This is a genomic window from Burkholderia sp. E168m22 (assembly GCF_001319805.1).
GTDB classification, from domain to species: Bacteria; Pseudomonadota; Gammaproteobacteria; order Burkholderiales; family Burkholderiaceae; genus Burkholderia; species Burkholderia orbicola.
Genome location: NZ_BBSK01000011.1, coordinates 1 through 112,768, shown reverse-complemented (window position 1 = coordinate 112,768; position 112,768 = coordinate 1). Strand labels below are relative to the sequence as shown.

109 protein-coding genes, 6 tRNA genes, 1 pseudogene and 1 riboswitch are annotated in these 112,768 nt (G+C 65.0%); of the genes and pseudogenes, 65 read left to right on the top strand and 51 right to left on the bottom strand.

Features of this window, described 5'->3' with window-relative positions; translation table 11 throughout:
* Positions 1-508 precede the first annotated feature (508 nt).
* The 5 genes from xdhC (at position 509) to AP428_RS02365 (ending at position 5,199) form a co-directional block, all read left to right on the top strand.
* Positions 509-1,513: a xanthine dehydrogenase accessory protein XdhC gene (gene xdhC / locus AP428_RS02380; RefSeq protein WP_012328110.1), complete on the top strand. Its 1,005-nt coding sequence runs from the start codon at positions 509-511 to the stop codon at positions 1,511-1,513.
* A gap of 18 nt (positions 1,514-1,531) precedes the next feature.
* On the top strand, positions 1,532-2,557 hold the full coding sequence (locus AP428_RS02375; protein WP_006476603.1) for an adenosine deaminase: 1,026 nt from the start codon (positions 1,532-1,534) through the stop codon (positions 2,555-2,557).
* A 27-nt stretch (positions 2,558-2,584) separates the two neighbouring features.
* Entirely contained in the window at positions 2,585-2,962 is a 378-nt protein-coding gene (locus AP428_RS34555) for a hypothetical protein (protein WP_082409280.1), read from the top strand.
* Positions 2,959-4,278 carry a guanine deaminase gene (gene guaD, locus AP428_RS02370; RefSeq protein ID WP_054927502.1) on the top strand — a complete coding sequence of 440 codons (1,320 nt, stop codon included), beginning with the start codon at positions 2,959-2,961 and terminating at the stop codon, positions 4,276-4,278. The genes AP428_RS34555 and guaD overlap by 4 nt, the downstream gene beginning before the upstream one ends.
* Before the next feature lie 133 nt (positions 4,279-4,411).
* Positions 4,412-4,548: riboswitch (yybP-ykoY riboswitch) on the top strand.
* A gap of 78 nt (positions 4,549-4,626) precedes the next feature.
* A complete protein-coding gene (locus AP428_RS02365; RefSeq protein WP_012328109.1) occupies positions 4,627-5,199 on the top strand; it encodes a TMEM165/GDT1 family protein in 573 nt (190 codons plus the stop codon).
* Between the two features lie 54 nt (positions 5,200-5,253).
* On the opposite strand, the gene AP428_RS02360 is transcribed toward AP428_RS02365, so the two are convergent.
* Entirely contained in the window at positions 5,254-5,964 is a 711-nt protein-coding gene (locus AP428_RS02360) for a DUF4136 domain-containing protein (protein ID WP_054927501.1), read from the bottom strand.
* 187 nt (positions 5,965-6,151) lie between these two features.
* Between AP428_RS02360 and pepN the strand changes: the two genes are divergently transcribed.
* The 4 genes from pepN (at position 6,152) to AP428_RS02340 (ending at position 11,300) form a co-directional block, all read left to right on the top strand.
* Complete coding sequence (pepN, locus tag AP428_RS02355) at positions 6,152-8,845, top strand: aminopeptidase N (protein WP_054927500.1); 2,694 nt, start codon at positions 6,152-6,154, stop codon at positions 8,843-8,845.
* A 282-nt stretch (positions 8,846-9,127) separates the two neighbouring features.
* Positions 9,128-10,141 carry a class 1 fructose-bisphosphatase gene (locus tag AP428_RS02350; protein ID WP_012328107.1) on the top strand — a complete coding sequence of 338 codons (1,014 nt, stop codon included), beginning with the start codon at positions 9,128-9,130 and terminating at the stop codon, positions 10,139-10,141.
* Between the two features lie 206 nt (positions 10,142-10,347).
* A tRNA-Thr gene (locus AP428_RS02345) sits at positions 10,348-10,423 on the top strand.
* A 622-nt stretch (positions 10,424-11,045) separates the two neighbouring features.
* The gene (locus AP428_RS02340) at positions 11,046-11,300 is read left to right on the top strand and encodes a GlsB/YeaQ/YmgE family stress response membrane protein (protein WP_006476609.1); all 255 of its coding nucleotides are present in this window, start codon (positions 11,046-11,048) and stop codon (positions 11,298-11,300) included.
* Positions 11,301-11,529: 229 nt separating this feature from the next.
* Here the strand turns inward: AP428_RS02340 and AP428_RS02335 are convergent, their stop codons facing one another.
* Positions 11,530-13,902 carry a TonB-dependent receptor gene (locus AP428_RS02335; protein WP_054927499.1) on the bottom strand — a complete coding sequence of 791 codons (2,373 nt, stop codon included), beginning with the start codon at positions 13,900-13,902 and terminating at the stop codon, positions 11,530-11,532.
* Positions 13,903-14,030: 128 nt separating this feature from the next.
* A complete protein-coding gene (locus tag AP428_RS02330; protein WP_041489169.1) occupies positions 14,031-14,420 on the bottom strand; it encodes a DUF2946 domain-containing protein in 390 nt (129 codons plus the stop codon).
* 239 nt (positions 14,421-14,659) lie between these two features.
* On the opposite strand from AP428_RS02330, the gene AP428_RS37085 reads away from it, so the two are divergent.
* Both AP428_RS37085 and AP428_RS02325 read left to right on the top strand, forming a co-directional pair.
* Positions 14,660-14,764 (top strand): chorismate mutase, encoded by a 105-nt coding sequence (locus AP428_RS37085; protein WP_162499609.1) that lies wholly within the window; start codon positions 14,660-14,662, stop codon positions 14,762-14,764.
* Between the two features lie 223 nt (positions 14,765-14,987).
* Positions 14,988-15,581 carry a chorismate mutase gene (locus AP428_RS02325; RefSeq protein WP_054927498.1) on the top strand — a complete coding sequence of 198 codons (594 nt, stop codon included), beginning with the start codon at positions 14,988-14,990 and terminating at the stop codon, positions 15,579-15,581.
* Between the two features lie 33 nt (positions 15,582-15,614).
* On the opposite strand, the gene AP428_RS02320 is transcribed toward AP428_RS02325, so the two are convergent.
* Positions 15,615-16,742, bottom strand: a complete 1,128-nt coding sequence (locus tag AP428_RS02320) for an exonuclease domain-containing protein (protein ID WP_006476614.1) — start codon at positions 16,740-16,742, stop codon at positions 15,615-15,617.
* Positions 16,743-16,883: 141 nt separating this feature from the next.
* Complete coding sequence (locus AP428_RS02315) at positions 16,884-17,087, bottom strand: cold-shock protein (RefSeq protein ID WP_006476615.1); 204 nt, start codon at positions 17,085-17,087, stop codon at positions 16,884-16,886.
* Positions 17,088-17,481: 394 nt separating this feature from the next.
* Between AP428_RS02315 and AP428_RS02310 the strand changes: the two genes are divergently transcribed.
* Positions 17,482-17,748 (top strand): hypothetical protein, encoded by a 267-nt coding sequence (locus AP428_RS02310; RefSeq protein ID WP_011544851.1) that lies wholly within the window; start codon positions 17,482-17,484, stop codon positions 17,746-17,748.
* Positions 17,749-18,251: 503 nt separating this feature from the next.
* The gene (locus tag AP428_RS02305; RefSeq protein WP_011694206.1) at positions 18,252-19,403 is read left to right on the top strand and encodes a porin; all 1,152 of its coding nucleotides are present in this window, start codon (positions 18,252-18,254) and stop codon (positions 19,401-19,403) included.
* 93 nt (positions 19,404-19,496) lie between these two features.
* Here AP428_RS02305 and greB read toward each other — a convergent pair whose 3' ends face one another.
* On the bottom strand, positions 19,497-20,060 hold the full coding sequence (gene greB / locus AP428_RS02300) for a transcription elongation factor GreB (protein WP_006476618.1): 564 nt from the start codon (positions 20,058-20,060) through the stop codon (positions 19,497-19,499).
* 129 nt (positions 20,061-20,189) lie between these two features.
* Between greB and AP428_RS02295 the strand changes: the two genes are divergently transcribed.
* Both AP428_RS02295 and AP428_RS02290 read left to right on the top strand, forming a co-directional pair.
* Positions 20,190-20,266 (top strand) — tRNA-Arg (locus AP428_RS02295).
* A 66-nt stretch (positions 20,267-20,332) separates the two neighbouring features.
* Positions 20,333-20,409 (top strand) — tRNA-Arg (locus AP428_RS02290).
* A 190-nt stretch (positions 20,410-20,599) separates the two neighbouring features.
* On the opposite strand, the gene AP428_RS02285 is transcribed toward AP428_RS02290, so the two are convergent.
* The 4 genes from AP428_RS02285 to AP428_RS02270 form a co-directional block, all read right to left on the bottom strand.
* Positions 20,600-22,966, bottom strand: coding sequence for a bifunctional (p)ppGpp synthetase/guanosine-3',5'-bis(diphosphate) 3'-pyrophosphohydrolase (locus tag AP428_RS02285; protein WP_006476619.1), 2,367 nt, complete (start codon positions 22,964-22,966; stop codon positions 20,600-20,602).
* A gap of 63 nt (positions 22,967-23,029) precedes the next feature.
* The gene (gene rpoZ / locus AP428_RS02280; protein WP_006025620.1) at positions 23,030-23,233 is read right to left on the bottom strand and encodes a DNA-directed RNA polymerase subunit omega; all 204 of its coding nucleotides are present in this window, start codon (positions 23,231-23,233) and stop codon (positions 23,030-23,032) included.
* Between the two features lie 58 nt (positions 23,234-23,291).
* Complete coding sequence (gene gmk / locus AP428_RS02275; protein WP_011544849.1) at positions 23,292-23,975, bottom strand: guanylate kinase; 684 nt, start codon at positions 23,973-23,975, stop codon at positions 23,292-23,294.
* A 7-nt stretch (positions 23,976-23,982) separates the two neighbouring features.
* Positions 23,983-24,906 (bottom strand): YicC/YloC family endoribonuclease, encoded by a 924-nt coding sequence (locus AP428_RS02270; RefSeq protein ID WP_012328100.1) that lies wholly within the window; start codon positions 24,904-24,906, stop codon positions 23,983-23,985.
* A gap of 173 nt (positions 24,907-25,079) precedes the next feature.
* Between AP428_RS02270 and rph the strand changes: the two genes are divergently transcribed.
* From rph to AP428_RS02225, 9 genes are all read left to right on the top strand, one after another.
* Entirely contained in the window at positions 25,080-25,820 is a 741-nt protein-coding gene (gene rph, locus AP428_RS02265; RefSeq protein ID WP_006476623.1) for a ribonuclease PH, read from the top strand.
* Positions 25,813-26,448: an RdgB/HAM1 family non-canonical purine NTP pyrophosphatase gene (rdgB, locus tag AP428_RS02260; protein ID WP_054927497.1), complete on the top strand. Its 636-nt coding sequence runs from the start codon at positions 25,813-25,815 to the stop codon at positions 26,446-26,448. The genes rph and rdgB overlap by 8 nt, the downstream gene beginning before the upstream one ends.
* 34 nt (positions 26,449-26,482) lie before the next feature.
* Positions 26,483-27,697, top strand: coding sequence for a radical SAM family heme chaperone HemW (gene hemW, locus AP428_RS02255; protein ID WP_011544847.1), 1,215 nt, complete (start codon positions 26,483-26,485; stop codon positions 27,695-27,697).
* 44 nt (positions 27,698-27,741) lie between these two features.
* Positions 27,742-27,829, top strand: a tRNA-Ser gene (locus tag AP428_RS02250).
* A gap of 141 nt (positions 27,830-27,970) precedes the next feature.
* Positions 27,971-28,363: a hypothetical protein gene (locus AP428_RS02245; RefSeq protein ID WP_054927496.1), complete on the top strand. Its 393-nt coding sequence runs from the start codon at positions 27,971-27,973 to the stop codon at positions 28,361-28,363.
* A 372-nt stretch (positions 28,364-28,735) separates the two neighbouring features.
* Positions 28,736-29,029 carry a hypothetical protein gene (locus tag AP428_RS02240; protein WP_006476627.1) on the top strand — a complete coding sequence of 98 codons (294 nt, stop codon included), beginning with the start codon at positions 28,736-28,738 and terminating at the stop codon, positions 29,027-29,029.
* A 313-nt stretch (positions 29,030-29,342) separates the two neighbouring features.
* The gene (locus tag AP428_RS02235; RefSeq protein ID WP_023475197.1) at positions 29,343-29,834 is read left to right on the top strand and encodes an energy transducer TonB; all 492 of its coding nucleotides are present in this window, start codon (positions 29,343-29,345) and stop codon (positions 29,832-29,834) included.
* 306 nt (positions 29,835-30,140) lie between these two features.
* Positions 30,141-31,451 (top strand): MFS transporter, encoded by a 1,311-nt coding sequence (locus AP428_RS02230; protein WP_054927495.1) that lies wholly within the window; start codon positions 30,141-30,143, stop codon positions 31,449-31,451.
* A 102-nt stretch (positions 31,452-31,553) separates the two neighbouring features.
* Positions 31,554-31,733 (top strand): hypothetical protein, encoded by a 180-nt coding sequence (locus tag AP428_RS02225; RefSeq protein ID WP_006486620.1) that lies wholly within the window; start codon positions 31,554-31,556, stop codon positions 31,731-31,733.
* A 19-nt stretch (positions 31,734-31,752) separates the two neighbouring features.
* Here AP428_RS02225 and waaC read toward each other — a convergent pair whose 3' ends face one another.
* Positions 31,753-32,751 (bottom strand): lipopolysaccharide heptosyltransferase I, encoded by a 999-nt coding sequence (gene waaC, locus AP428_RS02220; protein ID WP_054927494.1) that lies wholly within the window; start codon positions 32,749-32,751, stop codon positions 31,753-31,755.
* A gap of 192 nt (positions 32,752-32,943) precedes the next feature.
* Here waaC and AP428_RS02215 point away from each other — a divergent pair, with 192 nt between their 5' ends.
* The gene (locus tag AP428_RS02215) at positions 32,944-34,500 is read left to right on the top strand and encodes a chloride channel protein (protein WP_054927493.1); all 1,557 of its coding nucleotides are present in this window, start codon (positions 32,944-32,946) and stop codon (positions 34,498-34,500) included.
* Positions 34,501-34,616: 116 nt separating this feature from the next.
* On the opposite strand, the gene AP428_RS02210 is transcribed toward AP428_RS02215, so the two are convergent.
* From AP428_RS02210 to AP428_RS02190, 5 genes are all read right to left on the bottom strand, one after another.
* Positions 34,617-35,018: a YXWGXW repeat-containing protein gene (locus tag AP428_RS02210; protein ID WP_054927492.1), complete on the bottom strand. Its 402-nt coding sequence runs from the start codon at positions 35,016-35,018 to the stop codon at positions 34,617-34,619.
* A 161-nt stretch (positions 35,019-35,179) separates the two neighbouring features.
* Positions 35,180-35,434: a cell division topological specificity factor MinE gene (gene minE, locus AP428_RS02205; protein WP_006476634.1), complete on the bottom strand. Its 255-nt coding sequence runs from the start codon at positions 35,432-35,434 to the stop codon at positions 35,180-35,182.
* A gap of 12 nt (positions 35,435-35,446) precedes the next feature.
* Positions 35,447-36,262: a septum site-determining protein MinD gene (minD, locus tag AP428_RS02200; protein WP_006476635.1), complete on the bottom strand. Its 816-nt coding sequence runs from the start codon at positions 36,260-36,262 to the stop codon at positions 35,447-35,449.
* 59 nt (positions 36,263-36,321) lie between these two features.
* Positions 36,322-37,107: a septum site-determining protein MinC gene (gene minC / locus AP428_RS02195; RefSeq protein WP_011544839.1), complete on the bottom strand. Its 786-nt coding sequence runs from the start codon at positions 37,105-37,107 to the stop codon at positions 36,322-36,324.
* A gap of 172 nt (positions 37,108-37,279) precedes the next feature.
* Complete coding sequence (locus AP428_RS02190) at positions 37,280-37,903, bottom strand: GNAT family N-acetyltransferase (RefSeq protein WP_227745866.1); 624 nt, start codon at positions 37,901-37,903, stop codon at positions 37,280-37,282.
* A gap of 555 nt (positions 37,904-38,458) precedes the next feature.
* Between AP428_RS02190 and AP428_RS02185 the strand changes: the two genes are divergently transcribed.
* Entirely contained in the window at positions 38,459-39,619 is a 1,161-nt protein-coding gene (locus AP428_RS02185; RefSeq protein WP_054927491.1) for an alkane 1-monooxygenase, read from the top strand.
* A gap of 267 nt (positions 39,620-39,886) precedes the next feature.
* On the opposite strand, the gene AP428_RS02180 is transcribed toward AP428_RS02185, so the two are convergent.
* Both AP428_RS02180 and serS read right to left on the bottom strand, forming a co-directional pair.
* A tRNA-Ser gene (locus AP428_RS02180) sits at positions 39,887-39,977 on the bottom strand.
* Positions 39,978-40,094: 117 nt separating this feature from the next.
* Complete coding sequence (gene serS / locus AP428_RS02175; RefSeq protein WP_012328090.1) at positions 40,095-41,396, bottom strand: serine--tRNA ligase; 1,302 nt, start codon at positions 41,394-41,396, stop codon at positions 40,095-40,097.
* Positions 41,397-41,644: 248 nt separating this feature from the next.
* On the opposite strand from serS, the gene AP428_RS02170 reads away from it, so the two are divergent.
* Positions 41,645-41,914 (top strand): DUF2164 domain-containing protein, encoded by a 270-nt coding sequence (locus AP428_RS02170; RefSeq protein WP_006476640.1) that lies wholly within the window; start codon positions 41,645-41,647, stop codon positions 41,912-41,914.
* A 43-nt stretch (positions 41,915-41,957) separates the two neighbouring features.
* Here AP428_RS02170 and AP428_RS02165 read toward each other — a convergent pair whose 3' ends face one another.
* The 3 genes from AP428_RS02165 to AP428_RS02155 form a co-directional block, all read right to left on the bottom strand.
* Positions 41,958-43,268 (bottom strand): replication-associated recombination protein A, encoded by a 1,311-nt coding sequence (locus AP428_RS02165; protein ID WP_012328088.1) that lies wholly within the window; start codon positions 43,266-43,268, stop codon positions 41,958-41,960.
* 231 nt (positions 43,269-43,499) lie between these two features.
* Positions 43,500-44,189: an outer membrane lipoprotein chaperone LolA gene (lolA, locus tag AP428_RS02160; protein ID WP_023475207.1), complete on the bottom strand. Its 690-nt coding sequence runs from the start codon at positions 44,187-44,189 to the stop codon at positions 43,500-43,502.
* A gap of 46 nt (positions 44,190-44,235) precedes the next feature.
* A complete protein-coding gene (locus tag AP428_RS02155) occupies positions 44,236-46,545 on the bottom strand; it encodes a DNA translocase FtsK (RefSeq protein WP_012328086.1) in 2,310 nt (769 codons plus the stop codon).
* A gap of 387 nt (positions 46,546-46,932) precedes the next feature.
* Between AP428_RS02155 and trxB the strand changes: the two genes are divergently transcribed.
* The 3 genes from trxB (at position 46,933) to AP428_RS02140 (ending at position 49,420) form a co-directional block, all read left to right on the top strand.
* Positions 46,933-47,895 carry a thioredoxin-disulfide reductase gene (gene trxB, locus AP428_RS02150; RefSeq protein WP_006476644.1) on the top strand — a complete coding sequence of 321 codons (963 nt, stop codon included), beginning with the start codon at positions 46,933-46,935 and terminating at the stop codon, positions 47,893-47,895.
* 135 nt (positions 47,896-48,030) lie between these two features.
* Positions 48,031-48,810, top strand: coding sequence for a Smr/MutS family protein (locus tag AP428_RS02145; protein WP_054927490.1), 780 nt, complete (start codon positions 48,031-48,033; stop codon positions 48,808-48,810).
* On the top strand, positions 48,797-49,420 hold the full coding sequence (locus AP428_RS02140) for a trimeric intracellular cation channel family protein (RefSeq protein ID WP_011544829.1): 624 nt from the start codon (positions 48,797-48,799) through the stop codon (positions 49,418-49,420). Before AP428_RS02145 ends, AP428_RS02140 begins: the two co-directional genes overlap by 14 nt.
* A 96-nt stretch (positions 49,421-49,516) precedes the next feature.
* On the opposite strand, the gene AP428_RS02135 is transcribed toward AP428_RS02140, so the two are convergent.
* The 4 genes from AP428_RS02135 to AP428_RS02120 form a co-directional block, all read right to left on the bottom strand.
* The gene (locus AP428_RS02135) at positions 49,517-50,635 is read right to left on the bottom strand and encodes an ABC transporter ATP-binding protein (RefSeq protein ID WP_006476647.1); all 1,119 of its coding nucleotides are present in this window, start codon (positions 50,633-50,635) and stop codon (positions 49,517-49,519) included.
* A 112-nt stretch (positions 50,636-50,747) separates the two neighbouring features.
* Positions 50,748-51,605: a carbohydrate ABC transporter permease gene (locus tag AP428_RS02130; RefSeq protein WP_006476648.1), complete on the bottom strand. Its 858-nt coding sequence runs from the start codon at positions 51,603-51,605 to the stop codon at positions 50,748-50,750.
* Positions 51,595-52,533, bottom strand: coding sequence for a carbohydrate ABC transporter permease (locus tag AP428_RS02125; RefSeq protein ID WP_011544827.1), 939 nt, complete (start codon positions 52,531-52,533; stop codon positions 51,595-51,597). Before AP428_RS02125 ends, AP428_RS02130 begins: the two co-directional genes overlap by 11 nt.
* A 138-nt stretch (positions 52,534-52,671) precedes the next feature.
* Positions 52,672-53,919 (bottom strand): ABC transporter substrate-binding protein, encoded by a 1,248-nt coding sequence (locus AP428_RS02120; protein ID WP_006476650.1) that lies wholly within the window; start codon positions 53,917-53,919, stop codon positions 52,672-52,674.
* 430 nt (positions 53,920-54,349) lie between these two features.
* On the opposite strand from AP428_RS02120, the gene zwf reads away from it, so the two are divergent.
* From zwf to AP428_RS02105, 3 genes are all read left to right on the top strand, one after another.
* A complete protein-coding gene (gene zwf, locus AP428_RS02115) occupies positions 54,350-55,819 on the top strand; it encodes a glucose-6-phosphate dehydrogenase (protein WP_011544826.1) in 1,470 nt (489 codons plus the stop codon).
* Between the two features lie 88 nt (positions 55,820-55,907).
* The gene (pgl, locus tag AP428_RS02110) at positions 55,908-56,588 is read left to right on the top strand and encodes a 6-phosphogluconolactonase (RefSeq protein WP_054927489.1); all 681 of its coding nucleotides are present in this window, start codon (positions 55,908-55,910) and stop codon (positions 56,586-56,588) included.
* Positions 56,566-58,494, top strand: a complete 1,929-nt coding sequence (locus AP428_RS02105) for a bifunctional transcriptional regulator/glucokinase (protein ID WP_006476653.1) — start codon at positions 56,566-56,568, stop codon at positions 58,492-58,494. The genes pgl and AP428_RS02105 overlap by 23 nt, the downstream gene beginning before the upstream one ends.
* 104 nt (positions 58,495-58,598) lie before the next feature.
* On the opposite strand, the gene AP428_RS02100 is transcribed toward AP428_RS02105, so the two are convergent.
* Positions 58,599-59,816 (bottom strand): Bcr/CflA family multidrug efflux MFS transporter, encoded by a 1,218-nt coding sequence (locus AP428_RS02100; RefSeq protein WP_006476654.1) that lies wholly within the window; start codon positions 59,814-59,816, stop codon positions 58,599-58,601.
* A gap of 246 nt (positions 59,817-60,062) precedes the next feature.
* Here AP428_RS02100 and AP428_RS02095 point away from each other — a divergent pair, with 246 nt between their 5' ends.
* The 9 genes from AP428_RS02095 to AP428_RS02055 all read left to right on the top strand — a co-directional run bounded on the left by AP428_RS02095 (position 60,063) and on the right by AP428_RS02055 (position 68,220).
* On the top strand, positions 60,063-60,515 hold the full coding sequence (locus AP428_RS02095) for a hypothetical protein (RefSeq protein WP_012328082.1): 453 nt from the start codon (positions 60,063-60,065) through the stop codon (positions 60,513-60,515).
* Positions 60,516-60,696: 181 nt separating this feature from the next.
* Entirely contained in the window at positions 60,697-61,980 is a 1,284-nt protein-coding gene (hemL, locus tag AP428_RS02090; RefSeq protein ID WP_006476656.1) for a glutamate-1-semialdehyde 2,1-aminomutase, read from the top strand.
* A gap of 15 nt (positions 61,981-61,995) precedes the next feature.
* Positions 61,996-63,117, top strand: coding sequence for a bifunctional diaminohydroxyphosphoribosylaminopyrimidine deaminase/5-amino-6-(5-phosphoribosylamino)uracil reductase RibD (ribD, locus tag AP428_RS02085; RefSeq protein ID WP_006476657.1), 1,122 nt, complete (start codon positions 61,996-61,998; stop codon positions 63,115-63,117).
* Positions 63,118-63,131: 14 nt separating this feature from the next.
* Positions 63,132-63,761, top strand: coding sequence for a riboflavin synthase (locus AP428_RS02080; RefSeq protein WP_054927488.1), 630 nt, complete (start codon positions 63,132-63,134; stop codon positions 63,759-63,761).
* Between the two features lie 364 nt (positions 63,762-64,125).
* Complete coding sequence (locus AP428_RS02075; protein ID WP_023475222.1) at positions 64,126-64,644, top strand: DUF1993 family protein; 519 nt, start codon at positions 64,126-64,128, stop codon at positions 64,642-64,644.
* A 157-nt stretch (positions 64,645-64,801) separates the two neighbouring features.
* Entirely contained in the window at positions 64,802-65,944 is a 1,143-nt protein-coding gene (gene ribBA / locus AP428_RS02070; RefSeq protein WP_027808499.1) for a bifunctional 3,4-dihydroxy-2-butanone-4-phosphate synthase/GTP cyclohydrolase II, read from the top strand.
* Between the two features lie 53 nt (positions 65,945-65,997).
* Complete coding sequence (gene ribH, locus AP428_RS02065; RefSeq protein ID WP_023475223.1) at positions 65,998-66,519, top strand: 6,7-dimethyl-8-ribityllumazine synthase; 522 nt, start codon at positions 65,998-66,000, stop codon at positions 66,517-66,519.
* Positions 66,516-66,953, top strand: coding sequence for a transcription antitermination factor NusB (gene nusB, locus AP428_RS02060; protein ID WP_006476662.1), 438 nt, complete (start codon positions 66,516-66,518; stop codon positions 66,951-66,953). The genes ribH and nusB overlap by 4 nt, the downstream gene beginning before the upstream one ends.
* A gap of 70 nt (positions 66,954-67,023) precedes the next feature.
* Complete coding sequence (locus AP428_RS02055; protein ID WP_054927487.1) at positions 67,024-68,220, top strand: pyridoxal phosphate-dependent aminotransferase; 1,197 nt, start codon at positions 67,024-67,026, stop codon at positions 68,218-68,220.
* A gap of 114 nt (positions 68,221-68,334) precedes the next feature.
* Here the strand turns inward: AP428_RS02055 and AP428_RS02050 are convergent, their stop codons facing one another.
* Positions 68,335-69,471, bottom strand: a complete 1,137-nt coding sequence (locus tag AP428_RS02050) for a transglycosylase SLT domain-containing protein (RefSeq protein WP_054927486.1) — start codon at positions 69,469-69,471, stop codon at positions 68,335-68,337.
* Between the two features lie 596 nt (positions 69,472-70,067).
* Here AP428_RS02050 and AP428_RS02045 point away from each other — a divergent pair.
* Together AP428_RS02045 and AP428_RS02040 are read left to right on the top strand one after the other, a co-directional pair.
* Entirely contained in the window at positions 70,068-71,624 is a 1,557-nt protein-coding gene (locus AP428_RS02045) for a UbiD family decarboxylase (protein WP_011694201.1), read from the top strand.
* Positions 71,625-71,682: 58 nt separating this feature from the next.
* Positions 71,683-72,351, top strand: a complete 669-nt coding sequence (locus AP428_RS02040; protein ID WP_027810740.1) for a LysE family translocator — start codon at positions 71,683-71,685, stop codon at positions 72,349-72,351.
* Between the two features lie 120 nt (positions 72,352-72,471).
* Here the strand turns inward: AP428_RS02040 and AP428_RS02035 are convergent, their stop codons facing one another.
* Positions 72,472-72,768, bottom strand: coding sequence for a hypothetical protein (locus AP428_RS02035; protein ID WP_006488565.1), 297 nt, complete (start codon positions 72,766-72,768; stop codon positions 72,472-72,474).
* Positions 72,769-73,283: 515 nt separating this feature from the next.
* Between AP428_RS02035 and AP428_RS02030 the strand changes: the two genes are divergently transcribed.
* Together AP428_RS02030 and AP428_RS02025 are read left to right on the top strand one after the other, a co-directional pair.
* The gene (locus AP428_RS02030; RefSeq protein ID WP_027808494.1) at positions 73,284-74,213 is read left to right on the top strand and encodes a Rossmann-like and DUF2520 domain-containing protein; all 930 of its coding nucleotides are present in this window, start codon (positions 73,284-73,286) and stop codon (positions 74,211-74,213) included.
* 75 nt (positions 74,214-74,288) lie between these two features.
* Positions 74,289-74,852, top strand: coding sequence for a YggT family protein (locus AP428_RS02025; protein WP_006488584.1), 564 nt, complete (start codon positions 74,289-74,291; stop codon positions 74,850-74,852).
* Between the two features lie 13 nt (positions 74,853-74,865).
* Here AP428_RS02025 and AP428_RS02020 read toward each other — a convergent pair whose 3' ends face one another.
* Together AP428_RS02020 and crcB are read right to left on the bottom strand one after the other, a co-directional pair.
* Positions 74,866-75,216, bottom strand: coding sequence for a DUF190 domain-containing protein (locus AP428_RS02020; RefSeq protein WP_006476669.1), 351 nt, complete (start codon positions 75,214-75,216; stop codon positions 74,866-74,868).
* Between the two features lie 24 nt (positions 75,217-75,240).
* Complete coding sequence (gene crcB, locus AP428_RS02015) at positions 75,241-75,627, bottom strand: fluoride efflux transporter CrcB (protein ID WP_011544810.1); 387 nt, start codon at positions 75,625-75,627, stop codon at positions 75,241-75,243.
* 414 nt (positions 75,628-76,041) lie between these two features.
* Between crcB and AP428_RS02010 the strand changes: the two genes are divergently transcribed.
* Positions 76,042-77,253 (top strand): S53 family peptidase, encoded by a 1,212-nt coding sequence (locus tag AP428_RS02010; protein ID WP_054927485.1) that lies wholly within the window; start codon positions 76,042-76,044, stop codon positions 77,251-77,253.
* Positions 77,254-77,290: 37 nt separating this feature from the next.
* Here the strand turns inward: AP428_RS02010 and AP428_RS02005 are convergent, their stop codons facing one another.
* The 3 genes from AP428_RS02005 to AP428_RS01995 form a co-directional block, all read right to left on the bottom strand.
* Complete coding sequence (locus AP428_RS02005; RefSeq protein ID WP_054927484.1) at positions 77,291-78,148, bottom strand: Sir2 family NAD-dependent protein deacetylase; 858 nt, start codon at positions 78,146-78,148, stop codon at positions 77,291-77,293.
* A 186-nt stretch (positions 78,149-78,334) separates the two neighbouring features.
* A complete protein-coding gene (locus tag AP428_RS02000; protein WP_054927483.1) occupies positions 78,335-78,715 on the bottom strand; it encodes a hypothetical protein in 381 nt (126 codons plus the stop codon).
* Positions 78,712-79,311 carry an NUDIX domain-containing protein gene (locus AP428_RS01995; RefSeq protein ID WP_006476674.1) on the bottom strand — a complete coding sequence of 200 codons (600 nt, stop codon included), beginning with the start codon at positions 79,309-79,311 and terminating at the stop codon, positions 78,712-78,714. The genes AP428_RS02000 and AP428_RS01995 overlap by 4 nt, the downstream gene beginning before the upstream one ends.
* Positions 79,312-79,392: 81 nt before the next feature.
* On the opposite strand from AP428_RS01995, the gene AP428_RS01990 reads away from it, so the two are divergent.
* The 3 genes from AP428_RS01990 (at position 79,393) to AP428_RS01980 (ending at position 81,430) form a co-directional block, all read left to right on the top strand.
* Complete coding sequence (locus tag AP428_RS01990; RefSeq protein WP_054927482.1) at positions 79,393-80,148, top strand: DeoR/GlpR family DNA-binding transcription regulator; 756 nt, start codon at positions 79,393-79,395, stop codon at positions 80,146-80,148.
* Between the two features lie 131 nt (positions 80,149-80,279).
* Entirely contained in the window at positions 80,280-80,891 is a 612-nt protein-coding gene (locus AP428_RS01985; protein ID WP_054927481.1) for a chromate transporter, read from the top strand.
* Complete coding sequence (locus tag AP428_RS01980; protein WP_054927480.1) at positions 80,888-81,430, top strand: chromate transporter; 543 nt, start codon at positions 80,888-80,890, stop codon at positions 81,428-81,430. Before AP428_RS01985 ends, AP428_RS01980 begins: the two co-directional genes overlap by 4 nt.
* A gap of 40 nt (positions 81,431-81,470) precedes the next feature.
* On the opposite strand, the gene scpB is transcribed toward AP428_RS01980, so the two are convergent.
* The 3 genes from scpB to AP428_RS01965 form a co-directional block, all read right to left on the bottom strand.
* Complete coding sequence (gene scpB / locus AP428_RS01975) at positions 81,471-82,280, bottom strand: methylmalonyl-CoA decarboxylase (protein WP_054927479.1); 810 nt, start codon at positions 82,278-82,280, stop codon at positions 81,471-81,473.
* Positions 82,277-83,500, bottom strand: a complete 1,224-nt coding sequence (locus AP428_RS01970; RefSeq protein ID WP_054927478.1) for a CaiB/BaiF CoA-transferase family protein — start codon at positions 83,498-83,500, stop codon at positions 82,277-82,279. The genes scpB and AP428_RS01970 overlap by 4 nt, the downstream gene beginning before the upstream one ends.
* A gap of 62 nt (positions 83,501-83,562) precedes the next feature.
* Entirely contained in the window at positions 83,563-84,885 is a 1,323-nt protein-coding gene (locus tag AP428_RS01965; RefSeq protein ID WP_054927477.1) for an MFS transporter, read from the bottom strand.
* Positions 84,886-85,077: 192 nt separating this feature from the next.
* On the opposite strand from AP428_RS01965, the gene AP428_RS01960 reads away from it, so the two are divergent.
* Together AP428_RS01960 and AP428_RS01955 are read left to right on the top strand one after the other, a co-directional pair.
* Positions 85,078-85,998, top strand: a complete 921-nt coding sequence (locus AP428_RS01960; RefSeq protein ID WP_054927476.1) for a LysR substrate-binding domain-containing protein — start codon at positions 85,078-85,080, stop codon at positions 85,996-85,998.
* 77 nt (positions 85,999-86,075) lie between these two features.
* On the top strand, positions 86,076-86,702 hold the full coding sequence (locus AP428_RS01955; RefSeq protein ID WP_011544799.1) for a LysE/ArgO family amino acid transporter: 627 nt from the start codon (positions 86,076-86,078) through the stop codon (positions 86,700-86,702).
* A 3-nt stretch (positions 86,703-86,705) separates the two neighbouring features.
* On the opposite strand, the gene AP428_RS01950 is transcribed toward AP428_RS01955, so the two are convergent.
* Both AP428_RS01950 and AP428_RS01945 read right to left on the bottom strand, forming a co-directional pair.
* Positions 86,706-87,872, bottom strand: coding sequence for an enolase C-terminal domain-like protein (locus tag AP428_RS01950; protein WP_011694196.1), 1,167 nt, complete (start codon positions 87,870-87,872; stop codon positions 86,706-86,708).
* A gap of 336 nt (positions 87,873-88,208) precedes the next feature.
* Positions 88,209-88,553 (bottom strand): cupin domain-containing protein, encoded by a 345-nt coding sequence (locus tag AP428_RS01945; RefSeq protein ID WP_006496617.1) that lies wholly within the window; start codon positions 88,551-88,553, stop codon positions 88,209-88,211.
* Between the two features lie 551 nt (positions 88,554-89,104).
* On the opposite strand from AP428_RS01945, the gene AP428_RS36575 reads away from it, so the two are divergent.
* Positions 89,105-89,401, top strand: coding sequence for a hypothetical protein (locus tag AP428_RS36575; RefSeq protein ID WP_152671183.1), 297 nt, complete (start codon positions 89,105-89,107; stop codon positions 89,399-89,401).
* A gap of 85 nt (positions 89,402-89,486) precedes the next feature.
* Here AP428_RS36575 and AP428_RS37350 read toward each other — a convergent pair.
* From AP428_RS37350 to AP428_RS01935, 3 genes and pseudogenes are all read right to left on the bottom strand, one after another.
* Positions 89,487-89,742, bottom strand: a pseudogene (locus AP428_RS37350) (hypothetical protein).
* 626 nt (positions 89,743-90,368) lie between these two features.
* On the bottom strand, positions 90,369-91,136 hold the full coding sequence (locus AP428_RS36570; RefSeq protein ID WP_156349296.1) for a hypothetical protein: 768 nt from the start codon (positions 91,134-91,136) through the stop codon (positions 90,369-90,371).
* A 188-nt stretch (positions 91,137-91,324) separates the two neighbouring features.
* Positions 91,325-92,350, bottom strand: coding sequence for a ParA family protein (locus tag AP428_RS01935; protein WP_144410515.1), 1,026 nt, complete (start codon positions 92,348-92,350; stop codon positions 91,325-91,327).
* 863 nt (positions 92,351-93,213) lie between these two features.
* On the opposite strand from AP428_RS01935, the gene AP428_RS01930 reads away from it, so the two are divergent.
* Positions 93,214-93,774, top strand: a complete 561-nt coding sequence (locus AP428_RS01930) for a hypothetical protein (protein WP_156349295.1) — start codon at positions 93,214-93,216, stop codon at positions 93,772-93,774.
* Between the two features lie 266 nt (positions 93,775-94,040).
* Positions 94,041-94,724: a hypothetical protein gene (locus AP428_RS36565; protein ID WP_156349294.1), complete on the top strand. Its 684-nt coding sequence runs from the start codon at positions 94,041-94,043 to the stop codon at positions 94,722-94,724.
* A gap of 57 nt (positions 94,725-94,781) precedes the next feature.
* Here AP428_RS36565 and AP428_RS34505 read toward each other — a convergent pair whose 3' ends face one another.
* The 4 genes from AP428_RS34505 to AP428_RS01920 form a co-directional block, all read right to left on the bottom strand.
* On the bottom strand, positions 94,782-95,807 hold the full coding sequence (locus tag AP428_RS34505) for a reverse transcriptase family protein (RefSeq protein WP_082409274.1): 1,026 nt from the start codon (positions 95,805-95,807) through the stop codon (positions 94,782-94,784).
* Positions 95,785-96,081, bottom strand: coding sequence for a helix-turn-helix domain-containing protein (locus AP428_RS34500; protein WP_261534532.1), 297 nt, complete (start codon positions 96,079-96,081; stop codon positions 95,785-95,787). Before AP428_RS34500 ends, AP428_RS34505 begins: the two co-directional genes overlap by 23 nt.
* A gap of 48 nt (positions 96,082-96,129) precedes the next feature.
* A complete protein-coding gene (locus AP428_RS36560) occupies positions 96,130-96,372 on the bottom strand; it encodes a hypothetical protein (protein ID WP_154233154.1) in 243 nt (80 codons plus the stop codon).
* A gap of 468 nt (positions 96,373-96,840) precedes the next feature.
* Complete coding sequence (locus AP428_RS01920) at positions 96,841-97,155, bottom strand: hypothetical protein (RefSeq protein ID WP_038757539.1); 315 nt, start codon at positions 97,153-97,155, stop codon at positions 96,841-96,843.
* 1,086 nt (positions 97,156-98,241) lie between these two features.
* Here AP428_RS01920 and AP428_RS36555 point away from each other — a divergent pair.
* The 4 genes from AP428_RS36555 to AP428_RS34495 all read left to right on the top strand — a co-directional run bounded on the left by AP428_RS36555 (position 98,242) and on the right by AP428_RS34495 (position 102,850).
* Positions 98,242-98,670 carry a hypothetical protein gene (locus tag AP428_RS36555; RefSeq protein ID WP_156349293.1) on the top strand — a complete coding sequence of 143 codons (429 nt, stop codon included), beginning with the start codon at positions 98,242-98,244 and terminating at the stop codon, positions 98,668-98,670.
* Between the two features lie 85 nt (positions 98,671-98,755).
* Entirely contained in the window at positions 98,756-101,017 is a 2,262-nt protein-coding gene (locus tag AP428_RS01915) for a phage/plasmid primase, P4 family (protein ID WP_231691676.1), read from the top strand.
* A 128-nt stretch (positions 101,018-101,145) separates the two neighbouring features.
* On the top strand, positions 101,146-102,291 hold the full coding sequence (locus AP428_RS01910) for a site-specific integrase (protein WP_054927474.1): 1,146 nt from the start codon (positions 101,146-101,148) through the stop codon (positions 102,289-102,291).
* Between the two features lie 70 nt (positions 102,292-102,361).
* Positions 102,362-102,850, top strand: coding sequence for a hypothetical protein (locus AP428_RS34495; RefSeq protein WP_060139431.1), 489 nt, complete (start codon positions 102,362-102,364; stop codon positions 102,848-102,850).
* A gap of 165 nt (positions 102,851-103,015) precedes the next feature.
* Here AP428_RS34495 and AP428_RS01900 read toward each other — a convergent pair whose 3' ends face one another.
* Positions 103,016-103,456: a MarR family transcriptional regulator gene (locus AP428_RS01900; RefSeq protein WP_231691675.1), complete on the bottom strand. Its 441-nt coding sequence runs from the start codon at positions 103,454-103,456 to the stop codon at positions 103,016-103,018.
* A 214-nt stretch (positions 103,457-103,670) separates the two neighbouring features.
* Between AP428_RS01900 and AP428_RS01895 the strand changes: the two genes are divergently transcribed.
* Together AP428_RS01895 and AP428_RS37345 are read left to right on the top strand one after the other, a co-directional pair.
* Positions 103,671-104,069 carry a helix-turn-helix domain-containing protein gene (locus AP428_RS01895; protein WP_009689791.1) on the top strand — a complete coding sequence of 133 codons (399 nt, stop codon included), beginning with the start codon at positions 103,671-103,673 and terminating at the stop codon, positions 104,067-104,069.
* A 53-nt stretch (positions 104,070-104,122) separates the two neighbouring features.
* Positions 104,123-105,202 carry an HNH endonuclease signature motif containing protein gene (locus tag AP428_RS37345; protein ID WP_231691674.1) on the top strand — a complete coding sequence of 360 codons (1,080 nt, stop codon included), beginning with the start codon at positions 104,123-104,125 and terminating at the stop codon, positions 105,200-105,202.
* 5 nt (positions 105,203-105,207) lie between these two features.
* Here the strand turns inward: AP428_RS37345 and AP428_RS01885 are convergent, their stop codons facing one another.
* Positions 105,208-105,438: a hypothetical protein gene (locus AP428_RS01885; protein WP_040126811.1), complete on the bottom strand. Its 231-nt coding sequence runs from the start codon at positions 105,436-105,438 to the stop codon at positions 105,208-105,210.
* Positions 105,439-105,542: 104 nt separating this feature from the next.
* Here AP428_RS01885 and AP428_RS01880 point away from each other — a divergent pair, with 104 nt between their 5' ends.
* Positions 105,543-106,391, top strand: coding sequence for a hypothetical protein (locus tag AP428_RS01880; RefSeq protein ID WP_054927471.1), 849 nt, complete (start codon positions 105,543-105,545; stop codon positions 106,389-106,391).
* Positions 106,392-106,470: 79 nt separating this feature from the next.
* Here the strand turns inward: AP428_RS01880 and AP428_RS01875 are convergent, their stop codons facing one another.
* Positions 106,471-107,976 carry an ATP-dependent endonuclease gene (locus tag AP428_RS01875; RefSeq protein ID WP_054927470.1) on the bottom strand — a complete coding sequence of 502 codons (1,506 nt, stop codon included), beginning with the start codon at positions 107,974-107,976 and terminating at the stop codon, positions 106,471-106,473.
* A gap of 264 nt (positions 107,977-108,240) precedes the next feature.
* Between AP428_RS01875 and AP428_RS01870 the strand changes: the two genes are divergently transcribed.
* Together AP428_RS01870 and trmB are read left to right on the top strand one after the other, a co-directional pair.
* Positions 108,241-108,315: transfer RNA gene (locus tag AP428_RS01870), tRNA-Gly, on the top strand.
* Positions 108,316-108,446: 131 nt separating this feature from the next.
* The gene (gene trmB, locus AP428_RS01865) at positions 108,447-109,214 is read left to right on the top strand and encodes a tRNA (guanosine(46)-N7)-methyltransferase TrmB (protein ID WP_011544784.1); all 768 of its coding nucleotides are present in this window, start codon (positions 108,447-108,449) and stop codon (positions 109,212-109,214) included.
* Positions 109,215-109,311: 97 nt separating this feature from the next.
* On the opposite strand, the gene AP428_RS01860 is transcribed toward trmB, so the two are convergent.
* The 3 genes from AP428_RS01860 to AP428_RS01850 all read right to left on the bottom strand — a co-directional run bounded on the left by AP428_RS01860 (position 109,312) and on the right by AP428_RS01850 (position 111,117).
* Entirely contained in the window at positions 109,312-110,142 is an 831-nt protein-coding gene (locus tag AP428_RS01860; protein WP_011544783.1) for an undecaprenyl-diphosphate phosphatase, read from the bottom strand.
* A 79-nt stretch (positions 110,143-110,221) separates the two neighbouring features.
* The gene (locus tag AP428_RS01855) at positions 110,222-110,803 is read right to left on the bottom strand and encodes a DUF1439 domain-containing protein (protein WP_006476687.1); all 582 of its coding nucleotides are present in this window, start codon (positions 110,801-110,803) and stop codon (positions 110,222-110,224) included.
* On the bottom strand, positions 110,800-111,117 hold the full coding sequence (locus AP428_RS01850; RefSeq protein WP_011544782.1) for a YkgJ family cysteine cluster protein: 318 nt from the start codon (positions 111,115-111,117) through the stop codon (positions 110,800-110,802). Before AP428_RS01850 ends, AP428_RS01855 begins: the two co-directional genes overlap by 4 nt.
* Before the next feature lie 173 nt (positions 111,118-111,290).
* Here AP428_RS01850 and hemN point away from each other — a divergent pair, with 173 nt between their 5' ends.
* The gene (hemN, locus tag AP428_RS01845) at positions 111,291-112,682 is read left to right on the top strand and encodes an oxygen-independent coproporphyrinogen III oxidase (RefSeq protein WP_054927469.1); all 1,392 of its coding nucleotides are present in this window, start codon (positions 111,291-111,293) and stop codon (positions 112,680-112,682) included.
* The last annotated feature ends 86 nt before the right edge of the window (positions 112,683-112,768 follow it).

The following is a 112,768-nucleotide window of genomic DNA, read 5'->3' as shown; positions in this document are numbered from 1 at the left end:
ACGTAAACACCTACCCTGCCGCCGCCCGGATTTCCGGGCCCGCGCGCATCGCGCGATCGCCGTGCTCCCGCCCCGTCACGCGTACGTTTCGGCCCGATGTGCATGCATCGGTCCCCCGATCCCGCGCGGCCGGCCTATGATCGACATGATCGCCGCCTGATAGCCCGGATCACCGCCCGGCCATGTTCCCGCCGCGTGGCGGTGCTATCTTCGGGACTGGATGGCGATCTACGTGCGCGTGGCGAGGCGGTTTCACCGCTCCCTGCGTAACGCGCGCCCGATCCGCAATGTCGACTGGATTCATCATGACAACGCAAACCATCCGCATCCGTCACCCTCATGGCGTCCGCGCGTCCGGCGGCGCCGTTCGCGCACGCCGTCAGTCCGCGGCCGCCGCATGGCCTCGGCCGTGCAGCCGGCCGGCCCGGCTCCCGTCCGTCCTCGTTGCCGCCGCGCCCGCCAGCGCGCGCCGCGTGTCGTGCCGCGTCGTCCCGAACGGAGCGTGCTGATGGAAGCCTGGCTCGGCGATCTGCAGCAACTGCTCGCGCACGGCGAAGCGGCCGTGCTCGTGACGGTCGCGCACACCGACGGCTCCGCGCCGCGCGAAGCCGGCACCAAGATGCTCGTCACGCGCGACACGGCCCGCCATACGATCGGCGGCGGTCATCTGGAGTGGAAGGCGATCGAGATCGCGCGGCATCTGCTGAAGGACGGCGCGCACGTGCCGCACGCACGCCGGCTCGAGCGGCTCGCGCTCGGCCCGAGCCTCGGCCAGTGCTGCGGCGGCGCCGTGGTGCTCGCGTTCGAGCGGCTCGACGTCGGCGACCTCGGCTGGATCATGTCGCTCGCGAAGCGCGTGGCGGCCGGCGCCGCGACCGTGCGTAGCGTATCATTCGGCCCCTCGCCGGGCGCGCCGCTGTTGAGCGAGCCCGAATCGGAAGCCGCACGCGCCGACTGCCTGCTGTGGGAAACCGGCGGCGTATCGCTGATGACCGAAACGATCGCGCCGTATGCGTTCCCCGTCGTGCTGTTCGGCGCGGGGCACATCGGCACCGCGCTCGTGAAGGTGCTGGCGACGCTGCCGTGCCACGTGCGCTGGATCGACGGGCCCGATGCGGTGTTCCCGCCGGCCGACGCGCTCGCCGGCATCGGCAACCTCGCGATCGACGCGGCCGCCTCCCCGGCGGACGCGGTCGACGCGGCGCCGCCGCAGTCCTACTTCGTCGTGATGACGCATGACCACGCACTCGATTTCGTGCTGGCCGAGCGCATCCTGCGACGCGGCGACTATGCCTACTTCGGGATGACCGGCTCGCGCACGAAACGCGTGCAGTTCGATCATCGCCTCGCCGCGATCGGCATCGACCCGGCCCAGGTCGCGCGGATGCGCTGCCCGATCGGTGTCGAAGGCATCATCGACAAGGCGCCCGAAGTGATCGCGATCTCGGTGGCCGCGCAGTTGCTGCAGGCCGTCGAGGCGAATGCGTCCGCGCAGGCTTCCCCCACTTACTGACCGACCAAGAACGACGCCATGACCCCGACATTCAAGGACAAGATTGCCCGTGCGCCGAAAGCGGAGCTGCACATCCATATCGAAGGCTCGCTCGAGCCCGAGCTGATCTTCGCGCTCGCGCAGCGCAACGGCGTGAAGCTCGCGTACGACTCGATCGACGCGCTGCGCGCCGCGTACGCGTTCACCGACCTGCAATCGTTCCTCGACATCTACTACGCCGGCGCGAGCGTGCTGCTCACCGAGCAGGATTTCTACGACATGACGGCCGCGTACTGCGAGCGCGCGCTCGCCGACAACGTCGTCCACACCGAACTGTTCTTCGACCCGCAGACGCACACCGAGCGCGGCGTGCCGATCGAGACGGTCGTCGCGGGCATCGAGCGCGCACTCGCCGATGCCGAAGCGCGCGGGCTGTCGAGCAAGCTGATTCTGTGTTTCCTGCGCCACCTGTCCGAAGAAGACGCGCTCGCGACGTTCGAATCCGCGTTGCCGCTGTTCGAACGCTATCGTCATCGCCTGATCGGCGTGGGGCTCGATTCGTCCGAGCTCGGCCATCCGCCGACGAAGTTCGCACGCGTGTTCGAAAAGGCGCGCGCACTCGGGCTGAAGCTCGTCGCGCACGCGGGCGAGGAAGGCCCGCCCGCCTACATCTACGAAGCGCTCGACGTGCTGAAGGTCGACCGGATCGACCACGGCGTGCGCAGCATCGAGGATGCGGCGCTCGTCGAGCGTCTCGCGAAAACGCGCACGGCGCTCACCGTGTGCCCGCTGTCGAACCTGAAGCTGTGCGTGTTCGACGACATGGCGAAGCACACGCTGAAGGCGCTGCTCGATCGCGGCGTGGCGGTGACGATCAACTCCGACGATCCGGCCTATTTCGGCGGCTACGTCAATGAAAACTACTTCGCGACGGCCGAAGGGCTGCAACTCACGGATGCCGAAGTCCATGCGGTGATCCGCAACGGCTTCGAGGCGTCGTTCATCGAACCGGCGCAGCGCGACGCACTGTACGCGCGCCTCGACGCGTACTGGCAGGCCGCGTGACGGCCCGCATCGAGGCACGCTAGACAGATGAAACGCGGCAACCGCATCCGCTTCGCGATTCCCCGTTCGGCCTTGTGCCGGGCCGGGCGCCTGCGTGCATGCAGAGCGATGACGCAGCCCGTCGTCGCCCGCACGCACCGGCCGTCGCGGCTTGCCGTGCCGTTCGCCGTCGTACCGGACGCGGGCATACCGGCTGCGGGCGCAACGGTTGCAGGCGCAACGGCTACGAGGTATGCGGACAACCACTCGCTGACGGCTTCGGCCGCCACGCTCGCCCGCGCCATCGCCTCCGGCCGTGCCGCACATCACGTGCGGCCGCCGCTCGCGAAGCACCGTCCCGCCCCCGTGCGGCATCGATCGCTTTCTTCTGTTCGCCTTACCTTGATGCAGGACCCTTCGTCATGACGCAAACCGCTTTCCGTTCCCAGCTGCTGACCTTCAACGGCGACCCGGCGCAATCGAGCCAGGCCGCGAACTACGAGACCGACGGGCTCCTGATCGTCGACGACGGCAAGGTCGTCGCGGCCGGCCCGTATGCGCCGCTCGCCGCGACCCTTGCGCGCGACGCGGTGGTCCACGACCTGCGCGACAAGCTGATCGTGCCCGGCTTCATCGACACGCACATCCACTATCCGCAGACGGACATGATCGCGTCGCCGGCGCCCGGCCTGTTGCCGTGGCTCGACAAGTACACGTTCCCGACCGAGCGCCAGTTCGGCGACCCCGAGCATGCGCGCGAAGTCGCCGACTTCTTCATCGACGAACTGCTCGCGTGCGGCACGACGAGCGCACTCGTCTACTGCACGGTGCACAAGCAGTCGGCCGATGCGCTGTTCGCCGCGAGCGACGCGCGCGATCTGCGGATGATCGCGGGCAAGGTGCTGATGGATCGCAACTGCCCCGAATTCCTGCGCGACACCGCGCAGTCAGGCTATGACGACAGCGCCGAGCTGATCGACCGCTGGCACGGCAAGGGCCGCCAGATGTACGCGCTCACGCCGCGCTTCGCGCCGACGTCGACCGAGGCGCAGCTGGAAGCGTGCGGCGAACTCGCGCGCCGCCATCCGGACGTGTTCGTGCAGAGCCACGTCGCGGAAAACGTCGACGAGGTGAAATGGGTGGCCGAGCTGTTCCCCGGCCATCGCAGCTATCTCGACATCTACGACCGCTACGGGCTGCTGCGTCCGCGCGCGGTGTACGGTCACTGCATCCATCTCGACGACGAGGATCGCCGCCGGATGGCCGAGACACGCACCGTCGTCGCGCACTGCCCGACATCCAACTTCTTCCTCGGCAGCGGCCTGTTCGACTTCGACAAGGCCGGCGAACATGACGTGCCGGTCACGCTCGCGACCGACGTCGGCGGCGGCACGTCGTTCTCGATGCTGCAGACGATGAACGAGGCGCACAAGGTCGCGCGGCTGTCGGGCCATCACCTGACCGCCACGCGGATGTTCTGGCTCGCGACGGCCGGCGCCGCGCAGGCGCTCGATCTCGCCGACACGGTCGGCACGCTCAAGCCGCGCACCGAAGCCGACTTCGTCGTGCTCGATCCGCAGGCGACGCCGCTGCTCGCGCGCCGCACGAAGCGCGCGGAGTCGCTCGAGGAACTGCTGTTCGCGTTCGCGCTGCTCGGCGACGACCGCGCGGTGTACCGCACCTATGCAGCCGGCGAACTCGTGCACGAGCGCGGCGCCGCGCGCCGCCCGGCCGCCGCGTAACGTCCGCGGGCTGCCTGCGGGCCGTCCGGCATGCGCGGCCGCCTGGCCGTCGTGCATGCCGGTAATCGAAATCCTCCGGTGCGCGGCACGGCGGCCTGGCCGCTTTCCGGCGTGCAACGGGCCATGCTAGAATTCGCCCCTCATTGGGGAGTAGCCGCTCCGCTCGATGTCCCGCGCCCCGGCGCGCATCGTGACGGAGGCGTCCGTCAACAGACTTGGCCGTTCGGCCATGGCGGACGCAGCCACGTTGGCCTGGCGAGACCGATGGTTCACTGCGCGCCGCATCAGGGCCCGGCGCGCGGCGAATCGTCGCTCGCACGCACAACAACGGCCCGTGGAACCCCATTCGTGTCCCAAGCCTTCCTGATCTCCACCGGCGCCGTCGCCCTCGCTGAAATCGGCGACAAGACCCAACTGCTTTCCCTCGTTCTGGCCGCGCGCTATCGCAAGCCGGTGCCGATCATTCTGGGCGTGCTCGTCGCGACGCTCGTCAACCACGGTTTCGCCGGCGCGCTCGGCGAATGGCTGGGCGTGCTCGTGACGCCGTCGATCATGCGCTGGGCGCTCGCGTTCTCGTTCATCGCGATGGGGCTGTGGATTCTCGTACCGGACAAGCTCGACGAGGACGAAGCCAATGCGACCCGCTCGCGGCTCGGCGTGTTCGGCGCGACGCTGGTGGCGTTCTTCCTCGCGGAAATGGGCGACAAGACGCAGATCGCGACCGTCGCGCTGGCCGCACGCTTCCAGGATTACATCGGCGTGGTGGCCGGCACCACGTTCGGGATGATGCTCGCGAACGTGCCGGCGATCCTGCTCGGCGACCGTTTCGCGCACCGTCTGCCGACGAAGCTCGTACACGGGATCGCGGCCGTGCTGTTCGTCGTGCTCGGCGCGCTGGCGCTGTTGGGTGTCGGGGTCTGACAGACAGGAAGGTGGCTGGCGCGGCCGGACGGCCGCGCCGAGTTGGCCGTCGCGCTACTTCGCGACGGCCGCGCCCGAGGCGGGCGCCGCCGGCACCGCGCGCTCGTTGGCGGCCGGCGCCGCCGGCCCGCCGCGCTTGTCGACCGGCAGCCGGACCGTGCGGACCGCGCCGTTCGACAACGGGAAATCGGCGAGCGCGCTGCGCGCGAGGAACGGCATCGCGTACAGCAGCGTGCCGTTGTCGCCGGTCGTACGCGCCGACACGTTGTAGACCTCCTTGCCCGTCGCGCGCTCGGTGATGCGGATGCCCAGCGTGTAGTCGAACACCTGGTAGGTCTGCGCGACATAGCCGGCCGGCATCGGCCCCCAGGGGCCCCACGGACCCCAGGGACTCCATGGCCCGCCCCGCCAGTACGGCCCGGGGCCCATGAACCACGGGTCATAGTAGACCGGCTGCGGCACCGTCACGAGATCGCTGCCGACCGCATAGGTCAGCCCGACGAGATAGCGTGCCTGCGACTGCGGCACCTGTCGGAACGCATACGCGGACAACTCGTTCGCAACGATCGGCTCGTAGGTCGACTGTTCGATGCTGTTCTTCTGCGCGTCCGTGCGCGTGAACGCATAGGTGCGGGTCGCGTCACTGCCGCTCCAGTCGGAGAAGGCCGTGACCCGGGTGGTCACGTAGCTGGTGCAGCCGGTCAGCAGCGCGACGCACAGCGCCGCCGCCCAGCCCGCACCGCGAAAAATCCATTCGCGTTTCATGTTGATCCTCGTCGATCCGTCACCCGTTCGTCGCACCGCGCGAAGCACAACGGGATGCCGATAATACGCGGACTCCCGGAAGCGGTAAAAAGTTCGCCCGGCACGCAGCCGCAAGCCTTTGTACAATGGCCCGGTTCGCCTGGCCCGCGCGACGGGCCCGTCCCCCACTCCACCGATCTCGACGACCATGTCCGACAACGCCTCCTCCACCGTGATCCGCCGCGCCGACTACACGCCGCCGGCCTTCCTCATCGATTCCGTCGCACTCGAATTCGATCTCGCGCCGGCCCGCACGATCGTCAGGAATACGATGCGCGTGCGCCGCAATCCGGATGCCGCGCCCGCGCCGCATCTGGAGCTGATGGGCGAGGCGCTCGAATTCCTCGGCGCACGGCTGGACGGCGCGCCGCACGGCGCGGTGCGCGCGCACGAGCACGGGCTGACGGTCGAGAACGTGCCCGACGCTTTCGAGCTGACGCTCGAAAGCGCGTGCGCCCCCGACCAGAATACGACGCTGTCGGGCCTGTACGTGTCGAGCGGCAACTTCTTCACGCAGTGCGAAGCCGAAGGCTTTCGCCGCATCACCTACTTCCTCGACCGCCCCGACGTGATGGCGTCGTACACGGTCACGCTGCGCGCCGACAAGGCCGCGTACCCGGTGCTGCTGTCGAACGGCAACCTCGTCGATTCGGGCGGCCTGCCCGACGGCCGCCACTTCGCGAAATGGGAAGACCCGTTCCGCAAGCCGAGCTACCTGTTCGCGCTGGTCGCGGGCAAGCTCGTCGCGATCGAGGAAACGATCACGACCGGCTCCGGCAAGGAAAAGCTGCTGCAGGTGTGGGTCGAACCGGCCGATCTCGACAAGACGCGTCACGCGATGGATTCGCTGATCCACTCGATCCGCTGGGACGAAAAGCGCTTCGGCCTCGAGCTCGATCTCGACCGCTTCATGATCGTCGCGGTCGGCGACTTCAACATGGGCGCGATGGAGAACAAGGGGCTCAACATCTTCAACACGAAGTACGTGCTGGCGAACCCCGAGACCGCGACCGACACCGATTTCGCGAACATCGAGTCGGTGGTCGGCCACGAGTACTTCCACAACTGGACCGGCAACCGCGTGACCTGCCGCGACTGGTTCCAGTTGAGCCTGAAGGAAGGCCTGACGGTATTCCGCGACCAGGAATTCTCGGCCGACATGGCCGCGGGCGACGAGGTCGAATCGGCGGCCCGTGCGGTCAAGCGCATCGAGGACGTGCGCGTGCTGCGCCAGTTGCAGTTCGCCGAGGACGCCGGCCCGATGGCGCACCCGGTGCGCCCGGAGAGCTACGTCGAAATCAATAACTTCTACACGATGACCGTCTACGAGAAAGGCTCGGAAGTCGTGCGGATGTACCAGACGCTGTTCGGCCGCGACGGCTTCCGCAAGGGGATGGATCTCTACTTCAAGCGCCACGACGGCCATGCGGTGACCTGCGACGACTTCCGCCACGCGATGGCCGACGCGAACGGGCGCGACCTCGCACAGTTCGAGCGCTGGTACAGCCAGGCCGGCACGCCGCGCGTGTCGGTGCGTACCGCGTACGACGCGGCCGCGCGCCGCTATACGGTCACCCTCGCGCAAGGCTACGGCGACGCGTCGCCGGCCGCGCGCGAAACGCAGCAAGGGCCGCTGCTGATCCCGTTCGCGATCGGCCTGATCGGCCGCGACGGCCGCGACCTGCCGCTGCGTCTGGACGGCGAAGCCGCCGCATCGGGCACGACGCGCGTGCTCGAATTCACCGACACCGAGCAGACCTTCACGTTCGTCGACGTGCCGGAAGCGCCGCTGCCGTCGCTGCTGCGCAACTTCTCGTCGCCGGTGATCGTCGAGTACGACTACAGCGACGACGATCTCGCGTTCCTGCTCGCGCACGACAGCGATCCGTTCAACCGCTGGGAGGCCGGCCAGCGCCTCGCGACGCGTGCGCTGCTGACGCTCGCCGCGCGTGCCGCCGCCAGCGCGCCGCTCACGCTCGGCGAGAACTTCGTCGCCGCGTTCCGCCGCGTGCTGACCGATGAAAGCCTGTCGCCGGCATTCCGCGAACTCGCACTGACGCTGCCGTCGGAAACCTACCTCGCCGACCAGATGGCCGAAGCCGATCCGGCTGCCGTGCATCGCGCGCGCCAATTCGTGCGTCGCCAGCTCGCGACCGCGCTGCGCGCCGACTGGCTCGCCGCGTACGAGCAGCACCAGACGCCCGGCGCCTACGAGCCGACGCCGGAAGCCTCGGGCCGCCGCGCGCTGAAGAACCTCGCGCTCGCGTATCTCGCCGAACTCGAGGACCCGGCCGATGCCGTGCGCCTCGCCACCGCCCAGTACGACGCGGCGAACAACATGACCGATCGCGCGGCTGCGCTCGGCGCGCTGCTGTCCGCGGCCGCCGCGGGCGCAAACGAACCGGCCGAGAAGGCGCTCGACGACTTCTACCGTCGCTTCGAGAAGGAAGCGCTCGTGATCGACAAGTGGTTCGCGATGCAGGCGGCGCAACGCGGTACGCCCGCGCAGCCGACGCTCGCGAAGGTGCGCAAGCTGCTCGCGCACCCGGCGTTCAATCTGAAGAATCCGAATCGCGCGCGCTCGCTGATCTTCAGCTTCTGCGCGGCGAATCCGGCCCAATTCCATGCGGCCGACGGTTCGGGCTACGCGTTCTGGGCCGAACAGGTGCTCGCGCTCGACGCGATCAACCCGCAGGTCGCGGCACGCCTCGCGCGCTCACTCGAACTGTGGCGCCGCTTCACGCCGACGCTGCGCGACCGGATGCGCGACGCGCTCGAACAGGTCGCCGCCGGCGCGAAATCGCGTGACGTGCGCGAGATCGTCGAGAAGGCGCTCGCGTAAGTCGCGCGTTCGACCTGTCGCGTTCGCACGCTCGAGCCGGTGCCACTTCCCGCGGCGCCGGCTTTTTTATTGCACGACCACGGCTGTAACCGCACCCAATCGCGGGGTCGGACCGCTCGGACGGCCTGCGCGACCAAGCGCGCCCCGCCCGGCGTCGCCGCCCGATACCGCGCCGATTCGGCGGCCGGGCCATGTAACCGGACGAAAAAAGCCGGCGGCACCGAAGGCGCGACGGGTAAAATTGCGGCCATTCAAGGATTCTTTGGCCTTTCGGAGTCTGTCATGTCCATTGCCCGCCGCACCACGCTGTCGAAGTTCCTGATCGAACAGCAACGTGAGACCAACAACCTCCCCGCCGACCTGCGCCTGCTGATCGAAGTCGTCGCCCGCGCGTGCAAGGCGATCAGCTACAACGTGTCGAAGGGCGCGCTCGGCGACGCGCTCGGCACCGCCGGCAGCGAGAACGTCCAGGGCGAAGTGCAGAAGAAGCTCGACATCCTGTCGAACGAGATCCTGCTCGACGCGAACGAATGGGGCGGCAACCTCGCCGCGATGGCATCGGAAGAAATGGAAACGTTCTTCCCGATCCCGGCGAACTACCCGCGCGGCGAATACCTGCTCGTGTTCGATCCGCTCGACGGCTCGTCGAACATCGACGTGAACGTGTCGATCGGCACGATCTTCTCGGTGCTGCGCTGCCCGGACGGCAAGCAGGCGACCGAGGAGTCGTTCCTGCAGCCCGGCACCGAGCAGGTCGCGGCCGGCTACGCCGTGTACGGCCCGCAGACGGTGTTCGTGCTGACGACCGGCAACGGCGTGAACTGCTTCACGCTCGACCGCGAAGTCGGCTCGTGGGTGCTCACGCAGAGCAACATGCAGATCCCCGCCGACACGCGCGAATACGCGATCAACGCATCGAACGCACGCCACTGGTACGACCCGGTCAAGCGCTACGTCGACGAGCTGAACGCCGGCAAGGACGGCCCGCGCGGCGACAACTTCAACATGCGCTGGATCGCGTCGATGGTGGCCGACGTGCACCGGATCCTGAATCGCGGCGGCATCTTCATGTACCCGGCCGACAAGCGCACGCCCGATCGTCCGGGCAAGCTGCGCCTGATGTACGAAGCGAACCCGATGTCGTTCATCGTCGAACAGGCGGGCGGCGCGGCGACGACCGGCACGCAGCGCATCATGGAAGTGCAGCCCACCGGCCTGCACCAGCGCGTGCCCGTGTTCCTCGGTTCGAAGAACGAAGTCGAGCGCGTGACCGGCTATCACGACGAAGCAAAATAATTGCACTGCAGCACTGGACGAGGGTGCGAGACGTCAGTACAATCGCGCCTTCGCGATGTGGCCCTAACGGGTCGCGTCGCAGTGAAGTGAAAGCGGAAAGTCCGCCGGATCGAAGGTTTCGCGAAGCAGCCGCAGCAAGCTGAAAAAATTTCGCAAAACCTATTGCCAAGATCGCGGATTTCACCATATAATTTCATTTCTCTGCTGCCGGTGTAGCTCAGTTGGTAGAGCAGCGCATTCGTAATGCGAAGGTCGTAGGTTCGACTCCTATCTCCGGCACCAAGATATAAAGGCCTGACAAGCGATGCTTGTCAGGCCTTTTCTCTTTTCCGGCGCCGAAATCCTGCAGTCCCTCGGCGACGCACTGCCCCCATCACACAGATCCACGATCTTCGCGTCCGCGTTCGGCGACCGCATGCGCACGTTGTCCGTCGCGATCATCGTGGCGGCACATTGTCTGCGCAACCCCGCCGACACCTCCGCACGACATTCCCCCCCCATTCATGCCCGTCGATCGCATCGGCCGCCCCTCGCGGTACGCGGCGGCACGACCTCCCGCGGCCATGACGACGAAAGCCGGCTGCTCGACGTGAATGCAACGGCATCCTCTATCTCGTGCAGCCCGACGGCCCGTGCTCGCCCCCAGGCACCGCACACGCGGGCGACATGGCCGTCACATCGATCTCCTGCTCACCATGCATCGCGCACACACGAGCCGTACCGTACCCAGACAAATCCCCTGGAAAATCTGCTTAAGGGTGCATAACATTACTTAACGATCCTGACCCGTCTATCGCGTTACATTGCGTGGGCGGCGCGACGGCCGCATGCCGCTTTCAACCCGCTTGCGGCGTGCGACAGCCGGTGCCCGGTCATTTCGACTCAACCCAAGGAGAGGACCACCATGACTCATGGCTTGATTATGTGGCTCATCATCGGCGCGATCGCCGGTTGGCTTGCCGGCTTGCTCGTGAAGGGCGGCGGTTTCGGGCTGATCGTCGACATCATCGTCGGGATCGTCGGCGCGGTGATCGGCGGCTGGCTTGCCGGGCTGCTCGGCATCAGCATCGGCAGCGGCTTCATCGGCTCGGTGATCGTCGCGGTCATCGGCGCGGTGATCCTGCTGTTCGTGATCCGGCTATTCAGGCGAGCGGCCTGACGTTTCTCTCCACGCGCCTTCGGGCGCGTTTTCGCATCGGGCGCGGCGCGCGGCCGGTTCGCCGCGCGCCACCGGCTCCGTCAGCGCTTCGCGTGCCGCAACCCGCGGTCGAGCACGTCGGCCTTCGGCAATCCGCTGCGCGCTTCGTGCACGCCATCGCGCCCGATCCACACGGGGCGCGACATCGCCCCTCGCCATCCCGCAACGAGCGCCGCCCGCGGCCTCGATTTCACAGCGACCATTTCAGTTCTCCATAGAACGTGCGGCCCGGATACGGGTGGAACGTGTAGTAGCGGCGGTCCGTCACGTTGTCGATGCCGGCCGACGCGGTCCAGTGACGATCGAAGCGGTAGCGCGCCTTCAGATCGACGACCGTAAACGAACTCGTGCCGCCGTAGACGTCCGGATTCACGTCGCTGTTGTCGAGCGTGTTGAACTGGCGGCCCGAGTAGCGCACGCCGACGCTCGTGAGCCAGTGCTCGTCGAAGCGATACGACGCGAGCACGTTCGCGCGCATGCGAGGAATGCGCGGGAAACGCGAACCGACGTAGGCCGGGTTCGCGGCATCGGCGAGGATCTGCGCGTTGCTCGCCGATACGTTCGCGTCGAGATCGAGCCCGCGCACCCCGACGTTCTCGCCGCTGAACGCGAGTTCGACGCCGCGCACGCGCACGCGATCGACGTTCGAGATGTTGGTGACGGTGGTCGCGCCCGACACCGTCGTCTGGCTGTAGATCGAGTCGCGCAGATCGCTCTGGAACACGCTGGCGCGCACGACGCCGACGCCCACGTCGCGTTCGGCCGTGAAGTCCCAGTCGATCGCCTTCTCCGGCCGCAGGTTCGGGTTGTTGTTGACGATCGCGTTGTTCGAAATCGTGCCCTGGAACAATTCGCCGACCGTCGGGAACCGCGTGCCGGTCGCGAACGACAGCCGGAAGCGCCAGACCTCCGTCGCGTCCCACTGCAGCGCGACTTTCGGCGACAGCGCGTTCGCGCCGCGGTCCGCATAGCCGAGCGTGCCGCGCGCATTGCCGAGCGCGCCGCCATACGCGTCCCAGCGCTCGTAGCGCAGCCCGAGCGTCGCGAGCCAGCGCGGCGCGAAACGCCACGCGTCCTGCCCGAACAGCGCCTGCGTGCGCGTGTCGCCGCGATAGACGCTCGCGAGCGACGTGGTCGGGCCGGCCAGCCAGTCGGCCGTGTTGTACGTGACGTTGCGCAGGAAGTAGTTGTCGTAGTGATAGCCGAACGTGAACGTATGACCTTTCACTGCCGGCGCCTCGGCCTTCAGGTCGAGCGTGCGCCAGCCGGTGCCGTCGCCCTGGAACAGCGTGCCCGCCCCACCCTGCACGGTCGAGGCCGCGCGGAGCACGTCGCGCGACACGTCGTACGCGGACACGACGCCCGACAGCCGCCAACCGGAATCGAGCCGGCCGTTCAACCCGAGCGCGTACAGCCAGTTCTCCTGGTCGCCGCGCTGCGGCGCGAACGCATTCGGCGCGACCGTCATGTTCTGGCCGCCGATCGATACGTTGCCGCCGTAGACGGGATTGCCCGCCGCATCTCGCATGAAGGTCTCGCCGTGCTGCCGGTAATGGTTCTCCCAATGCCCCAGCGTCAGCGTCGCATCGACGTGATCGGTGAACGCATAGCCCATCCGGACCGTCTCGTTGAGCTGTTCGGTCCGCTCGATCGTCTGCGCGCCGACGATGGTCCGCGGCTTGCCGTTGGGGCCGATGTCGGTCGCGGCGCCCGTCACGGGCACGGCAGCGCCCAGTTTCGGGTTGTAGGCCGAATTGGGGCTCGCGTACTGCATCGGCTGGCCGTTGTTTTCCAGCCGGTCGAGCGACAGCGCGAACCAGAACCGGCCGACGCGGTTCGCGATCCGCGCGGTCTGGTGATTGCCGCCGAAGCTGTCGGCAAAGCCGTAGCCGTCGTGGTAGCGCTGCGTAAAGAACTGCGTCGACACCGACGCCTCGAGCTGTTCCGGGCGGCGCGTGGTGAGCAGCACGGTGGAGCCGATCGCGTTGCCCGGATAGAGCGCGGAAAAGGGGCCATAGAGCACGTCGACGCGCGCGATGTCGTCGGGCGGAATCAGCGACCAGCGCGGCGGGTATGCATAGCTCGACCCGAGCAGGTTCGACAGCAACACGCCGTCCGCATAGACGAGCCCGCGCGCGCTCTGCAGTTCGTTGAAGTCGCGACCCGCGAATATGCTGTTGCGGTCACCGATGTAGCGCTTGCGGACCATCAGGTTCGGCGCGTACTTCAGCGCGTCCTCGGTGGTGACGTTGGTATGCGCATCGATCTGCTCGCGCGTAATTGACGTGACGACGGCCGGCGTATCCGGGTCGACCGGTTGCCGCTGCGCGGTCACGCTGACGGCGCTCAGCGTATCGCCGGCCGGTGCGGACGCTGCCGCGACGCCGGCGGCAGCCGGCGCGGCGGTCGCAGTGGTCGGGGGACGATCGACGCCACCGCCGCGGGCGGTCCCGGCGCGGACATCGTCGGTGGCAGCCGCGTAAGCGGCCGGCCATGCGAAAGCGGCCGCGCAGGCGAGCGCGAGCCGGCCGCGCGAGGGCCGCGCGGCAAAGGTGAACGACATGAGTGAGTTCCTGAAAACGTGATCGGACGCCGCCGGACACAGGGGCGCAAGCCGCGCACGAACGGCGCGACGCGCGGACCGGGGCCGCGGGCGGCTCGCGCGCCACCGGGGCGCGCGGACGACATCAATCAGACCGGAACGTTTTCAGGCGGGGCGCGCGGCTGCGCGAGACGAATGCCCTTGCGGGGCACATCGGAAACGACCGGCGCGGCCACCCGATACGCGAACGTGCGCACGAAGCCCGGCAGCGCGGGCAGGCTCGTGCCGAGCGCGACGTTGGCCGCGAAGCCGGGGCAGTACACGCAATGCGGGACGCCGGCATGGTCGAGCGACGACGTGTCGTGGTCGTCGTCCGCTTGCGCGAGCACGACCTGACGGGCGCCCGCTGCACTGCACAACTCGAGCGTGAGGGCGCCGGAGCCGCTCGACGCGAGACGCGCGTAGCCGACGACGGGCGACAGTACGTTCAGTACCAGCGCCAGCCATACGAGGCCGATCCATCGCGTCGTTCGTCTCATCGCGGTCCAGGAAAAAGTGCGCGCAAGTATAACAAGCGGCCCGATTGTTGCCGATCGCGAAGCGGCAATACCGGGCATCGCACTTCACGTCGGAGCGCATGTGCCGTTAATACAACAGAGACAAAATCTAACGATTCGCCGCTGGCATAAATTCGAGCGCGAGGTTGATAATCATTGAACCTGCTGGAGAAACGATCATGGACGAAAGACCAACTCGCATGCCACCGCCGGAGCAAGTGATGAGCCCGGATCCGGAACCCGTCGGCGTGGAATTCCTCGCCGAGTTGCCCGAGCACGTTCGGGCATTCTTCGACGAGCAGCACAAGCTGTACGCGCCGAAGTGAACGTCAGTCCGGTTCTGTAACCGCCACGTGTCGATCCTCGCTATCGTGCGGTACATCCGTGCGCTTCGCGCACAATTCGCCTCGCACCCGGGCCGCAACAGCCTGACGGTGCCGGATCAGCACGCCTGCTGATTCTCCTGTCGCGACGCTACGCCGCGCGACTGTCTTCGTCTATTCTTCTGGTTTTCCACGTCCGGCCCGCCCGGCTCTCCCGATCGTTCCGATGAAGCAAGCCATTCGTGCCAGCCTCGCTGTCGCCGCGCTCGGCGTCGCCCTCCTTTCGTCGCCGCATACCGCCCGTGCAGACGGCGACGACACCGCCCTCACCAACGTCGTTGCGCTCGCGTCGCAGCGCCTCGCGCTCGCCGAACCCGTGGCGCGATGGAAATGGGCGAATCACAAGGCCATCGAGGACCGGCCGCGCGAAGCCGCCCTGCTCACCGAAGTCGAAAAACGTGCCATCCAGGCCGGCATCGATCCCGCGTTCGCCCGAACCTTCTTCGAGGATCAGATCACGGCAAGCAAGGACGTGCAGAACGCACTGTTCGCGACCTGGCGCACGACACGGCCGCCGGAAGGCGCGCCGCCCGATCTCGCCACCAGCACGCGGCCGGCACTCGACCGGCTGACGCAGAAGATGCTCTCCGGTCTCGCGCAGGTCGCCCCGCTTCGCGAGGCGCCCGATTGCCAGGCGCGGCTCGCGCGCAGCATCGCGAACTGGAAGACGCTCACGCGCTACGACTCCACGCAGACGCAGGCACTCGATACCGCGCTGTCGCACGTCTGCTCCGCCGGCGGGGCCAGCGCGATCGGCTGACGCGGGTGCAGTGACGAAGGCCTGTCGCGGCGCTCAATCCGCCGGCGTGAGCGCCACGAGCGGAATCACCTGCAGGCCGCGCGCGAGATGCGTCTGCAGCAGGCGATGGGTGAACGGTTCGAACGTGCCGTCCGTCGCGTCGGCCACGAGCCGCGCGGCCGCATCGAGCGACTCCGCCGAACCGAGATAGCACCAGCCGTCGATCACGTGAAACAGGCGGCGCTCGCCGCTCGCCTCGAACGCGACGGCGCCTTCGAACGGCCAGGGCGCCCCGCCCGCGCGGACGGCGTCGGCTGCGGGGCGCCGGTTGTACGACGGGCGCAACCGCGCGATCCATTGCGCTTCGGCGAGCATCGCCCCCAGCTCGTTGCCGGTCTCGCGCCATTCGACGCGCCGCACCTGCTGCGCGAGCCGCATTTCCTTCGACGAGCGGCGCTCGCCGGTCAGCAGCGCACGCAGCCGCTGCCGCACGCGCACACTGCGACCGACATACAGCGCTTCGTCACGCTCCCCGAACAGCGCATACGCACCGCACCCTGCCGGCGCGGTATCCAGCCAGGCCTCGGTGAGATCGCCGCCCAGACGGAAATGGCGCGTCGTCCGCGCAATCTGCTCGCGCAGCCGCTCGAGCGGCACGATGTCGTGCAACTGGCGCCAGAACTGCCAGAGCAGGTCGGCATCGGCCAGCGCGCGATGGCGCGCGGCCGGAACGAGCCCATGCCGTTCGATCAGCGCATCCAGCCCATGCCGCGATTCGCGCGGAAACAGCGCGCGCGACAGCCGCACCGTACAGAGCACATCGGGATTGAAGGCCAGCCCGGCGCGCTCGAATTCGGCGCGCAGGAAGCCGCGGTCGAAGCTCGCGTTGTGCGCGACGAACAGCTTGCCGTCGAGCCGCTCGAACAGTGCCGGCGCGAGCGACGCGAACGTCGGCGCGTCACGCACCATCGCGTCCGAAATGCCCGTCAGTTGCTGGATGAACGGCGGAATCGCCTGCCCCGGATTGACGAGGCTCGTCCACGTCGATACGCCGAGCGGTCCGATTTCGACCACGCCGATTTCGGTGATGCGGTGATCGGCGAGCGAGCCGCCGGTGGTTTCAAGGTCGACGAAGACGAGCGGCTGTTCGCTGGCGGGATCGGACGGACGGGAATCGGACATGAAAAGACTGGGAAACGATGCTTCCGTGAGTATGCACCGGCATGCGTACTCGCGACCAGCCCGGACGGGGTCGTTCCGTCCCCGGAAAGCAAAAAGCCCCCGCGATGCGGGGGCCGGACGTGATCGGCAATGCGTGGCGCGTCAGACCGCCTGGATATTCGCTGCCTGCTTGCCTTTCGGCCCGACTTTGACGTCGAACGAGACACGCTGGTTTTCCTTCAGCGTCTTGAAGCCGTCCATCCGGATTTCGGAAAAGTGCGCAAACAAATCTTCACCGCCATTGTCCGACGTAATAAAACCAAAGCCTTTAGCATCGTTAAACCATTTCACGATACCGGTATCCATGTCTTCGTTCCCCACTCGATAAGATCAAAAAAGCTATTTTTATAGCCGTTACCCGAAATCCCGAAACATTGCGCCGGCACCCGCACCAGCACGCACGCCCGAGGACGGAGTGCTGACTTTATAAATTGGACAATCCGGGTGCGTCAAGAAAATTTTTGGCGGCTCTTTTATCGAAAATACGCTAATACCACTGGAATCGGTACACCATCGCGTTTGATTAATTGATTCGCATCAAAAACCTGTCAATATTACCGGGACCGGATCGTTAATAATGCGGGCCGTGAAATTCCTACCGGGGACAAATCGACCCGGTAAAATCCTCGGGTTTTTTCCGGGTTGCGGAAATCCGGGGACGTTGCGATCCTGAATCAACGCCGAAAGGAAGGAGAGGGTCATGTGGCTGGACGGAATCAAGCGCTTCGCGAGCCGGCTCGGACGCGTACGTCGCAAGTCCCGCGCCCTGGCCGAGTCCGCGCGCGAAGCGCCGTGCGACACCGAATTCGATATGACGTGGCACGGCGATCACTGGCAGAACCTGCTCGCATCGCCCCTGGATGCCCGTCACTACGTGATGGAAGACTGGACCTACACGCCGCCGCCGGTCGAAGCAGAAGATGCCGCGCCCGCGGGCAAGCGCAAGCGCCGCTCGTACACGCGGTAAGCGCACCGGGCAGCGGGGCAAAAAAAAAGCGCGACTGGGAAGTCGCGCCGACAAAGGTTTGGAGATCTTTTCCGTCAACGAAAAAGTCTGCTTCGGAAAGCAGAGATCGCAGTATAGCGAGAGAACCACCTTTCATTATCCATGCTCCACACAAACCTCTATTGCCGATGTGTCAATAATCGCGCTATAGCCGCTCCTGTCCGCCGCTGACCGTCTGTCGCACACGCGCAACGCCCGTTACGTACTCCTGATCGCTATTTCCCTTCGCCGCACTGCCGCAAACCCTTACCCGGCAATGGTTTCCGCGTTTTTTTTAATTTTTGCGGATTCCAAAATACACTATTTCTTAAAGTGTGAGCCGCGCCTGCTTCGCACCCTCCGTACACTGCGGATGGCTTTCTGATAAGCGCACCGCCGCTCTGCCGGGCCGGCTACAGCGTCAAGCAAAACACGGCCAGTCCGCCGCAGGTTCGATCGACATCATCCTGTTTGGAGACAGATCCATGAAAAAAACCCTGATCGTCACCGCGTTGTCGGGTGTATTCGTTACCGCAGCCCATGCTCAAAGCAGCGTTACGCTGTACGGCCTGATCGATGCAGGCATCACCTACACGAACAATCAGGGCGGGCATAGCTCATGGTCGGAGCGCAGCGGCCAGATCAACGGCAGCCGCTGGGGCCTGCGCGGCACGGAAGATCTCGGCGGCGGACTGAAAGCCATCTTCGTGTTGGAGAACGGCTTCAACATCGCCAACGGCACGCTGGGCCAAAATGGCCGCGAGTTCGGCCGCCAGGCGTTCGTCGGCCTGTCGCAAGACCAGTTTGGCTCCCTCACCCTCGGTCGCCAATACGATAGCGTCGTCGATTACATCGGGCCGCTGTCGCTGACCGGCACGCAATTCGGCGGCACTCAATTTGCCCACCCGTTCGACAACGACAACCTGAACAATTCGTTCCGGATCAATAACTCGGTCAAATATACGAGCGTCAATTTCGGCGGCCTGAAGTTCGGCGCGTTGTACGGCTTCTCGAACAGCAACCAGTTCTCGAACAACCGTGCATACAGCGCGGGGGTGTCGTACACCTACGCCGGCTTCAACATCGGCGCCGGCTACCTGCAGTTGAACAATGACACCTCGGGGCTCACGGCAGCTGCGGTCACCAACAGCGCCGGCGCGGTGGCAGGCGACAACACGTTCGTCGGCAAGCGTCAGCGCGTGTTCGGCGGCGGCCTGAACTACACGTTCGGCCCCGCCACGGCCGGCTTCGTATTCACGCAAACGCGTGTGAACCGGGCGCTCGGCATCTCCGCGGGCGCCTCGGGCGTGTCGAGCGGCCTGGGTCTCGACGGCACGTTCGCCCGCTTCAACAACTACGAAGTGAACGCGCGCTACGCGCTCACGCCGGCCTTGTCGCTGGCCGGGTCGTACACGTACACCGCCGGCTTCCTGGACGGCCGTCATCCGGGCTGGAATCAGTTCAACCTGCAGACCGACTATGCGCTGTCCAAGCGGACCGACGTGTATGTGCAAGGCGTGTATCAGCGAGTCAGCACGGACGGCCTGGGCATCGGCGCCTATGTCAATGGCCTCGGTGGCGCTTCGTCGACCAACAAGCAGATCGCGGTGACCGCCGGCCTGCGCCATCGCTTCTGAGCAACCGGCAACGCCAACGCCAACGCAACGTACACGCGAATAAAAAAGCGCCCCATCGGGGCGCTTTTTCTTGGCTGCGTCGGACCGATATGCTCAGGCGTCGCCCCGCGCCGGATACCGGACGTCGAGTATGTCGATCGGCTGCGGGCCGGCCGGCGTCATCAGCGTGACGGTATCGCCGATCTTCGCCTTGATCAGCGCACGCGCGACGGGCGAAATCCAGCTGACGCAGCCGCGATCGAGGTCGACCTCGTCGATCCCGACGATCGTCACCGTGTGATCCTCGCCGTCTGGCGTCTCGTAATCGACCGTCGCGCCGAAGAACACCTGGTCGACATTCTCCTGCCGGCTCGCGTCGACGACTTCGGCGAGGTCGAGTCGCTTCGTCAGGAAGCGGATGCGGCGATCGATCTCCCGAAGCCGCCGCTTGCCGTAGATGTAGTCGCCGTTCTCCGACCGATCGCCATTCGATGCGGCCCACGACACGAGCCGCACGACCTCGGGGCGCTCGACGTCGATCAGGTTCAGCAGCTCGTCCCGCAGCCGCTTGTGGCCGGCCGGCGTGATGTAGTTTTTCGCACCCGCCGGAATCGCGGGTTGAGCCTGGTCGAGATCGTCGTCGTCACCGTCCGACTCTTTGACAAACGCCTTGTTCATGATGCAGATTCAACGTGGATGACTGATCCCCCAAGGGTACACGAAGGGCGGCCGGCCAAGGCCATGGCACCAAATTCGCGAATAAGGCTTCCCTTTTTATACGACTCTGCTATACTTCCGCTTCTGCGTGCGGCTGTAGCTCAGTTGGATAGAGTACTTGGCTACGAACCAAGGGGTCGTGGGTTCGAATCCTGCCAGCCGCGCCACTTTTTCGAGGGCCTTCCGAACCGAAGGCCCTTTCAGTTCGAAGCAGTAGAAGTTTGTTGTTGCGTGCGGCTGTAGCTCAGTTGGATAGAGTACTTGGCTACGAACCAAGGGGTCGTGGGTTCGAATCCTGCCAGCCGCGCCACCTTAAAAGGGCTTTCCTTCGGGAAAGCCCTTTTTCTTTTTGCGCCCGCCCTTCTCACTCGCACCATCGCCCGGATGCCTTCGGCAACGTGCCGCCAACGTCGCGCACCCTTTCGTCGGCGTCAATGAAAACGGCGGCCATTGGCCGCCGTCCGTCGAGCATCGAATCCACCCGCCAGGGCACGTGAGCGTCAGTAGTCCTGCCGCTCGCGCTCGATACGCATGCCGCCGTCATGGCGCGCATGCGCACCGTCGTCGGTCGAGCGCTCGCGCATGATCCGCATCACGTCGGGATTGGTTCTCACGCGCCGCATCACGTTCGCGAGATGCACGCGGTCGCTGACCTGGATCACGAAGCGCAGCACCGTCGATTCGTGCGTCAGATCCTCGTCCATCGCGATATGAACGATGTTCGCGTCGGCCGACGTGATGTCCGCCGCGACGCGCGCGAAGATGCCCTTCGTGTTCTTCACCAGCGCCTTCACCGCGACATCGAACAGGCGGCCCGGCTGCGGCGCCCATTCGACGTCGATCCAGCGGCCCGGATCGCGGCGATGGATGCGCTGCGCGACACGGCAGTCCGTCGTATGAATCGCCATGCCCAGACCGATGCCGATGTAGCCCATGATCGCGTCGCCCGGGATCGGCCGGCAGCAGGCGGACAACTGCACGGACATCCCTTCGGTGCCGGTAATCACGACCGGCGGCGCATGATGCGCGGGATGCCGCTCGGACTTCGGCAGATCGTCGTCCGCGTCGCGGCCGCTCATCAGCACCTCGATGCGCTTGGCCATCACCGCGGCGACGCGACGACCGAGGCCGATGTCCGCGAAGATTTCCTGACGGCTCTTGTTGCCCGTCCACTGCACGAGCTTCTCCCACACTTCCGGCTCGACGTCGGCCAGCGCGAGACCATAGCCCTTCAGGCTCTGGTCAACGAGCCGCTCGCCCAGCTGCACGGACTCGTTCAGGCGCATCGTCTTCAGGTAGTGACGGATCGCCGAGCGTGCCTTGCCGGTGCGCACGAAGCCGAGCCATGCAGGGTTCGGCTTCGAATACGGCGCGGTGATCACCTCGACGATGTCGCCGCTCTTCAATTCGGTGCGCAGCGGCAGCAGTTCGTTGTTGATCTTCACGGCCACGCACTGGTTGCCGAGATCGCTGTGGATCGAATACGCGAAATCGAGCGCCGTCGCGCCACGCGGCAGCGCCATGATCTTCGACTTCGGCGTGAACACGTAGACCGCGTCGGGGAACAGGTCGATCTTCACGTGCTCGAGGAATTCGCTCGAATCGCCCGCTTCGCTCTGGATGTCGAGCAGCGACTTCAGCCACTGATGCGCGCGCTTCTGCACGTCGCTGAGGTCCGCGCTGCCGTTCTTGTACAGCCAGTGCGCGGCGACCCCCGCCTCGGCGATCTCGTGCATCTTGCGCGTACGCACCTGGAACTCGATCGGCGCGCCGAACGGGCCGACGAGCGTCGTGTGCAACGACTGATAGCCGTTGATCTTCGGGATCGCGATGTAATCCTTGAACTTGCCGGGCACGGGCTTGTACAGCGCGTGCAGCGCGCCGATGCACGTGTAGCAGTCGAGCGGGCTGTCGACGACGACGCGGAAGCCGTACACGTCGAGCACCTGCGAGAACGACAGCTGCTTGTCGCGCATCTTGCGATAGACGCTGTAGATGGTTTTCTCGCGGCCGGTGATCTCGGCATCGATCTTCGCGTCGGCCATCGCGCGCTGCGCGGCCTCGAGGATCTTGCTGATCACTTCGCGGCGATTGCCGCGCGCGGCCTTCACCGCCTTCTCGAGCGTCGCGTAGCGATGCGGGTTGAAGTTCGCGAAGCTCATGTCCTGCAGCTCGCGATACGTGTTGTTCAACCCGAGCCGGTGCGCGATCGGCGCGTAGATGTCGAGCGTTTCCCGCGCGACGCGGCGGCGTTTTTCCATCGGCACCGCGCCGAGCGTGCGCATGTTGTGCAAGCGATCGGCGAGCTTGACGAGAATGACGCGCACGTCGCGCGCCATCGCGAGCAGCATCTTGCGGAAGTTTTCCGCCTGCGCTTCCTCGCGGCTGCGGAATTCCATCTTGTCGAGCTTCGACAGGCCGTCGACCAGCTCGGCGACCTTCGGGCCGAACCGCTCGGCCAGCTCGTTCTTGGTCACGCCCTGGTCTTCCATCACGTCGTGCAGCAACGCGGCCATCACGGCCTGCGCGTCGAGCTTCCAGCCGGCGCAGATTTCCGCGACGGCGACGGGATGGGTGATGTAGGGCTCGCCGCTCTGGCGATATTGACCGAGGTGGGCTTCGTCGCTGAAGTGGAACGCCGCCTTGACCTCTTTGATTTCGTCCGGAGCGAGATACTCGGCAAGCGCGGCGGTCAGTTTCGCGATCGAAACGACGCCGTGCTTGCGCGGCTGCTCCGGTGTGGCGGTCGGCCCGAACAGATGCCGGAAGGACTGTTCGAGGACCGCGTCGATGTACTGGCGCGCAGGCGACTGGGCCGTGGCTTCGGTGGTCGAATCCGCGGAGGCGGACGATGGGGTGGTGCTCATATTCGCCTCCAGGTCGAGTCGTTGCGCGCGTGGACTACATGGCTGGAACGGGCCGGATGCGCGTTACACCGGCACCTTCTTCAGCATCTCGACGCCGACCTGGCCGGCGGCGATTTCGCGCAGCGCGACGACGGTCGGCTTGTCGCGGCTTTCGATTTTCGGCGTATGGCCTTGCGCGAGCTGCCGCGCGCGATAGGTGGCGGCGAGCGCCAGTTCGAAGCGGTTCGGGATTTGCTTCAGGCAGTCTTCGACGGTAATGCGAGCCATGTTGGTAATTCCTTCTGAATATAGTCCTTATTCTACCTTATGTCCCTCGTGCCCCGCGTCATTCCGCGTGGGGCAGATGGACGCCGAGGTCGATGAACAGCTCCGTGTGTCGCGCGTACTGCGAAGCAAAACGCAGGCGCGTCGCCGCGACGATGCATTCGAGTTCCGCGAGCGCACGCTCGAAATTCTCGTTGATCACCACGTATTCCGCTTCCGACGCGTGCGCGATCTCGCTGCCGGCGGCCAGCAGGCGCCGCGTGATCACGTTCGGTTCGTCCTGGCCGCGCTTCTTCAGGCGCTCTTCGAGCGCATCGAGCGACGGCGGCAGGATGAAGATGCCGACCGCGTTGCGGAACTGCTTCTTCACCTGCAACGCACCCTGCCAGTCGATTTCGAGCAGCACGTCGTGGCCGTTCCTCATCTGCTCTTCGATCCAGACGCGCGACGTGCCGTAGTAGTTGCCGTGCACTTCCGCGCTCTCGAGGAATTCGTGCGCCGCGTGACGTGCGCGGAAATCCTCGACGGTCGTGAAGTGGTAGTGCTGGCCGTCCTGCTCGCCCGGGCGCGGCTTGCGCGTCGTGTACGAGATCGACAGGCAGATGTCGCTGTCCTTCGACAGCAGCGCATTCACGAGCGTCGACTTGCCGGCGCCCGACGGCGCGACGACCATGAACAGGTTACCGGGATAGACGCCGCCATGCAGCGAATGCGACGCGTGGCCGTCGCGGGTGGAATCGGTCATGTTGCTTTTACTCCAGGTTTTGCACTTGCTCGCGCATCTGCTCGATCAGCAGCTTCAGCGCCATCGACGCGTCGGCGAGTTCCTTCGCCGCCGCCTTCGAGCCGAGCGTGTTCGCTTCGCGATTCAGTTCCTGCATCATGAAGTCGAGACGCTTGCCGACGCGGCCGCCCTTCTCGATCACGTGACGCGTTTCATTCAGGTGCGCGGTGAGCCGCGACAGCTCTTCCGCGATGTCGATCCGGATTCCGTACATCGTCACTTCCTGACGGATGCGCTCCGCGGCTTCCTCGCGCGTGACGACCGTCGAGCCGCCTTCGGGCGCCGCGAGGCCGAGCGCTTCCTGCAGCCGCTCGACGATCTTCTGCTGATGCTTCGCGATCAACTCCGGCACGAGCGGTGTGATGCGCGCGACGATCGCCTCCATCTCGGTGACGTTCGACAGCAGCATCGTCGCCAGTTGCGCGCCTTCGCGCGAACGCACGACGACGAGCTCGCCGATCGCTTCCTTGCCGCAGGCGAGCACCGCGTCGCGGATCGCCTCGGCCGACACACCGCTCTCGGCGAGCACGCCGGGCCAGCGCAGAACTTCACCCGCGCGCAGGCGGCCGACGCCCGGGAACGAATCGAGCACCGCGCGTTCCAGCTCGGCAAGCTGGCCGAGCGCCGACTGGTTCAGCGCGCCCGCGCCGATGCTCTGCTCGCCGCGCTGCAGGTTGATCCGCACGTCGACCTTGCCGCGCGACAGCTTGTTCATCAGCATTTCGCGCAGCGCGGGTTCGCACGCACGCACGTCGTCCGGCATCCGGAAATTGAGATCGAGGAAGCGCGAGTTCACGGTGCGCAGTTCGACCGACACGCTGGTGCCGCCGTTGCCGGCAGCCGTCGCGAGTTCGCGCGTCGCGCTCGCGTAGCCCGTCATGCTGTAGATCATGGTTCGTCTCGCCGTCTGGTGCCCTCGCGGGCGGGGAATACATCGAGGCGCCCGGCGCATCGGAAGGCGCGGGGCGGGAAGCGCGCATTATCCCATTTTTGCGGACCACCCCGCCGGGCACGCCCGCCGTTCGGCGCTAAAATCGAGGTTTCCTCTCCTTCCGCGATTTCCCCATGACGTCTTCCGTTTCCCGCCCGAGCGGCCGCCGCGCCGACGAACTGCGCAAGGTCGCCCTCACGCGCCACTACACGAAACACGCCGAAGGCTCCGTGCTGGTCGAATTCGGCGATACCAAGGTGCTCTGCACCGCGAGCGTCGCCGAGCGCGTGCCCGAGTTCCTGCGCGAGCGCGGGCAAGGCTGGCTGACTGCCGAATACGGGATGCTGCCGCGCGCGACCCACACGCGCAGCGACCGTGAGGCCGCACGCGGCAAGCAGACGGGCCGCACGCAGGAAATTCAGCGCCTGATCGGCCGCGCGCTGCGCGCGGTGTTCGATCTCGAGGCGCTCGGTCCGCGCACGATCCATATCGACTGCGACGTGATCCAGGCCGACGGCGGCACACGCACGGCCAGCATCACCGGCGCGTTCGTCGCCGCGCACGACGCCGTGTCGACGCTGATCGCGGCCGGCAAGCTCGCGCGCTCGCCGATCACCGACCACGTCGCCGCGATCTCGGTCGGCGTGTACGAAGGCGCGCCCGTGCTGGACCTCGACTACGCGGAAGATTCGCGCTGCGACACCGACATGAACGTCGTGATGACGGGCGCGGGCGGCTTCGTCGAAGTCCAGGGCACCGCCGAAGGCGTGCCGTTCTCGCGCGCCGAGATGAACGCGCTGCTCGACCTCGCACAGGGCGGAATCGCCGAGCTGGTGCAGTTGCAGAAGGATGTCCTGGGTGCGAGCCATGCCTGACGACCGCACCGTCGCGCCGCTGTCGCGCATCGTTCTCGCGTCGAACAACCCGGGCAAGCTGCGCGAATTCACCGCGCTGTTCTCGACGGTCGGCATCGAGATCGTCCCGCAGGGCGAGCTCGCGGTGCCGGAGGCGGAAGAGCCGTTCGGCACGTTCATCGAGAACGCGCTGACCAAGGCACGCCACGCGTCGCGGCTCACCGGGCTGCCGGCGATCGCCGACGATTCGGGCCTGTGCGTGCGCGTGCTGCGCGGCGCACCGGGCGTCTATTCGGCACGCTACGCGCAGCGCGCGGGCCGCGACAAGGGCGACGCGGCGAACAACGCGTATCTCGTCGAGCAACTGCGCGGCGTCGACGACCGGCGCGCGTATTACTGCTGCGTGCTCGCGCTCGTCCGCCATGCGGACGATCCGGAGCCGCTGTTCGCCGAAGGGCGCTGGGCCGGCGAGATCGTCGATACGCCACGCGGCGAACACGGTTTCGGCTACGACCCGTATTTCTACCTGCCGTCGCTCGGCGCGACGGCGGCCGAACTCGAGCCGGCCGTGAAGAACACGCACAGCCATCGCGCGCTGGCGCTGAAGGCGTTGCTCGCGCGGCTCGCGCGGCTCGCGGAGGAAGCATGAGTTTGCTCGATACCCATTCGCTGCAGGAGGTCGCATGAGCCAGGCCGCGGACACCGGCGCGCGCGTGGTCGCGACCTTCACGTCGCCCGGCCAGGTGCGTCTCACGTCGCTGCCGCCGCTCGCGCTGTACGTGCATTTCCCGTGGTGCGTGCGCAAGTGCCCGTACTGCGATTTCAACTCGCACGAATGGAAAGGCGAACGGTTCCCGGAAGCCGACTATCTCGACGCGTTGCGCGCCGACCTCGAGCAGGCGCTGCCGCTCGTGTGGGGCCGACAGGTGCATACCGTGTTCATCGGCGGCGGCACGCCGAGCCTGCTGTCGGCGGCCGGCCTCGACCGGATGCTGTCCGACGTGCGCGCGCTCTTGCCGCTCGACGCCGATGCCGAGATCACGCTAGAAGCGAATCCGGGCACGTTCGAAGCCGCGAAGTTCGCGCAGTTCCGCGCCAGCGGCGTGAACCGCCTGTCGGTCGGCATCCAGAGCTTCAACGAAGCGCACCTCAAGGCGCTCGGCCGGATTCACGACACCGCGCAGGCGCGCGCGGCCGTCGAGATCGCCGCGAAGAACTTCGACAACTTCAACCTCGACCTGATGTTCGCATTGCCGAACCAGACGCTGGACGAATGCCGCACCGACATCGAGACCGCGCTGTCGTTCGCACCGCCGCACCTGTCGCTGTATCACCTGACGCTCGAGCCGAATACGCTGTTCGCGAAGTTCCCGCCCGTCGTTCCCGACGACGACGCGTCGGCCGACATGCAGGAATGGATCCATGCGCGCACGGCCGAAGCCGGCTACGGGCGCTATGAAGTGTCCGCATACGCAAAGCCGAATCATCAGTGCAAGCACAACCTGAATTACTGGCGCTTCGGCGACTATCTCGGGATCGGCGCGGGCGCCCATACGAAGCTGTCGTTCCCGAACCGGATCCTGCGGCAGGCGCGCTACAAGCATCCGGCGACCTTCATCGAGCAGGCGAAGGCCGGCACGGCCGTGCAGGAAGAGCGTGAAGTCGGCGCGCGCGACCTGCCGTTCGAATTCATGCTGAACACGCTGCGGCTCGTCGAGGGCTTCCCCGTGCACAGCTTCGCGGAACGCACGGGCCTGCCGATGAGCACGATCGAGCCGGCGCTGAAGGAGGCGGAACGGCGCGGGCTGATCACACGCGATTTCACGCAAATCGCGCCGACGCCGCTCGGCCAGCGTTTCCTCAACGACCTGCAGGAATTGTTCCTGCGCGACGACTGAACGCATGAACGACGCGGCATTTCGGTTACAATGCCGCCTCGTGTGGAAGCGTGGCCGAGCGGTTTAAGGCACTGGTCTTGAAAACCAGCGACGGGAAACTGTCCGTGAGTTCGAATCTCACCGCTTCCGCCAGGAAGTTCGCCGAACCCCGTCCATTCGCAGAATGACGGGGTTTTTGTTTGTCCGCTCGCGTGCGCCCCGCACGTTCCGACGCGTCGCGCCGGATGCCGTTACAATCCCGCGCTCCGATTCGCGAAACGGGAAATCCACGTCATGAAGCCCTTCCTCGTCTCGTCGCTCGTCGCCGTGCTGGCCGCCGTCAGCACGCATGCAGCGGCCGACACCGCCTCCGGCAGCGACGCGCCGGCGTCGTGCGCGATCGCGTACGTGACCGGCGTCGGCGGTTCACCGCGCGGCCTCAGCGAATATCTCGCGAGCCCGTCGCCATACAACTACCTGAAGGACAACGAGCTTCAGTGCAAGGTGGGCGACGACGGACGCACGTCGAACTGCACCGGCGTGACCTACCTGCGCAACGAACAGGTCAGCGTGTACGACGATTCCGATCCGGCGACGCTGACCGTCGTCGCGCGCGTGGAACTCGACCATGGCCAGAAGTATCCGGTGATCGTCGTCGTGCAGCGCAAGGACGCGCGCTGCAAGTAACGAAGTCGCGGTGCGACACGCGCCGTCGGTCGAGACGGAACGCGGGTTCACGCCGCGCCTTGCGCGGCACCTGCCCGGTGGGCACGGGCGGCGGCGCTCGGTCATGCAAACCGGACCAGCACGTCAGGCAGCGCACCGGCGCCCGACGCGAAAAATACGATGATCCGCATTTCCGTCGCTCGCTCGTGGAATCGGCGCCGGATCGACACGGTACGCGCGCCCGGACGCCTGCCGCCGCACACAGCCGGACGCCTCCCGGCCCGCCCCGCCATCGCCTAGAATTCGTTCAACACGGCGACACGAACGCCGCCGCGTGTTCGATGTATTCGATGCCGCACGCGCCACCCCTGCGCGCGGCACACGGAGATCGCCATGACCGACCTGTCGACCGCGACGGACCACGTCGATTACGAAGGCTTCGAGATCCATGTCGTGCCGGCCACGCTGCCAGGCAGCGACACGCGCTATACCTACACCGGCTACGTATGCCATCCGGGCGTGAATCCGGCGCTGCCCGGCCATGCGGTGCCGTTTCACGCGGACGGCGAGGAAAGCTTCGCGAGCCTCGACGAGGCGACCCACGAAGCCATCCACATCGGCAAGAGCATCATCGACGGCACGCACCCCGACCTGTCGGTACTGTCGCTCGTCACGCACGGCTTCTGAACCGGCCGACGCACGTCGCCGGCGATTGCCCGGGAGGTGCGGTCGAGGTTGCCGCCTCGGCGGACCGCTGCGCCAGCCGAACGATCGACCGCAGCATGCCGTGGCTTTCAACCTTGCAACACGCGCGTCCGCCGCGGCCGCTGTCACATGTCGCGTCACATCACCACGCACGTTGCACGGTTGCTCGACGCGGCGCCCGGCCGTCATCATCAGCGATCCCGGCGGCCGATCCAGCGCGCTATGCGTTTCTCCCCATATCGTCTCGCGCCGGGGCGCCTATCATTTTTTTATCGTCCCTCCCGGCCATCACCTCATGCGCCCCCTTCTCCGTCCGCGCGTCGCCCGGCTGCGTGTTGCCGCGCTGGCCGCCGTCGCCCTGCTCGCCGCGTGCACGATCACGCCGCCTTCGTCGCTACGCTCGGTCCTGACGATTCCGTCGGTCATACGCAGCGGCAATCTCGACCAGTATCGCGTCGAGGTCGCGCATCGTGTCGCCGAACGCAATCCGTCCGGCATGCTGCACGGCACACCGCAGGCCATGCTCCGTTCGCTCGTCGTCGTCGCCTTCACCGTCGATGGCAGTGGCCGCGTCGTCAACGCATCCGTCTATCGCAGCAACGGCGACAGCGAAGCGGAAGCGCTCGCGCTCGCGTCGCTGCGCCGCTCGGCTCCGCTGCCGGCGCCGCCGTCGCGGCTGCTCGACGGCAACGGCCGGCTCGAACTGATGGAAGGCTGGCTCTTCAACGACGACGGCCACTTCCAGCTGCAAAGCACCGCCTCCGCGCAGGCGCAATCGATCGATTGATGCGCCGCCGCGGCCCGATTGCCGGTGAGCGGCGGCGCTGGCTATAATTTTCCGCACTCGCGTGGCCATCACGCCGCGCATGCGTTCGCACGCCCCACCCGGCAAGCGAGCCGACCACGCCGGCACCGGGCGGCGGCGACCTACCCGTCTCCATCGTCGACCGGCGGGTGACGTCCGCGCGACGGCGCGCGTCCACGCCGCCACCGCGTCATCCGCATCACTCATTTGCCCGGCCGCTCCCGGCAGGCCGTCGCCTGCCCGAGCGTACGCTCGGCCGAGCACCCCAACGACAAAACGGAGACATCCATGTCCGCATCCCCCCCGGCCGTTGCACACGCAACCGGTTCGGCCGGCGCCGTCAGCCACCGGCGCATCGTGTTCGCGAGCTTCATCGGCACCGCGATCGAGTTCTACGATTTCTACGTGTACGCGACGGCCGCCGCGCTCGTCATCGGCCCCGTATTCTTCCCGCACGGCTCAGCAACGGCGCAAGCGCTGTCGGCGTTCGTCACGTTCGGCATCGCCTTCATCGCGCGCCCGATCGGCTCGTTCCTGTTCGGGCACTTCGGCGACCGCATCGGCCGCAAGTCGACGCTCGTCGCCTCGCTGCTCGTGATGGGCGTGTCCACCACCGCGATCGGCTTCGTGCCCGGCTACGACACGATCGGCGCGCTCGCGCCGGTGCTGCTGTGCGTGCTGCGCTTCGGGCAGGGGATCGGCCTCGGCGGCGAATGGGGCGGCGCGGCGCTGCTCGCGACCGAGCATGCGCCGCAGGGCAAGCGCGGCTGGTTCGGGATGTTCCCGCAACTGGGGCCGTCGGTCGGCTTCCTGATGTCGAACGGCCTGTTCTTCGCGCTCGCGCTGTCGCTGTCCGACGACCAGTTCCGCAGCTGGGGCTGGCGCATCCCGTTTCTCGTCAGCGCGGTACTCGTCGCGCTCGGCCTGTACGTGCGGCTCAAGATCACCGAAACGCCCGCGTTCCAGGCGGCCCTCGACCGCAACGAGCGCGTGCGCGTGCCGGTCGCGACACTCGTCACGCAGCACTGGCGGCCGACGCTGCTCGGCGCGCTCGCGATGGTCGTCTGCTACACGCTGTTCTACATCTCGACGGTGTTCTCGCTGTCGTATGGCGTGTCGGCGCTGCATATTCCGCGCCAGAGCTTCCTCGGCCTGCTGTGTTTCGCGGTCGTCTTCATGGGGCTCGCGACGCCGCTGTCCGCATGGGCGTCGGACCGCTTCGGGCGCAAGCCGGTGCTGGTCGTCGGCGCGATCGCCGCGCTGTTGTCGGGGTTCGCGATGGAACCGCTGCTCGGCAGCGGATCGATGCCGCTCGTCGCGCTGTTCCTGACGATCGAGCTGTTCCTGATGGGGGTGACGTTCGCCCCGATGGGCGCGCTGCTGCCGGAATTGTTCCCGACCAACGTCCGCTATACGGGCGCGGGCGTCGCGTACAACCTCGGCGGGATTCTCGGTGCGTCGATCGCACCGTATATCGCGCAACTGCTGGCCGCGCGCGGCGGACTGTCGTGGGTCGGCGGCTATGTATCGGTGGCGGCGGCGATCAGCCTGATCGGTGTCCTGCTGATGCGCGAAACGCGCGACGCGTCGCTCGTCTGACCCTCCGGGGCGACCCGGGTTGCAGGGCGGCGGGCGATGCCTATACTCGATCCTGGGCGTGTCGTCGCGCGCCCGGTCCCGCCCCGACAAGGAGCCGCCGCGATGAATATCCGCCTCGCCAATGCCGACCTCGTCCTGATCCTCGCGCTCGCACTGGGCGGCGCGCTACTGCTCGCGCTGCGGTTCCGGCCGAAGACCTGGCGCGGCCTCGTGTTCGAGGCGCTGCTGGCGAACCTGGCGGCCATCGCCGCCGTCGTCACGGTCGAGGCGTTGCTCGCGTGATCGCGGCCGCCGCGCCGCGTCAGGCGGTCAGCCGCGCGCGCAACGCGCCATAGGCGGGGCAGACCGCATCGATCGCGCCCAGCGCCTCGTCGACGGTCGGCATCGCGCCCGGCTCGCCGATCGACAGCGCATGCGGCGCGCCGCCGATGCCGCAATGGTGGCGCGACGTCGCGACGAAAATCATCACGGTCGGCCGCTGCAGTGCGTGCGCCATGTGCACGAACCCGGTATCGACGCCCACCACGAGCGCGGCCCGGCCAAGCGCCGCACCGAGTTCACGCACCGTCATCGCCGGTAACACGATCGCCCCCGGCGCACGCGCGGCGATATCCCGCGCGTCGTCATGCTCGGCCGCCGATCCCCACGGCAGCAGCACGCGCACGCCGCGCGCCATCATCTCCGTGGCAAGCGCGGCCCAGTGCTCGGCCGGCCATTTCTTGTCGGGATTGGACGTCGCGTGGAACAGCAGCATGAACGGCCCGCCGTCGGTCACGGCGGCCGGCAGGTTCGCATCCTGCGGCGCGACGATGCCGTGCATGGCGGGCCCTTCCGGCACGTAGCCGAGCGCTTCGCCGGCACTCACGCGCATTCCGTGCCATGCGTCGCAGTCCGGCCGCGGGCCGAAACGGTGCGAATACGCGAAGCGCGCGCCCGTTTCGCCGAGATCCTGCGTCTGGTAGCCGAAGCGACGCGCGCCACGCGCCAGCGACGAAATGATCGCGCTCTTGTACACGCCGTGCAGATCGATGACCGCGTCGTAGCGGTGCGCACGCAACGCGCCGATCGAGGCCGAGATCGCCTTCAGGTCGCCGGCATTGCGCAGTTTCTTGAAGCGGCGCAGCGGCGCGCCCAGGACGGCGCTCACACCCGGATGCCAGCGTACGACCTCCGCGCACGATTCGTCGACGGCCCAGTCGACCGTCACGCCGGGGAACGCGCGATGCAGGTCGGCGACGACGGGCAGCGTCTGGACGACGTCGCCGAGCGACGTCACTTTCACGATGAGGATACGTTTCACGATTCGCGGGGATTCCTGACGGGCCATCTTGGCATGCTAACGACGGTTGCTATGTACAGACATTACGCCAACATTACATTTGCAACAAATTGCATCTCTTTGTGGATTTTTGTCGCTCACTAAGAACGTTTGACGCCCCCGCTGGCATCCCGTTCTTTTTATAATCCACTCTTTGCCCTCCGGCCCGAGCCAATGCCGCGCCCTGCCCTTCCCGCGCTGTTTCCCGCCCTCACCCGCCGCTCGCTGCGAATCTGGCGCCAATACGGAGTTTTCTGGCTCGGTGCGATCGTCGTCGGCCTCGCGGCCGTCCTGTACGCCCGGTTGATCGACTGGGGTTACGAGACTTTCCGCGCGATGCGCGATCACGCCGTCTGGCTGCCACTGCTGCTGACCCCGGCGATCGCCGCGTTGTCGGCATGGACGACACGTCGCTTTTTCCGCGGCGCCGAGGGCAGCGGCATCCCGCAGGTGATCGCGACGCTGCATGCCAGCCCGAGCGCATTCGGCGCCCGGCTGCTGACGCTGCGCATTCTGTTCGGCAAGGTGCTGATCTCGTTCCTCGGCATCCTCGGCGGCTTCACGATCGGCCGCGAAGGGCCGACCGTGCAGGTCGGTGCGGCGCTGATGTTCAACCTGCGACGCTTCTACCCGCGTTCGAACGCGCAGATCGAACGCCAGCTCGTGCTGGCCGGCGCCGCGGCCGGGCTGTCGGCCGCATTCAACACACCGCTCGCGGGCATCGTGTTCGCGATCGAGGAACTGACCCGCAGCTTCTCCGCGCGTGCCAGCGGCGTGCTGATCACCGCGATCATCCTTGCCGGCGTCGTCGCGCTCGGGCTGAACGGCAACTACACGTATTTCGGCACGATCAACGCCGGGCTCCATTTCCCGAAGCTGCTGGCGGTCGCGGTGCTGGTCACCGCGATCGTGACGGGCATCGCGGGCGGCCTGTTCTGCTGGTTGCTGCTGAATACGGGGCGCTGGCTGCCCGCGCAACTGCTGGGCCTGTATCGCGAGCGGCCGGTCGCGTTCGCCGCGCTGTGCGGCTTCACGATCGCCGTCGTCGGGCTCGTGTCCGGCGGCACGACGTTCGGCAGCGGCTATGCGGAGGCGCGCGGCCTGCTCGACGGCAGTCAGCAGTTGTCGGTGTTCTATCCGCTCCTGAAGATGGTATCGATGGTCGCGTCGTACCTGCCGGGCATCCCGGGCGGGATCTTCGCGCCGTCGCTGTCGATCGGCGCCGGCTTCGGCAACGTGCTGCATGCCGTGTTCAGCGACATGAGCCTCCCGATGCTGATCGCGCTCGCGATGGTCGGCTATCTGGCCGCCGTCACGCAGGCGCCGATCACGTCGTTCGTGATCGTGATGGAAATGATCAACGGTCATGCGCTCGTGATTTCGCTGATGGCGACCGCGCTGGTATCGAGCCGGGTATCGCGCTTTTTCGCGCCGCCGCTCTACGAAACGCTCGCGCAGCGCTATCTCGCGCCGCCCGTCGCGGCCGCCGCGCCGGCCGCGGCAACCGCAGCGGCCGCGGCGGACAACATGACCGGCGTGACCGAACCCCAGGATGCAACCGCGGCCCCCGCCGATCCGCTCGACACGCTGCGCGACGAAAGCGGTAACGAGCCGGCCGCTGCGGCGGCGGCCGACAGCGCCGCGGACACGGCGACGACGCACGATGCCGGGCCGGCCGCGACCGACGCAAACGGCCCGGCGCAACAGCACGGCCCGCGCGACGCTCAGTAGATCACGACGGGCGCCGGCCGGTAGTAGACCGGCCGCGCCGGCACGACGATGCATCCGGCCAGCGTGATCGCGACGAGCGCGATGGCGATTGCGGTTCTTTTCATCGCGCGTCTGCCTCAAGCCCAGTGGCCGCGCGTCCAGAACCAGTTCGGACCGCGCTGGTCCCACTGCCCCGGCACCCATTGCATGCCGACGCGCTCGGTTTCCCAGTGGCCGCCGATCCATACGTAGCGGCCATGGTCCCAGTGCCAGTGCCCGCGCTCCCATACGTAGCCCACGCGCGTGGCCGGCACGACTTCATAGCGTACCGGCGGCGGCGCATTCGGCGCGACGACGACGATTTCCTCGGTGCGCACGGCGACCGGCTCCGCGATGACCATGCGCCCCTGCGGCGCGATCACGGGCGTGCCGACGAGAATCTCGTCCGCATGCGCGGCGAACGGTGCGACGACGGCCGACAGGCCCGCGGCCAACAGCGCGAGCGAAACGATGCGACGTGAAACGGGAGAGACAGCCATCACAACCTCCTGGTTGAACAAATGACGCGAGCGTATTCGTTCAATGCGGGAGAGTCGATTGCGGCCGACAGGCGCCGTGTTACGGCGTGCCCGAAAGTGCAACAGGGCGTAAGACGCGCACGGCGGCGGGTGCCGCCGTGCGGAGGGACACGCGCCAAGCGTCAGGCTTGCGGAATCTCGATCTTCACTTCGAGGACTTCGAGATCGTCCTGGCGCTCGAGGCTCACGCGGATGTCATCGTCCGAAATATGAACGTACTTCGAGATGACCGCGACGAGCTCTTTCTGCAGCGCCGGCAGGTAATCGGCCGGCGGCCGGCCGCCGACCCGCTCGTGCGCGATGATGAGCTGCAGGCGCTCCTTCGCGACCGATGCGGACTTCTTCTTCTCGCCGAGGAGAAACGAAAGGATGGACATGGGCGGCCTCCGTTACTTGCTGCCGAAGAGGCGCTGCAGCAGGCCCGGCTTCTGGTAATCGGTGAAGCGCAGCGGCTTGTCCTCGCCGAGGAAACGGGCGACGACGTCCTTGTACGCTTCCGCGACGTCCGTGCCGTCGATATGCACGGCCGGCAAACCCTGGTTCGACGCGTGCAGCACGGCTTCCGATTCGGGCACCACGCCGATCAGCTTGATGCGCAGGATCTCGCTGATGTCCTCGAGCGACAGCATCTCGCCTTCGCTCACGCGCTTCGGGCTGTAACGCGTGATCAGCAGGTGTTCCTTGATCGGCTCCTTGCCTTCGGTCGCGCGCTTCGTCTTCGACGACAGGATGCCGAGAATGCGGTCCGAGTCGCGCACCGACGATACTTCCGGGTTCGTGACGATCAGCGCTTCATCCGCGAAGTACATCGCGTGCAGCGCGCCGGCTTCGATACCGGCCGGCGAATCGCAGACGATGTATTCGAAGTCCATCGCGACGAGATCGTTCAGCACCTTCTCGACGCCGTCGCGCGTCAGCGCATCCTTGTCGCGCGTCTGCGACGCCGGCAGGATGAACAGGTTCTCGCACTTCTTGTCCTTGATCAGCGCCTGGTTCAGGTTCGCTTCGCCCTGGATCACGTTCACGAGGTCATACACGACGCGACGCTCGCAGCCCATGATGAGATCGAGGTTGCGCAGGCCGACGTCGAAGTCGATCACGGCCGTCTTGTGGCCGCGCAGCGCGAGACCCGACGCGAAGCTCGCGCTCGTCGTCGTCTTGCCCACGCCGCCCTTGCCCGAGGTCACCACGATGATTTTTGCCATTTACCCAATACCCTGTGTTCGTCAATGAGAGCCGATCGATCCGGAGTGCACCGCGTGAATTACGTCAGGCGCAGCGGTTCGATCATCAGTTTTTCCTCTTCGAGCCGGATCTGTACCGATTTGCCCAGTACGTCGGCGGGCAGCGGGTTCTCGGTCGTTCGATAGATACCCGCGATCGAAATCAGTTCCGGTTCGAGACACGTGCAGAAAATGCGCGCGTCGTGATTGCCGTGCACGCCCGCGAGGGCGCGGCCGCGCAGCGGCGCGTAGATGTGGATATTGCCTTCCGCGATGATTTCCGCGCCGTGACTGACCGGCGCGAGCACCACGAGGTCTCCTTTCGCGTAAATCTGCTGCCCCGAACGCAATGGCCGGTCGATCACCAGCGTCTGGCCGCCGGCCTGCACGAGCGTCGGCGCGGGCTCCGACGGCTGTTCGGGCGCCGCTGCGGCTGCCGGAGCGGCGGCGGTCTCGACGGCTGGCACGGCCGCCGGTTCCGCTTCGTCGGCAGGTTTCGCGGCCGGCGCGCGGCGATCGCGCGCCTCCAGCAACGGCAGGCCGGCTTCCCCCGCCCAGCCCTGCGTTGCCAGCGCGACGACGCCCACCGGACGCATCCGCACGTCGTTCAGCATCTGGCGGATGTCCGCGAGCGCGACGCGTTCGCCGTCAGCCAGGCGGCGGACGTCGATCGCGACGACATCGTCGGCGAAAAACTCGGGAGTCGCTTCGAAGCGCTTGACCAGTTCGGCACGCAACGCATCGAGATCGGTCGTCTTCACGGTGAACAGCAACGTATCGACCGATCCGCTGCGCAGCTCGAAGAATGGCGATTTTTTAAGCGACATGGACACTCTGCAAAAATTTTTTGCGTATTTTACAGGCGTCCACGCGTGCGGCCATTATTTTTGGGACTCGGGGTTGCTGCGGCCCGGGCGGACGCGCAACCGGCAGGCGGGCGGGCCGGCGGGCGATCGGGCTTTCATCGCGCCGCGCGGGGCTGGGGATGTCGAGGCCGCGTCAGTGCTTCACCTGCGACACGAACAGCGATTTCATCGCGCCGGGCATCCGCGCGATCGGCGCATGTTCGCCGGTGTTGCCGAAACCCGCGCGCTCGTAGAAGCGGACCGCGTTGCGGTTCGCGTCGGCGATCCACGCGTAAACGTCGGTGGCGCCGCGCTCGGCGAGCCATGCGGTAGCCGTCTCCAGCAGCAGCACGCCACCGCGCAGATGACGCACCGCATGCGCGACCCACAGTTCGCTGACGAACGCGCGCCGATCGGGCGTGTTGTCGAAATACGCGCCGATCATGCCGGCCGGATGGCCTTCGGTGTACAGCAGGAAAGTCGTCGACTCGTCGGACACGGCGCGCTGCGCGGCGATCGCCGACGCTGCGTCCGCTTCGACGGTCAGCAATTCGGCCTCCGGCGCTTCGCCGGGCGCGTAGGGCTCACGCAGCGATGCAGCGCGGAGTTCGCGATACACGCCGCCCTGATCGGCAGCGATACGACGAACGGTCAAGGTCGAACTCATGCAGGCACAGCCCCCTTCGGACAGCAAGCTATTAGCTTCAACCGAAAGCGGGGCATGAGTCAAATCGTAATTTTCAAACGCTGGCGCGGATCGAAAGGCGGCGGATGTCATCAGCGGCGACACACGTCGATCAGTGTGCAGTTGCAGCATCGGTGTGCGGACGCTGGCTGCCGGAGGGTGAACATGCGGCCGTCATCGGACGGATCGTCTCGTTCTCCTTGCGATGCGCGGCCATCAGGTTTTGAGCCGCATAACATTGCGTCGCTGCGACCGTAATGCTCCGTAATATAAGCCAACAAAAAACACGCCGCGCCCATACTTCACCGGCCGCTTTATTGCGATGCAACATTTGTTGCAGCCCCTTCACACCGGCGTGGGTCGCCGCACGTCGAGCCATTCGTCCGACAAACGACGCACCCGCCTGCGCGCCAATCCGCGTCGGCCGCATGTTTCAATCAGCGCGCGTCGGTCCGCAGCGGCCCGCATTGCGCGCGGCCCGTCGTTTGGAGCGCCAAGCCTAGCGCCGGAGTTTGGCAAGCGCGCGCACCGGTCGTATAACAGGCAGAACCGGACGACGATCCGGTGCCACCGCGCGCGTCGCGGACCACGAGGATTCGAACAAACTTGCATGCGGCCGCCCGCGGGCCGGCCGACTGGAGGGAGACAATGGCAATGACCAATGCACCGGCTTCGGGCTGGTCGGATGGCAAGCGTTATCTGTGGCTGCTCGGCGCGCTGACGATCACGCTGCCGATCCTCGCCGCACAGCTCGCGCTGTCGACGGGCCTTCACGTGTTCTGGTGGTTCGGCCCGCTGTTCGCGTTCGGCGTGATCCCGATCCTCGACACGCTGATCGGCGACGATCGCGACAATCCGCCCGAAGCCGTCGTGCCGCACCTCGAACGCGAACGCTATTACCGGTACATCGTTTATCTCGCGACTTTCGTCGAATACGTCGCGTTCTTCATGTGCGTGTGGATCGTCGGCACGCATGCGCTCGCGTGGTACGACTACGTCGGCTTCGCGCTGTCGCTCGGCGCCGCGACGGGCATCTCGATCAATACCGCGCACGAGCTCGGGCACAAGACCGACCGCTTCGAACGCTGGCTCGCGAAGATCACGCTGGCGCCGGTCGCGTACGGCCACTTCTACGTCGAGCACAATCGCGGCCATCACGTGCGCGTCGCGACCGCCGAGGACCCGGCAAGCGCGCGCTACGGCGAATCGTTCTGGGCGTTCCTGCCACGCACGGTGATCGGCAGCATCCGCTCCGCGTGGCGGCTCGAAAAGGCCCGCCTCGAGCGGCTCGGGCATTCGCCGTGGACCTGGCGCAACGAAGTGCTGCATGCGTGGGCGATGACTGCCGTCGTATGGGGCCTCGCGATCGCGCTGGCCGGCAAGGTCGTGATCCCGTTCCTCGTGATCCAGGCCGTCTACGGCGCGTCGCTGCTCGAGGTGGTGAACTACGTCGAGCACTACGGGCTCGGCCGTCGCAAGCTGCCGAGCGGCCGCTACGAACGCTGCACGCCGCAGCATTCGTGGAACAGCAATCACGTCGTCACGAACCTGTTCCTGTACCAGTTGCAGCGACACGCCGACCATCACGCGAATCCGACACGCTCTTACCAGGCGCTGCGCCACTTCGACGATGCGCCGCAATTGCCGGCCGGCTACGCAACGATGATCCTGTTCGCGTACGTGCCGCCGCTCTGGTATCGCGTGATGAATCCACGCGTCGTCGCGCACTATCGCGGCGACATGGCGCAGTCGAACATCAAGCCGTCGATCCGCGACAAGGTGCTGGCGCAATATCCAGCTGCGGCGTGATGGTTCGGTGAGGGCTGCGTAGAAGCTGGTGGACGCCGCTTGAAACGGTCGACGCACCGGCTTCCGGTTTGGCACGCGTGCGCGGTGCGGCAGCCATGCGACAACTGTCAGGAGTTCCGCCGGCCAGTTCGTCACGGGACGATGGTGTTCATCATGTAGCCACGCTGCATCGAAGATGCAACACGATCTGTGCGACACGATCCGTGCGCGTCGGCGACCCAAAACGAAAAACCCCTTGATCCTTCCGGATCAAGGGGCTTCGTATTTTGGCGGAGAGGGTGGGATTCGAACCCACGGTACGGGGAAACCGTACGCCTGATTTCGAGTCAGGTACATTCGACCACTCTGCCACCTCTCCTTCCTTACTGCATTTCGCGGCTGGTCGTTTCCGCGAGAAAAAGATTATAAGACGATCGCTTCGCGGCTGACAAGCCCTTTCTGCAAATTTTTTTGCGAGGGCTTCGGCAGGCTCGCGTTAGGACGCCTGTGCCGGCGCGTCGATCCGCTCCATGCCGCCCATGTACGGACGCAGCACTTCCGGCACCGTGACCGAGCCGTCCGCGTTCTGGTAGTTCTCCAGCACCGCGACGAGCGTGCGGCCGACCGCGAGACCCGAACCGTTCAGCGTATGCACGAGCTCCGGCTTGCCCTGCGCGTTGCGGAAGCGCGCCTGCATCCGGCGCGCCTGGAACGCCTCGGTGTTCGAGCAGCTCGAGATCTCGCGATAGGTGTTCTGCGCGGGCAGCCACACCTCGAGGTCGAACGTCTTCGCGGCCGAAAAGCCCATGTCGCCCGTGCACAGCGTGATCACGCGGTACGGCAGGCCGAGCTTCTGCAGGATCGCTTCCGCGTGGCCGACCATCTCGTCGAGTGCCGCGTACGACGTTTCCGGCGCGACGACCTGCACCATCTCGACCTTGTCGAACTGGTGCTGACGGATCATCCCGCGCGTGTCGCGGCCGTACGAACCGGCTTCCGAGCGGAAGCACGGGGAATGCGCGGTGAGCTTGATCGGCAGCGCGGCGCCGTCGACGATCGACTCGCGCACGGTGTTCGTCAGCGAAATCTCGGACGTGGAGATCAGGTATTGCGTGACCGTGTTTTCCGCGCCGCCCTTCTCGACGCGGAACATGTCGTCCGCGAACTTCGGCAACTGGCCCGTGCCGTACAGGATCTCCGGGTTCACGATGTACGGCGTGTACGTTTCGGTATAGCCGTGCTGCTGCGTGTGCGTGTCGATCATGAACTGCGCGAGGGCGCGGTGCAGGCGTGCGATCGGGCCGCGCAGCATCGTGAAGCGCGCGCCGGCGAGCTTCGCGCCCGTCTCGAAATCGAGGCCGAGCGGCGTACCGACGTCGACGTGATCCTTCACCTCGAAGTCGAACTGGCGCGGCGTGCCCCAGCGGCGCGCCTCGACGTTGTCGGCTTCGTCCTTGCCGACCGGCACGCTCTCGTGCGCGACGTTCGGCATGCCCAGCATCAGGTCGGACAGGCGCGCCTGGATCTCGCCGAGCTTGGCTTCCGACGCCTTCATGTCGTCGCCGATCCCGCCGACCTCGGCCATCACGGCCGACGTGTCCTCGCCCTTGCCCTTCATCGCGCCGATCTGCTTCGACAGGCTGTTGCGGCGCGCCTGGAGCTCTTCGGTGTGGGTCTGGATCGCGCGGCGTTCCGCTTCGAGTGCGGAGAACGCGGCGACGTCGAGGGTGTAGCCGCGATCGGCGAGGCGCTTGGCGACGCCGTCGAGGTCTTTGCGCAGCAACTGGATGTCGAGCATGGGAGGACTTGGAAAATCGTTGTGTAAGACGGGAATTCTAACGCACCGCGCGCCCGCCACGGCACCGGCCGGATGGACAACGCCGCAAATGGGCGACCATGGCAGTATCGCATTGCCGGTACGCCGCATCGGCGGTCGGCGAATTGCCGCGCGCCTCGCCATGACGGATCACGACACGACCGCGCCGGCTGGCGGCAACCGAATCAGGCGGAGCGCCAGTTCCGCGTCACGGCACACCTGGGAATCCGATGACCATCGAACTCGACAAGGATGTACGCGACCGCGCGATCGCGTCGCTGCAACGCTATTTCACGGAAAACATGGACGAGCCGATCGGCAACATCCAGGCCGGCGCACTGCTGCATTTCTTCATTCAGGAAGTCGCGCCGGCGATCTACAACCTCGCGGTCGCCGACGCGCAGGAACGCCTGCATGCGCGGGTGGCCGAACTCGACATCGAATGCCACGAAGAGCCGTTCGAATACTGGAAGAAACAGCAACCGGCCCGCAAGCGCTGACGCCTGAGCGGCGACGCAAGTCGAACCGGCCCGCGCGGCGCCGTCAGTCCTTCTTGCCGGCCTCGCGATCGAGCTCGCGCAGCCAGGCAAGCTTCTCGGCGATCTTCGATTCGAGCCCGCGCGGCACCGGCTGGTACCAGCGCGGCTCGCGCATCCCGTCCGGCAGGTACGTCTCGCCGGCCGCGTACGCATTCGGCTCGTCGTGCGCGTAACGATAGGCATGACCGTAGCCGAGCTCCTTCATCAGCTTGGTCGGCGCGTTGCGCAGATGCACGGGCACCTCGCGCGACTTGTCCTGCTTCACGAACGCCATCGCCTGGTTGAACGCGTTGTAGCCGGCGTTGCTCTTCGCCGCGCATGCGAGATAGATCACGGCCTGTCCGAGCGCGAGTTCGCCTTCCGGCGAGCCGAGCCGCTCGTAGGTTTCGGCCGCGTCGTTGGCCACCTGCAACGCGCGCGGGTCGGCCAGACCGATGTCTTCCCACGCCATCCGCACGATGCGCCGCGCGAGATACTTCGGGTCGGCGCCGCCGTCGATCATCCGGCAGAACCAGTACAGCGCGCCGTCCGGGCTCGAGCCGCGCACCGACTTGTGCAGCGCCGAAATCTGGTCGTAGAAGTTGTCGCCGCCCTTGTCGAAGCGCCGCGCGTTCAGCGTCATCGCATTGCTGACGAAATCGGCATCGATGGTCGCGACGCCGGCCGACGTCGCCGCCGTCTGCGCCTGTTCGAGCAGGTTCAGGAAGCGGCGCGCGTCGCCGTCCGCGTAGCCGACGAGCGTATCGATCGCCTTGTCGTCGAACGCGAGGCCGTCGAGCGCGATTTCCTGCGCGCGCTTCAGCAACTGGCGCATCTCGTCGTCGTTCAGCGACTTCAGCACGTACACCTGCGCCCGCGACAGCAATGCCGAATTGACCTCGAAACTCGGGTTTTCGGTCGTCGCGCCGATGAAGGTCACGAGGCCCGATTCGACGAACGGCAGCAGCGCATCCTGCTGCCCCTTGTTGAAGCGGTGGATCTCGTCGACGAACAGGATCGTGTGGCGACCGGTGCGGTTCAGCGTGTCCTTCGCCTGCTCCATCGACTCGCGGATGTCCTTCACGCCGCCGAGCACCGCGGACAGCGCGATGAACTCGCAATCGAACGCGAGCGCGGTGAGCCGCGCGAGCGTCGTCTTGCCGACGCCGGGCGGCCCCCACAGGATCATTGAATGCGGCTTGCCCGATTCGAACGCGAGCCGCAGCGGCTTGCCTTCGCCCAGCAAATGCGTCTGGCCGATCACCTCGGCGAGCGTTTTCGGCCGCAGCGCCTCGGCGAGCGGGCGGCGCGGCTCGACTTGAAACAGGTCGGACATGAACCCTCGCTCCACATCAAACGGTCGCGGCCGAACCGGCCGCCGGACCCGACATTATGACAGCCGCGCGAGCGCGCCGCCGGGCTCGGGGGTGCAGTGCTCACGCCCAATACCCGTGTCCGGCGCCCGCGCCGGCACCCGCGTCTGGTACCCGTGTCTGGCACCCGCTCTCAAAACAACACGGGCCTGCCGTCGCCGGCAGGCCCGTGTCGGGAAAACGTGCAACGGAGATCAGCCGTTGATCACGTCCGCGCCCTTCGGCACGACGAACTTGAACGTATCGCCCTTCAGCGGCGGGTTCGTCTGGATGTTCGTGAAGGTCAGCAGCGTGACGTTGCCGAACACGTCGTGCAGCTCCATCGCGGCGAGCGTGCCGTTGCGGAAGCCGATGCCGATCCGCTGGAACTGCGTGTCCTGCGCCTTCGGCAGCATCTCGAGCCAGTCGATGCCGCCCTTCTCGCCCGCATCGCGCAACGTGTAGTTCTTGTCGAGATCGTTGCTGCCGAACAGGATCGCGGCCGGGCTCGCGCCCAGTGCGCCGTTCAGCTTGCGCTCGGTGACCTGGTTCAGGTCGCGGTCGTACACGTAGAGCTTGTCGCCGTCGGCCTGCAGCACCTGCTGGTAAGGCTTCTGGTACGTCCAGATGAACTTGCCGGGCCGCGCGAACACGAACGTGCCGCTCGAATTGTCGGTGGGCTTCGGCGCGGCCTGCGCGGCGCTCGCGCCCTTGGCCGGCGCCTTGACGATCTGCTGCGTGAAATCGCCCTTCGCCGAACGCACTTGCGACACGAAGGCCTTCAGTTGCTCGGTGCCGCCCGCGAACGCGTGCGTCGCCGCGAGCATCAGCGACGCGCCGGCGAGCGCCGCGCCGAGCCAGCGCCGCGTCGAACGAAGGGATGGGACGAACGAAAGTTGCTGCATATTGCGGTTTTCTCCCTGGGTGGCCGGCGCTGCGGGCGCCGCGGACTCATTCCGCGTCGCGCGCCGGCACAAGAATTTCGCGGTTGCCGCTCGACGACATCGCCGACACGAGCCCCGACTGCTCCATCTGCTCGAGCAGCCGCGCCGCACGGTTATAGCCGATCCGCAGATGGCGCTGCACGAGCGAGATCGACGCGCGGCGGTTCTTGATGACGATCTCGACCGCCTGGTCGTACAGCGGATCAGACTCGCCGCCGCCTTCGCCGGTTCCCGCGCCGGCCGAGCCCTCGTCGCCGTCGGCGGTGCCGCCTTCGAGCAGGCCCTCGACGTAGTTCGGCTCGCCCTGCTCCTTGAGCTTCTCGACGACGCGATGCACCTCGTCGTCGGCGACGAACGCGCCGTGCACGCGCACCGGCAGCCCCGAGCCCGGCGGCAGGTAGAGCATGTCGCCCATCCCGAGCAGCGATTCGGCGCCCATCTGGTCGAGAATCGTGCGCGAGTCGATCTTCGACGACACCTGGAACGCGATCCGCGTCGGCACGTTCGCCTTGATCAGGCCGGTGATCACGTCGACCGACGGGCGCTGCGTCGCGAGAATCAGGTGGATGCCGGCCGCGCGCGCCTTCTGCGCGATCCGCGCGATCAGCTCCTCGACCTTCTTGCCGACGACCATCATCAGGTCGGCCAGCTCGTCGATCACGACGACGATGTTCGGCAGGCGGCCGAGCGGCTCCGGATCGTCCGGCGTCAGGCTGAACGGGTTCGGGATCTTCTCCTCGCGCTTCGCCGCCTCGTCGATCTTGTTGTTGTAGCCCGCGAGGTTGCGCACGCCGAGCTTGCTCATCAGCTTGTAGCGGCGCTCCATCTCCGCGACCGTCCAGTTCAGCGCATGACCGGCCTGGCGCATGTCGGTGACGACCGGGCACAGCAGGTGCGGAATGCCTTCGTAGACGCTCATTTCGAGCATCTTCGGATCGATCAGGATCAGGCGCACCTGCTCGGCGGTGGCCTTGTACAGCAGCGACAGGATCATCGCGTTGATCCCGACCGACTTGCCCGAGCCGGTCGTACCGGCCACCAGCAGGTGCGGCATCTTCGCGAGATCCGCGCACACCGGCTTGCCGCCGATGTCCTTGCCGAGGCTCAGCGTCAGTGCCGACGATGCGGCCGCATACACCTCGGAGCCGATGATCTCGGACAGGTGCACCGTCTGGCGGCGCTGGTTCGGCAGCTCGAGCGCCATGTAGTTCTTGCCGGGGATCGTCTCGACCACGCGGATCGACACGAGCGACAGCGAGCGCGCGAGATCCTTCGCGAGATTGACGATCTGGCTGCCCTTCACGCCGGTGGCCGGCTCGATCTCGTAGCGCGTGACGACCGGGCCCGGATACGCGGCGACGACGCTCGCCTCGACGCCGAAGTCCTTCAGCTTCTTCTCGATCAGGCGCGACGTGAATTCGAGCGTATCGGCGGAAATCGCTTCCTGCGTCTTCGGCGCGGGGTCGAGCAGCGACACCGGCGGCAGCGTCGAATCGCCCGGCAGGTCGGTGAAGAGCGGCACCTGGCGCTCGCGCTCGACGCGCTCGGACTTCGCCGGTGTGACGACCGGCGGCACGATCGTCACCGGCTCGTGATCCTCGATGCGCACGCGCTCCTCTTCGACCTTGCCTTCGCGGCGCACCGCCGCGGCCTCGCCGAGCTTGCGGTCGCGCTCGGCCTCGCGGCGCAGCTTCGCGACGTTGACGGCGGACAGGATCGCGCCGCCGACGCGCTCGGCGACCGACAGCCACGAGAAGCGGAAATACAGCGACAGGCCTATCGCGAGCGCGATCAGCAGCAGCAGCGTGCCGCCCGTGAAGCCGAACGCATGCGACATCGCGCCCGCGACGGCCTCGCCGACGACGCCGCCCGGCGCACGCGGCAACTGCACCTTCAGCGACCACATGCGCAGCGCCTCGATGCCGTCACAGGCGAGCACGACCAGCACGAACGCAAAGATTTCGGTGAGCCAGCCGATCGGCCGCTCCGGTTCGTCGGGAATCGCCTCGTGGCGCGTGATGCGGCGGTAATTGACGGCGATGCGCCGCCCGAGCGGCACGATCAGCCAGTAGGCCGACAGGCCGAACAGCAGCAGGATGATGTCGGCCGTCCACGCGCCCACGCGGCCGGCCCAGTTCGAGATGTGATCGACCTGGGCGGCGTGCGTCCAGCTCGGATCGCGCCGGCTGTAGCTCAGCAGGGCCATCACCAGAAAGGCGCAGAGCGCGACCTGGAGAATCCAGCGGATCTCCGTGAGGAGCTTCGACATCCGGTGCGGCAACGCCTGTGCCGGGGCGGAATAAGGAGCTTTTGCCATGAATCCGTATAAAGAGGACGGGCCGTGCGCCCGCCTGTCGTTCGATCGCGCTTATTGTAAACGCTGCACCGCGCCGCCAAGTGTAAATGACGGTTACATAACGGGGACGGGGCGCCGAACTGGCGCCGCCGGCCACCACAAGCCGGCCGGATAGCCTATACCCGCGGCAACGCGCGTCGTCACCCGGCAGCCTGCCGCCCGGCGCGCTGGCCCGTACGGACGGCACGCCCCGAGACGCTATCGGCGCGATTGAAACTCTCGTTCGGCAGCGCAGCAACGGGGCCTTTATAATGCGCGTCTGATACCCATCTATGACGGCATCCCGGTCACCCCGGATCGCACGGCGAGCCCTACCCCGCCCGCCGGCCGCCTTTTACGGATTCGCACATGTCCACGCCCAAACACGCCAAAGTCCTGATTCTCGGTTCCGGCCCCGCCGGCTACACGGCCGCCGTCTACGCGGCACGCGCCAACCTGTCCCCGGTGCTGATCACCGGCATCGCGCAGGGCGGCCAGCTGATGACCACGACCGACGTCGAAAACTGGCCGGCTGACGCGAAAGGCGTGCAAGGTCCGGAGTTGATGGCGCGCTTCCAGGAGCACGCGGAGCGCTTCAACACCGAAATCGTCTTCGACCACATCCACACCGCGAAACTGCACGAGCAGCCGATTCGCCTGATCGGCGACTCGGGCGAATACACGTGCGATTCGCTGATCATCGCGACCGGCGCGTCCGCGCAGTATCTCGGCCTGCCGTCCGAGGAAGCGTTCATGGGCAAGGGCGTGTCGGCCTGCGCGACCTGCGACGGCTTCTTCTATCGCAACCAGGAAGTCGCGGTGATCGGCGGCGGCAACACGGCCGTCGAGGAAGCGCTCTACCTGACCGGCATAGCGAAGAAGGTCACCGTGATCCACCGCCGCGACAAGTTCCGCGCGGAGCCGATCCTGATCGACCGCCTGCTGGAGAAGCAAAAGGAAGGCGTCGTCGACATCAAGTGGGATCACGTGCTCGACGAGGTGACGGGCGAGGAGTCCGGCGTCACGGGCCTGCGCATCAAGAACGTGAAGACCGGCGCGACGGAAGACCTGCTCGTACAGGGTGTGTTCGTCGCGATCGGCCACAAGCCGAACACCGACCTGTTCCAGGGCCAGCTCGAGATGAAGGACGGCTACATCCTGACGAAGAGCGGCCTGCAAGGCAACGCGACGTCGACGAGCGTGCCGGGCGTGTTCGCCGCGGGCGACGTGCAGGACAACGTGTACCGCCAGGCGATCACCAGCGCGGGCACCGGCTGCATGGCCGCACTCGACGCGCAGCGTTACCTCGAAAGCCTGCACGACAAGAAGTAAGCCGGAAGCCTTTTCGCGGCGGGCGCTACAATGGCGTCCGCTGCCGCGAAGCAGGCTCGACCGGAAAGCCGCTGCCGCCGCGCAGCGGCTTTTTTTTGCCCGCGCGCCCGAACGCGCCTGCCCCGTTACCGAATCATGGCGAAGAACCAGCCCCATCCGAGCGATCCCGCGAAGCGGAAGATCGCTGCCCGTCCCGTGACCCCGGCGCCCGAGCCGCCGCCGCCCGTGCCCGACGCGGCCGCGTTGCGCGGCCAGGGCCTCGCGGGCCTCGGCGCGTTGCGCAAGTCGCTGCAAGGCGAAGCCGATCGTCGCGAACGCGCGCGCATCGAAACCGCGCAGGCCGAGCGCAAGGCGGAAGCCGACGCGAACCTGTTCCGCAACGAAATCGGCACGATCCGGCCGCTGAACGCGCCGCCGCGCGCGTCGTCGGGCCGCATGCCGCCCGACCCGGTGCCGAAACAGACGCAGCGCGACGAGGAAGCCGTGCTGAACGCGACGCTGTCCGACGAATTCGATCCCGAGACGCTGCTCGACAGCGACGACTCGCTGTATTACCACCGCCCCGGCATCAGCCGCGACGTCGTGCGCAAGCTGCGTAGCGGCGCGTGGATCGTGCAGGCGCAGATCGACCTGCACGGCATGCGGCGCGACGAGGCGCGCGATGCGCTCGCCGAATTCATCCGCGAAGCCGGCAAGAAAGGGCTGCGCTGCCTGCGCGTGATCCACGGCAAGGGGCTCGGCTCGATCGGCAAGGAACCGGTGCTGAAGGGCAAGGTGCGCGCGTGGCTCGTGCAGAAGGAAGAAGTGATCGCGTTCTGCGAGGCGCGCGGCCACGACGGCGGCGCGGGCGCGGTGCTCGTGCTGCTGCAGCCGCACGCGGCGCCGGCCGACCGGGGGCCGCGTGCCGCATCCTAGGCTGACGCTCGCGATCGCGATACTGGAGGCGATCGCCACGCTGGCCTTCGCGATTTCGGGGTTCATCGAGGCGCGCAAGAACCGCCTCGACTCGGTCGGCACGTTCGTCGTCGCGCTCGCGACCGCCTTCGGCGGCGGCACGCTGCGCGACATCCTGCTCGAGCGCCGGCCGTTCTACTGGGTCGTGCACGACGACTACGTGATCGCGATCTTCGTGCTCGCGCTGTTCGCGCCGTTCGTGCTGCGGATGCTGTCGCGGCTGTCGGCCGAACGGCTGCTGCTGATCGCCGATGCGATCGGGCTCGGCATCTTCAGCATCTCGGGCACGTCGATCGCGCTCGACGCCGAGATGCCGCGCTTCATCGCGGTGATGATGGGCGTGATCACCGGCGTGGTCGGCGGGATCGTCCGCGACGTGCTGTGCAACGACATCCCGCTGATCCTGCGCGATTCGCGGCCGTACGCGACCTGCGCGTTCGTCGGCTGCTGGTTCTACCTGCTGCTCGTGTGGCTGCAGTTCGACTCGGTGTACAGCGTGCTGCTCGCGACCGGCTTCATCCTCGTCGCGCGGCTCGCGACGTTCAAGTTCGACGTGCGGTTGCCGCATTGACCGGCGCATCCGCGGACAAATCATCCGCATCGCCGAAACGAAAAAGGGGCCGTTCAAAAACGGCCCCTTTGTCTTTCATTCAGCGCAAGCGTCGCGTCACGCGATCCGCTCTTCCGACGCCGGATCGAACAGCACGGCCTTCGACACGTCGAACAGCAGCGACTGCGTCTGCCCCGGCTGCGGGTTCGCGGCCGGATGCACGCGGCTCACGATCCGCTTGCCGTTCACCTGCGCGAACACGTGCGTGTCCGGCCCGGTCGGCTCGGTCACGTCGACGCGCACGTCGATCGGCTGCAGGTTCGACGCCTCGCCGTTGTGCGCGTTGCGCGCGTCGGTGATGCGCTCCGGACGCAGGCCCAGGATCACCTCGCGGCCGACGTGCGACTTCAGCTTCGCCGCGTCGAACGGCAGGATCAGCGCGCTGCGCGCGAGGCCCGTGTCGATCTCGAGCGCGATTCCGCCGCCCTGCTCGACCAGCTTGCCGTTGATGAAGTTCATCGGCGGCGCGCCGATGAAGCCCGCGACGAACAGATTCGACGGCGAATCGTAGATGTCCTGCGGCGCGCCGAACTGCTGGACCACGCCGTCCTTCATCACCGCGATCCGGTCGCCGAGCGTCATCGCCTCGATCTGGTCGTGCGTCACGTAGACGATCGTCGTGCCGAGACGCTGGTGCAGCAGCTTGATTTCCGCGCGCATCTCGATGCGCAGCTTCGCGTCGAGGTTCGACAGCGGTTCGTCGAACAGGAACAGCGACGGATCGCGTGCGAGCGCGCGGCCCATCGCGACGCGCTGCCGCTGGCCGCCCGACAGCTGGCCCGGCTTGCGGTCGAGCAGGTGCTGGATCTGCAGCATTGCCGACACGCGGTCGACGATCTGCTGCTGCTCGCTCTTCGGCACCTTGCGGATGTTCAGCCCGAACGAGATGTTCTCGCGCACCGTCATCGACGGATACAACGCGTACGACTGGAACACCATCGCGATGTCGCGATCCTTGGGCGACAGGTCGTTGACGACCTTGCCGTCGATGCAGATCTCGCCGCTCGTGACCGTCTCGAGCCCGGCGATCATGTTGAGCAGCGTCGATTTCCCGCAGCCCGAGCCGCCGACCAGGATCAGGAACTGTCCGTCCTCGATCTCGATGTCGACACCCTTCAGGACCGGCACCCCGTTCGGGTAGGTCTTGTACACGTCACGGATGGAAAGGCTTGCCATGCTGTGAATCCTCTGTCTCGTCTCGCGCGGCGCACTCGGGCGCCGCGTCGGGTTCGTTTCGATGCGCCGCGCGTGGTGCGCGGCCGGTTCGTCGTATCGGATGAAGCCGCGCTTACCCCTTCACCGCGCCTGCCGTCAGCCCGCGCACGAAGTAGCGGCCGGCGACGATGTAGACGAGCAGCGTCGGCAGCGCGGCGATGATCGCGCCGGCCATGTCGACGTTGTATTCCTTCACGCCCGTCGACGTGTTGACGAGGTTGTTCAGCGCGACCGTGATCGGCATCGAGTCGACGCCGGAGAACACGATCCCGAACAGGAAGTCGTTCCAGATCTGCGTGAATTGCCAGATCAGGCACACCATGAAGATCGGCAGCGACACCGGCAGCAGGATCTTCGTGAAGATCGTGAAGAAGCCCGCGCCGTCGATGCGCGCGGCCTTCACGAGTTCGGCCGGCACGCTCACGTAGAAGTTGCGGAAGAACATCGTCGTGAACGCGATCCCGTACACGACGTGCACGAACACGAGGCCCGGAATCGTGTTGGCGAGGCCGAGCATCCCCTGCAGGCGCGCCATCGGCAGCAGGATCACCTGGAACGGGATGAAGCAGCCGACCAGCATCATCGTGAACAGCGCGTCCGCGCCGCGAAAGCGCCAGTGCGTGAGCACATAGCCGTTGAACGCGCCGATCAGCGACGAGATCAGCACGGCCGGAATCACCATCTGCAGCGAGTTCAGGAAGAACGGCTTCATCCCGTCGCAGCGCACGCCGGTACAGGCGCCGCTCCAGGCCTTCACCCACGGATCGACGGTCCACGAGGTGGGCGGCGTCAGCAGGTTGCCGGTGCGCAGTTGGTCGAGGTCCTTGAACGACGTCGACAGCATCACGTAGATCGGGAACAGGAAATACAGCGCGAACAGGATCAGTGCCGCATAGATCACTGCCCGGCTGATCGTCATCTTAGGCTGCATTGCGGGTGCTCCTCGATTCCATATACATCAGCGGCACCAGCACCGCGACCACGGTCGCGAGCATCATCACCGAGGACGCCGCGCCGAGCCCGAGCTGGCCGCGGTTGAACGAAAACGTGTACATGAACATGGCCGGCAGCGACGACGACGTGCCCGGGCCGCCCGCGGTCAGCGCGACGACGAGGTCGAAGGTCTTGATCGTGATGTGGCAGAGGATCAGCAGCACCGAGAAGAACACCGGGCGCATGCTCGGGATCACGATCTTGCGGTAGATGGTCGGCAGCGTCGCGCCGTCGACCTGCGCGGCCTTGAAGATCTCGCCGTCGACACCGCGCAGCCCCGCGAGGAACAGCGCCATCACGAAGCCGGTCGATTGCCACACGGCCGCGATCACCACGCAGAAGATCGCCTTGTCCGGATCGTCGAGCCAGCCGAACGAGAAGCTCGTCCAGCCCCAGTCGTGCATCACCTTCTCAAGGCCGAGGCCCGGGTTCAGAATCCATTGCCACGCGGTGCCGGTGACGATGAACGACAGCGCCATCGGGTACAGGAAGATCGCGCGCAGCGCGCCTTCGTTGCGAATCCGCTGGTCGAGCAGGATCGCGAGGAACAGCCCGAGGCCGACGCAGATCGCGATGAACGGAATCCCGAACCAGCCGAGGTTCGCGGCGGAGGTCCACCACACGTCGTTCTGGAACAGGTCCGTGTAACGGCCGAAGCCGTCGAATTCGTAGTTGGGCAACAGCCGCGAGCGGGTCAGCGACAGATAGCCGGTAATCAGGATGAAGCCGTAGATGAACACCACGGCGATCGCGACGCTCGGCGCGAGCACGAGCTTCGGGATCCAGCGATCGGCGAAGGCCGACATCGGCGACGTACGCCGTGCGGCGGCAGCGCCGGATCCGTTTCCGCTAAGAGGGGCAGCCACTTGATTCGACTCCTGGAACGAGGGCGACGCAGGCCGGGCCGGCGCCGGGTACGGCACGGGCCCGCGGGCGAGCCCGTTTGCTGCACATGCAAAAACGCCCGGCCGATGAAGCGTGTCCGGCCGGGCGCCTGGCGCGCGTTACTTGACCTTCGCGGCCTTCGCGAGCGCGGCGACCGCGCTCTTCGAATCCTGCTGCGAGTTCATGAACTTCGTCACGACGTCGGTGATCGCGCCGGCGGTCGCGTCGCCTTGCGCCATGCCGTGCGCGAGCGACGGCACGAAGCCGCCCGACTTGATCGCGGTCTGCTCGTCGGCATACGACTTCTTCGCGCAGTCGTCGAACTTGTCCATCTTCACGCCGAGACGCACCGGCACCGAGCCCTTCAGCAGGCTGAACTGCTCCTGGAACTCGGGCGTCATGATCGTCTTCGCGAGCGCGAGCTGGCCCGGCGTCGCGTTCTTCTCGCCCTTCTGCTGGAAGAACACGAACGAATCGACGTTGAACGTGTACGAATTCGCGGTGCCCGGCACCGGCGCGCAGATGTAGTCCTTGCCCGCCTTCTTGCCGGCGTTTTCGAATTCGCCCTTCGCCCAGTCGCCCATGAACTGCATGCCGGCCTTGCCGTTGATGACCATCGCGGTCGCGAGGTTCCAGTCGCGCCCGTTGCGGCCGGTGTCGAAGTAGCCCTGGATCTTGCGCACCGTGTCGAACACCGACAGCATCTGCGGCGACGTCAGCGTCGCCTGGTCGAGGTCGACCAGCGCCTTCTTGTAGAACGCCGGGCCCTGCGACAGCACGACGTCTTCCCACAGCGTCAGGTCCTGCCACGGCTGGCCGCCCATCGCGACCGGCTGGATGCCCGCGGCCTTCAGCTTGTCGGCCACCGCGAAGAATTCGGGCCAGGTGGTCGGCACCTTCGCGCCGACCTTGTCGAGCGCGGCCTTGTTGATGTACAGCCAGTTGACGCGGTGCACCGAGAACGGCGCGGCGACGGTATGGCCCTTGTACTTGATGATCTTGTCGATTTCCGGCGGCAGGTTCTGCTTCCAGTCGCCGGCGGCCGAATCGATGTTGACGAGCACGCCCTGGTCGGCCCAGTCCTGGATCAGCGGGCCCTTGATCTGCGCGGCCGACGGGGAATCGCCGCTGATCACCTTGGTCTTCAGCGCGGTCATCGCCGCGGCGCCGGCGCCGCCCGCGACCGCGAAGTCCTTCCACACGTAGCCCTGCTTCTGCAGGTCGTCCTTCAGCACGCCGACGGCCTTCGACTCGCCGCCCGAGGTCCACCAGTGCAGCACGGTTACGTTCTCGGCTGCCTGCGCCGCCACGGCGCCAGCCATCAGACCCGCGGCGCAGAGCGCGCCCATGATCGAGCGAACTTTCATTACTTATCTCCTCCAGACTGAATCAACTCGTGAGGTTCCCCGACGGGGAACCGGCTTCTTGATAAACGACGGGGAAATCGAGCCGCGGGACGCATGCAGCGTACGGGGCCGATGACCGGCCGGGCTCTTACAGAAAGCGTGAATCGAGATTCAACGGCGTGTCTCCTCTTTGTGTTTCTGGCCCACCGCGATGCCGCGGCGCGAGCCCGGGGGCGACGGCGCGCGATGATGCGCTCCGTCAATGTCCGATACCATTCGGCACAAGGCGTTCCCGAAGGCGAAGCTCGCGCAGTTCATCGACCGCACTTCTTTTTTTCTTCACCCAGGTGCTACCCCTTGCGGCGGATTGTAGTTAAACTACAATTCAGTGTCAAAAATATTTTTATCGCACTACGGATCGCTTCCAGCACCCCCAACACGGCGGAGACACATGCATACCGATTCCAGCTTTACCTTCGTACTTTTCGGCGGCACCGGCGATTTGTCGATGCGCAAGATCCTGCCCGCGCTGTTCGAAGCGCACCGTGCGAACATGCTGGCGGACGGCGGTCGGATCGTGGCCGTCGCACGACACGAATCGGATCGGGCGGGCTATCTCGAATGGGTCGACACGCACGTGAAGCCGCATGCGGCGAAAGCGGCCGGCAACGCGTTCGACGACGCGGCATGGAAGTCGTTTCTCGACCGCATCGAGTACGTGAAGCTCGATCTCGGCCGTGCGGAGGACTACGTCGTGCTGCGCGACGCGATTGCATCGCTGCCCGGCATCCGCGTGTTCTATCTCGCGACCGGCCCGTCGCTGTTCGTGCCGATCTGCAAGGCGCTCGCGTCGGTCGGCCTGAACGAAGGCTCGCGCATCGTGCTCGAGAAGCCGCTCGGCTACGACCTGAAGTCGTCCAACGCGATCAACGACGCGGTCGGCGAGATCTTCGCGGAAGGCCAGATCTACCGGATCGACCACTACCTCGGCAAGGAGCCGGTACAGAACCTGCTCGCGCTGCGCTTCGGCAATGCGCTGTTCGAGCCGCTGTGGCGCCGCGAATGGGTCGAGAGCATCCAGATCACGATCGCGGAAGAGCTCGGCGTCGAGGCACGCGGCGATTTCTACGACAATACGGGCGCGCTGCGCGACATGGTGCAGAACCACCTGCTGCAGTTGCTGTCGATCGTCGCGATGGAGCCGCCGCACTCGATGGATTCCGACTCGGTACGCGACGAGAAACTGCGCGTGCTGCGAGCGCTGAAGCCGATCGATCCGCGCGACATCGGCAAGGTCGCGGTGCGCGGCCAGTATCATGCGGGCGTGATCAAGGGCGCGCAGGTGCCGGCCTACGCGACCGAGCCGGGCGTGAAGCCCGACAGCCAGACCGAAACCTTCGTCGCGCTGAAGGTCGAGATCGAGAACTGGCGCTGGGCCGGCGTGCCGTTCTTCCTGCGCACCGGCAAGCGTCTGGCCGACCGCGTCGCGGAGATCGTCGTCAACTTCCGCCCGGTGCCGCACTCGGCGCTCGGGCCGACCGCGCTGCGCCCCGGTTCGAACCGTCTCGTGATCCGGCTGCAGCCGAACGAGACGATCCGCCTGTATTGCCTCGCGAAGCAGCCGGGCGAAGGGATGAACCTCGCGAGCGTGCACCTCGACCTCGCGTTCGACCAGTTCTTCAAGGAAGGGCAGATGGAGGCGTACCAGCGCCTGCTGCTCGACGTGATCAACGGCCGGCTCGCCCTGTTCGTGCGTCGCGACGAACAGGAAGCCGCATGGCAATGGGTCGAGCCGATCCTGAACGAATGGGCGCGCACGCTCAAGCCGCCGAAGCCGTACGCGGCGGGCACGTGGGGGCCGGCCGCGTCGAGCGCGATGCTCGCGCAGCACGACACCTGCTGGCTCGAAGAAGAAAACTGATGCAAACCGTTGCGGCGTACGCCACCGTACGCGGCAACGTGCCTCACGATTCGTACGATTTGAACAGACAAAGCAGTCCGGAGGAGATGTGATCGAGATCCACGCTTTCGACACCCAGGAAGCGCAAAGCGAAGCGCTCGCGCGCGCCGTCGGCGATGCGCTGCGCGCGGCGCTCGCCGGCCCCGCGCGCCCGACGCTCGCGGTGTCCGGCGGCACCAGCCCGCGCCCGTTCCTGCACACGCTGTCGCACGCGGCGCTCGACTGGGCCGGCGTCGACGTCACGCTGGTCGACGACCGCTGGGTGCCGGACGACGACGCGGCCAGCAACGCGCAACTCGTGCGCGACACGCTGCTGCAGCGCGCGGCGGCCCCTGCCCGCTTCCTGCCGCTCGTCGACACGCGCAGCACGCTCGACGCGCACGTCGCCGCGTTGAACGCGAATCCCGACTACCGCGTGCCGACCGTCGCCGTGCTCGGCATGGGCGAGGACGGCCACACCGCGTCGATCTTCGCCGACGCACCCGAATGGGACCACGCGATCACGACGTCCGAGCGGTTCATCGCCGTGCATCCGGGCGCGGCGCCCCATGCACGCGTGAGCTATTCGCTCGATGCGCTCAAGCGCGTCGACCGGCTGTTCCTGCTGATCGCGGGCGCCCGCAAACGCGACGTGCTCGACGCCGCGGCCGCGTCGCTGCAGAAGAATGCGATTTCCCAACTAGCCAACGACAAGGGGACCCAGCTCGATGTCTACTGGTGCGCAAAGTAAGGCTGTCGTCGCGGGTCAGCATGCCGACGGCCCGCGCCTGCTCGCGGACGTCGGCGGCACCAACGCGCGCTTCGCGCTGGAAACCGGCCCCGGCGAGATCACACAGATCCGCGTGTATCCCGGCGCCGACTATCCGACGATCACCGACGCGATCCGCAAGTATCTGAAGGATGTGAAGATCAGCCGCGTGAACCACGCGGCGATCGCGATCGCGAACCCGGTCGACGGCGACCAGGTCACGATGACCAACCACGACTGGAGCTTCTCGATCGAGGCGACGCGCCGCGCGCTCGGCTTCGACACGCTGCTGGTCGTCAACGACTTCACCGCGCTCGCGATGGCGCTGCCGGGCCTGACCGATGCCCAGCGCGTGCAGGTCGGCGGCGGCGCGCGTCGCCAGAACAGCGTGATCGGCCTGCTCGGGCCCGGTACCGGGCTCGGCGTGTCGGGGTTGATCCCGGCCGACGACCGCTGGATCGCGCTCGGCAGCGAAGGCGGCCATGCGTCGTTCGCGCCGCAGGACGAGCGCGAGGATCTGGTGCTGCAATACGCGCGCAAGAAGTTTCCGCACGTGTCGTTCGAACGCGTGTGCGCGGGCCCCGGCATGGAAATCATCTATCGTGCGCTCGCCGCGCGCGACAAGAAGCGCGTCGCCGCGACCGTCGACACGGTCGAGATCGTCGAGCGCGCGCATGCCGGCGACGCGCTCGCGCTCGAAACGGTCGAATGCTTCTGCGGGATTCTCGGCGCGTTCGCGGGCAGCGTCGCGCTGACGCTCGGCGCGCTCGGCGGCGTGTACATCGGTGGCGGCGTCGCGCTGAAGCTCGGCGAGCTGTTCACGCGCTCGTCGTTCCGCGCGCGCTTCGAGGCGAAGGGCCGCTTCACGCACTATCTCGAGAACATTCCGACCTACCTGATCACCGCCGAATACCCGGCGTTCCTCGGCGTGTCGGCGATTCTCGCGGAACAGTTGTCGAACCGTTCCGGCGGTGCGTCATCCGCCGTGTTCGAGCGAATCCGCCAGATGCGCGACGCGCTGACGCCGGCCGAGCGCCGCGTCGCCGATCTCGCGCTGAACCATCCACGCTCGATCATCAACGATCCGATCGTCGACATCGCGCGCAAGGCCGACGTGAGCCAGCCGACCGTGATCCGCTTCTGCCGTTCGCTCGGCTGCCAGGGGCTGTCGGACTTCAAGCTGAAGCTCGCCACCGGCCTCACCGGCACAATCCCGATGAGCCACAGCCAGGTGCATCTCGGCGATACGGCCACCGACTTCGGCGCGAAGGTGCTGGACAACACGGTGTCCGCGATCCTGCAGCTGCGCGAGCACCTGAATTTCGAGCACGTCGAGAACGCAATCGAGATCCTGAACGGCGCGCGCCGCATCGAGTTCTACGGGCTCGGTAACTCGAACATCGTCGCGCAGGACGCGCACTACAAGTTCTTCCGCTTCGGCATCCCGACGATCGCGTACGGCGACCTGTACATGCAGGCCGCGTCGGCCGCGCTGCTCGGCAAGGGCGACGTGATCGTCGCGGTGTCGAAGTCGGGCCGCGCGCCCGAGCTGCTGCGCGTGCTCGACGTCGCGATGCAGGCCGGCGCGAAGGTGATCGCGATCACGTCAAGCAACACGCCGCTCGCGAAGCGCGCGACCGTCGCACTCGAGACCGACCACATCGAGATGCGCGAGTCGCAGTTGTCGATGATCTCGCGAATTCTGCATCTGCTGATGATCGACATTCTCGCGGTCGGTGTCGCGATCCGTCGCGCGTCGACGAACGGCGAGCTGCCCGAAGCCGTCGCGCAGGCGAAAGCGCGCGCCAGCGACGACGAAACGGCCGACGTGCTCGACTGGCTGAGCCACGGCGCGTCGCCGGCGGCGAAGGACGTCGCGCGGGACTAGCGCATGGCGCGGCGTCGGCCGCTTCACGCGTCCCAACGAAAAACGCCACCGGCGCATCGCGCGCGGTGGCGTTTTTCATTCTGCGACCCGGCGGGCGGCGCGGTTCAGGCGCCCGCTTTCACCGGCCGGCCGTGCCAGCGCAGCACGAGATAGCGCCCGGCGAAGCACAGCAGGCCCGACACGCCGATCGTCACGCCCATCGCGAACGGCGTGCCGTCCGCGAGTGCGCCGATCGCGACGCTCGCCAGCGCGCCGAGCGCGAGCTGCATCGCGCCGAACACGGCCGCCGACGCGCCCGCGTTGTGCGGATAGCGGTGCATCAGGTCGGTCGTGCAGTTCGCGGACAGTATCCCGACCACACCGACGACGAAGAACAGGCACACGACGATCGACCACAGCCCGCCCAACCCGGTCAGCGCGACGAACGCGACCGCGAGCGACGCGATGCAGCTCACGAGCGACGCGGCCGCGATGATACGCAGCGAACCGATGCGGCCGACGAGCCGCGTGTTCGCGAAGTTACCGATCATGATCCCGACGACGTTCAAACCGAACAGCAGCCCGTAGTGCTGCGGCGACACGTGGAAATACTCGATGTACACGAACGGCGTCGCGGTGATGTACGAGAACATCGACGCGAACGCCATCCCGCCGCACAGCATGTGCCCCCATGCGACGGGGTCGGACAGGATGCGCCCGTACGACGCGAACGACGCGAGCACGGCCGCGCTCTTGCGCCGCTCCTTCGGCCAGGTTTCGGGCACCCGCAGGTACGCAGTCGTTGCGCAGAGCGCGCCGAACACGGCGAGCACGACGAACACGCCGCGCCAGCCGGAGAAACGCAGGATCTGGCCGCCGATCAGCGGCGCGAGCAGCGGTCCGACCGCGGTGACGATCGCGACCATCGACAGCACCTTCGCCGCGTCGCTCGGCTCGTGCGCGTCGCGCGCGATCGCCCGCGCGAGCACCGACGCGGCGCCGGCGCCGAGCGCCTGCAAAAAGCGCACGACGATCAGCATGTCGATCGAACCCGCCACGAAGCAGCCGATACTCGCGAGCGTGAACAGCGCGATCCCGCCGAGCAGCACGGGGCGGCGGCCCCACGTGTCGGACAGCGGGCCGTACAGCAGCATGCCGATCGAGAAACCGGCCATGAAGCTCGTCAGCGTGCGCTGCGCGGCGCCGGCGCTGACGGAGAAGCCTGCGGCGATCGACGGCAGGCTCGGCAGGTACATGTCGGTGGCGATCGGCCCGCAGGCCGCGAGCGCGCCGAGCAACAGGATCAGCCGGGCATCGGGCCGGCGCCGGACGACGTGGGACATGGGTATCCGGAATGGGAGCCCGCGCGCATCGGGGCGCGCGTGGCGGTGAAGACGGGAAGCCGCGCCGCAAGCGGCGCGTTCAGGCCCATGATTGTACGCGCAACTTTTTTGCGTGCCTCGGGCTGCATGCGGCGGCGGGCAGGAACCCGCCCACGCGCGTCGCGCGCCGAACCAGCGTGCGGGCGGATTCGATTAAGCTTGCTGCTTGCCGCTCTTGTCTGACCTATTCGACGTACGACCGACCCGATGACCGCTTTCCTGCTGATCTGGAGCCCCAAGAAATGGCCATGGCCCGAGTTGCCCGACGTCGCCGCGCGCGTGAAGGCCGGCGAGGCCGTGCATGACGTATGGGGCTGCGGCTTCGCGCGCGGCATCCTGCCCGGCGACCGCGTGTTCCTGCACCGTGTCGCGAAGGAGCCCAAGGGCGTGTTCGGCTCCGGCTACGTGACGCGCGCGCCATACGAGGTGCCCGATCCGTCGACCAAGCGCGGCTACCGGCTGTGCATCGACTTCGTGTACGACTGGCTGGTCGACGCGCACCAGGACGTCGTGATTCCGCGCGATGCGCTGCGCGTCCATCCGTATTCGGTACAGACCTGGGATGCGCAGAGTTCCGGCACGTCGATCAAGCCGATGGTCGAAGGTCCGCTCGAAAAGCGCTGGGCCGAGCTGACCGGCAAGCGCAAGCCGCCGCGATAAGCGGAAACCGGGTCGCATCGGGGCCGCCTTTCTGTCCGGCCGATTCCCCCGGCGCGCCGAAAGGCCGCGGACCGGCCGGCGGGCTTGCCGCGCGTGTCTCCGGTACAATCAGACGATCGTTCCGCCCAGGCGCCGCGGCCCGTGCACAGGCCCCCGCGCCCTTCTCTCGCAGGTTTCGCTCATGTCCAACAATCAGATCCTCTTCGAACGCGCCCAGAAGACCATTCCGGGCGGCGTCAACTCGCCGGTGCGCGCCTTCCGCTCGGTCGGCGGCACGCCGCGCTTCGTCGCGCGCGCGCAAGGCCCGTATTTCTGGGATGCCGACGGCAAGCAGTACATCGACTACATCGGCTCGTGGGGCCCGATGATCGTCGGCCACGTCCATCCGGAAGTGCTGTCGGCCGTGCAGAACGTGCTCGCCGACGGCTTCTCGTTCGGCGCGCCGACCGAAGCCGAGATCGAGATCGCCGAGGAAATCTGCAAGCTCGTGCCGTCGATCGAGCAGGTACGGATGGTGTCGAGCGGCACCGAGGCGACGATGAGCGCGCTGCGTCTCGCGCGCGGCTTCACGGGCCGCAGCCGCATCGTCAAGTTCGAGGGCTGCTACCACGGCCACGCGGACAGCCTGCTGGTCAAGGCCGGCTCGGGCCTGCTGACGTTCGGCAACCCGACGTCGGCCGGCGTACCCGCCGACATCGCGAAGCACACGACCGTCCTCGAATACAACAACGTCGCCGCGCTGGAAGAAGCGTTCGGCGCGTTCGGCGACGAGATCGCCGCGGTGATCGTCGAGCCGGTCGCCGGCAACATGAACCTCGTGCGCGGCACGCCCGAATTCCTGAACGCGCTGCGCGCGCTGTGCACGAAGCACGGCGCCGTGCTGATCTTCGACGAGGTGATGTGCGGGTTCCGTGTCGCGCTCGGCGGCGCGCAGGCGTACTACGGGATCGCGGCCGACCTCACCTGCCTCGGCAAGGTGATCGGCGGCGGGATGCCGGCCGCCGCGTTCGGCGGCCGCCGCGACATCATGGCCCACCTCGCGCCGCTCGGCGGCGTCTATCAGGCCGGCACGCTGTCGGGCAATCCGATCGCGGTCGCCGCGGGCTTGAAGACGCTGCAACTGATCCAGGCGCCGGGTTTCTACGACGCGCTCACCGCGCAGACGAAGCGGCTCGCCGACGGCCTCGCAGCGGAAGCACGCGCGGCCGGCGTGCCGTTCGCGGCCGACTCGATCGGCGCGATGTTCGGCCTGTACTTCGCCGAGCGCGTGCCGGGCAGCTTCGCGGAAGTCACCAAGAGCGACGTCGAGCGATTCAACCGCTTCTTCCATCTGATGCTCGACGAGGGCGTGTACTTCGCGCCGTCCGCGTACGAAGCCGGCTTCGTGTCGAGCACGCACGACGACGCGGTGATCGACGCGACGCTCGCGGCCGCGCGCCGCGCGTTCGCGGCACTCGCCGCCTGACCCGGGGCCGCGCGCATGTTCTCGGATACCGATTTCGCCCACATGCAGCGCGCGCTCGCGCTCGCGGCGCGCGGCATGTACACGACCGCGCCGAATCCGCGCGTCGGCTGCGTGATCGTCAAGGACGGCGACGTGATCGGCGAAGGCTTCACGCAGCCGGCCGGCCAGGACCACGCGGAAGTGCAGGCGCTCAAGGACGCGCGTTCGCGCGGCTACGACGTCGCGGGCTCGACCGTCTACGTGACGCTCGAACCGTGCAGCCATTTCGGCCGCACGCCGCCGTGCGCGAACGCGCTGATCGACGCGCGCGTCGCGAAGGTCGTCGCCGCGATGGAAGACCCGAACCCGCAGGTGTCGGGGCGCGGCCTCGGAATGCTGCGCGACGCGGGTATCGACGTGCGCTGCGGGCTGCTCGCGAATGAAGCCGGCGAGCTGAACATCGGCTTCGTGTCGCGGATGACGCGCGGCCGCCCGTGGGTGCGGATGAAGACCGCCGCATCACTCGACGGCCGCACCGCGCTGCCGTCCGGCGAAAGCCAGTGGATCACCGGCGAGGCCGCGCGCCTCGACGGCCATGCGTGGCGCGCCCGCGCGTGCGCGATCCTCACCGGTATCGGCACCGTGCGCGAGGACAATCCGCTGCTGACCGTGCGCGGCATCGACACGCCGCGCCAGCCGCAACGCATCCTGGTGGACAGCCGCCTCGACCTGCCGCTCGACGCGCGGCTGCTCGAAGGCGCGCCGTTGCTGATCTTCTGCGGCCGGCTCGACGCCGCCGGCGAACTGCGCGCGAACGTGCTGAAGTCGCGCGGCGCGGAAATCGTGCCGCTCGCGAATGCGCACGGCAAGGTCGACCTGCCCGCGATGCTGGCGGCGCTCGGCGCGCGCGGCGTCAACGAGTTGCACGTCGAGGCCGGCCACAAGCTGAACGGTTCGCTGCTGCGCGAGCACTGCGTCGACGAATTGCTGGTGTATCTGGCGCCGAGCCTGCTGGGCGCCGACGCGGCCGGCATGTTCGATCTCGCCGCGCCGGCCAGCCTCGAGGCGCGCACCCGGCTGTCGTTCCACGGTATCGAGCGGGTCGGCGACGACCTGCGCATCCTCGCGCGCGTCGCACCGACCGACACGTCTCACTGAACGGAATCGCCACGATGTTTACCGGAATTGTCGCGGCCGTCGGCCGCATCGAAACGATCGCCCCGCTCGGCACGTCGGCCGATGCGGGCGTGCGCCTGACCGTGCAGGCCGGCGGGCTCGATCTCGCCGATGTCGCGCTGAGCGACAGCATCGCGATCCAGGGCGCATGCATGACGGTGATCGAGAAGACCGACACCACGTTCGACGTCGACGTGTCGCGCGAAAGCCTGAACCGGACGGTCGGCCTCGCGCAGCCCGGCGAAGTGAATCTCGAGAAGGCGCTGCGCGCGCATGACCGCCTCGGCGGGCATATCGTGTCGGGCCATGTGGACGGCCTCGGTACCGTATCGCGCTTCGCACCGGTCGGCGAGTCGCACGAACTGCGGATCGTCGCGCCGCGCGAACTCGGCCGCTATCTCGCGTACAAGGGATCGATCACGGTGAACGGCGTCAGCCTGACCGTCAATACGATCGACGATCGCGCGGACGGCTGCGAATTCTCGATCAACCTGATTCCGCATACGGTTGAAGTCACGACGCTGCGTCACCTGCGGGCCGGCGACAAGGTCAACCTCGAGGTCGACATGATCGCGCGGTATGTGGAGCGGATGCTGTCGGCATCGCAGGGCGTGCATCAGGACTGAACAAGCAGATCCTCTGTATATGGAATGACGGCTGGCGGTTCGTTTCGGCATTGTTTGGGCGTCGCCACGACCCCGTCGCTCCTCCACTCACCGGCCGCCGTGCCGATCGTGTGCGGTAACCGAGCTGGCGCCACCGGGCATTGCTCGTACCCTACTTCGTGCCGTGCCGCTCCGTCTCCTGCCATCCGAAATGCCGGCATCGCGATCGGGTTCGGTCGTTGGCCGTCCGGCCGGCACCTGGCCGAACGGCCAACGACGCGCACGGGCCATGCCGTCGCGCTAAGATGCGTCGACAGCGGTTTCCACGCCGCCACGTACGACGCGCCGCGTAGCGGCCGCCACTCTTCCCATTGGAGTCGTCCCCATGTCCATCTCGATGTACCAGGCTTCGCTGCCCGTCCTGATCCGCGGCCTCACCAACCTGCAGCACATCCTCGGCAAGGCACAGGCGCATGCGGCCGAAAAGCAGATCGATCCGTCGGTGTTCATCGGCGCACGCCTCTATCCGGACATGCTGCCGCTCGTCCGCCAGGTGTACATCGCGACCGATACGGCCAAGGGCTGCGCCGCGCGGCTCGCCGGCGCCGAAATCCCGAGCTACCCGGATGTCGAGCAGACCTTCGACGAACTGCACGCACGCATCCAGAAGACGATCGACTACCTGAAGAGCTTCGACGCCGCGCAGATCGACGGCAGCGAGACGCGCCAGATCGTGCTGAAGATGCGCGTCGGCCCGATCGAGTTCACCGGCCAGTCGTACCTGCTGAATTTCGTGCTGCCCAACTTCTTCTTCCACGTGACGACCGCGTACGACATCCTGCGCCACAGCGGCGTCGAACTCGGCAAGCTGGACTACCTCGGCGGGCGCAACGAGCACGCGTGACGCGCGGCCGGGCCACGTCCGGCCCGCCTCCGTTCGCCCCCGCGCGGGGGCCGGCCGCAGCGCTTTCCGGAGCACGCGCGGGCCCCGCGCGGCCCGCGCCAGCCGAAACGCCGTCCGGCTGGCGTAAAATACGCACTTTCCTCTTTCTCGCCCCCTTATGACGCTCGCCTCCACGCTCGACATCATCGCCGAGCTGAAAGCCGGCCGGATGGTGATCCTGGTCGATGAAGAAGACCGCGAAAACGAGGGCGACCTCGTGATCGCCGCCGAATTCGTCACGCCGGAAGCGATCAACTTCATGGCCAAGTACGGCCGCGGCCTGGTTTGTCTGACGTTGACGCAGGAACGCTGCAAGCAGCTTCACCTGCCGCTGATGACCTACCGCAACGGCACGCAGTACGGCACCGCGTTCACGGTCAGCATCGAAGCGGCCGAAGGCGTGACGACCGGCATCTCGGCCGCCGACCGGGCGCACACGATCGCCACGGCGGTCGCGCACGACGTGCGCCCCGAGCACATCGTGCAGCCGGGCCACGTGTTCCCGATCATGGCGCAACCGGGCGGCGTACTCGTGCGCGCGGGCCACACCGAGGCCGGCTGCGACTTCACCGCGCTCGCGGGCCTCACGCCGGCCGCGGTGATCTGCGAGATCATCAAGGACGACGGGACGATGGCGCGCCTGCCCGACCTGATCGAATTCGCGAAGGAACACAATCTGAAGATCGGCACGATCGCCGATCTGATCCAGTACCGCAGCCGCACCGAATCGATCATCGAGCGGATCGCCGAGCGCACGATGCAGACTGCGCACGGCACGTTCCGCGCGGTGCTGTACCGCGACCAGCCGAGCGGCTCGCCGCACATCGCGCTGGTGCGCGGCGCTCCGTCGCCCGATGTCGATACGCCGGTGCGCGTGCACGAGCCGCTGTCGGTGCTCGATCTGCTCGAGACCGGCATCTCGACCCACTCGTGGACGCTCGACGCCGCGATGCGCGACATCGCGGAACGCGACCTCGGCGTGATCGTGCTGCTCAACTGCGGCGATACGAAGGAACACCTGATCGACGTCTTCAAGGCGTTCGACGAGGAAGAAAGGGCTGCCGCGCTCAAGCGCCGGCCGGTCGATTTCAAGACGTTCGGCATCGGCGCACAGATCCTGCGCGATGTCGGCGTCGGCAAGATGCAGGTGCTGTCGAATCCGCGCAAGCTGGGCAGCATGTCCGGCTACGGCCTCGAAGTCACGGGCTTCATTCCGATGCCCGGCAGCGAAGCCAAGTCCTGCCCGGCGTCCCACGCGTAACCCGCCACGGCGCTTTCGCCCTATAACCGTTCATCCACACCACGGACCAGATCATGGAAATCGGACAATACCAACCGAATCTCGAAGGCGACGGCCTGCGTATCGGCATCGTGCAATCGCGCTTCAACGAACCCGTGTGCAACGGCCTCGCCGATGCCTGCGTCGAAGAACTGGAACGCCTCGGCGTCACCGGTGAAGACGTGCTGCTCGTGTCGGTGCCCGGCGCGCTGGAAATCCCGCTCGCGCTGCAGAAGCTCGCCGAAAGCGGCCAGTTCGACGCGCTGATCGCGCTCGGCGCGGTGATCCGCGGCGAGACCTACCATTTCGAACTCGTGTCGAACGAGAGCGGCGCGGGCATCACCCGCATCGGCCTCGACTTCAACCTGCCGATCGCCAACGCAGTCCTGACGACCGAAAACGACGAGCAGGCCGTCGCGCGCATGACCGAAAAGGGTCGTGACGCCGCACGCGTCGCGGTCGAGATGGCCAACCTGACGATGGCGCTCGACCAACTCGGCGACGACGAGGACGAAGAGGAAGACGAAGACGAAGACGACGAAGAGGAGCGCGCATGAAGAAGAGCGCCCGCCGACAATCGCGCGAGCTGGCGACGCAGGGCCTGTACCAGTGGCTGCTGTCGAACGCGCCCTCCGGCGAGATCGACGCGCAACTGCGCGGCGCGCTCGGTTACGACAAGGCTGACAAGGAACTGCTCGAAGCGATCCTGCACGGCGTGATCCGCGAGCATGCGACGCTCGTCGAAGCGCTGGCGCCGTCGCTCGACCGTCCGATCGATCAGCTGTCGCCGGTCGAACGCGCGGTGCTGCTGATCGCGACGTTCGAGCTCACGCACCATGTCGAAACGCCGTACCGCGTGATCATCAACGAAGCCGTCGAACTCGCGAAGACGTTCGGCGGCTCCGACGGCTACAAGTACGTGAACGGCGTGCTCGACAAGCTCGCCGCGAAGCTGCGCCCCGCCGAAACGCAGGCGCGTCGCAACGGCTGACGCCGCTGGTTGGTCCACGGGCGCGCAAGCGCCCGTTTTTCATTCTTTTCTCCCTCCGCCCTGCCCGCCGATGAATACCACCGCCGATTCGCTCGTCACGCTCGCCGCACGCGTCGACGCGATCCAGCCCTTTCATGTGATGGAACTGATGAAGGAGGCACAGCGGCTCGAGTCCTTGGGGCGCGATGTTATCCACATGGGCATCGGCGAGCCGGATTTCACCGCGCCGGAGCCGGTTGTCGAGGCCGCCGCGGCCGCGCTGCGCCGCGGCGTCACGCAGTACACGAGCGCGCTCGGCATCGCGCCGCTGCGCGAGGCGATCGCCGCGCACTATGCACGCGCATACGGCCTCACGGTCGCCCCCGAGCGGATCGTCGTGACGGCCGGCGCATCGGCCGCGCTGCTGCTCGCATGCCTCGCGCTGGTCGGCCGCGATGACGAAGTGCTAATGCCCGATCCGTCCTACCCGTGCAACCGGCACTTCGTCGCGGCGGCTGAAGGCCGTCCGGTGCTCGTGCCGAGCGGCCCGGACGCGCGCTTCCAGCTCACCGAAAACGACGTCCGCACGCACTGGAACGAGCGCACGCGCGGCGTGCTGCTCGCGTCGCCGTCGAATCCGACCGGCACGTCGCTCGAACCGGACGAACTGAAGCGGATCATCGAAGCGGTGCGCGCACGCGGCGGCTTCACGATCGTCGACGAGATCTACCAGGGGCTCAGCTACGACGCCGCGCCGGTGTCGGCGCTGTCGTTCGGCGACGACGTGATCACCGTGAACAGCTTCTCGAAGTATTTCAGCATGACGGGCTGGCGGCTCGGCTGGCTCGTCGTGCCGCCCGCGCTCGTCGGCACGTTCGAAAAGCTCTCGCAGAACCTGTTCATCTGCCCGTCCGCACTCGCGCAACATGCGGCGCTCGCCTGCTTCGAACCCGCGACGCTCGACATCTACGAAACACGCCGGCTCGAATTCAAGCGCCGCCGCGATTTCATCGCGCCGGCGCTGGAGCGGCTCGGCTTCACGGTGCCGGTGATGCCGGACGGCGCGTTCTATGTGTATGCGCATTGCGGCGGCGTCGCGCACCCGGCGGCCGGCGACAGCGCCGCGCTCACGCAGGCGATGCTGCACGACGCAGGCGTGGTGCTGGTGCCGGGCATGGACTTCGGTGTCCATGCGCCGCGGGACTATATCCGCCTGTCCTATGCGACCGCCTACTCGCGGCTCGAAGAGGCGGTCGACCGGCTCGGGACGCTGTTCGGGCAGCACTGACACCGCGCCCGGCGCACCGGGCGCTTCACACACCGCAAAAAAGAAAAGGCACCCGAATCGGGTGCCTTTCTCATGCCCAGTCGTGCCGGGCGAAGCCGCACGGCGCCTGCGACGTTACGCGCCGAGCTCCGAATGATCGGCGTGCGACTGCTTCGCGGTATCGACGCTCGCGTCGTCCTGCGACGCGGCTTCCTTCGGCGCCGCCTTGACCGAGGTCGTACCGTCGAGCGTCGCATGCACGCGCTTAGCACCGCCGGCTGCGGCCGTCACGGCAGCGGCGGTGACGATCGGCTTCGCGGGCTGCGCGGGCGCCTGCGGCGCGTTGATCGGCACGCTGCGGCCACGCGCGACGTCGCGCAAGCGACCGCGCTCGGCCATCACCTTCGAGCCGTAGCCGTTGTCGTCGGGGTTCGTCGAGCCGTTGTACAGGCGCAGGCCGTTCGCGAGCGAGCCGCCGCGCGCAATGCAATCCTTCAGCACCAGTGCGCCGACCTGCAGGTTCGCGAGCGGCTGCAGCGCGGTGTCGGTGCCGCCGAAATACTCGAACTTGTCGGAATGGACCTTCGACATGACCTGCATCAGCCCCTTCGCGCCGACGCCGCTTTCGGCGTACGGGTTGAAGCCCGATTCGATCGCCATCACGGACAGCAGCAACAGCGGATCCAGGCCGACGTCACGACCGGTCTGGAACGCGGCCTTGACGAGCTGGCCGAGCGGCTCCTGCGCGACGCGGTAACGGCGCGACAGATAAGTGGCGACGAGCGCCTGTTCGCGGTTCGACGCGAGCGCGCGATCGTCGCGGGCATCGGCCGCCACGCGCTGAATCGGAATCAGCTTGGCCAGTGCGACCGGCGACGGGCCGGTGCGGGCCGGATCGGACGCATCGCCCTGCGCGCCTTGAGCGCCCTGCGCGGCGGTTTCCGGCGCGACATCGAGGCCGACCGCCAGCGCATCCGTTTCGGGACCGTCTTCCTGCTGCGGCTGCGCACCGGCAGGCGCGAAGTTCGGCAGCGGATGGCCGGACAGCAGACGCGCCGGACCGGCCTGCACGGCCGCGGATACGACCGGCATCAGCTTCGCGGCAAGCGTGCCGCGGACGGTTGGCAGCAGCCACAGTGCAAGCGCAACCGCGACAGCGAAACAGCCGACAACGCTGAATAGATGGTGACTGACACGCGTCCCGCGACGCAGCAAGTTGCGCACGATTTGCGCATGCTGCTCAGTGGGACGCCACGATAACCAAGCGTTCATTCAGATCATCTCCCATGAACATGACTCGTGCGGCTCGCTCAGCTCGAAGGCGAGACAGAAAACGCGCCGCGGAATCACGACGCCGCACGCCTTGGTTGGGACGCGCAAGCATCGGGGAAACGGTATAAGTACCGTTCGAGGCCACGGTGTAAGAGGGCCGGCGCCTTCGCACATTGGGCGAGGCGGGCATACGCGGTGGCACCCACGCAAAAAACCAGCGTCTGGTAGCGCTGGCTAGGACTACGACAAAAGCCGTCGAAGACGCCGTGCAGGGTTCGGCGGACGGTGACGCGCTGCGTCAAAGATCGGTGATTGGCGGCTCGAAGCCTTTTACCCTGCAACCAATGTGAGCGGATTCTAGCAGGGTTTTATAGATCGTCAACACTATAAAAACTCAAATCTATAACAAAAAGTAATTTAAAGCTCCTCTTCAGAACGCGAGCCCCGTGCCGTAGGGGGTTTGCGCGCGATCGACTTTTTCTCCGCCGGGCGGCTACATGGCTGCCCGGGGTAAAATCGTCGGTCAATTCGGGGTCGCAGCCGGCCGCTGCCCCGCCCATCGCTGCCCGCTCATGCGGGTTGCCCGGACCTTCTTCATGAAATACAAAGACTTACGCGATTTCATTCAGCGCCTAGAGGCGCTCGGCGAACTGCGGCGCGTCACCCAGCCCGTGTCGCCCGTGCTCGAAATGACCGAGCTGTGCGACCGCGTGCTGCGCGCCGGCGGCCCCGCGCTGCTGTTCAACGCGCCGCCCGGCAATGCATTTCCGGTGCTCGGCAACCTGTTCGGCACGCCGCGCCGCGTCGCGCTCGGGATGGGCGTCGATGCGGGCGACGATGCCGCACTCGGCTCGCTGCGCGATCTCGGACGCCTGCTGTCCGCGCTGAAGGAGCCCGATCCGCCGAAGAGCCTGAAGGACGCCGGCAAGCTGCTGTCGCTCGCGAAGGCGGTGTGGGACATGGCGCCGAAGTCGGTGTCGTCGCCGCCGTGCCAGGAGATCGTCTGGGAGGGCGCCGACGTCGACCTGAACAAGCTGCCGATCCAGACCTGCTGGCCCGGCGATGCGGGGCCGCTCGTCACGTGGGGCCTGACGGTCACGCGCGGGCCGAACAAGTCGCGCCAGAATCTCGGCATCTACCGCCAGCAGCTGATCGGCCGCAACAAGCTGATCATGCGCTGGCTCGCGCATCGCGGCGGCGCGCTGGATTTCCGCGAATTCGCGCTGCAGAACCCCGGCAAGCCGTATCCGGTCGCGGTCGTGCTCGGCGCCGATCCGGCCACGACGCTCGGCGCGGTGACGCCCGTGCCCGATTCGCTGTCCGAGTATCAGTTCGCCGGCCTGCTGCGCGGCAGCCGCACGGAACTCGCGAAGTGCCTGACGCCCGGCGTCGACACGCTGCAGGTGCCCGCGCGCGCGGAGATCGTACTCGAAGGCTTCATTCATCCGCAGGAAGGCGCCCCTGCCCCCGCTCCGGCCGGCGCGCCGCCGCGACCGGCGGGCAACGCGGCGGCCGCGTACGAACATGCACTCGAAGGGCCGTACGGCGACCACACCGGTTATTACAACGAGCAGGAGTGGTTTCCGGTGTTCACCGTCGAGCGCATCACGATGCGCCGCGACGCGATCTACCACTCGACCTACACGGGCAAGCCGCCCGACGAGCCCGCGGTGCTCGGCGTCGCGCTCAACGAGGTGTTCGTGCCGCTGCTGCAGAAGCAGTTCACGGAAATCACCGACTTCTACCTGCCGCCCGAAGGCTGCAGCTACCGGATGGCCATCGTCCAGATGAAGAAGAGCTACGCGGGCCACGCGAAGCGCGTGATGTTCGGCGTGTGGAGCTTCCTGCGGCAGTTCATGTATACGAAGTTCATCGTGGTCGTCGACGAGGACGTGAACATCCGCGACTGGAAGGAAGTGATCTGGGCGATCACGACGCGCGTCGACCCGGTGCGCGACACCGTGATGGTCGACAGCACGCCGATCGACTATCTCGACTTCGCGTCGCCGGTGGCCGGACTCGGCTCGAAGATGGGGCTCGACGCGACCAACAAGTGGCCGGGCGAAACCAGCCGCGAATGGGGCCGCCCGATCGAGATGGACGCGGCCGTGAAGGCGCGCGTCGACCGGCTGTGGCAGGAGATCGGCCTCTGACGCCAGGCGGCCGGTGCCTGCCGGCCTGCGCATCGCAATCGCCGCAAATACCCAGAAGATGAGCTTTCCGCCCGCCTCCATGCTGTCCGACGGATTCTTTCTGTCGTTATCGTTGTGTCTCGACATCGGCCTCGTGAACGTCGCGATGCTGTCGCTCACGCTATCGCACGGCTTCCGGCCGGGCTTCTGGCTCGGCGTCGGGTCATGTGTCGGCGATCTCGTCTACGCGGCGCTCGCGCTCGCGGGAATGGCCGTGCTGCTGCAGTTCGAACCCGTGCGCTGGATCGTGTGGATCGGCGGCGGCGCGGTGCTGCTGTTCCTCACGTGGAAGATGGCGCGCGAAGCGCTGGCGCCCGCCAAGGCGGCCGACGACGACGCGGACGACGCCGCGCCGCCGCGGGCGAGCGCACGGCGCAGTTTCGTGCGCGGGATGCTGCTCGCGATGTCGTCGCCGAGCGCGATCCTGTGGTTCGCGGCGGTCGGCGGCGCGCTGATCGCGAAAGCCGGTGCGACCACGCCGGCCACCGCGTCGGTGTTCCTGTCGGGCTTCTTCCTCGGCGGCCTCGCGTGGACGCTCTTCATGTGCACGCTCGCGAGCCAGGGCCGCAAGCGCGCGGGCGCCGGCCTGATGCGTGCGTGCCACGTCGCGTCGGCGCTGCTGTTCGCGTATTTCTCGTACAGCGTGATCGTCGGCGGCTACCGCGACCTGATCGTGCACGCGGTTTAATCGCCATCGCGCTGCCGCGACGGCCACGGCACCGAGCGTCAGCCCCAATGAAAAACGGCGCAACGCCCCTCGCGGGACGTTGCGCCGTTTTGCCGGCGCGGTCAGGCCGCGCGGGACGAATCAGCGACGCCAGTAGCCGTGATGGCCCCAGCCGCCGTAACCATGGCGCCAGTACGGACGACCGTAGTAGCCACCGACGACCACCGCGGGCGGCGGCGCATAGTAGGCCGGCGCCGGCGCGTAATAGACGGGCGGAGGCGGCGGCGCGTAGTACACGGGCGGCGGCGGTGCATAGACGGGATACGCGGGTGCGACCGGGATACCGATGCCGACCCCGATCGACACGTGAGCCTGCGCGGCGCTTGCGGCGCCCAGGCCCAGCGCGGCGGCGGCGATGAACGGAATGAGCTTTTTCACTTCGATTCTCCTGCTGGAGCGGTATTTTAGGCGCTCCTGTCGGCAACGGCGGGCATGCACGTCGCATGCAAGCAATGTAGCGAAAACCCGCCCCGCGCGTATCGTGCATTTGTTGCAAATTGCAATTGCACGCGGCCCGAGGCGTCGCGCGGCGCGGTGCCCGATGCAGGCTGCCACCCTTGCGCGTCGCGTGATTCCGTCCGAGGAGCCGGGCCCCGACACCATGACCGGTCAGTCTTACCGGCTCCGGTGCGTGTAACGGGCACGCGTACGTAATGAACGATTACAAATTCGAGACAAGATGCAGACATTTCAAGCGGGCCGCGGACGCGTGGTATTTAGGGGTCGGATTCGAAGATCATGATTCGGCCGTGGAGCCCGAGGTCGGCCCGCATACGGATCGCATCGCATACCGGTAATTCATACGTGCGTCCCCCCGACCATCTGCCTTCCCCGGCACCGCCGTCATTCCTGCGATACTGGCGGTTGCTTCGTTTCCGCTTACATCCGCCGCCATGCCGCTTCCCGACACACCCCGCCTCGGCTTCATCGGCGCCGGCCGCCTGGCGCGCTGTATCGCGCAGCGCTTCGCGCAGGCCGGCTTCCCGGTCGTCGCGATCGCGAGCCGCACGCCCGCGTCGGCCGCCGGCCTCGCCGCACGGATCGACGGCTGCCGCGCGGTCGACACCCCGCAGCAGGTAGTCGACGCCGCCGACCTGATCTTCGTGACGACACCCGACGATCACCTCGCGTCGAGCGCCGCGGCGCTGCACTTCGACGCATCGCGCGCCGCCGGCCAGGCGCTCGTCCATTGCAGCGGCGCGTCGACGGTCGCGCTGCTCGATCCGGCGAAGCAGCAAGGCGCGGCCACCGGCGGCTTCCATCCGCTCTATCTGTTCGGCGGCACCGATGCCGACCTCGCGCGCATCGACGGCTGCTCGGTCACGATCGAAGCGGACGGTGCGCTGCACGCGACGCTGCTGCGACTTGCCGCCGCACTCGGCTGCCATCCGCTGTCGATTCCGGCCGGCGGCCGGATGCTGTATCACGCGGCCGCGCACTACGCGGCGAGCTTCGCGCTGTGCGGGCTGTCGGAAGCGGTCGAGCTGTGGCGCGGCCTCGGTTTCGACGAGGACGCCGCGCTGCGCGCGCTGTTGCCGATGCTCGCCGGCACGATCGAGACCGCCCGCGACAAGGGGCTCGCGAATGCGCTGGCCGGGCCGGTATCGCGCGGCGACACCGGCATCGTCGAGCGCCAGCTCGCGCTGCTCGAGGCGCGCGGCGGCGATCATGCGGCGCTGTACGCGCTGCTGACGCGCCGGGCGGTCGCGCTCGCGGCGAAGCGCGCAGCACCGCCGGCGTCGTTGCCGGCGCTGGCCGAAGCCGTCGAAACCTCGCTCGCACGCGTGGCCGCGCACCCCTCCCCGTCGCGAGACGAGGCGTGATAAGGTGTCGGCCGATGCGCCGCCAACCGGCGTTGGCGGCCGCACGCTACTGACTGTATAAAAAGGATGCCAACGATGTTCGGCGAGATCGCCCGTTTTCTGCTCAATACCGTCTTCACGCTATTCGGCGCCGCGCTGATTCTGCGCGTCTGGATGCAGGCCGTTCGCGTGCCGCCGTACAACCCCGTCACGCAAGCCGTGCTGCAGGCGACCAACTGGCTCGTGCTGCCGCTGCGTCGCGTGATCGCGGGCGTACGCGGCATCGACTGGGCCAGCGTCGTCGCCGCGCTGCTCACCGCACTCGTCTACGTCGTGCTGATGGTCGTGATGGCCGGCTTCGATCCGGCCGCCGTGATCGCGACGCTCGTCGTGGTCGCACTGCTCACCGTCGTGAAGTGGGCGCTCAACCTCGTGATCTGGATGACGATCCTGATGGCGCTGCTGTCGTGGCTCAACCCGCGCTCGCCGGCGATGCCGATCCTCTACCAGCTCACCGCGCCGTTTCTGAACCCGCTGCGCCGCGTGATCCCGAACCTCGGCGGCATCGACCTGTCGCCGATCCTGCTGTTCGTGATCGTGCAGGTGCTGCTGATGATCGTCACGCGCGCCGCCGTGTCGCTGACGATGTTCGGCATCTGATCGGCGCAACGCCCTATGCCGCCGGCCCCTGCGCCGGCGGTGCGCCAAGCGTGTCGATCACGCCGAACTGCGCCGGCATCATCGCGTAGCACACCCGCACTTTCTCGCGCGACAGCCGCTCGAGCAGCCGCTGCGCTTCGTCCTCGGTGACGACGAACTCGACCTCGATCGCGAGCGAACCCTGCAGTTCGAAGAAGCGATCCTCGTGCAGCACGCGATGCTGGCCGAAACCGGCCATCGCGCGAAACGCGGAACCGCCCGCGACGCCCATCCGGTTCGCCTCTTCCAGCAGCCATTCCCACAGCGGCTTGCGGTGCAGCCGGTGCCGCTCGTGCACATAGAAGCGTAAAAAGACCCTGTCCATCGCCCCCTCCGATGGCGGCCCCGCTCAGGCCGCCGCGAGCCACGCGCGCGCGGTCCACATGCCGAGCGCCGTCAGCGCGAACGATCCAGTCAAGTGTAGGGCAGCCACAGCCAACGCCCATCCGAATTCGCCCTCGAGCGCGTGCGTCATCACTTCGACCGAATAGGTCGAAAACGTCGTGAGGCCGCCGAGAAAGCCCGTGATCACGAACAGCCGCCACTCGGGTGGCAACCCGACGCGGACCGTGAACACGACGGCGGCCACGCCGATCACGTAGCCGCCGATCAGGTTCGACGCGAGCGTGCCGAGCGGCACCGCGGGAAAGAAGGCGTTGAGCGCGAGGCTCAGGAACCAGCGCAGCAACGCGCCGAGGCCGGCGCCGACGAAGATCGCGACGATCGAATAGAACAAGGGCACCCCTCATGGTCAGCGCCGCGCGGCGCACGCGGCCTACGCTGAACTGTATGCGGAATCGCGCCGCGCCGGCAATGCCGACGGGCCGGGTCAGCAGGCGGCGAATCGTGTCGCGAACGCATGACGCGTTTCACGATTTTCACACGCGTGCCGTCGTGGATATTTACCGAACAATTACATCCGACATTACAAATAAACTTTGAATCGACTGATTATTTATCCGCTTTTTAAAAACCGATAAAGCAGTTCGATCCGGTTCACGACAACCCTGCACAACGCCTACATCAAAAGGGCTCCACGTACTTTCCCTTATCAGACATTCCCGTATCCGGCCGATATTCGATGTAATTACCTTCGGCGATTTCGTAAAATTGTTTCGCTACTCCACCCGATCGACATGGAGACTCAAAAATGAACAATATGCACCTGTCATCCATGTTGATCCCGGCGCTGTGCGCGTCGCTACTCGCATCGAGCGTCGCGCTCGCCGACGGCAGCGGCCCGCCACCCTACGTCGAAGGCAACCGCGCACCGAAAGGATTCGCGCGCCCGCCGTTCCACACGAAGCCGCGTGCGAGCACGGCCACGATCGCCGGCCTCACGCCGGCACTCGCGCGGCATGCATACGGGTTCGACGCGATCGCGAACCAGGGCGACGGAATGGTCGTCGCGATCGTCGACGCGTACGATGACCCGAAGATCGAATCCGATCTCGGCGTGTTCAGCACCGCGTTCTCGCTGCCGGCCTGCACGTCGTCGAACGGCTGTTTCACCAAGGTGTACGCGCACGGGGCACGGCCCAAGCCCGATTCGGGCTGGGCGCTCGAGATCTCGCTCGATGTCGAATGGGTGCATGCGATCGCACCGAAGGCGAAGATCGTGCTCGTCGAGGCCGCATCGGCCAGCTTCAGCGACCTGCTGGCCGCGGTCGACGTCGCGGTCAAGCGCGGCGCGTCGGTCGTGTCGATGAGTTTCGGCGGCAACGAATTCAGCAGCGAGACCGGCTTCGACGGCCACTTCAACGTACCGGGCGTCACGTTCGTCGCATCGTCCGGCGACAGCGGCACCGGCACCGAATACCCGGCCGCGTCGCGTTACGTGGTATCCGTCGGCGGCACGACGCTGTCGTCGGACACGGCCGGCAACTACATCGGCGAGGCGGCATGGAGCGGCAGCGGCGGCGGCGTGAGCAACGTCGAGGCCGAGCCGGCCGGCCAGACCGCGTGGCCGATTCCGGTGGCCGGCAAGCGCGGCGTACCCGACGTCAGCTACGACGCGAATCCGTCCAGCGGTTTCGCGGTGTACGACTCGGTCACCTATCAGGGGCAGGCCGGCTGGTTCCAGGTCGGCGGCACGAGCGCGGGGGCGCCGCAATGGTCGGCGCTCGTCGCGATCGCGAATTCGCTGCGCACGGCGGCCGGCAAGAAATCGTTGAGCGGCACCTACGACACGCTCTATACGGTCGGTAAAACCGCGTACGGCAGCGACTTCCACGACGTGACGACCGGGTCCAACGGCAATTGCGGCAGCATCTGCAATGCGGCGGGCGGCTACGACTACGTGACGGGCCTCGGTTCGCCGATCGCGCCGGCGCTCGTGCAGGCGCTCGTCGCGCGGCCGTAATCGCGCGGCCTCGGCCGGTGGATCCGCAGCACGTGGTTCAGCCGCCGCGCCACGCGCGGTCGAGCGCGTTCAGCGTCGCCAGCGCGCCGCCCTTCAGCCCGATCACGTCCGTCCGGCGCGCATGCGCTTCGCGCGCGTTGATGCGGATCACGTCGGCGCCGAGCCGTTCGCTCAGCAGGCGCACGGTCGGAATCGCGGTGCCCGCGCCGATCTCGACCACGGCGACGCGCCCGGCCTGCGCGATCCAGTCTTCGAGCGCACGCTCTTGCGCGTCATAGCGCGCCCCGAGCCAGCCGGTGTCACCGAACATCAGGATGTTCGGCCGCGCGAGACCGCCGCAGTGCGGGCAGCGCGGCATGTCGCTCACGAGGCGGCACGTCGCTTCGTCGACCACCGGCACGAACGGCGCCGCGTCCCACGTGTCGTCCGTGCACGGTCGCAGGCACTGCATCGCATGAATCGAGCCGTGGATCTCGACGATGCGCGCCGGATCGAAGCCGGCTTTCTGGAACTGGCCGTCGACGTTGCTGGTCAGCACGAAGCCGCCGTTCGGCATCGCGTCGATCCAGCGGCGCAGGATCGCGAAGCCGGCGTGCGGCACCGTCGCACGGTACAGCGCGAGACGGTGCCCGTAGAAGCCCCATGCGAGCGGCGCACGCGCACGAAACGCGTGCGGCGACGCGATCTCGTGGAATTCGAAACGCTCGTGGCGCAGCGCCGGATACGCGCGCCAGAAACCGTCCGTGCCGCGAAAGTCAGGCAGCCCGGAATCGACGCCGATGCCCGCGCCGGCCGTGACGAGCAAGGCGTCGGCGCGTGCGAGTGCGTCGACGGCGGACGCGACGAGATCGGTCGGAAGCGGCGCGGCGGAATCAGCAGGATCGGAAAACGGCATGATGGAAAAGCAGTGGCGTCGAGCGTTGCGCGAGTGGCGTCGCGATCATACGCCGGTTCGGACGCTGCGCTGCATCGGCCACGCAACGCGGCGTGCTGCACTACACGCGCCGGCTATCGGTGATGCGAGTGCCGGCCGTCTGAAAGCACCGCATCGACGATGCCGTCAACCGGCGCCCACGCTCGCTCAGTCAGCCGAATCGTCCTGCGCAACCGGCATCTCGTCGACCGCGAAATAGACCGGCTTGCCGAGTTCCCGCGCAAGCGCCACGTCCGCATCCGCCCCGCGCGACGCGCCGTCGATGCGCAGCACCGCATCGCAACGTCGCAGCAGCCGGTGCGCGGCCGGATACAGGAAGGTTTCGCTGACGGCGTCGCCGACCTGCGTCGACCCGGCCGCGGCCGCGAGCGGCAACGACACCCATTCGCCGATCATCGGCACGTGCCCGCGGCGATACACGGCGAGCGCCGCCGCTTCCAGCCGGTGCAGGTTCGCGGCGATGCGGACAGGGTCGCCGTCCGTGCCGCTGCGATAGGGGCCGGCGACCAGCACGAGCCGCGGCGTCATGCTGCGCGCGCGCCGGCGGTTTCCCGCAGCGCGACGTATTGCAGCAGCATGATCGTCTTCGCATCGACGATCTCGCCGCGCTCGACCGCGTCCAGCGCCGCCTGCAGCGGCATCTCGACGACTTCGAGATCTTCGCCCTCTTCCGCGATGCCGCCGCCGGCACTCGTGCGCAGCGACGCATCGTATTCGCCGACGAAGAAATGCAGCTTCTCGGTCACGGAACCCGGACTCATGAACGCCTCGAACACCTTGCGCACGCCGCGCACGCGATAGCCGGTCTCCTCCTCGGCCTCCGCGCGAATGCGCGCTTCGGGCGTTTCGTCGTCGAGCAGGCCGGCCGCCGCCTCGAGCAGCATGCCGTCGTGCCCGCTCACGAACGCCGGCATCCGGAACTGCCGCGTCAACAGCACGTCGCCCGTCTCGGCATGGCGCAGCAGGATCGTCGCGCCGTTGCCGCGATCGTAGGTCTCGCGGCTCAGGCGCTGCCACGTTCCGTCACGGCGCAGGAAATCGAACGTCACCTTCCGCAGCACATACCAGTCGTCGGACAGCACCGTCGTATCGACGATGCGCACCCGCTCCCGCGTTGCAGCCATTGCAGCCTCCGGTTCGACAAAGGATGGCGCCCATGGTAACGTGCAGTTTCGTGCAATTTCAAGAATTTTCGTGCAAACACGATGCTGACGACACAACGCAAGAAGGCGATCCTCGATGCGCTCGCGCGCGACGGCCAGGTACTGGCCGCCGAGCTGAGCGTGCAATTCGGCGTGTCCGAAGACACGGTGCGCCGCGATCTGCGCGAGCTCGCAGCCGAAGGGCTGCTGCAGCGCGTGCATGGCGGCGCGCTGCCGGCGTCGCCGGCCATCGCGCCGTTCGCGCAGCGCGAGGCGCTCGAAGCCGCGGAGAAGCGGCGCATCGCGCGGCGGGCCGCGCAGATGATCGCGCCCGGCCAGGTGGCAATCGTCGACGGCGGCACGACCTCCGCGCTGCTCGTCGAGCAGTTGCCGGCCGACCTGCGCGCGACGATCGTCACGCACAGCCCGAGCGTCGCGGTCGCGCTGGCCGCGCATCCGTCGATCGACGTGATCCTGATCGGCGGGCGGCTCTACAAGCATTCGATCGTCGCGGTCGGCGCCGCGGCGATGGAAGGCATCGCGCGCATTCATGCAGACCTGTACTTCATGGGCGTCACGGGCGTCCATCCGGTAGCCGGCCTGAGCACCGGCGATTTCGAGGAAGCGGCGATCAAGCGCGCGCTGGCCGAACGCGCGGCCGAGACGGTCGTGCTCGCGTCGCAGTCGAAACTGCGCGCGGCGTCGCAGTTCGTGATCGGTGACCTCACGCTGGCGCAGACGATCGTCGTCGAGAAGGAAACCGACGCCGCGCTGACGAAGCCGATCGAGGCCGCGGGCGTGACGGTGGTGCGCGCGTAGCGCGCGGGGCGCTCGCATGCGCCGAATCGGTTGCGGGCGGCACCGCGCCCGTGCCGAATCCATGTCAGCGTGCTGACAGGCACCGCTTGCTAACATGGGCGATCGCCCGATCGCCACGTGCTACCCGCCCGATGCCCCCGCCCTCCACCACGACGCCTCAGGCACCGCCCGCCGGCGACGCTCCGCCGCCCGGCGTCCTCGCGCTGTTCATCGCGTTCGCGCAGATCGGCCTGACCAGCTTCGGCGGCGGGCTCAGCGGGCGGATGATGCGCGACTTCGTCCACGAGCGGCGCTGGCTCGACGAAGAGGCTTTCCTCAACGGCCTCGCGCTGTCGCAGGCGTTGCCGGGCGTCAACGTGAAGAACCTCGCAATCTGGATCGGCTACCGGCTCGCCGGATGGCGCGGCGCGGTGGCCGGCTTCACCGGCATCATCGCGCCGCCGGCCGTGCTGATCGTGCTGTTCGGCGTCGCGTTCTCGACCCTCACCCGCTTCCCGCTCACGCATGTCGCACTCGCCGGCGCGGCGGCCGCGGCGATCGGGCTGTCGATCTCGATGGCGATCACCGCGGTGCGCCGGCTACCGCGCCGCGCGCTGCCGTTCACGGTGATGACGCTCACCTTCGTATCGGTCGCGGTACTGCATTGGCCGCTCGTATGGACCGTGCTGATCGGCGGCACGCTGAGCGTCGCGCTCGAATACCGCCGCGCGGCCGCCGCGCCGGTCGGGAGCGACGCACGATGAACGCGTCCGCACGTTACGCAGCGCTGTTCGGCGTGTTCGCGCCGCTGTCGATCGCGACGATCGGCGGCGGGCAGGCGGTCATCGCGGATATCCAGCGGCAGGTCGTCGACGTCCATCACTGGATGAGCGCCACGCAATTCGTGAACGACTTCGCGATCGCGCGGATGGCGCCGGGCCCCGGCTCGCTGCTGGCGACGCTGATCGGCTGGCAGGTGGCCGGTTTCTGGGGCGCGGTGATCGCGACGCTCGCGCTGTTCGGCCCGACCGCGTTCCTGATCTATGGTGTCGCGCATCTATGGCGGCGACACCGGGGCGCACGCTGGCAAATCGCGCTCGAAACCGGCCTGCGCCCGGTCGCGGCCGGCATGATCCTCGCGTCGGTGTGGGTGCTGCTGCAGGCGCTCGACGGCGGCTGGGCCGCCCGCGCGATCGCGGCTGCGTCGACGCTGTGCGTGATCTACACGCGCGTTCATGCGCTGCTGCTGATCGCGATCGGCGCGCTGCTGCTCGTGGGTGTGCACACGCTCGGCGGCGTGTAACGCGGCGACGCCGTCATTGCACCGGCCGTCGCGTGGTCGTCTAGGCCCCACGAAACACCGGCGCACGCCGCTCCGCGAACGCGCGCAGCCCTTCGTCGAAATCAGCGCCTTCGCACGCCTGGCGACGCAGCTCGGTGATTCGTTCGAACGCGTCGGCCGGCAACGGCCGTGCGTCCTGCAGCACGCGCAACTGCTCCTTCACCGCGTGCACCGCGAGCGGCGCCTTCGCGGCAATCGTGCCCGCGACGTCGAGCGCCGCGTCGTCGACCCCGCCCGCGTCAGCCAGCCGGTTCACGAGCCCGTGATGCGCGGCGCGTTCCGCATCGAGCGGCTGCGCGCAGAAGAACATCTCCTTGAGCACATGGATCGGCAGGTTGTCGTGAAAGCGCAGCAGGCCGCTCGTCGAATACGGCAGGCCGATGTTCGCGGGCGTCATCGCGAAACGCGCGTCGCGCGCCGCGACGACGAGATCGCAGCTCATCACGAGATCGACCGCCCCGCCCCACGCCGATCCGGCCACCGCCGCGATCACCGCGCCCGGATAGGTCCGCACGCGCCGCAGCGCGCGTTCGAGCGGTTTGCCGTACGCGAGCGGATCGCGGTCGTCGGCCAGTTCGCGCAGGTCGTGCCCCGCGCTCCACACGTCGCCGCTGCCGTCGTTGGACAGGATCACGACCGGCGGCGGACGGTGCCCGGCCAACGCATCGAGATGCGCGACGAGGGCATCGAGCAACGGCGCGTCGAGCGCATGCCGTCGCGCCGGATTCCCGAACCGCACGCGCGCGATCCGCTCGCCGATCCAATCGACCGTCACGCTCGACGCCCCATCGTGTTTCGTCATGTCGGTCATTGCACGGCCTCCGCCACCGCATCGGCCTGGAAGATCGCGCGCCCGGCCAGCAGTGCGTCGATCGCGTCGTCGCCGTAGCCGGCTTCGCGCAGCACATCGACCGTATGCTCGCCGAGCAGCGGCGGCGCATGGCGGGTGCGCGGCGCCGGCACGTCGTCGTCCATCCCGCCGAGCGGCGTGACGACCTGGCGCAGCGTACCGAGCGTCGGATGCGCGACCGGCTCGACCAGCCCGCAATGCGCGAGCTGCGGATCGTCGAACACTTCGTCGAGCGTATGGATCGGCCCGGCCGGCAGCCCGGCCTCGACGAACCGTTGCGTCCAGTCGCGCTTGCCGCGCGTGCGCAGCCGGCTTTCGAGCAGCGCCTTGAGTTCATCGCGATGCGCGACGCGCGCATCGTTGGTCGCGAAGCGCGGATCGTTGGGCAGCGCGGGCAGATCCAGCAACTGGCACAGCCGCAGCCACATGTCGGTCGTGATCGGCGCGAGGTTGAGCGGGCCGTCGGCCGTCTCGAACACGCCGTACGGCGCGATCACCGCATGCGCATTGCCGGTACGGCGTGGCACGTCGCCGAGGCTCAGGTAGCGTTGCCCGTGTACGCTCAGCAGCGCAACGAGGCTTTCGAGCAGCGACGTGCCGACATGCTGGCCGCGCCCGGTGCGCTCGCGCTCGAACAGCGCGGCCATCACGCCGGTCGCGACCCACATCCCCGAGCTGAGATCGCCGATCGCGGTGCCCGTGCGGGTCGGCTCGCCGTCCGGGAAACCGGTGAGACTCATCAGCCCCGCATAGCCCTGCGCGATCTGGTCGAAGCCCGGCCAGTCGCGCAGCGGGCCGCGCGGGCCGAACGCGGTGACGCTGCCCATCACGAGCCGCGGGTCGCCCGCGCTCAGCTCAGCGTAGCCGAGCCCCATCGCGTCCATCGTGCCGGCCTTGAAATTCTCGATCACGACGTCGGCCTGCGCGATCAGGCGCCGCACGACGTCGAGGCCGGCCGGCTGCCGGAAGTCCACGCAGATGCCGCGCTTGTTGCGGTTGCAGGACAGGTAGTACGTGCTCACGCCGCGATCGAACGGCCCCCACGCGCGGCTCATGTCGCCGTGCGGCCCCGATTCGACCTTGATCACGTCGGCGCCGAGATCCGCGAGCACCATCGAGCAGAACGGCCCCGACAGCGCGCGACTCAGATCGACGACCTTGATTCCCGTTAATGCCTGCATTCCGGACTCCTGATATTGATGGGTATGTCTCGTCTTGTTTCCGAACGACTGCGGCATTTCGCTCATTCGGGCAGCGTCTGGTGCCGCGTCTCGACCGCGAACGGCAGGATCAGGATGCCGAGCCCGAACACGGCCGCGGTCCATGCGACCGGCACGCCGAGCGATCCGTAACCGTGAATCGCAGCGCCGAGCAGGAAGTTCACGCCCGCGCCGATGAAGCGGCCGACCGATGCGTTGAACGCAAACGCAGTGGCCCGCACGCGCGTCGGATATTGCTCGGGCAACCACAGCGAGAAGATCGCGAAGTTGCCGCCGAAGAAGCCGAGGAACGCGAGCGACACCATGAAGGCCGCAAGCCCGTTCGGCTGGTAGAACGCCCAGCCGAACGCGAACACGATCGATACGGCCATCCCTGCGAAATACACGCCGAGCGCGGTACGCCGGCCGAGCCGTTCCGACAGCCACGGCGCCACCAGGCAGCCGGCGATCGTCGCGCACGACAGGATCGCCGCGCCGATCGACGCAAGCCGCAGCGCACCGACGTGATCGATGCCCGCGCGCGCCGCCAGCGTGGTGACCGCGCTCGCCTCGTAGACGGAGCCGGCCCACAGCCCGACGATCGCAACGCCGACGAGGCTCGCGCTCGTCAGCGTGCGGCGCCGGAACGCCGGCGCGAAGATCTCGCGCAGCGGATGCGCGCGCCGCGCGTCAGCCACGTCGCCGTCGCGCGCGTCGTGCCGCCGCCACTGCCCCGGCTCCTTCACGCGCATCACCGTGAACACCGCGAGCAGCGCGGGCGCCAGCCCGCACAGGAACATCGCGCGCCAGCCGTAGGTCGCGCCGATCGTGTAGTTCAGGCAGGCCGCGATGAAGAAGCCGAAGTAGTAGCCCGTCTGCAGGTAGCCGGCGCCCATCTTGCGGCGGTCTTCCGGCCAGCTCTCGGCGACGTAGGTACCAGCGAGCGCCCATTCGCCGCCGACGCCGATCCCGGCAATCAGCCGGCACGCGGCCAGCGCCCACACGTCGTGCACGAACGCGGCCGCGCCGGTGAACACCGAATAGATCAGGATGCTCGCCGCGAGCGTGCGCACGCGGCCGAAGCGATCGGCGAGCGGCCCCCAGATGAACGACAGCCCCCAGCCGATCAGGAACAGCGCGAACAGGATCGAGCCGTACATCCCCAGATTCGCGGGCGTCGCCGCGATGCCGGACGACGGCAGCAATTCCGTCAGCGCGGGAATCAGCACGAGCGCGTAGATCACCGAATCCACGCCGTCGAGCACCCAGCCCGCGTACACGGCCCAGAAGCCCTTCACCTGCTCGCGCGTGAGCGGCGTGCGCCGCGGCTTCGCGCCGGCCGCCGGCGCGTCGATCGCCTTGAACATCTTCGTCTCCTTGCCGGCGGGGCCGGCTCTTGCGCCGCGTCCGGTCCGGAATGGCCGGCAGTCGGGCTCTTTTGTGAGACGAGTATAGAAACGCTATCGATCGCTGAAAAATATGATATTCATCTTGCTCGATCGGATTGGCTTATGGCTCGAATCGGGCGTGATTCGGGCTTGAATCGGGAGACGGCGGCGATGGACTTGAGACAGTTGCGCTATTTCGTGAAGGTCGTCGAATGCGGCAACGTCACGCACGCGAGCGAGGCGCTGCACGTCGCGCAGCCGGCGGTGAGCCAGCAGATGCGCAATCTCGAGCAGGATCTCGGGATGCAACTGCTCGAACGAAGCGTGCGCGGCGTCGCGCCGACCGCCGCCGGCCGCACGCTGTACCAGCACGCGCTCGAGTTGCTGCGCCAGGCCGACGGCACGCGCGAACTGCTGCGCCGCGACGCCGACACGCCGCAGGGCCGCGTGACCGTCGGCATGCCGTCGAGCACCGCGCGCGTGCTGGCCATTCCGCTCGCCCGCGCCGTGCGCGACCGCTATCCGGGCATCATGCTGGAGCTGATCGAAGCGCCGAGCGCCGACCTCGACACGCTGCTCGAACGCGCGCGGCTCGATCTCGCGATCGTCGTCGATGCGGTCGACACGCGCGGCATCGCGATCCACCGGTTGCTGACGGAAACGCTGTACCTGATCACGTGGCCCGGATTCCCGGTGCCGGACGCGCCCGTGCCGCTCGACGCGATCGCGCGGATGCCGCTCGTACTGCCGAGCGCGCCGAACACGATCCGCAACCGCGTCGACTGGGCGATGCGCGAGGCCGGGCTGTCGTACGAGATCAGCTTCGAGGCGAGTTCGACCGGGCTGCTGTTCGCGGCCGTGATGGCGCAGCTCGGTGTGACGATCCTGCCGTGGACGGCCGCGCACGTCGAGATCGAGGAACGCAAGCTCAAGCTGTCGACGGTCGCGCACCGGCTGTTCGCGCGCGACCTGTCGCTGTGCTGGCACGACACCGCGCTGGTCAGCAACGCGGTGCAGAAGGTGAAGTCCGAAATCGTCCGGCTGTTCGATACGCTCGGGCAGCGGCCGGAATGGGCGGCCGCCGGGCATTGACAATGGCCGCCGGCACCCCTTAACGTAGCTCCATCCTAACCATCACCGGTTCAGCTTAAGAGGTTGTCGGCCCGCTCGTGCTCGACACCTCCGCCTTCCTCGAAGGCCTGCTGCTTGGCGCCGGCCTGTTCACGTCGGTCGGCCCCAAGGACGCCTTCGTCATCAAGCGCTCGATTTCGAGCCCTCACCTGCTCTCCATCGCCCTCGTCTGCGCAGGCAGCGACGCATTGCTGATCGTGCTCGGCGCACACGGGCTGTCGGCATTGCTGTCGCGCCATGCCGCCGTGGTGGCGGCCGCGCTGTGGGCCGGTATCGCGTATCTCGCCGGCTACGGCCTGCTCGGGCTGCGCTCGGCGATCGTCGGACGGCAGCCTGAGCATGTAGATGGCTCACGCGTCGCTAGCGAACCCACGCGGTCGCGCACGCTGCTCGCGACCGCCGCGGTTTCGCTGCTCAATCCGTATGCATGGATCGATACGGTGCTGCTGCTCGGGACCGTGATCGTGAGCCACGCGCCGTCTGCCCGCGCGCCGTTTGCGATCGGCGCGATGACTGCGTCGCTGGCGTGGTTCCTGATGCTCGTCTATGGCGCACGCGCGTGCCGTGCGTGGTTCGCCCGTACGCTCGCGTGGCGCGTGCTTGATGGCTTCGTCGCGGTGATGATGCTCGGCTTCGCGGTGCATTTCGCGATCGACGCGCTTTAGGCGTCAGCGGCCCGATACCGATATCGCGCGGAACGCGTCGTGCGCGTGGGCATGCAGCTCGAATCCGATACCTGGCGCCTGCGGCACGCGCGCGTATCCCGCGTCGACGATTTCGCCATCGGCGAGTCCGCTGAAGGGTTCGAATGCGAACGGGCTGACTTCCGCGCCGCCGAGCCCGAGCGCCGCGACGACATGCAACGAGAACAGATGGCCCCCATGCGGCCAGAACGCGTCGCGCCGCCAGCCGCGCGACACGAAGTGATCGACGATCTGCAGATAGCCCGGCAGCCCGTAGCTGTGCACGGGATCGAACACCAGCACGTCGCGGTCGTGGCGCAAGCCGCCGTAGCGGTCGAGCAGCTTCGCCTCCGCGAGCGAGAACAGCGCTTCGCCTGCCGCGATTGACGGTGCGTACCGCGCGGCGACGTCTGCCTGGAGCGGCAGGTCGAGCGGATCGCAGATGTCCTCGAACCACCACAGATCGAACGGCGCGAGCATGTCGACGGCCCGGTCGACGGTCGTCGCGTCGTACGTGTTCATCGCGTCGACCGCGAGATGCGAAGGGCCTGCGAGCTGCGCGGCCGCGGCTTCGATGCGGCGCCGGTCCTGATCGAAATCCGCACCGCCGATCTTGATCTTCGCGTGCGTGTAGCCGAGGTCGACGATCCGGCGTATCTCGTCCGACAGGCGCGCGAGGTCGTCATGCGGGTAGCGGTAGCCGCCGCCCGCATACACGCGCACGCGTGGTGCTGCCGTGCGTTGGAGGCGCTCGGCGAGAAAGCGATGCAGCGGCAGGTCGGCGATTTTCGCGGCGGCGTCCCAGATCGCCATGTCGAGCGTGCCGACCGCGACGCAGCGTTCGCCGTGCCCGCCCGGCTTTTCGCCGGCCATCATCGCGCGCCAGGCGCGGAATGGGTCGAGGTTCGTGCCGGCTTCGTCGGCGAGTGTGTCGGCGGCGGCCAGCAAGCGCGGCGCGAACCGTTCGCGGATCAGGCCGCCCTGCGCGAAGCGGCCGATCGACGCGTAGCCGTAGCCCGTCACCGGGCGGCCGTCGCGCACGACGTCGGTGACGACCGCGACGACGCTCGTAGTCAGGCCGCCGGAGGCAATCGCCGGATCGGCATAGCGGGATACGGAAATTGCGCGTTCGTGGACCGCGGTGATACGCATGGTGGGGGCTCCGGAGGGGCGTCCGGCGCAGGCGGGAGGTTCGTGCGCTGCAGCGGAAACGGTGGGCGGATCGCTGCATCTTAGGGGTTTGCGTGACGGCGTGCAGAGCCGGCAGTGACCGTTATCGCGTCGTCGTCAGCGCACAACCCGGCGTCGCATTCGTCACGGGTTGCGGTCGGATAGCGGGCGCGGGTGCGCGCCGAGCCTGTGAGCGCGCTCGGCGCACCGCTTCCGAACCGAGTCAAGTTGGGTCGAGCCGGAGTCCTCGGTTGCCGTCACGGCTTCGGGAACCGGGAAGATATGTGGCGCGTGGGTTGAGTCGAATCGACCGCCCCGTCAGGCAAAGACGAAGTACTTGCGCACCGTCTCCACCACTTCCCACGTGCCCTTCATGCCGGGTTCGATCACGAACACATCGCCAGCTTTCAAGTGCTGCGGCTCCTCACCTTCCGGCGTGATGATGCAGTAGCCATCGAGGAAGTGGCAGTACTCCCATTTTTCGTAGTTCACCTCGAACTTGCCCGGCGTGCAGATCCAGGTGCCCATGATCTTGCTGCCGTCCTTCGAGACGTACGCGTTGAGGTTCACGGTGTGCGGATCGCCGCCAATGCGCTTCCACTTGGTCGCGTCAAGGACAGGCGTCGGGCAGGTTTTGCGCAGAACGGTGATGAAATCGGACATGTCGGCTCCAGACTGACGATCGTGTGAGAGGTCTGTCACGTTAGTTCGAAAGCCTTACCCGGGCTTGTATGCTTCCGACGCCGACTCGTCTATTTTCGACACGGGCGGGCGTGTAAGCGCGCCGCCTTCGCGTTTGTAGTCGGGCCTCGGCACCGCAGCGCCTCTCTCGTTACTGCCGACTTGCTGGCGTAGCTGGCGCATGGAGCGGGTGCGTGCACCCCGAGTTCGAAGCCCGTTTGCCGGCTGCTCCAACGCATCACTTGTAACATCACGACCAAACCCTGTACAATCACCCGTTCTGCGGGCGTCGTATAATGGCCATTACCTCAGCTTCCCAAGCCCCAGTGCGTTAGTCAAAACCACTAATCACGCGCATTCTCACGTCACGCTTTCTCCCTGCTCCACAAAGAACCACTGTTCATGTGGGGTTCACGGCGATGCCAGTTTTCACGCCAGCGACAATATCAAGAAGCTGCCGGTGTGCTGCCAACTGGATACAGCATCAAGTTTCTGCGTACAATGTGATGCCATCAACGTCACGGGGAATACACTTGGCTCTTACAAACGCACAACAAAAAGCAATTGACGATCTAATCCTGAAAAATTGGAAAGCCATCGATATCATCGGTGAACTCGTTGCGAACCATGGCGCAAATGCGCGCGATGTTCGAGACTACCTGAACGAGAATAAGACTCTCCAAGGCATGCTAAAAACGATCACCCACCGCACGAAAGAAGTCGCTCGGGCCGGTGATGAAGCGACCAGGACTCAGGCCGTCAAAGAGATCGAAAAGCTGTCCAAGAAGGCGATCAAAGTTCTTCAGCAGAGAACGGAGGGATCCGAATAAGGCCAGAGGGCAAACGGTACCGACAAGCACCTTGCCCGATTTCCGACGTTGGAGGTCTCCAAAGAGCCTCCAACCGTAACTTCAATCACTTCTTGCCCCACGGCTCTTGCCTGCCCTTGATCATCTGGTAGTAGGTGCTCACGCCGGCGTTCGTCAGCTTCACCTCGGCGATGAAGTTTTCGATGATGTCCTTCCGGTTTACGTCCGTGACGGTCCGCATCCGTTTGTAGATTTTCCGTCGCCAGTTCCATCTTCGTCGGCGTAGCCGGTACCGCCTTCAGTGCGGGATCATCTCTCGTCGAACCGGTTGCCGGAATCACCGGCTTTGGTCCCTGCCGCACAACGCCCGTTTCACGCAACTGCGATGAGCCGCGCGAGTGTTGTGAGCTGGCGTAGCGATTCAACAGACGCGGCAAAGCGGAAGGCTCGTCATTTCAGGGCACTTGTGGCGAAGGCGGAAGAGCAGTTACCGGACGAATACCCCGGTATTGTTCACGTTGGATATGAGGCTCGGGATGGTAACTCGGTGGACAACCTGCGCCATAAGCTGAATAGCATGGAAATGAAGACTTTCGTTCCAAGCGATTCGCAACTGCGGTGGGTCTATGGTAATTATTTGTCGCCTGAGCATACGAACGCTCGTAACGAGTCTTGTGCAATTAGTGAGACTACGGCGACTTACAAGATCGGCAAACATTTCACGCGCTCTCCGCTTCCGAACCACTTGCTTTTCGACTCTCGGCGAGGCAACCCAGGAACGCACTGGTGACAGCACCAATCACGCGTCCAAGAATTGAGGCGAGCGTCCGTGGTTGGCTGTCCGCGGGAGTTGTCGCGTCTTAGTGTTGGCGTCTCGTTGTGGTGAACTGACGTGCTCCCCGGTTTATTGCGGTGACGGTGTAGAGTCCGTTCCAGAGTTGAACCGCCCTGGATTTCTTGGACAGCGCCTGGCTATTGCCGGGCAAATTCACCCGGCGTTTGAGCGCCATGTGAGGTCGCATTTCATTGTCGTCGCGGCGCCAAGCCTCGATCTTACGTTTTTCTTGCTGCTGATCCAGTCAGCAACAACACTGTGATCAACGTATGGCGCATACGCACCGGTCAGCAATTCCACCATTCGACTGGAGCCGAAGAAAACGTCATCGAACTCCAAGACTGCCCTGGTATGGCTCCAATCGATATACCGCACTCGCCCCTGACCCAACGAGTCCAACCATCTGTCACATCGCGGATCGTCGATGAATGCTTCCGCGTGCTCAGCAAGGTAACTGTCCGGCACTTCGGAAAGTTCAACCTGATAAATTACCTCAGTCACCAAGGAGCGGCTACGCTCACGACATAGGTCATGAACAGGTTTTGCAAGTCTGAGACCGTGTTCGTATTCCGCGGCCTCATAGCCGGAACGATTCACTCGCTTACACTCTATGGCCCAGCGGCGGCGCCCCGACGACACCGTAATATCATGGGTTTTCGACACGCCAGGCTGCTCCGGCACAAACTCAACCACCTTCCAAGACCTAGATTTATAGGCACCAGCGACTAACAACTCGAATAAACCATCATCCGGCTGCCCCTTGCCTGCCCCCATTAGCCTAGGAATACGATCGGAGATACCGGAAATCGACTTCAACTGAGGCAAAAGTTGTCCTAGCCGCCGAAAGATTGGCGTAATGCGAAATGCTTCTGGCTCGAACCAGTCCTGCCGGGCAGCGGCATAGGCATGTGCCTGGAACACATACCAGGCAATGCCATCTTTCGGATCGAAGATACCTGAACTTGATGTCGTGCGAGCTCACGCAATCACTAGGTCGCGAACTCGTCACTAGATTAGAAACGCGGCCGCCGAAAAACTCTCGAGCGGCCACCCGTCGGGTCTGTGACAACGAACCGCTCAGAAAAAAGCCGAGCCAACCTCCGACTTGCTTAACGGCTCATTCCGGGCAATTTGACCCCCATGCGCTTGACTATCTCCCGCGCCAAAGTCATGAACTCATGCTTCGCCTCGTCGACCTGATCGTAGTACCCTGGATTCACTTGGCCTCGAAGCTTTCCGATCGCGACTCCCTTCTCTTGTGCTTGCGGTGCCAAGCTTTGGAAATTTTTGATCGCTGCCAGTTTGTTGCCGCCATGCGGCACCAAGCCATCATCTTCCTTTCGAAGGTCTTCAACTATCCGACTGCGCACACGCGGAGCAATCTTTGCCTCCCAATACTCGTGTGGTCGGGTTGCGACCCGACCGGAAGCCACTTTATATGCGGAAGTGATATACCCCAAGTACACGGGCGACCCCTGCAGCAACCTGCTCCTGTCTGATTCCGACGCGAGTTCCCGCACCGTACGCCAATCCCGAATCCAACGAGCCAGCGAGCGTCCGACGGTGGATAGAGCTCGAAGCGAAAACAGATCGGCTGCCACAGGCGTTGCAAAGAAATCCGAGTCGAGCAGGATGGTCCTGTTGAGCGGACCAACATTTGGACCAACGTCATAGATGACGAGATCTACCTCGTACTTGGCTGCGAGCCCCCTCACGGCATCCGACAACGCACACATCACGTCGTAATCGCGAGTTTTACGCGCGAACGAACCTGTCCATGCGCTCGGCAGTTCTTCCTCGTAGTCAGCAAGCAACACATCGCCCGGACAGAGCAAAAGCCCATCGCGAATTTCGTAGACTTCAATGTCCTTTATCCCACCCTTGCCATCCACGACGGGTTTGATAGCTGACCAGATGGTCCCGCCGGTCACGTCGTCAGACTCGCCCAGCAACTCGTCGAGCTCTGACTCGGGAAGGAAGAAAGCTGTAAGGTTGCATTGAGGATCAGCATCGATCAGCAATACCCGGAGACCGAGATCGACCAACGCATCCGAGACGTTGACGGCCAGGGTGGTCTTCCCTACCCCGCCCTTATGATTGAACAGCGCTAGCGTGTGCATTTGAACCCCTTTCACTGATGGTTCGGCAAAAGTTAGCACGACGCGCCGATAATTCCTTAAATTTGTGGTCGAGGAATCTCATCGCAAATGCACCACTGCCAGCGACGCCACCGCCCCTCGATCCGGCCATGCCAGTTTCGATGCCACCGCCCAAAACCGCCTGCTTGCCATCCCCACGTCAAACCCTGTAGAATTACCCGTTCTGCGGGCGTCGTATAATGGCCATTACCTCAGCTTCCCAAGCCCCAGCGCGTTAATCAAAACCACTAATCACGCGCGTTCTCACGTCACGTTTTTCCCCGGCTCCACGAAGAACCGCTGTTCATGCGGGATTCACTGCGATGCCAGTTTTCACGCCAGCAGTGATTCAAATAAGCTGCTGTATGGCCTTACGGAAAAAGGCCGCACCGTTTGCACAGTGCGGCCACAGACTCCCTCGTTAGCGTGGAAAAACTAATTGGGATACGAGCGCCAGTGCATGCGTACATGTTCGGTGCGACCAAATCTGCACCGGGTGTATTGCCGCACCAACACGCTCTTGGGGTTGGATGCACGTAGCATAACCAATCATCCTCAGAATGAATCGAAGGCAATAGTTGCCCACAACCCCTTGAGCGCGTAAGCTCTAGGCCGTCTTCTAGGACAAAGTTGTAGGTGGCAGAGGGGTGCCTTCACCACCTTGCCAGCAGCCCCCGCGACGCGCCAACGTTGCGGGGGCTTTTATTTTCCGAGTCTCAGCCTCATCAAGAATTGCTGGCCTGCACCTCGCTCGCCGTTCACCTCTCATCGACGGACCACAAGATCATCTTTGTGGCACACAAGTATAGGCCACAAATCCTCAGTTGTGTCACAATATGGTGACCTTTTCGGAGGAGTCGATGAAGGAAAGCAAACCCTACATTCTCAAAACGCGCGTTGACGCACCTACGGCGGACGCCTTCGCAATGATTTGCGCGGCCGAAGGAACCACCCCGAGCGAGATGCTGCGAAACTTCGTCGTTGAAACAGTCAGAAGGCACGCTTTGACAGCAGGCGCATTCTCAGTCGAAATCGAGCTAGGTCCGCCATACGGACGCGGGGCATCACGACGCGACGAGTACTATGTGCATGCAACCTTATCAGCCAACCAGTCAGGTCTGATTCCTGATCTCGTTCCGTTCTTGCTTCCCGAATTCACCGCAGGGAACAGCGAGCCGTTCCGCGTCGACTCGTTTTATACGCACCGGCTGGCTATGCCGAACTCACGAAACGAGGCAGGTCGCTTGCTGGGCTCGAAGATGGTGATGGGATCCTGGGAAGGGGCAATCTTCCTGTACAGAGATGCGGACTTCGGGAAACCAGAAAATTGCTTCCCAGAAATTAAAGAGGCTCTAACGCTGCAAATCCTCAAGGGGCTCGGCGCAACTCTCGCCGCCCGGGATGCACCGGATCTCATATAGACTCGGACAGCGGCACATCGCAAGGAAGTCACGATACCCTTTCAAATCGGGGATGAGCAACTGCCCTAGTTCGCCTTAAGCGTTCAGAGACACGAGCTGATTACAGACGCTGCATCCATCCTGGCCAGGCAAAAGTGCCTCAACGACGACCTCTCGTGCCATACTATAAATGGGGCTAGATTGAAGGATGCCTCACTCATGGGATCGGGCATCGCTTCTCGCAGCCATCGCAGCGAAACTCATCAATAACACGAACAGGGGTTATCGTGGAAAAGAAAGAGACCTATCGAGTTTTACTTAATGAAGACTGGGAGCTGGAAGACCTCTACAATTTTCCACACGCCCTGTATCAATGCTACGCATTCGTATATTGCCTAGACTCCGATTTAGCGCCAAGCGACAGAGCTCGAATCGATTTCGCATTACGTGAATACCCATGGCGCGGCGGATATAGCTATGTGAACATGTATTTCGTCCTCGCAAAGCAGATTCCTCGACGAGATCATCCTAAAATACATTCGATTCAAAAGGCATCGCCAGGATGGCTAGATCTCATACTGAACCAGCATGTAGCGGTACAAGTAGCAACCGCGGTCGGAATATTATCGAGCGCCTTCCACAGTGCTCAAGCCGTATACAAGAAAGCCCACAAGCTCATGCTCGAGATTAATGCGAATCGTCGACGAGAGAAGGTCCAACGTGCGACCGCGACGGCCGCCGAGCTAAAAGCTTTTAATGCAATGTGCACCGAATTGGCAAAGAACTTAGGCTTCAAAAGCCTGAAGGAATTGCATGAAAAAACGGGAGACCCGGAAGTTTCCATGAAAATTCTCATGGCACACTACCGCCGAATGTCGGTCCTGGTCGAATACGAGAAAGAAGGCAAAGCAACACTGACCTTGCCGAAACCGCCGTCCGACAAAAAATCGAACAAGAACATCAACGAATAAAAATCTGACAGCGGGGCAAGCCGAAAGTAAATACTCGCCCCGCTCACTTCACACAAGTCACCAAGGAACCGTTTCGCTCATCCCTGCGGGAATCGTTTGTATCTCCCCTATCGACGGAACTGAGATCACGGGCGACCGATTCAACTGCTCTCGAATCAATGCGAGGCGCTTTGCAAGCGCAGCCCCCTCCGCTGCGTGAAATCTACTCAGCATGCTGACGCGACCGCCAACAGAAGACAATCGCTCCCGAACGCCGATCAGATCTCCATCAGCAAAGAGCGATTCGAGTTTGTGCACGGCAGCGCGAATCTGTCCGCGCTGCTGCCGGGAAAGGCTGGGCTCTCGATTCACGCCCAATTTCGTGGCTACGATACGTCCACGAGATGTCTGGACGTTGTGTTTCGACCGCTTGGCAGAATAGCCGTGTCGCGCCAGCATCGCATAGACCAGCGCAATCACCTTCTTTTTATCTTCGTGACCGATAGCATCTGGAGACGAGAGACAAATGTCGTCAACATAGCGCGAGTACCTGATCCCGAAACGAGCAAGCTCCGCCCTTACAGCCGGCTCCACCCTCCAAAAAACGAGGTTGGCCAAATGTGCGCTCGTGATGCCCCCTTGCGGAAGCACGCCATCTTTCACGCAAAGCGACGCAAGACAGCGAGAAACATCGTCAGAAAACCCGAAAAACTGAGACCAAACTTCATATACCAAGCACTGTCCAGTTGACGGAAAAAAACCCTGAATGTCCTCACTAATCAATATTTTTGAGTTGCGGTGCAGCAACGCATTGGTGCGATAGTCTTGCCCTTTTATGCTGCCAGTGAGGTAGCGAGGGAACGCCACCCTGTCGAGGATCGAAGATTTTATTCGCCGATGTATATCTTTCAACACCGGCTTCGCATCGAAGGTTTCCCTGAACGTTCCATCCGCTTTTTCAACTTTCTCAGCCACCCGATAGAGGGAGGATGCCCTCGCAGCAACCGCAAGGAGATGTGCGCTCGTCACACCGAGCGCACGTGACAGTGCCGCCATGCTTTCTATAGGAGCCGCGGTATATCTAGGAACCTCGATTTGGTTCATAAGTATCACTTAGCATCTCCAATGCAGCTCGGGCAAGCTGACCGGAGAGCTCCTTATCCATACCAGCAAGCTCATCTCGCTCAGATCCCAAAAAAAACAGAATCTCGGTAGGTATGCGCAACGCCCCGGCAATGCTCTTCAACGTAGATAGCGAGGGATCTCTCTGATTGCTTTCGAGCATCGAGAGATAGGAGATCGAGCAACCCGCAAGTCCAGCTAGTTCAGCCTGTGACAACGACCTACGAGTCCGACACATCTTAATAGCCTGACCCATATTCATAGTACCCACCAATATCAACTGTGGGGCTTGCTGTGACTTGGCTTAACGCCAGTGATCCATAAGATCAGTGATGTTGGTCACGATCCTCAGGACCGCTGCGAAGATGCGCAAAGCTCGGTCTTCGAGCTCTACACGCCGAACAGCTTCGCGGCGCTCGCACTGCTGCCTCAGCAGTTCGAGTACATCATCGAGTTCCGCCAGTACACCAGCATCGAGTTGGCTGTGATAGGTTTCGCGCAGCTTTTCGAGCGTTGCGATTGCTACCGCTAAAGCATCTTTCTGCATTTTGCAGCTCCTAGAACGCGGCGCCACCGCCGCTGTCCCATTTCGGCGTAGCCCAGCGTCCCTCACGGCAAATGAATCGAAAGGAGCCAACTCGATGCGCAAGCCCAACACCAGTCCCTTCGGCTAGAGGAAGTCCCGCCTGCCGTCCCACCTCGGAACGACGGCTCGGCTTCCTCGACGCAGCCGTCCCCGGCCGCGCACCGATACCTCTCTAACCCTGGACGCTAGAGCTACCCATTCCGCATCCTGCCGAATGGGTCAACGCACAACTGATTCCTCGACGTGATAGGAGAAATGCTATTGCTCACCTAGGCGATACGCCTAGCCTGCCCAAACAGTAGACCATGAAGCATCCTCGTACGCAAGCGAAATATTCACTTTTAGTGAAATTTAGAGCGGCATGTGTAAATTCGAAGCCAATAAAAAAGGGCTCAATCGAGCCCTGTCCTTACTCACTGATTCCATCGATCACTTCTTGCCGATGGGCTCGTGCTTGTCTTTGATCATCTGATAGTAGGTGCTCGCACCGGCCTTCGTCAGCTTCACCTCGGCGATGAACTTTTCGATGATGTCCTTCCGGGTCACGTCCTTGACGGTCCGCATCCGCTTGTAGATTTCGGTCGCCAGTTCCATCTTCGTCGGCGCGGCCGCCGTCGCCTGTGCCGCCTTCGCTGCGGTATCGTTCCCCGTCGAGGTCGAGGCTGCGTCCTGCTTCTGCTCGGCAGCAGTCGGCTTGCCAGCTTTCTCGTCCTTGCTCGTCGCACCTTGCTTCTGATCGACCATGATCACACTCCGTTCGTTGAAAGTGCGCCCAGGGTCCGGCAGATCGACCTTCGGGGCAACGGCGACAAGCAATCACGACGGACACGACGGCTACCAGCATGAACTCCGACGAGGAACAGTGACAGTTTTCACGTCACCCTCGTCCGCATCTCCCCTATCCCTTTGATCTACCGGGGATTTCCGAATCAGATCATCAGCTTTCTAGGATTCTGCCGTGGGGCCAACTTGCAGCTGGCCTCATCTTCGTCGCGCTCGCCTCGCACCCGACCGCCCCATGTTGTGGGTATGAACATCCAATCGAATGAAATCGCTTTTTAAACGATTAAACAATTTTTCTTGTTTTTGAAAAGTTTTATATAGAGAAGAAGAAATAGGAAAGTTCTTGAAAAAGGAGGAAATCGTTAAATCGTCTAGAGTGTTGCAATTTCACAACAACAGTGCAACGACATCACATGCCCCACGCGAGCCCAATCCGGCGCGAGGAATGCAACCAACGAAATGTGCTCAGCGAGCCGTCAGACAATGCGAACTAGCGGTTACAAATACCGCCATGCTGGGTGCGCATTCCCAATATTTGTAAACCCTCTATCACGCTGCAATCAAGTCTCACATACTCCGCCCGTGGCAGTTCCTTGGTTTACCAAGTTCGACGCCGGCTTGCAGCTCCGGATCGCCTCCGATAGAGTAGACCCCATCAAAGACACATCTGGCAAAAGACTCTTCGAAAAAAGAGGTTGCTCGACTTCATAGGTTGTTCAACTTCGGTCAACGCTGATCGATTCCCAACGCCGCTCCCGCATCATGGAAAATCAATGATTTCCGAGCGGAGAGGCTGGAATTTAGACATTCAGCGTTGCCTCGCTGGGGTACTCACCAGCATCGGGCCATGAGGTAATGTGACCGCCCGAGGGGATGCGCGTTCTGAGCGGTCCCCTGCCCAGTCATCTGGGTGGTGCAGTGAGACGTATCTTCGATCAAAAGCCCCGTTCAACCCGAACGGAATTTGGTCGATGGCGTCCGCTGCATGCAACCCTATCTCCTTGCTGCACGCCATTGACCCGTTAGCTGATTTAATGAGGTCATCCCATGTACTCCTCACGCACCATTGCCGCCGAACTCGCAGCTCAGCCGAACCAGAGTCTCGACCCGGCTCACACTGAAGATACCCCCACTGCCGATGCTAAGCGCGTCGATGCTCAGTCTCGTCCGCGCAAACAATACAAGCGCAAACCCCCTATTCCCGTCTCGGAATATAGCGTTTCATACACGCTTGACCCTGAACATCCCATTTGGCCGCTCGACAAAGACGGCATTGCCGACGGCGCTCCCTATCCGCTCTCCATGATCGCGGCCGGTGCTCTGGTGTTGTGTCCCAAACACCGCAAGCGTCACGGTGTCAGCAGCGCCGTCGGCTACAAGGGCGGCCCCGCCGAGGGCGTTCTCTGCCCGAGCTGCAAGCACATCTACTACATCGTGCCCGCAGCTTCGGAACAAGGTCTGGACGCATCCTCGTGACATTGGCTTTGCCAATCACCAACTTCACTAGCTGAACGAACTCGGGAGACAGCATCTATCCATATGCTTCTCTCGAGCATTTACTATGTATTCCTACATTATGATTATAGATCCTGTCAAAAAATACTCTGACCTCGCAGCGGAAGGTCTTGCTCCGCTCGCGATCCGCCCAAACGACAAGGCTCCCGCCACACAACACGGATTCAAAGACGCCAGCAAGGATCCCGAGAAGCATCAAGCGTGGGCGGCTGAATGCGACGCCTACAACGTTGCATACGCGACAGGTCCGGCGTCCGGTTATCTTCTCGTAGTAGATGTTGATGTGAAGAACGGAGACGTGGCAGGCCTCAAATCGATTCAACGCCTGGAAAAAGAACATGGCGCTCTCCCTCCCACCCGCAAGGTGTACACGCCATCTGGCGGGTATCACCTCCTCTACAGGTATCCTGAAAACCTGAAGGTGCCATGCAGGATCAATTTTCGCCCTCGCGTTGATGTAAAGGCCGAGGGCGGGTACTGTCTCGCCCCACCATCAGTCATCAACGGGGAACCATATTTTTACGAAGAACCCTTATTGCCGATTTCCCGCGCCCCTGCGTGGTTGCTTGAATTGTTGTGCTCGAACCCGGGCACGAAACCGCGCAAGCGGAAACAGGCCAGGTCAAAATCTGCAACCATCGGTAGCCGCAACGATTCCGTTGCGTTCGAGGGGTTCTCTCTGCTCAATGCGGGCCTGAATCCCGACCTGCTGGAAGAGGAACTGCTCGAATACAACGCCGCCAACTGCGAGCCGCCGCTGTCGGAATCTGAGGTATCACAGATTGCCGCAAACGTAGTCAGCTCGCACCAGAAGAATAACGATAACGTCCTGCGCGCGACCGACCTCGGTAATGCGCAGCGTATGTCGGAACGGTACAGCGAAACTCTCCGTTACGTCTCGGAGATGAAGCGCTGGCTCGAAAAAACGGAGTCAGGAGCGTGGCGTTTTATTGATGAGTTACGTGTGCTGCTGCTCGCCCGCGAAATCATTCCCATGATTCACGACGAGATACGCCGCCTTGCTCCCGGCAGTCGTCAGGAGATGACCCTTCACGCGAAATACACAGAAAGCAACAAGGCCCTCAAGGATGCCGTCGAGTTGTTCAGGTCCGAACCCTGCATTGCCATCTCGGCCAGCAACCTCGATGAAGGGGAATGGATGTTCCCCGCGAAGAACGGCCTCGTTGATTTGCAGACGGGCAAGTTCATGCCGATTGACCCAGCCCTGCATATTACGCAAACCGCCGGAGTGAACTTCGACCCTGACGCAACCTGCCCGTTATGGGAATCTTTCCTGCTTCAGATCATGAACGGGAACGTCGAGCTTGTAGAGTACCTGCGCCGTGCGATCGGATATACGTTGACGACACAGACAATAGAACAAGCCCTGTTCTTCGCTTACGGTAGTGGTGCCAACGGAAAATCGACCTTCCTCAATGTGCTTCGCGCCCTGTTCGGTGATCTGGGAGCACAGGCGAACGGAGATATGTTGCTTGATAAAAACGGGGGTGCAGCCATGTCGCAGAATGCAGCAAGCAGCGAAGTCGCACGCCTCGCCGGAAAGCGCCTGGTCGCCATGAGCGAAGTTGAAGAGGGTCGCCATTTCAGCGAGAAAACGGTGAAGTGGTATACGGGCGGCGAAGACATCACTGCACGCATGCTCTACCAGAATGCATTCTCCTTCAAGCCGCGCTTCAAGCTCTGGCTCGCCGGTAACTACAAGCCGACGATCAAAGGCAACGATCACGGTATCTGGCGTCGCATGAAACTGATTCCGTTCACGGTGACGATTCCGCCCGAGAAACGTGACTCCGACCTCGAACGCAAGCTGCGCGACGAACTCCCGGGCATCCTGAACTGGGCGCTCGTGGGCTGCCAACAATGGCGTGAGAACGGCTACAAGCTCAAGGAACCGGCGATCATCGCCAACGAAGTCTCTGAATACCGGGGAGAAATGGATGTCGTCGAAAGCTGGTTGTCGGAATTCACCCGGAATGATCCTGATGGCGAAATCCACTTCGGTGACGCCTACAAATTCTTCAAAGCATGGAGCGAGGCCGAATACAATTTTTCCTACGCCCGTAAGAGGTTCGGAATGATTTTGAAGGACAAGGGGTACACGCCCGCATCGAAACCCCATCGGGTCTATAAGGGCCTGAGGCTGATCGTAGATCTCGAATTCAACGAGCACACGAAAGCTTACGTCGGACACGAGTTCATCGATGAGGAAATCAAGCAGCGGCAGAAGGACTGGCAGACGAAGGTGCTCGCGGCAATGACCGATCTTGAGGAGGTGGAGCCCGCGTAACTCTGAACGGATCGTGTGTCGCGCACGGTCCGTTTTTTTCGTCCCCGGAGTGGACGAAAGCTGTTGTCATACCCCATCTCAGCCCGGATGGTGTTGCTCATTGACTACGTTTTGCAAGGAGCAACATCATGACGCTTATCCGTCGAAACAACAGCAAGAACTGGTACTACCAGTTCCAAATTCAGGGAAAAAAGTACTTCGGCTCGACAGGCACGCCGAACAAGACGAAGGCCGCTCAGGTCGAACGCGAAATGCGCAATCGCGCGCACGCCGAACAGTACCTCGGGGATGCGCAGCCCATCACGCTCAAGGATGCGCTGGAACAATATGTCGAGGCACGAAGCGAAACGTCCTATCACAGGAACATGTGCTCAATCATTCGAAAGACGCTCGGCTACAAGCTCCATCCGCGGACGAAGGCCAAGCTTCCCTGCTACGGCATGTCGCCTGACACGCTGCTGCATGAACTGACGACGCGCGATTTCGATCTTCTCGTTGGGAAGCGCAAGGCCGAGGGTGATAAGCCTGCGACGATCAAACATGAGATCGGACTGCTTCGCGCGACGATCAACGAGATGGCGAAGCTCGGATTCAAAGTCAGTCGTGAGATCGTTTTTCCAGAGCTTAGGACTTCGTATAGGCTTCGATATCTGGATTCTACCGACGAGTCGGCGTTATTGCGCGAACTCGATCCGGAACGGCTTAGAGCGCGTATAAACGCGTCTAAACCGCAAACACCTGAGATGACGCGAAATATGCAGGATAACTACGACATCACGGTTTTCCTGCTCGATACAGGATGTCGCTATTCGGAGGTTGCGAATATTCCGTGGTCGGCGATCAACATCGATGCCAGCACGATTAGTCTCTACCGGAGCAAGGTCCGGAACGAGGATGTGCTGCACATGACATCTCGCCTCGAAACGATCCTTCGTCGCCGGTGGGAAGAACGTCGGACTGGTCAACGATACGTCTTCGAAGACCGCACTGGCAACGAACGCGGCTACAGCACGAAATCGATCAAGAAGGCAATCGAGCGTGCCGGGCTTAACGATCCTGCTCTCGTCAAGGAACGTGGCGGGCGCGTCACTCTGCACACGCTCCGTCACACGTTCGCGAGCAAGCTCGTCAAGGCGGGCGTCAGTCTCTATGAGGTGTCGGTCCTGCTCGGCCACAGCGATCCGAAGATGACGCAACGCTATGCCCACTTAAGCCCGAACGATGCCAGTCGCAAAGCGGTCAAGGTTATCGATTCGTTGCTCCAATCACCTTGAATATTGATCCGAGATCGGCCCCGGTGTATACATCAGCAAACGCTCTGTTACACGCACATCGGGGTTACTCATGCTGACTGACATCGGCGAATACATCGTCGGGGCCTACCTGCAACTGAGACTCGATTGCGACGTGGTCGACTATAACGTACGCCCTCCCGGTGGTGGGCTTCCTGGCCTTGAGGAACTGGATGTCGTCGGACTGAACCTGAAGACGAGGACCGCCTACCTCTGTGAAGTCACGACGCACATTCGAGGGCTTCAGTACGGAGCCCAACGCGCAACCATTGAACGCGTACGGAAGAAGTATCATCGGCAACAGCAGTACGGCGCGAAGTATCTCAGCGATTTTTCACGGGAGCACATGTTTTGGTCGCCCGTCGTGCCGACAGGATTCTTGACCGATAGTCTGTCTGAGCTTGCCGGTCTGCAATGCGTGATCAACGGCGAATACAAGCGTCGAATTGGGGAACTTCAAGCCCTAGCTGCCGACACAACACACGATGCGCGTAACCCGGTATTTCGCATGCTACAGATACTCGCTCACCTGCGAGATTAGGCGCGTTCCCCGGCACCCTACGCGATCGAAAAAAGGACCCGTTTCATACCTTATAGAAGGCGTACAGAACCTGAATTCGCGAGTGGAGATCCGCTCCGTCGTCGCAGGCCACGGCTTCCCTTCGAACAATCTCTCGAATTCCATGTTCGAAATCTCAGCACGCGATTACGCGACCCGCGCCAGTATCCGCCGTTGCGCCTGATATTGGACGCTCTGCGCGTCACCCTGCAACTCTTCCAAAGCTTTCATCAAAATGTCCTGATACAGCGGTAGCAACGCCTCCAAGCGTTCGGCGATTCCTGCGTCGCTCGCCAGATTGTTCACGAGCCGCTGATACCCGTCGAAGCCGAACATCCTTTCCCGGATGGGCCGAAGCACGCACCGTCGATTGTCATTTTGCTCATCGGTCATGTCGATGTAGCCGAAGTGCTTAAGGTCGAACGCCGCCCCAATCACTTGTGCGTGACTGCCGCCGAGAATGCAACTCAACTCGTGCAGGGTCATGCCAGGAAATGTATTGACCAGGCCGAGTGCTCGCGCGGCCATCGGCGTTATCTGCAATGCACTTGCGAGTGCCGAAGCACGGCAACCGTCATAGGCTGCCATGAAGGCGTGAAACCGAGACAGCGAATTGTTTGTGGTCATAGTTCGTTGATTTTTCTGGATTGATCGCTTGCCTAACGGCCTTCGTTGTCATCCCCGACCGCTCAGGCATCCACTGCACGATACGTCAACCTCTCGACAAATTCAACCATATTGGAATATATCATTCCAATATGATCGTTCATCGCAATCGGAATGAAGACGACCATATCGTCTTATGACTACCCGCCCTACCTCGCTCCCCGACGATGCCCAAGACGCGCTGCTTGCTGCTCGTGTCGGGACCGCCATTGCAGAACAACGACGCGCACGCGGTCTGACTCAGGCCAAGCTCGCGGAGATGATCGATCTGGAACAGGAGGCGATTAGTCGATGGGAGCGCGGCACGAGGATGCCGACCTTGCATCGGCTCCAGCAGCTTAGTGACGCGTTAGACTGCTCCGTAGATCAGCTATTGCAGCGTGGGTCGAAACGGCCGGACGACCAACTGGCTATGATTGCGGATGCTCTCAGTGGATTGGATGGCGACGAGCGGGAACTCGTGGTGAATTTCGTCCAGCAGCTTGCCGACATGCTCAGGGCCAAGCATCCGGCCAAGAGCAAGCGGCGCAAGTAACAATCAAGTCTTGCAGCGACAAACGTTGCATTCACTCGGATCATATTGTTCCCATGCCTGATCTTTCAAACTATACGGGCAACCCGCCGAATGCGTTCGCACTGAGCGTCATCCATGCGCTTGAAGCTGCCGGCTTTACTATCGCTCCCACGATGCAGGGTCCGAATGACCAGAGAAAGACTCTGCGTATCACTTGGCGCGGCGTGCACGTCGGGAATATGCACGAGGATCTCTGGGGGCATAATCCCCCTTATGCTTGCTTGTACCGGTTCGAGAAGAAGCGCGCCAAGGCTCCCCCGAACTTCGATAAGGCCGAGTTCGCCCTGCAACATGGGTGTGACCCGAATCTATTGCAGGTCAATAGTGACTACAGCGGTTCGTATCTTTGGGTCCAGGACGAAGCGACGTGCCTGCTTCTGATGCAAGACTGGGCGAGAAAGATCGACGAAGAAAATCGACTTGAGTCGGATTGGTCCGAACCAGAATTGAGAGCCTCCGTCGTCGCGTATCTCGACATGGCACGTCGGCTCCGGAACGGGCAATCCGTTGTAAAGAAGCAGGTCTATCGAGACCTCTCCGCGAGAATTGGCCGGTCCGAGAAGTCGTGCGAATACCGGATGCAGAACATCTCCCATGTCTTAGCTCTCATGGGACGGGACTGGATACCCGGCCTCCCACCGGCAAAGAACGTTGGGGTGAGGGTCACTGCGCAGATAGAAACGCTCATCTGCGAACTGGAAGGCCGCCACGAACCGCCGAGGGCTACCGAAGCAGCTACGGTCGCCAAGCTTCGCAAGACGCTGAAGCAACGCCCCGCAGGAAGCAAAACGCCCCAAAAAACTACATCGACCACGACCAGTATCGTACGGGATCCGCAGGTCAAAGCATGGGTACTCGAGCGAGCAAATGGGATATGCGAGGCGTGCGACCAACCGGCTCCGTTTATCGGCGCAGACGGCTTCCCATTTTTGGAGGTCCATCATCTCCGCCGACTTGCGGACAACGGATCGGATAGGCCAGAGAACGCCGTCGCCGTTTGCCCGAACTGCCATCGGCGACTTCACTTCTCAGAAAATGCTCGCGCGTACCGAGAAACGCTCTACGGAAAAGTGTCGGAGCTGGTGCGCGAGTAGATAACTCAGGAATAGGGTGTGCGACCGCTGTATGTTGTCCATGCCAATTCGATGAACCTCTCGTCCACCTTGCCTGCCTCGAATCCTGGAACGTCTTCGAGAAGCAACCGCAGTTTCTCTATGAAATCTGCTCGCGAGAGGTCGCCGCCGAAATCGTCACACACCGCCGCAGCCAGCTCGCAAATCTGCTCGTTGGTCAACGTCGGGAAATCGTTGGGGTATTGGGTGTCATTCATGCCGCCACCGTCTCCTGATTCGCGGTCGCCTGCAACTGGGCGACAACAATCAAGGCCCCTCACCGATGTACAATCGGCCTACGTCAACAACATGCGGGGCGGCAATGAATGCGGATGGCAATCCCGGTAATGACGTAAGCCCAACTGATTCAGCCGTTGACCAGATCCGAACCGAGCTCGAAAAACTGAATCCGAGCACGAAACGACGAATTCTCGAGAAATTCGCTCTGGCGGCACTCGGCAGTATTCCTTGGGTCGGTGGATTCATCAGCGCACTGGCGAATGTCAAGACCGAGGAACCCGGTTTGCGAACATCGTCGCTTCAGACTCAATGGCTAGAGCAACATCAAGCCAAGATGGAAACGCTGAGCGCGACCATGCAGGAAATTGGTCGGCGGTTCGAGGCAATTGGCGAGGAAATCGACGAACGTCTAGCGAGCGAAGAATATCTCGACATTGTCCGCAAGGCTTTCCGCGCTTGGGACAAAGCCGACACAGAAGAAAAGCGGCGCTACGTGGCGAATCTGGTTACAAATGCTGCCGGGACGCGGTTATGCTCAGATGACGTGGTTCGGCTCTTCATCGATTGGTTGGACGGCTATCACGAATCACACCTTGCCGTCATTCGCGAGATTTTCAAGAACCCTGGCTCGACGCGATTTGACATCTGGAGCGCAACGTACGGCGACCTGGTCCGGGAGGATTCAGCGGAAGCAGACCTATACAAGCTGCTGATCCGTGACCTCAGCACTGGCGGCGTCATTCGCCAGGCGCGCGACACCAACGCCGACGGCCAATTTTTGCGCAAGAGATCGGTTAGAAAACCGGCGGTCGCAGGGAACGCAACGATGGAATCTGCATTCGAGGACACGAAGCCGTACGAACTCACCGAGCTTGGTAGTCAATTCGTCCATTATTCGATGAATGAGGTCGTCCAACGCGTATCGGGCTAGCGTTCGGTCCCTCAGTGCCGCAATGCAGCGGTAGCATTCTCACCTGTCCAGTAGAGAAACCAAAATCTATGTGAGGTGATCAACCTCGAATGATGGGCCCGAACTGCTGCATGACCCCAGGACGATTTGTTACATATGTGTGCTCGGCTAGCAGCTTGAAGAGCACCAGCCGTACATCGTCACTCGACGCGTTCGGCAGTTGCGCAGACAGGCGGTCGCACACCTCATCGACAATCCTCTTGCAATCGTCCCGGAGATTGGCAGCGTTGTCAGCGGGCACCGGCCCGATATCAGCGCGTCGCAGAGTTAAAGTGTTGAGTAAAAAATGTTGTCTCAACTGCGCCAGAGCCTGTTCTCGAGAAGCATTCAAGTATTGCGCCAAACCGACCTCTGGAGTAAACGGCAAGAAGGAAATGGCCCGTCGCTCGTCCCTGTAAATGCGAACGATATCTTCAGCGCGGGCCGCGTCCAATGTCGCCTGAGCGTCTGCGTCCAGCACAACGAATGCTCGCGTTATAGCGGGCAGTAACGGTCTCTGGCGGGTGAAAAAGCGCAGCACGTTGGTTATTCCCCCTACTGGAACAACGCTGACGCTAGGGACCAGCGAGTTAATCTGGTATTGGTCGGCGATGAAGCGGCGTGCAAGTTGCTCAACAATAGCTCGTGCAGCATCGTCCTCAACATATATCACCACGTCTGAAGCGGCTTCCTCCCGATAGGCCAACGCACCAAGCACAAATGACGGAAAGCACCGCGCAGTACACGACACCGCTCCGTCTCCGTCCGCTTGGAGAAGCAGTATCCGATCACGTGGAGCCTGCTTAATCAAGGTTGACGAATGTGTCGAAACAACGATCGTGAGGTTTTTGTCGTCCGCAATTTGTTGAAGGTATCTAAGCAGTTCAGCTTGTGCAGTTGGATGCAGCGCCAGCTCAAGCTCATCGACGAGGATTAGGGATCCTTGTCGGCAATCGGCTAACATCCGCAGAAGCTTTAAAATGCATAGCTCTCCCAAGCTAAGGTTTTTCTCTGAAAAGTAATGCTTACCTTGCTTATTCCCCGTAGGGAGCTCCAGAAGAAATGCTTGGTTTCCAACACCTTTGCGGACGTTGATTGTCTTCAACACATCGAACTTAGCGCTAGAAAATATCTGATTCGCGGCAGTGATAAGCTCCTGCGGAGCCGCCCTAACCTTCCTCGGCGAAAAGTCCTCTTTCCTCGGCTCTATCCGGTCCGCGTTTGCAGCGACGTAAACGACATCTGGATAACCAAGCGTCTCCAACACTCTACTATTCGCCCTTGGGGTTGGCACCCATCGCTCTGTACGGTATGTGTACGTCACCGCACCACCAGGAGTCTCATATGTTACAGACGCGCCCTCGTACGAGTCGAGGCGATCGGACATGCGCGAGGCTGGAAAATGGATCGGAAATGCGTTGCTAAAACCGATTCGTCGCAGGCATCCCAGCAACGACGTTTTTCCTGTCCCATTGGCTCCGGTGAGTAACCAGACACCGCGTCGAGGTATTTCGAACTCAAGATTCGATATGTGCCGAAGATTCTTTATCGTGATTTTGCGTGGCATTGGGTATTTCCTCTGATCCCCGTAGGCCCGGCACAGTATAAACTCTCTCGGCAAGCTTTCCCGCAATGAGCAAGCCCTGCACTCTGCGCTAGACTTGTCCAAAACATGCAACGCGCACCGACCAATGACTGATAACGGCAGCATGTAGCTGAACTACGCCAGCGACGCCACCGCTCCAGCATCGAGCGATGCCAGTTTCGCTGCCAGCGCCCAAATCCTTCCGCTTGCCATCCCCACCCAAACCCCTGTAGAATCACGCGTTCTGCGGGCGTCGTATAATGGCCATTACCTCAGCTTCCCAAGCTGATGACGTGGGTTCGATTCCCATCGCCCGCTCCACTTTCCGGCTGCACGGCAGCCTGCGCATGAGCCGCCTCGTCGAAGGCGGCTTTTTTGTACCATGCGCCGAATCGCCCGGCAGCACTGCTGCGCAACAGGTCCTCGCCCGAACCGAGCCTTTCTCTGTACCGATGATGCACGACGATCCGAACGAAGCCGGCCTGCCGCCGCACAACGACGCCATTCCTGACGAAACTGCCGAAGGCGCCGACGAAGTCAACCCGCTGCACCACCGCCGCATCCGCAGCTTCGTGACGCGTGCCGGCCGCGTGTCGACCGGCCAGCGCCGCGCACTCGACGAATTCGGCCCGCGCTTCGTGGTCCCGTATGCGCCGGAGATGCCCGACTGGGACGCGATCTTCGGCCGCAGCGCACCGCGCATCCTCGAGATCGGTTTCGGGATGGGCGCGTCGACCGCGGAAATCGCCGCGCACCGCCCGAGTGACGATTTCCTCGGCGTCGAGGTGCACGAGCCGGGCGTCGGCGCGCTGCTGAAGCTGATCGGCGAGCAGGGTCTGTCGAACATCCGCATCATCCAGCACGACGCGGTCGAGGTGCTCGAGCACATGATCGCGCCGGCAAGCCTCGACGGCGTGCACATCTTCTTCCCCGATCCGTGGCACAAGGCGCGTCACCACAAGCGCCGGCTGATCCAGCCGCCGCTCGTCGCGCATCTCGCGTCGCGCCTGAAGCCCGGCGCGTACCTGCACTGCGCGACCGACTGGCAGAACTACGCGGAACAGATGCTGGAAGTGCTCGGCGCGGAACCGACGCTCGAAAACACCGCTGCCGATTACGCACCGCGCCCGGACTACCGCCCGGTGACGAAATTCGAACGGCGCGGGTTGCGACTCGGCCACGGCGTGTGGGACCTGGTGTTCCGCAAGCGAGCAGACTAAGCGCGCCCCCGCCCCGCGCAGAATAAAGAAAGCCCGACCGGCATTTCACGCCGGTCGGGCTTTTTTCATAAAGCGGCGCATCGGCCCCTCGCCGGCTTCACGCCCAGTTCAGCCACCCGCTGTAACCCACCAGCAACACGAACAACCCGAACGCGATCCGGTACCACGCAAATACCGTGAAATCGTGCGTCGCGACATAGCGCAGCAGCCAGCGCACGCACACGAACGCACTGACGAACGCCGCGACGAGCCCGAGCGCGAACAGCCCGAGCGAATCGACGGTGAACGCCTGCCAGTCCTTCACGGTTTCGTAGAGCGTCGCGCCGAAGATGATCGGGATCGCGAGAAAGAACGAGAATTCGGTGGCCACGCGGCGGTCGAGCCCGAACAGCATCCCGCCGATGATCGTCGAGCCCGAGCGCGACATGCCCGGCACCAGCGCGAAGCACTGCGCGATTCCGACCTTGAGCGCATCGAGCGGCGTCAGCGCATCGACCGACATCACGCGCGGCGGCTCGCTGCGTTCGCGCTGCCGCGCCTCGGCCCACAGGATGATCGCGCCGCCCACGACGAGCGCGAACGCGACGGGTACCGGCGAAAACAGCACGGCCTTGATCTTCTTCTCGAACAGGAGACCGAGCGCGATCGCGGGAATCGTCGCGATCACGACGTTCAGCGTGAAGCGTTGCGCATCGGGCCGGCTCGGCAGCCCGGACACGACGGACACGATCCGTTGCCGGTATTCCCAGCAGACCGCGAGGATCGCGCCGAACTGGATCACGACGTCGAACGTCTTCGCGTGCGAATCGTTGAAATTCAGGAAGCTGCCCGCGACGATCAGGTGACCGGTGCTCGACACCGGCAGGAATTCCGTCAGCCCCTCGACGACGCCGAGGATCAATGCCTTGCAGATCAGGATCCAGTCCATCCGTGGCCCAACTCCGAAATGGTCGAAAGAAAAGGCCACTCGTGCGCGCGCGGCCCGCCCGGCCGTGCGCGCCCCGTCGTCACTTTTCGACGATCGCCACGCGTATGCCGTTTGTAAGGATCGTAATTGTACCGGGTTCGTAGTTCACCCCGGCAAATTGCAGTTGTTCCGGCTTGAACGTGTAGATCGGGTAGTTGGTCAGCAACTGCGTCGCGAGCAGCCCGGCGGCGGCGCCGACCTGCTGCGCGTACATCTGCGCGTCGCCGTCGAGCACGAGGCTGTCGACGGCCGGCGCCTTCAGCACGACCGAGCGGCTCGGCGCGTCGTACGCGAGCTGGCCCGACACGGTGAACTTGCCGCTGACGGGCCCGCGCAGGAACGGGCTCGCGAAATTCGCGTCGAGCTGCACGGCCACGCGGTTCTGGTCGGGCAGCAGGTTGACGGCCGGGTTCGCGAGCGACACGTCGACGACCTGCGCGACCGTCTTCTGGTAAGGAAACTTGCGCGCGACGGCCTTCTGCACGTCGCCGCGCGAGAACGTGTAGTGATCGGGGATGAACGGGAACGTCGACGCGCACGCGGCAAGCGATACGCACACGCCGACGGCGCCGACAGCGGCAGCGAGAAAACGGCGCCGGCCGGGCGCGCGAGGGACGGTCATGCTGATTTCTCTCCTGGATGCGCCGGCCGCGTCGCGGCCTCGAGGCGCGTGAGCCACGCGAGCGCGTCGTCGCGCGACGCGCCGCACATGTCGGCGGACGGCTGCAGCCCGGAGCAGCACGCGGGGCGCTCCGGCCGGCCGAAGATCATGCAGCGCAGGTCGTCGCCGAGCTGCACGCAGCGCACGCCGGCCGGCTTGCCGTCGGGCATGCCCGGAATCGGGCTGGAAATCGACGGGGCGATGCAGCACGCGCCGCAGCCCTCGCGGCACGCATGCGGCGGCGGGGTTTCGGCGGGCACCGGGCGGACAGGCATTTCGACGGACACTCGGCTCTCTCGACGAACAACGAAAAACGGTGCGGCAACCGGACGCGGCGTCCGGCAGCCCCACCCCGCATTGTGCCATCGCCGGCTGCGACGTTATTACACAATGCGGCCCGATCGCGCGTTCATATACTCGAAAGCATCTAAAAAAGCGCGAGACCGTCATGCATTCTGGTTCTGCCGACACGATGTTCCGTCCCGATTTGCTCACGAAATACGGCGCGAACGGGCCGCGCTATACGTCGTACCCTACCGCACTGCAATTCCGCGACGATTTCGATCCGGCCGATTACGTCCGCGCGGCGGGCGACCCCGGCGCGTCGTCGAGCGACCTGTCGCTGTACTTCCATATCCCGTTCTGCAACACCGCGTGCTTCTACTGCGGCTGCAACAAGATCGCGACCAACAACCGCCGCCGCGCGCGCCCGTATCTCGACCAGCTCAAGCGCGAGATGGCGCTGCAGGCCGCGCTGTTCGATCCGTCCCGCCCCGTCACGCAACTGCACTGGGGCGGCGGCACGCCGACCTTCCTGTCCGACGACGAAACGGCCGAGCTGATGGCGGCCACGCGCGAGCATTTCGCGCTCGCGCCGGACACCGACGCCGAGTTCTCGATCGAAATCGACCCGCGCACGGTCACGCCGGCGACGCTCGTTCATCTGCGCACGATCGGCTTCAACCGGCTGAGCCTCGGCGTACAGGATTTCGACCCGGCCGTGCAGCAGGCGATCAACCGCATCCAGCCGCTCTCGATGACCGCCGACCTGCTCGGCGCCGCGCGCGCGACGGGCTTCCATTCGGTGAGCGTCGACCTGATCTACGGGCTGCCGCACCAGACGGTCGCGGTGTTCGCGCGCACGCTCGAAACGATCATCGAACTCGCGCCCGATCGCCTGTCGGTGTTCGGCTACGCGCACATGCCGCACCTGTTCAAGATGCAGCGGCAGATCGACGATGCGGCGCTGCCGCCGCCGGAAACGCGCATCGCGCTGCTCGGCCTCGCGATCGACATGCTGACGTCGGCCGGCTACGTGTACATCGGGATGGACCACTTCGCGCGGCCGTCCGACGAGCTGGTGCGCGCGCAGCGCAACGGCACGCTGCAGCGCAATTTCCAGGGCTACAGCACGCGCGCGGATACCGACCTGCTCGGCTTCGGCGTGTCGTCGATCGGCAAGGTCGGCGACGTCTACGCGCAGAACGCGAAGGACCTGCCCGCGTACGGCGCCGCGCTCGACGCGGGCCGGCTGCCGATCGCGCGCGGCGTACGGCTCACGCCGGACGACCGGCTGCGCCGCGACGTGATCACGCAACTGATGTGCAACCTCGCGCTACCGTTCTCGCATGTCGAGGCCGCGCACGGCATCCGCTTCGCCGATCATTTCGCGCGCGAGCTCGATGCGCTGCGCCCGTTCGAGCGCGACGGGCTGCTGACGATCGCAGGCGACCGGCTGACGATCCATCCGGCCGGCCGGATGGTCGTGCGCAACATCGCGATGGCGTTCGACGCGTATCTCGGCCAGACGCCGCGGCAGCGCTACTCGCGCACGGTTTGAGGCCGGTTCGCACGGCAAGGGGCGGTCGCGGGCCGCACGCGGTCGGCCGGTTTGATAGAGTGTGAGGCTTACATCCGCTTCGCCAG

Coding starts and splice junctions, on each gene's coding strand:
- xdhC (WP_012328110.1), top strand. CDS start 509: ATGGAAGCCTGGCTCGGCGATCTGCAGCAACTGCTCGCGCACGGCGAA.
- AP428_RS02375 (WP_006476603.1), top strand. CDS start 1,532: ATGACCCCGACATTCAAGGACAAGATTGCCCGTGCGCCGAAAGCGGAG.
- AP428_RS34555 (WP_082409280.1), top strand. CDS start 2,585: ATGAAACGCGGCAACCGCATCCGCTTCGCGATTCCCCGTTCGGCCTTG.
- guaD (WP_054927502.1), top strand. CDS start 2,959: ATGACGCAAACCGCTTTCCGTTCCCAGCTGCTGACCTTCAACGGCGAC.
- AP428_RS02360 (WP_054927501.1), bottom strand. CDS start 5,964: ATGAAACGCGAATGGATTTTTCGCGGTGCGGGCTGGGCGGCGGCGCTG.
- pepN (WP_054927500.1), top strand. CDS start 6,152: ATGTCCGACAACGCCTCCTCCACCGTGATCCGCCGCGCCGACTACACG.
- AP428_RS02350 (WP_012328107.1), top strand. CDS start 9,128: ATGTCCATTGCCCGCCGCACCACGCTGTCGAAGTTCCTGATCGAACAG.
- AP428_RS02340 (WP_006476609.1), top strand. CDS start 11,046: ATGACTCATGGCTTGATTATGTGGCTCATCATCGGCGCGATCGCCGGT.
- AP428_RS02335 (WP_054927499.1), bottom strand. CDS start 13,902: ATGTCGTTCACCTTTGCCGCGCGGCCCTCGCGCGGCCGGCTCGCGCTC.
- AP428_RS02330 (WP_041489169.1), bottom strand. CDS start 14,420: ATGAGACGAACGACGCGATGGATCGGCCTCGTATGGCTGGCGCTGGTA.
- AP428_RS37085 (WP_162499609.1), top strand. CDS start 14,660: ATGAGCCCGGATCCGGAACCCGTCGGCGTGGAATTCCTCGCCGAGTTG.
- AP428_RS02325 (WP_054927498.1), top strand. CDS start 14,988: ATGAAGCAAGCCATTCGTGCCAGCCTCGCTGTCGCCGCGCTCGGCGTC.
- AP428_RS02320 (WP_006476614.1), bottom strand. CDS start 16,742: ATGTCCGATTCCCGTCCGTCCGATCCCGCCAGCGAACAGCCGCTCGTC.
- AP428_RS02315 (WP_006476615.1), bottom strand. CDS start 17,087: ATGGATACCGGTATCGTGAAATGGTTTAACGATGCTAAAGGCTTTGGT.
- AP428_RS02310 (WP_011544851.1), top strand. CDS start 17,482: ATGTGGCTGGACGGAATCAAGCGCTTCGCGAGCCGGCTCGGACGCGTA.
- AP428_RS02305 (WP_011694206.1), top strand. CDS start 18,252: ATGAAAAAAACCCTGATCGTCACCGCGTTGTCGGGTGTATTCGTTACC.
- greB (WP_006476618.1), bottom strand. CDS start 20,060: ATGAACAAGGCGTTTGTCAAAGAGTCGGACGGTGACGACGACGATCTC.
- AP428_RS02285 (WP_006476619.1), bottom strand. CDS start 22,966: ATGAGCACCACCCCATCGTCCGCCTCCGCGGATTCGACCACCGAAGCC.
- rpoZ (WP_006025620.1), bottom strand. CDS start 23,233: ATGGCTCGCATTACCGTCGAAGACTGCCTGAAGCAAATCCCGAACCGC.
- gmk (WP_011544849.1), bottom strand. CDS start 23,975: ATGACCGATTCCACCCGCGACGGCCACGCGTCGCATTCGCTGCATGGC.
- AP428_RS02270 (WP_012328100.1), bottom strand. CDS start 24,906: ATGATCTACAGCATGACGGGCTACGCGAGCGCGACGCGCGAACTCGCG.
- rph (WP_006476623.1), top strand. CDS start 25,080: ATGACGTCTTCCGTTTCCCGCCCGAGCGGCCGCCGCGCCGACGAACTG.
- rdgB (WP_054927497.1), top strand. CDS start 25,813: ATGCCTGACGACCGCACCGTCGCGCCGCTGTCGCGCATCGTTCTCGCG.
- hemW (WP_011544847.1), top strand. CDS start 26,483: ATGAGCCAGGCCGCGGACACCGGCGCGCGCGTGGTCGCGACCTTCACG.
- AP428_RS02245 (WP_054927496.1), top strand. CDS start 27,971: ATGAAGCCCTTCCTCGTCTCGTCGCTCGTCGCCGTGCTGGCCGCCGTC.
- AP428_RS02240 (WP_006476627.1), top strand. CDS start 28,736: ATGACCGACCTGTCGACCGCGACGGACCACGTCGATTACGAAGGCTTC.
- AP428_RS02235 (WP_023475197.1), top strand. CDS start 29,343: ATGCGCCCCCTTCTCCGTCCGCGCGTCGCCCGGCTGCGTGTTGCCGCG.
- AP428_RS02230 (WP_054927495.1), top strand. CDS start 30,141: ATGTCCGCATCCCCCCCGGCCGTTGCACACGCAACCGGTTCGGCCGGC.
- AP428_RS02225 (WP_006486620.1), top strand. CDS start 31,554: ATGAATATCCGCCTCGCCAATGCCGACCTCGTCCTGATCCTCGCGCTC.
- AP428_RS02215 (WP_054927493.1), top strand. CDS start 32,944: ATGCCGCGCCCTGCCCTTCCCGCGCTGTTTCCCGCCCTCACCCGCCGC.
- AP428_RS02210 (WP_054927492.1), bottom strand. CDS start 35,018: ATGGCTGTCTCTCCCGTTTCACGTCGCATCGTTTCGCTCGCGCTGTTG.
- minE (WP_006476634.1), bottom strand. CDS start 35,434: ATGTCCATCCTTTCGTTTCTCCTCGGCGAGAAGAAGAAGTCCGCATCG.
- minD (WP_006476635.1), bottom strand. CDS start 36,262: ATGGCAAAAATCATCGTGGTGACCTCGGGCAAGGGCGGCGTGGGCAAG.
- minC (WP_011544839.1), bottom strand. CDS start 37,107: ATGTCGCTTAAAAAATCGCCATTCTTCGAGCTGCGCAGCGGATCGGTC.
- AP428_RS02190 (WP_227745866.1), bottom strand. CDS start 37,903: ATGACATCCGCCGCCTTTCGATCCGCGCCAGCGTTTGAAAATTACGAT.
- AP428_RS02185 (WP_054927491.1), top strand. CDS start 38,459: ATGGCAATGACCAATGCACCGGCTTCGGGCTGGTCGGATGGCAAGCGT.
- serS (WP_012328090.1), bottom strand. CDS start 41,396: ATGCTCGACATCCAGTTGCTGCGCAAAGACCTCGACGGCGTCGCCAAG.
- AP428_RS02170 (WP_006476640.1), top strand. CDS start 41,645: ATGACCATCGAACTCGACAAGGATGTACGCGACCGCGCGATCGCGTCG.
- AP428_RS02165 (WP_012328088.1), bottom strand. CDS start 43,268: ATGTCCGACCTGTTTCAAGTCGAGCCGCGCCGCCCGCTCGCCGAGGCG.
- lolA (WP_023475207.1), bottom strand. CDS start 44,189: ATGCAGCAACTTTCGTTCGTCCCATCCCTTCGTTCGACGCGGCGCTGG.
- AP428_RS02155 (WP_012328086.1), bottom strand. CDS start 46,545: ATGGCAAAAGCTCCTTATTCCGCCCCGGCACAGGCGTTGCCGCACCGG.
- trxB (WP_006476644.1), top strand. CDS start 46,933: ATGTCCACGCCCAAACACGCCAAAGTCCTGATTCTCGGTTCCGGCCCC.
- AP428_RS02145 (WP_054927490.1), top strand. CDS start 48,031: ATGGCGAAGAACCAGCCCCATCCGAGCGATCCCGCGAAGCGGAAGATC.
- AP428_RS02135 (WP_006476647.1), bottom strand. CDS start 50,635: ATGGCAAGCCTTTCCATCCGTGACGTGTACAAGACCTACCCGAACGGG.
- AP428_RS02130 (WP_006476648.1), bottom strand. CDS start 51,605: ATGCAGCCTAAGATGACGATCAGCCGGGCAGTGATCTATGCGGCACTG.
- AP428_RS02120 (WP_006476650.1), bottom strand. CDS start 53,919: ATGAAAGTTCGCTCGATCATGGGCGCGCTCTGCGCCGCGGGTCTGATG.
- zwf (WP_011544826.1), top strand. CDS start 54,350: ATGCATACCGATTCCAGCTTTACCTTCGTACTTTTCGGCGGCACCGGC.
- AP428_RS02105 (WP_006476653.1), top strand. CDS start 56,566: ATGTCTACTGGTGCGCAAAGTAAGGCTGTCGTCGCGGGTCAGCATGCC.
- AP428_RS02100 (WP_006476654.1), bottom strand. CDS start 59,816: ATGTCCCACGTCGTCCGGCGCCGGCCCGATGCCCGGCTGATCCTGTTG.
- AP428_RS02095 (WP_012328082.1), top strand. CDS start 60,063: ATGACCGCTTTCCTGCTGATCTGGAGCCCCAAGAAATGGCCATGGCCC.
- hemL (WP_006476656.1), top strand. CDS start 60,697: ATGTCCAACAATCAGATCCTCTTCGAACGCGCCCAGAAGACCATTCCG.
- ribD (WP_006476657.1), top strand. CDS start 61,996: ATGTTCTCGGATACCGATTTCGCCCACATGCAGCGCGCGCTCGCGCTC.
- AP428_RS02080 (WP_054927488.1), top strand. CDS start 63,132: ATGTTTACCGGAATTGTCGCGGCCGTCGGCCGCATCGAAACGATCGCC.
- AP428_RS02075 (WP_023475222.1), top strand. CDS start 64,126: ATGTCCATCTCGATGTACCAGGCTTCGCTGCCCGTCCTGATCCGCGGC.
- ribBA (WP_027808499.1), top strand. CDS start 64,802: ATGACGCTCGCCTCCACGCTCGACATCATCGCCGAGCTGAAAGCCGGC.
- ribH (WP_023475223.1), top strand. CDS start 65,998: ATGGAAATCGGACAATACCAACCGAATCTCGAAGGCGACGGCCTGCGT.
- nusB (WP_006476662.1), top strand. CDS start 66,516: ATGAAGAAGAGCGCCCGCCGACAATCGCGCGAGCTGGCGACGCAGGGC.
- AP428_RS02055 (WP_054927487.1), top strand. CDS start 67,024: ATGAATACCACCGCCGATTCGCTCGTCACGCTCGCCGCACGCGTCGAC.
- AP428_RS02050 (WP_054927486.1), bottom strand. CDS start 69,471: ATGAACGCTTGGTTATCGTGGCGTCCCACTGAGCAGCATGCGCAAATC.
- AP428_RS02045 (WP_011694201.1), top strand. CDS start 70,068: ATGAAATACAAAGACTTACGCGATTTCATTCAGCGCCTAGAGGCGCTC.
- AP428_RS02040 (WP_027810740.1), top strand. CDS start 71,683: ATGAGCTTTCCGCCCGCCTCCATGCTGTCCGACGGATTCTTTCTGTCG.
- AP428_RS02030 (WP_027808494.1), top strand. CDS start 73,284: ATGCCGCTTCCCGACACACCCCGCCTCGGCTTCATCGGCGCCGGCCGC.
- AP428_RS02025 (WP_006488584.1), top strand. CDS start 74,289: ATGTTCGGCGAGATCGCCCGTTTTCTGCTCAATACCGTCTTCACGCTA.
- AP428_RS02020 (WP_006476669.1), bottom strand. CDS start 75,216: ATGGACAGGGTCTTTTTACGCTTCTATGTGCACGAGCGGCACCGGCTG.
- AP428_RS02010 (WP_054927485.1), top strand. CDS start 76,042: ATGAACAATATGCACCTGTCATCCATGTTGATCCCGGCGCTGTGCGCG.
- AP428_RS02005 (WP_054927484.1), bottom strand. CDS start 78,148: ATGCCGTTTTCCGATCCTGCTGATTCCGCCGCGCCGCTTCCGACCGAT.
- AP428_RS02000 (WP_054927483.1), bottom strand. CDS start 78,715: ATGACGCCGCGGCTCGTGCTGGTCGCCGGCCCCTATCGCAGCGGCACG.
- AP428_RS01995 (WP_006476674.1), bottom strand. CDS start 79,311: ATGGCTGCAACGCGGGAGCGGGTGCGCATCGTCGATACGACGGTGCTG.
- AP428_RS01990 (WP_054927482.1), top strand. CDS start 79,393: ATGCTGACGACACAACGCAAGAAGGCGATCCTCGATGCGCTCGCGCGC.
- AP428_RS01985 (WP_054927481.1), top strand. CDS start 80,280: ATGCCCCCGCCCTCCACCACGACGCCTCAGGCACCGCCCGCCGGCGAC.
- AP428_RS01980 (WP_054927480.1), top strand. CDS start 80,888: ATGAACGCGTCCGCACGTTACGCAGCGCTGTTCGGCGTGTTCGCGCCG.
- scpB (WP_054927479.1), bottom strand. CDS start 82,280: ATGACCGACATGACGAAACACGATGGGGCGTCGAGCGTGACGGTCGAT.
- AP428_RS01970 (WP_054927478.1), bottom strand. CDS start 83,500: ATGCAGGCATTAACGGGAATCAAGGTCGTCGATCTGAGTCGCGCGCTG.
- AP428_RS01965 (WP_054927477.1), bottom strand. CDS start 84,885: ATGTTCAAGGCGATCGACGCGCCGGCGGCCGGCGCGAAGCCGCGGCGC.
- AP428_RS01960 (WP_054927476.1), top strand. CDS start 85,078: ATGGACTTGAGACAGTTGCGCTATTTCGTGAAGGTCGTCGAATGCGGC.
- AP428_RS01950 (WP_011694196.1), bottom strand. CDS start 87,872: ATGCGTATCACCGCGGTCCACGAACGCGCAATTTCCGTATCCCGCTAT.
- AP428_RS01945 (WP_006496617.1), bottom strand. CDS start 88,553: ATGTCCGATTTCATCACCGTTCTGCGCAAAACCTGCCCGACGCCTGTC.
- AP428_RS01930 (WP_156349295.1), top strand. CDS start 93,214: ATGAAGGAAAGCAAACCCTACATTCTCAAAACGCGCGTTGACGCACCT.
- AP428_RS34505 (WP_082409274.1), bottom strand. CDS start 95,807: ATGAACCAAATCGAGGTTCCTAGATATACCGCGGCTCCTATAGAAAGC.
- AP428_RS34500 (WP_261534532.1), bottom strand. CDS start 96,081: ATGGGTCAGGCTATTAAGATGTGTCGGACTCGTAGGTCGTTGTCACAG.
- AP428_RS36560 (WP_154233154.1), bottom strand. CDS start 96,372: ATGCAGAAAGATGCTTTAGCGGTAGCAATCGCAACGCTCGAAAAGCTG.
- AP428_RS01920 (WP_038757539.1), bottom strand. CDS start 97,155: ATGGTCGATCAGAAGCAAGGTGCGACGAGCAAGGACGAGAAAGCTGGC.
- AP428_RS36555 (WP_156349293.1), top strand. CDS start 98,242: ATGTACTCCTCACGCACCATTGCCGCCGAACTCGCAGCTCAGCCGAAC.
- AP428_RS01915 (WP_231691676.1), top strand. CDS start 98,756: ATGTATTCCTACATTATGATTATAGATCCTGTCAAAAAATACTCTGAC.
- AP428_RS01910 (WP_054927474.1), top strand. CDS start 101,146: ATGACGCTTATCCGTCGAAACAACAGCAAGAACTGGTACTACCAGTTC.
- AP428_RS34495 (WP_060139431.1), top strand. CDS start 102,362: ATGCTGACTGACATCGGCGAATACATCGTCGGGGCCTACCTGCAACTG.
- AP428_RS01900 (WP_231691675.1), bottom strand. CDS start 103,456: ATGGCAGCCTATGACGGTTGCCGTGCTTCGGCACTCGCAAGTGCATTG.
- AP428_RS01895 (WP_009689791.1), top strand. CDS start 103,671: ATGACTACCCGCCCTACCTCGCTCCCCGACGATGCCCAAGACGCGCTG.
- AP428_RS37345 (WP_231691674.1), top strand. CDS start 104,123: ATGCCTGATCTTTCAAACTATACGGGCAACCCGCCGAATGCGTTCGCA.
- AP428_RS01885 (WP_040126811.1), bottom strand. CDS start 105,438: ATGAATGACACCCAATACCCCAACGATTTCCCGACGTTGACCAACGAG.
- AP428_RS01880 (WP_054927471.1), top strand. CDS start 105,543: ATGAATGCGGATGGCAATCCCGGTAATGACGTAAGCCCAACTGATTCA.
- AP428_RS01875 (WP_054927470.1), bottom strand. CDS start 107,976: ATGCCACGCAAAATCACGATAAAGAATCTTCGGCACATATCGAATCTT.
- trmB (WP_011544784.1), top strand. CDS start 108,447: ATGATGCACGACGATCCGAACGAAGCCGGCCTGCCGCCGCACAACGAC.
- AP428_RS01860 (WP_011544783.1), bottom strand. CDS start 110,142: ATGGACTGGATCCTGATCTGCAAGGCATTGATCCTCGGCGTCGTCGAG.
- AP428_RS01855 (WP_006476687.1), bottom strand. CDS start 110,803: ATGACCGTCCCTCGCGCGCCCGGCCGGCGCCGTTTTCTCGCTGCCGCT.
- AP428_RS01850 (WP_011544782.1), bottom strand. CDS start 111,117: ATGCCTGTCCGCCCGGTGCCCGCCGAAACCCCGCCGCCGCATGCGTGC.
- hemN (WP_054927469.1), top strand. CDS start 111,291: ATGCATTCTGGTTCTGCCGACACGATGTTCCGTCCCGATTTGCTCACG.